104 protein-coding genes (1 of these 104 only partly in view) are annotated in these 115343 nt (G+C 72.0%); 52 read left to right on the top strand and 52 right to left on the bottom strand.

What is annotated here, in order from left to right; all coding sequences use genetic code 11:
• The first annotated feature begins 64 nt into the window (after positions 1–64).
• From LX83_RS21225 to LX83_RS21210, 4 genes are read left to right on the top strand one after another with little or no spacing between them, the layout of a single operon-like run.
• Positions 65–1375, top strand: a complete 1311-nt coding sequence (locus tag LX83_RS21225; protein WP_253774075.1) for an ABC transporter substrate-binding protein — start codon at positions 65–67, stop codon at positions 1373–1375.
• 6 nt (positions 1376–1381) lie between these two features.
• A complete protein-coding gene (locus LX83_RS21220; RefSeq protein ID WP_253774073.1) occupies positions 1382–2305 on the top strand; it encodes a carbohydrate ABC transporter permease in 924 nt (307 codons plus the stop codon).
• Between the two features lie 13 nt (positions 2306–2318).
• Entirely contained in the window at positions 2319–3125 is an 807-nt protein-coding gene (locus LX83_RS21215; RefSeq protein ID WP_253774071.1) for a carbohydrate ABC transporter permease, read from the top strand.
• Between the two features lie 14 nt (positions 3126–3139).
• A complete protein-coding gene (locus LX83_RS21210) occupies positions 3140–5044 on the top strand; it encodes a glycoside hydrolase family 127 protein (RefSeq protein WP_253774069.1) in 1905 nt (634 codons plus the stop codon).
• 509 nt (positions 5045–5553) lie between these two features.
• On the opposite strand, the gene LX83_RS21200 is transcribed toward LX83_RS21210, so the two are convergent.
• Positions 5554–6381, bottom strand: a complete 828-nt coding sequence (locus LX83_RS21200; RefSeq protein WP_308204019.1) for an NAD(P)H-binding protein — start codon at positions 6379–6381, stop codon at positions 5554–5556.
• A gap of 89 nt (positions 6382–6470) precedes the next feature.
• On the opposite strand from LX83_RS21200, the gene LX83_RS21195 reads away from it, so the two are divergent.
• From LX83_RS21195 to mca, 4 genes are all read left to right on the top strand, one after another.
• A complete protein-coding gene (locus tag LX83_RS21195) occupies positions 6471–6938 on the top strand; it encodes a winged helix-turn-helix transcriptional regulator (protein WP_253774066.1) in 468 nt (155 codons plus the stop codon).
• 22 nt (positions 6939–6960) lie between these two features.
• Positions 6961–7353: a hypothetical protein gene (locus LX83_RS21190; RefSeq protein ID WP_253774065.1), complete on the top strand. Its 393-nt coding sequence runs from the start codon at positions 6961–6963 to the stop codon at positions 7351–7353.
• A 108-nt stretch (positions 7354–7461) separates the two neighbouring features.
• Positions 7462–9540: a cellulose binding domain-containing protein gene (locus LX83_RS21185; RefSeq protein ID WP_253774064.1), complete on the top strand. Its 2079-nt coding sequence runs from the start codon at positions 7462–7464 to the stop codon at positions 9538–9540.
• A gap of 139 nt (positions 9541–9679) precedes the next feature.
• Complete coding sequence (mca, locus tag LX83_RS21180) at positions 9680–10561, top strand: mycothiol conjugate amidase Mca (RefSeq protein WP_253774063.1); 882 nt, start codon at positions 9680–9682, stop codon at positions 10559–10561.
• Here the strand turns inward: mca and LX83_RS21175 are convergent.
• Entirely contained in the window at positions 10536–11054 is a 519-nt protein-coding gene (locus LX83_RS21175) for a carboxymuconolactone decarboxylase family protein (protein WP_253774062.1), read from the bottom strand. The two genes, mca and LX83_RS21175, sit on opposite strands and share 26 nt — an antisense overlap.
• 28 nt (positions 11055–11082) lie before the next feature.
• Positions 11083–12519, bottom strand: a complete 1437-nt coding sequence (locus LX83_RS21170) for an MFS transporter (RefSeq protein ID WP_253774061.1) — start codon at positions 12517–12519, stop codon at positions 11083–11085.
• Between the two features lie 190 nt (positions 12520–12709).
• Between LX83_RS21170 and LX83_RS21165 the strand changes: the two genes are divergently transcribed.
• The 3 genes from LX83_RS21165 (at position 12710) to LX83_RS21155 (ending at position 13476) form a co-directional block, all read left to right on the top strand.
• Entirely contained in the window at positions 12710–12907 is a 198-nt protein-coding gene (locus LX83_RS21165; protein ID WP_253774060.1) for a hypothetical protein, read from the top strand.
• A 135-nt stretch (positions 12908–13042) separates the two neighbouring features.
• Positions 13043–13366 (top strand): glycoside hydrolase family 3 C-terminal domain-containing protein, encoded by a 324-nt coding sequence (locus LX83_RS21160; protein WP_253774058.1) that lies wholly within the window; start codon positions 13043–13045, stop codon positions 13364–13366.
• Positions 13288–13476 carry a fibronectin type III-like domain-contianing protein gene (locus LX83_RS21155; protein ID WP_301328598.1) on the top strand — a complete coding sequence of 63 codons (189 nt, stop codon included), beginning with the start codon at positions 13288–13290 and terminating at the stop codon, positions 13474–13476. Before LX83_RS21160 ends, LX83_RS21155 begins: the two co-directional genes overlap by 79 nt.
• A gap of 31 nt (positions 13477–13507) precedes the next feature.
• Here the strand turns inward: LX83_RS21155 and LX83_RS21150 are convergent, their stop codons facing one another.
• The 10 genes from LX83_RS21150 to LX83_RS21105 all read right to left on the bottom strand — a co-directional run bounded on the left by LX83_RS21150 (position 13508) and on the right by LX83_RS21105 (position 18539).
• Complete coding sequence (locus tag LX83_RS21150; protein ID WP_253774054.1) at positions 13508–13942, bottom strand: VOC family protein; 435 nt, start codon at positions 13940–13942, stop codon at positions 13508–13510.
• A 190-nt stretch (positions 13943–14132) separates the two neighbouring features.
• Complete coding sequence (locus tag LX83_RS21145; RefSeq protein WP_253774051.1) at positions 14133–15266, bottom strand: methyltransferase domain-containing protein; 1134 nt, start codon at positions 15264–15266, stop codon at positions 14133–14135.
• Entirely contained in the window at positions 15263–16216 is a 954-nt protein-coding gene (gene tgmB / locus LX83_RS21140; protein WP_253774049.1) for an ATP-grasp ribosomal peptide maturase, read from the bottom strand. Before tgmB ends, LX83_RS21145 begins: the two co-directional genes overlap by 4 nt.
• A 1-nt stretch (position 16217) precedes the next feature.
• Positions 16218–16520 carry a putative ATP-grasp-modified RiPP gene (tgmA, locus tag LX83_RS21135; RefSeq protein ID WP_253774047.1) on the bottom strand — a complete coding sequence of 101 codons (303 nt, stop codon included), beginning with the start codon at positions 16518–16520 and terminating at the stop codon, positions 16218–16220.
• Between the two features lie 470 nt (positions 16521–16990).
• Positions 16991–17161: a hypothetical protein gene (locus LX83_RS21130; RefSeq protein ID WP_253774045.1), complete on the bottom strand. Its 171-nt coding sequence runs from the start codon at positions 17159–17161 to the stop codon at positions 16991–16993.
• On the bottom strand, positions 17155–17385 hold the full coding sequence (locus LX83_RS21125) for a hypothetical protein (RefSeq protein ID WP_253774043.1): 231 nt from the start codon (positions 17383–17385) through the stop codon (positions 17155–17157). The genes LX83_RS21130 and LX83_RS21125 overlap by 7 nt, the downstream gene beginning before the upstream one ends.
• Positions 17382–17666 carry a zinc finger protein gene (locus tag LX83_RS21120; RefSeq protein ID WP_253774041.1) on the bottom strand — a complete coding sequence of 95 codons (285 nt, stop codon included), beginning with the start codon at positions 17664–17666 and terminating at the stop codon, positions 17382–17384. The genes LX83_RS21125 and LX83_RS21120 overlap by 4 nt, the downstream gene beginning before the upstream one ends.
• Entirely contained in the window at positions 17663–18073 is a 411-nt protein-coding gene (locus LX83_RS21115) for a hypothetical protein (protein ID WP_253774039.1), read from the bottom strand. Before LX83_RS21115 ends, LX83_RS21120 begins: the two co-directional genes overlap by 4 nt.
• Entirely contained in the window at positions 18070–18276 is a 207-nt protein-coding gene (locus LX83_RS21110) for a hypothetical protein (protein WP_253774037.1), read from the bottom strand. The genes LX83_RS21115 and LX83_RS21110 overlap by 4 nt, the downstream gene beginning before the upstream one ends.
• Positions 18273–18539: a hypothetical protein gene (locus LX83_RS21105; protein ID WP_253774035.1), complete on the bottom strand. Its 267-nt coding sequence runs from the start codon at positions 18537–18539 to the stop codon at positions 18273–18275. Before LX83_RS21105 ends, LX83_RS21110 begins: the two co-directional genes overlap by 4 nt.
• Positions 18540–18776: 237 nt before the next feature.
• On the opposite strand from LX83_RS21105, the gene LX83_RS21100 reads away from it, so the two are divergent.
• Entirely contained in the window at positions 18777–19607 is an 831-nt protein-coding gene (locus tag LX83_RS21100) for a helix-turn-helix domain-containing protein (protein ID WP_253774033.1), read from the top strand.
• 10 nt (positions 19608–19617) lie between these two features.
• Positions 19618–19818, top strand: coding sequence for a DUF397 domain-containing protein (locus tag LX83_RS21095; protein WP_253774032.1), 201 nt, complete (start codon positions 19618–19620; stop codon positions 19816–19818).
• 89 nt (positions 19819–19907) lie between these two features.
• Here LX83_RS21095 and LX83_RS21090 read toward each other — a convergent pair whose 3' ends face one another.
• Both LX83_RS21090 and LX83_RS21085 read right to left on the bottom strand, forming a co-directional pair.
• On the bottom strand, positions 19908–20258 hold the full coding sequence (locus tag LX83_RS21090; protein WP_253774030.1) for a hypothetical protein: 351 nt from the start codon (positions 20256–20258) through the stop codon (positions 19908–19910).
• A 210-nt stretch (positions 20259–20468) separates the two neighbouring features.
• Complete coding sequence (locus LX83_RS21085; RefSeq protein WP_253774028.1) at positions 20469–21482, bottom strand: hypothetical protein; 1014 nt, start codon at positions 21480–21482, stop codon at positions 20469–20471.
• A gap of 127 nt (positions 21483–21609) precedes the next feature.
• On the opposite strand from LX83_RS21085, the gene LX83_RS21080 reads away from it, so the two are divergent.
• The 5 genes from LX83_RS21080 to LX83_RS21060 all read left to right on the top strand — a co-directional run bounded on the left by LX83_RS21080 (position 21610) and on the right by LX83_RS21060 (position 27522).
• Positions 21610–22818: an FAD-dependent monooxygenase gene (locus LX83_RS21080; protein ID WP_253774026.1), complete on the top strand. Its 1209-nt coding sequence runs from the start codon at positions 21610–21612 to the stop codon at positions 22816–22818.
• 177 nt (positions 22819–22995) lie between these two features.
• A complete protein-coding gene (locus LX83_RS21075; protein WP_253774024.1) occupies positions 22996–24651 on the top strand; it encodes a glucuronyl esterase domain-containing protein in 1656 nt (551 codons plus the stop codon).
• Positions 24652–24880: 229 nt separating this feature from the next.
• Positions 24881–25510, top strand: coding sequence for an RNA polymerase sigma factor (locus tag LX83_RS21070; RefSeq protein WP_253774022.1), 630 nt, complete (start codon positions 24881–24883; stop codon positions 25508–25510).
• Entirely contained in the window at positions 25503–26762 is a 1260-nt protein-coding gene (locus tag LX83_RS21065; RefSeq protein WP_253774020.1) for a hypothetical protein, read from the top strand. Before LX83_RS21070 ends, LX83_RS21065 begins: the two co-directional genes overlap by 8 nt.
• 100 nt (positions 26763–26862) lie before the next feature.
• Positions 26863–27522: a 4Fe-4S single cluster domain-containing protein gene (locus LX83_RS21060; RefSeq protein WP_253774018.1), complete on the top strand. Its 660-nt coding sequence runs from the start codon at positions 26863–26865 to the stop codon at positions 27520–27522.
• Here the strand turns inward: LX83_RS21060 and LX83_RS21055 are convergent.
• Entirely contained in the window at positions 27443–28156 is a 714-nt protein-coding gene (locus LX83_RS21055; RefSeq protein WP_253774016.1) for a DUF6338 family protein, read from the bottom strand. The two genes, LX83_RS21060 and LX83_RS21055, sit on opposite strands and share 80 nt — an antisense overlap.
• A gap of 228 nt (positions 28157–28384) precedes the next feature.
• On the opposite strand from LX83_RS21055, the gene LX83_RS21050 reads away from it, so the two are divergent.
• The 8 genes from LX83_RS21050 to LX83_RS21015 all read left to right on the top strand — a co-directional run bounded on the left by LX83_RS21050 (position 28385) and on the right by LX83_RS21015 (position 40963).
• The gene (locus LX83_RS21050; RefSeq protein ID WP_253774014.1) at positions 28385–29152 is read left to right on the top strand and encodes a CHAT domain-containing protein; all 768 of its coding nucleotides are present in this window, start codon (positions 28385–28387) and stop codon (positions 29150–29152) included.
• Between the two features lie 108 nt (positions 29153–29260).
• Positions 29261–30658, top strand: a complete 1398-nt coding sequence (locus tag LX83_RS21045) for a coiled-coil domain-containing protein (RefSeq protein WP_253774012.1) — start codon at positions 29261–29263, stop codon at positions 30656–30658.
• Between the two features lie 12 nt (positions 30659–30670).
• Positions 30671–33241 carry an AAA family ATPase gene (locus LX83_RS38460; protein ID WP_253774010.1) on the top strand — a complete coding sequence of 857 codons (2571 nt, stop codon included), beginning with the start codon at positions 30671–30673 and terminating at the stop codon, positions 33239–33241.
• On the top strand, positions 33241–35085 hold the full coding sequence (locus LX83_RS21035) for a hypothetical protein (protein WP_253774008.1): 1845 nt from the start codon (positions 33241–33243) through the stop codon (positions 35083–35085). Before LX83_RS38460 ends, LX83_RS21035 begins: the two co-directional genes overlap by 1 nt.
• On the top strand, positions 35082–36146 hold the full coding sequence (locus LX83_RS21030) for a DEAD/DEAH box helicase family protein (protein ID WP_253774006.1): 1065 nt from the start codon (positions 35082–35084) through the stop codon (positions 36144–36146). Before LX83_RS21035 ends, LX83_RS21030 begins: the two co-directional genes overlap by 4 nt.
• Positions 36110–38665, top strand: a complete 2556-nt coding sequence (locus LX83_RS21025; protein ID WP_253774227.1) for a hypothetical protein — start codon at positions 36110–36112, stop codon at positions 38663–38665. The genes LX83_RS21030 and LX83_RS21025 overlap by 37 nt, the downstream gene beginning before the upstream one ends.
• Complete coding sequence (locus tag LX83_RS21020) at positions 38652–40013, top strand: hypothetical protein (protein WP_253774004.1); 1362 nt, start codon at positions 38652–38654, stop codon at positions 40011–40013. Before LX83_RS21025 ends, LX83_RS21020 begins: the two co-directional genes overlap by 14 nt.
• A complete protein-coding gene (locus tag LX83_RS21015; RefSeq protein ID WP_253774002.1) occupies positions 40010–40963 on the top strand; it encodes a coiled-coil domain-containing protein in 954 nt (317 codons plus the stop codon). The genes LX83_RS21020 and LX83_RS21015 overlap by 4 nt, the downstream gene beginning before the upstream one ends.
• Here the strand turns inward: LX83_RS21015 and LX83_RS21010 are convergent.
• Positions 40950–45437 (bottom strand): tetratricopeptide repeat protein, encoded by a 4488-nt coding sequence (locus LX83_RS21010; protein WP_253773999.1) that lies wholly within the window; start codon positions 45435–45437, stop codon positions 40950–40952. The two genes, LX83_RS21015 and LX83_RS21010, sit on opposite strands and share 14 nt — an antisense overlap.
• A 157-nt stretch (positions 45438–45594) precedes the next feature.
• Here LX83_RS21010 and LX83_RS21005 point away from each other — a divergent pair, with 157 nt between their 5' ends.
• The 3 genes from LX83_RS21005 to LX83_RS20995 are packed head-to-tail and all read left to right on the top strand — an operon-like array spanning position 45595 to position 47946.
• Positions 45595–46239: a hypothetical protein gene (locus LX83_RS21005; protein ID WP_253773997.1), complete on the top strand. Its 645-nt coding sequence runs from the start codon at positions 45595–45597 to the stop codon at positions 46237–46239.
• Complete coding sequence (locus tag LX83_RS21000) at positions 46236–47618, top strand: DUF4407 domain-containing protein (protein ID WP_253773995.1); 1383 nt, start codon at positions 46236–46238, stop codon at positions 47616–47618. The genes LX83_RS21005 and LX83_RS21000 overlap by 4 nt, the downstream gene beginning before the upstream one ends.
• A 34-nt stretch (positions 47619–47652) precedes the next feature.
• Positions 47653–47946 carry a UTRA domain-containing protein gene (locus LX83_RS20995; protein ID WP_308204014.1) on the top strand — a complete coding sequence of 98 codons (294 nt, stop codon included), beginning with the start codon at positions 47653–47655 and terminating at the stop codon, positions 47944–47946.
• Between the two features lie 51 nt (positions 47947–47997).
• Here LX83_RS20995 and LX83_RS20990 read toward each other — a convergent pair whose 3' ends face one another.
• The 3 genes from LX83_RS20990 to LX83_RS20980 form a co-directional block, all read right to left on the bottom strand.
• Positions 47998–53451, bottom strand: coding sequence for an ATP-binding protein (locus LX83_RS20990; RefSeq protein ID WP_253773991.1), 5454 nt, complete (start codon positions 53449–53451; stop codon positions 47998–48000).
• Positions 53452–53630: 179 nt separating this feature from the next.
• Positions 53631–54482, bottom strand: a complete 852-nt coding sequence (locus LX83_RS20985) for an NAD(P)H-binding protein (protein WP_253773989.1) — start codon at positions 54480–54482, stop codon at positions 53631–53633.
• The gene (locus LX83_RS20980) at positions 54479–54934 is read right to left on the bottom strand and encodes a nuclear transport factor 2 family protein (protein WP_253773987.1); all 456 of its coding nucleotides are present in this window, start codon (positions 54932–54934) and stop codon (positions 54479–54481) included. Before LX83_RS20980 ends, LX83_RS20985 begins: the two co-directional genes overlap by 4 nt.
• 96 nt (positions 54935–55030) lie before the next feature.
• On the opposite strand from LX83_RS20980, the gene LX83_RS20975 reads away from it, so the two are divergent.
• Positions 55031–55651 carry a TetR/AcrR family transcriptional regulator gene (locus LX83_RS20975; protein WP_253773985.1) on the top strand — a complete coding sequence of 207 codons (621 nt, stop codon included), beginning with the start codon at positions 55031–55033 and terminating at the stop codon, positions 55649–55651.
• Between the two features lie 50 nt (positions 55652–55701).
• Here LX83_RS20975 and aztD read toward each other — a convergent pair whose 3' ends face one another.
• The 4 genes from aztD to aztB are packed head-to-tail and all read right to left on the bottom strand — an operon-like array spanning position 55702 to position 60017.
• Positions 55702–56907, bottom strand: a complete 1206-nt coding sequence (gene aztD / locus LX83_RS20970; protein WP_253773983.1) for a zinc metallochaperone AztD — start codon at positions 56905–56907, stop codon at positions 55702–55704.
• Positions 56908–56941: 34 nt separating this feature from the next.
• Positions 56942–57880 carry a zinc ABC transporter substrate-binding protein AztC gene (gene aztC / locus LX83_RS20965; protein WP_407649631.1) on the bottom strand — a complete coding sequence of 313 codons (939 nt, stop codon included), beginning with the start codon at positions 57878–57880 and terminating at the stop codon, positions 56942–56944.
• The gene (locus LX83_RS20960) at positions 57877–59142 is read right to left on the bottom strand and encodes a hypothetical protein (RefSeq protein WP_253773981.1); all 1266 of its coding nucleotides are present in this window, start codon (positions 59140–59142) and stop codon (positions 57877–57879) included. Before LX83_RS20960 ends, aztC begins: the two co-directional genes overlap by 4 nt.
• Positions 59142–60017, bottom strand: a complete 876-nt coding sequence (aztB, locus tag LX83_RS20955) for a zinc ABC transporter permease AztB (protein ID WP_253773979.1) — start codon at positions 60015–60017, stop codon at positions 59142–59144. Before aztB ends, LX83_RS20960 begins: the two co-directional genes overlap by 1 nt.
• Positions 60018–60106: 89 nt before the next feature.
• Here aztB and aztA point away from each other — a divergent pair, with 89 nt between their 5' ends.
• On the top strand, positions 60107–60781 hold the full coding sequence (aztA, locus tag LX83_RS20950; RefSeq protein ID WP_253773977.1) for a zinc ABC transporter ATP-binding protein AztA: 675 nt from the start codon (positions 60107–60109) through the stop codon (positions 60779–60781).
• Between the two features lie 223 nt (positions 60782–61004).
• A complete protein-coding gene (locus tag LX83_RS20945; RefSeq protein WP_253773975.1) occupies positions 61005–61910 on the top strand; it encodes an FG-GAP repeat domain-containing protein in 906 nt (301 codons plus the stop codon).
• 103 nt (positions 61911–62013) lie between these two features.
• On the opposite strand, the gene LX83_RS20940 is transcribed toward LX83_RS20945, so the two are convergent.
• Together LX83_RS20940 and LX83_RS38455 are read right to left on the bottom strand one after the other, a co-directional pair.
• A complete protein-coding gene (locus LX83_RS20940; RefSeq protein WP_253773973.1) occupies positions 62014–62673 on the bottom strand; it encodes a response regulator in 660 nt (219 codons plus the stop codon).
• Positions 62670–63881: a sensor histidine kinase gene (locus LX83_RS38455; RefSeq protein WP_253773971.1), complete on the bottom strand. Its 1212-nt coding sequence runs from the start codon at positions 63879–63881 to the stop codon at positions 62670–62672. Before LX83_RS38455 ends, LX83_RS20940 begins: the two co-directional genes overlap by 4 nt.
• Positions 63882–64014: 133 nt before the next feature.
• Between LX83_RS38455 and LX83_RS20930 the strand changes: the two genes are divergently transcribed.
• The 3 genes from LX83_RS20930 to LX83_RS20920 are packed head-to-tail and all read left to right on the top strand — an operon-like array spanning position 64015 to position 66973.
• Positions 64015–64926: an ABC transporter ATP-binding protein gene (locus tag LX83_RS20930; protein WP_253773969.1), complete on the top strand. Its 912-nt coding sequence runs from the start codon at positions 64015–64017 to the stop codon at positions 64924–64926.
• A complete protein-coding gene (locus LX83_RS20925) occupies positions 64923–65753 on the top strand; it encodes an ABC transporter permease subunit (RefSeq protein ID WP_253773967.1) in 831 nt (276 codons plus the stop codon). The genes LX83_RS20930 and LX83_RS20925 overlap by 4 nt, the downstream gene beginning before the upstream one ends.
• A 47-nt stretch (positions 65754–65800) precedes the next feature.
• A complete protein-coding gene (locus tag LX83_RS20920) occupies positions 65801–66973 on the top strand; it encodes an alpha/beta hydrolase family protein (RefSeq protein WP_253773965.1) in 1173 nt (390 codons plus the stop codon).
• 20 nt (positions 66974–66993) lie between these two features.
• On the opposite strand, the gene LX83_RS20915 is transcribed toward LX83_RS20920, so the two are convergent.
• Entirely contained in the window at positions 66994–67998 is a 1005-nt protein-coding gene (locus LX83_RS20915) for a helix-turn-helix transcriptional regulator (RefSeq protein ID WP_253773963.1), read from the bottom strand.
• Positions 67999–68126: 128 nt separating this feature from the next.
• Here LX83_RS20915 and LX83_RS20910 point away from each other — a divergent pair, with 128 nt between their 5' ends.
• The 3 genes from LX83_RS20910 (at position 68127) to LX83_RS20900 (ending at position 70776) form a co-directional block, all read left to right on the top strand.
• On the top strand, positions 68127–68549 hold the full coding sequence (locus LX83_RS20910; RefSeq protein ID WP_253773961.1) for a VOC family protein: 423 nt from the start codon (positions 68127–68129) through the stop codon (positions 68547–68549).
• A gap of 93 nt (positions 68550–68642) precedes the next feature.
• Positions 68643–69671, top strand: coding sequence for an aldo/keto reductase (locus LX83_RS20905; RefSeq protein ID WP_253773959.1), 1029 nt, complete (start codon positions 68643–68645; stop codon positions 69669–69671).
• 4 nt (positions 69672–69675) lie between these two features.
• On the top strand, positions 69676–70776 hold the full coding sequence (locus LX83_RS20900) for a winged helix DNA-binding domain-containing protein (RefSeq protein WP_253773957.1): 1101 nt from the start codon (positions 69676–69678) through the stop codon (positions 70774–70776).
• Between the two features lie 52 nt (positions 70777–70828).
• Here the strand turns inward: LX83_RS20900 and LX83_RS20895 are convergent, their stop codons facing one another.
• Positions 70829–71401, bottom strand: coding sequence for a TetR/AcrR family transcriptional regulator (locus LX83_RS20895; protein WP_253773955.1), 573 nt, complete (start codon positions 71399–71401; stop codon positions 70829–70831).
• Between the two features lie 346 nt (positions 71402–71747).
• Here LX83_RS20895 and LX83_RS20890 point away from each other — a divergent pair, with 346 nt between their 5' ends.
• The gene (locus LX83_RS20890) at positions 71748–72785 is read left to right on the top strand and encodes a medium chain dehydrogenase/reductase family protein (RefSeq protein ID WP_253773953.1); all 1038 of its coding nucleotides are present in this window, start codon (positions 71748–71750) and stop codon (positions 72783–72785) included.
• A 75-nt stretch (positions 72786–72860) separates the two neighbouring features.
• Here the strand turns inward: LX83_RS20890 and LX83_RS20885 are convergent, their stop codons facing one another.
• The 7 genes from LX83_RS20885 to LX83_RS20855 form a co-directional block, all read right to left on the bottom strand.
• Complete coding sequence (locus tag LX83_RS20885) at positions 72861–74714, bottom strand: IucA/IucC family protein (protein WP_253773951.1); 1854 nt, start codon at positions 74712–74714, stop codon at positions 72861–72863.
• A gap of 437 nt (positions 74715–75151) precedes the next feature.
• On the bottom strand, positions 75152–76189 hold the full coding sequence (locus LX83_RS20880) for a family 2 encapsulin nanocompartment cargo protein polyprenyl transferase (protein ID WP_253773949.1): 1038 nt from the start codon (positions 76187–76189) through the stop codon (positions 75152–75154).
• 13 nt (positions 76190–76202) lie between these two features.
• Positions 76203–77606: a family 2B encapsulin nanocompartment shell protein gene (locus LX83_RS20875; protein ID WP_253773947.1), complete on the bottom strand. Its 1404-nt coding sequence runs from the start codon at positions 77604–77606 to the stop codon at positions 76203–76205.
• A gap of 41 nt (positions 77607–77647) precedes the next feature.
• Positions 77648–79945 (bottom strand): family 2 encapsulin nanocompartment cargo protein terpene cyclase, encoded by a 2298-nt coding sequence (locus tag LX83_RS20870; protein ID WP_253773945.1) that lies wholly within the window; start codon positions 79943–79945, stop codon positions 77648–77650.
• Positions 79946–79955: 10 nt separating this feature from the next.
• Positions 79956–81374, bottom strand: a complete 1419-nt coding sequence (locus LX83_RS20865) for a family 2B encapsulin nanocompartment shell protein (RefSeq protein WP_253773943.1) — start codon at positions 81372–81374, stop codon at positions 79956–79958.
• A 308-nt stretch (positions 81375–81682) separates the two neighbouring features.
• Complete coding sequence (locus tag LX83_RS20860) at positions 81683–82978, bottom strand: DUF6923 family protein (protein ID WP_253773941.1); 1296 nt, start codon at positions 82976–82978, stop codon at positions 81683–81685.
• Positions 82979–82989: 11 nt separating this feature from the next.
• Entirely contained in the window at positions 82990–83751 is a 762-nt protein-coding gene (locus tag LX83_RS20855) for a bestrophin-like domain (protein WP_253773939.1), read from the bottom strand.
• Positions 83752–84180: 429 nt separating this feature from the next.
• Here LX83_RS20855 and LX83_RS20850 point away from each other — a divergent pair, with 429 nt between their 5' ends.
• The 3 genes from LX83_RS20850 to LX83_RS20840 all read left to right on the top strand — a co-directional run bounded on the left by LX83_RS20850 (position 84181) and on the right by LX83_RS20840 (position 86655).
• Positions 84181–84450: a DUF2277 domain-containing protein gene (locus LX83_RS20850; protein ID WP_253773937.1), complete on the top strand. Its 270-nt coding sequence runs from the start codon at positions 84181–84183 to the stop codon at positions 84448–84450.
• Positions 84451–84633: 183 nt separating this feature from the next.
• Positions 84634–86037 carry a DUF4041 domain-containing protein gene (locus LX83_RS20845; RefSeq protein ID WP_253773936.1) on the top strand — a complete coding sequence of 468 codons (1404 nt, stop codon included), beginning with the start codon at positions 84634–84636 and terminating at the stop codon, positions 86035–86037.
• Between the two features lie 3 nt (positions 86038–86040).
• Complete coding sequence (locus LX83_RS20840) at positions 86041–86655, top strand: DUF2510 domain-containing protein (protein WP_253773935.1); 615 nt, start codon at positions 86041–86043, stop codon at positions 86653–86655.
• A 95-nt stretch (positions 86656–86750) separates the two neighbouring features.
• On the opposite strand, the gene LX83_RS20835 is transcribed toward LX83_RS20840, so the two are convergent.
• Together LX83_RS20835 and LX83_RS20830 are read right to left on the bottom strand one after the other, a co-directional pair.
• Positions 86751–87686, bottom strand: a complete 936-nt coding sequence (locus tag LX83_RS20835; protein ID WP_253773934.1) for a hypothetical protein — start codon at positions 87684–87686, stop codon at positions 86751–86753.
• A 94-nt stretch (positions 87687–87780) separates the two neighbouring features.
• The gene (locus LX83_RS20830) at positions 87781–88362 is read right to left on the bottom strand and encodes a vWA domain-containing protein (RefSeq protein ID WP_253773933.1); all 582 of its coding nucleotides are present in this window, start codon (positions 88360–88362) and stop codon (positions 87781–87783) included.
• 163 nt (positions 88363–88525) lie between these two features.
• On the opposite strand from LX83_RS20830, the gene LX83_RS20825 reads away from it, so the two are divergent.
• A complete protein-coding gene (locus tag LX83_RS20825; RefSeq protein WP_253773932.1) occupies positions 88526–91498 on the top strand; it encodes an AfsR/SARP family transcriptional regulator in 2973 nt (990 codons plus the stop codon).
• Between the two features lie 22 nt (positions 91499–91520).
• Here the strand turns inward: LX83_RS20825 and LX83_RS20820 are convergent, their stop codons facing one another.
• Together LX83_RS20820 and LX83_RS20815 are read right to left on the bottom strand one after the other, a co-directional pair.
• Positions 91521–92729: a helix-turn-helix domain-containing protein gene (locus tag LX83_RS20820; protein WP_253773931.1), complete on the bottom strand. Its 1209-nt coding sequence runs from the start codon at positions 92727–92729 to the stop codon at positions 91521–91523.
• Positions 92730–92839: 110 nt separating this feature from the next.
• The gene (locus LX83_RS20815; protein WP_253773930.1) at positions 92840–93007 is read right to left on the bottom strand and encodes a hypothetical protein; all 168 of its coding nucleotides are present in this window, start codon (positions 93005–93007) and stop codon (positions 92840–92842) included.
• Positions 93008–93250: 243 nt separating this feature from the next.
• Between LX83_RS20815 and LX83_RS20810 the strand changes: the two genes are divergently transcribed.
• Entirely contained in the window at positions 93251–94150 is a 900-nt protein-coding gene (locus LX83_RS20810; protein ID WP_253773928.1) for a hypothetical protein, read from the top strand.
• 59 nt (positions 94151–94209) lie between these two features.
• Here LX83_RS20810 and LX83_RS20805 read toward each other — a convergent pair whose 3' ends face one another.
• The 9 genes from LX83_RS20805 to LX83_RS20765 form a co-directional block, all read right to left on the bottom strand.
• A complete protein-coding gene (locus LX83_RS20805) occupies positions 94210–97296 on the bottom strand; it encodes a helicase HerA domain-containing protein (protein WP_253773927.1) in 3087 nt (1028 codons plus the stop codon).
• On the bottom strand, positions 97293–97904 hold the full coding sequence (locus tag LX83_RS20800; RefSeq protein WP_253773925.1) for a hypothetical protein: 612 nt from the start codon (positions 97902–97904) through the stop codon (positions 97293–97295). Before LX83_RS20800 ends, LX83_RS20805 begins: the two co-directional genes overlap by 4 nt.
• Before the next feature lie 11 nt (positions 97905–97915).
• Positions 97916–99544 (bottom strand): KGGVGR-motif variant AAA ATPase, encoded by a 1629-nt coding sequence (locus tag LX83_RS20795; protein WP_253773923.1) that lies wholly within the window; start codon positions 99542–99544, stop codon positions 97916–97918.
• Entirely contained in the window at positions 99541–100137 is a 597-nt protein-coding gene (locus LX83_RS20790; protein ID WP_253773921.1) for a TIR domain-containing protein, read from the bottom strand. The genes LX83_RS20795 and LX83_RS20790 overlap by 4 nt, the downstream gene beginning before the upstream one ends.
• Before the next feature lie 186 nt (positions 100138–100323).
• Positions 100324–100806: a hypothetical protein gene (locus LX83_RS20785; RefSeq protein ID WP_253773919.1), complete on the bottom strand. Its 483-nt coding sequence runs from the start codon at positions 100804–100806 to the stop codon at positions 100324–100326.
• A 346-nt stretch (positions 100807–101152) separates the two neighbouring features.
• Complete coding sequence (locus LX83_RS20780; protein ID WP_253773917.1) at positions 101153–102097, bottom strand: SPFH domain-containing protein; 945 nt, start codon at positions 102095–102097, stop codon at positions 101153–101155.
• Positions 102094–104205 (bottom strand): phosphatidylinositol-specific phospholipase C1-like protein, encoded by a 2112-nt coding sequence (locus LX83_RS20775; RefSeq protein WP_253773915.1) that lies wholly within the window; start codon positions 104203–104205, stop codon positions 102094–102096. Before LX83_RS20775 ends, LX83_RS20780 begins: the two co-directional genes overlap by 4 nt.
• On the bottom strand, positions 104205–104810 hold the full coding sequence (locus LX83_RS20770; RefSeq protein ID WP_253773913.1) for a toll/interleukin-1 receptor domain-containing protein: 606 nt from the start codon (positions 104808–104810) through the stop codon (positions 104205–104207). The genes LX83_RS20775 and LX83_RS20770 overlap by 1 nt, the downstream gene beginning before the upstream one ends.
• 86 nt (positions 104811–104896) lie before the next feature.
• A complete protein-coding gene (locus LX83_RS20765) occupies positions 104897–105265 on the bottom strand; it encodes a hypothetical protein (protein ID WP_253773911.1) in 369 nt (122 codons plus the stop codon).
• Here LX83_RS20765 and LX83_RS38750 point away from each other — a divergent pair.
• Entirely contained in the window at positions 105159–105563 is a 405-nt protein-coding gene (locus LX83_RS38750; RefSeq protein ID WP_407649638.1) for a helix-turn-helix domain-containing protein, read from the top strand. The genes LX83_RS20765 and LX83_RS38750 overlap by 107 nt on opposite strands.
• 174 nt (positions 105564–105737) lie before the next feature.
• Positions 105738–106766 carry an ADP-ribosylglycohydrolase family protein gene (locus tag LX83_RS20760; protein ID WP_253773909.1) on the top strand — a complete coding sequence of 343 codons (1029 nt, stop codon included), beginning with the start codon at positions 105738–105740 and terminating at the stop codon, positions 106764–106766.
• A gap of 97 nt (positions 106767–106863) precedes the next feature.
• Here LX83_RS20760 and LX83_RS20755 read toward each other — a convergent pair whose 3' ends face one another.
• Positions 106864–107961 carry a Gfo/Idh/MocA family protein gene (locus LX83_RS20755; protein WP_253773907.1) on the bottom strand — a complete coding sequence of 366 codons (1098 nt, stop codon included), beginning with the start codon at positions 107959–107961 and terminating at the stop codon, positions 106864–106866.
• Positions 107962–108431: 470 nt separating this feature from the next.
• The gene (locus LX83_RS20750; RefSeq protein WP_253773905.1) at positions 108432–108854 is read right to left on the bottom strand and encodes a winged helix-turn-helix transcriptional regulator; all 423 of its coding nucleotides are present in this window, start codon (positions 108852–108854) and stop codon (positions 108432–108434) included.
• A gap of 172 nt (positions 108855–109026) precedes the next feature.
• On the opposite strand from LX83_RS20750, the gene LX83_RS20745 reads away from it, so the two are divergent.
• From LX83_RS20745 to LX83_RS20720, 6 genes are all read left to right on the top strand, one after another.
• The gene (locus LX83_RS20745) at positions 109027–110424 is read left to right on the top strand and encodes an FAD-dependent monooxygenase (protein ID WP_253773902.1); all 1398 of its coding nucleotides are present in this window, start codon (positions 109027–109029) and stop codon (positions 110422–110424) included.
• A gap of 363 nt (positions 110425–110787) precedes the next feature.
• On the top strand, positions 110788–111516 hold the full coding sequence (locus tag LX83_RS20740; protein WP_253773900.1) for a polysaccharide deacetylase family protein: 729 nt from the start codon (positions 110788–110790) through the stop codon (positions 111514–111516).
• Positions 111517–111583: 67 nt separating this feature from the next.
• A complete protein-coding gene (locus LX83_RS20735) occupies positions 111584–112516 on the top strand; it encodes an extracellular catalytic domain type 1 short-chain-length polyhydroxyalkanoate depolymerase (RefSeq protein WP_253773898.1) in 933 nt (310 codons plus the stop codon).
• A 137-nt stretch (positions 112517–112653) separates the two neighbouring features.
• Entirely contained in the window at positions 112654–113601 is a 948-nt protein-coding gene (locus LX83_RS20730) for a ketopantoate reductase family protein (RefSeq protein ID WP_253773896.1), read from the top strand.
• Between the two features lie 3 nt (positions 113602–113604).
• On the top strand, positions 113605–113964 hold the full coding sequence (locus tag LX83_RS20725; RefSeq protein ID WP_253773894.1) for an ArsR/SmtB family transcription factor: 360 nt from the start codon (positions 113605–113607) through the stop codon (positions 113962–113964).
• A gap of 59 nt (positions 113965–114023) precedes the next feature.
• Entirely contained in the window at positions 114024–114623 is a 600-nt protein-coding gene (locus LX83_RS20720) for a DNA polymerase ligase N-terminal domain-containing protein (RefSeq protein ID WP_253773892.1), read from the top strand.
• On the opposite strand, the gene LX83_RS20715 is transcribed toward LX83_RS20720, so the two are convergent.
• A complete protein-coding gene (locus LX83_RS20715; RefSeq protein ID WP_253773890.1) occupies positions 114601–115053 on the bottom strand; it encodes a hypothetical protein in 453 nt (150 codons plus the stop codon). The two genes, LX83_RS20720 and LX83_RS20715, sit on opposite strands and share 23 nt — an antisense overlap.
• On the bottom strand, positions 115050–115343 hold the final stretch of the coding sequence (locus LX83_RS20710; protein ID WP_253773888.1) for a molybdopterin-dependent oxidoreductase. It continues 825 nt past the right edge of the window; the window shows 294 of its 1119 coding nt (coding positions 826–1119); its start codon lies beyond the right edge, outside the window — the gene reads right to left on this strand; it ends in the stop codon at positions 115050–115052. The genes LX83_RS20715 and LX83_RS20710 overlap by 4 nt, the downstream gene beginning before the upstream one ends.

Genomic DNA, 115343 nt, shown 5'->3' with positions numbered 1-115343 from the left:
GATCGCCCCCGACATCGCCTCCGCGCAGCCCGCAGCCACCAGCGGCTTTCCGTTAGGAGACACGATGAGTTCGCACACCCGACCCGGCGCCCGGCGGGGGCTCGCCGCACTCGTCGGCGTGGTCAGCGCGCTGGCCCTCGTCGCCTGCCAGCGCGGCCCGGCGACGTCCTCGGCCGACGACACCGGGGCGGTGGACGACGCAACCACGATCACCATGTGGACCAGATCACCGACGGCCACGTTCAGCCAGACGCTGGTGGACGCCTACAACGCCAGCCACCGCAACAAGGTGGAGCTGACCGTGTTCCCGGCCGACTCCTACCAGCAGAAGGTCGGCACGGCCGCGGGCGCCCGCCAGCTGCCGGACGTGCTCGCCGCCGACGTGGTGTACGCGCCCAACTACGCGGCCAAGGGCGTGTACCTGGACATCACCGCGCGGGTGAACCAGCTGCCGTTCCGGCAGTCCCTGGCGCCCGCGCACATGAAGGCGGCCACCCACGACGGCAAGAACTACGCGGTCCCGCACGACATCGACCTGTCCGCGGTCTTCTACAACAAGGTGCTGTTCGCCCGCGCCGGACTCGACCCGGACAAGCCACCGTCCACTCTGGACGAACTGGTCGCCGACGCCAGGCGGGTGCAGGCACTGGGCGGGGGCGTCAGCGGCTACTTCTTCGGTGGCGCCTGCCCCGGCTGCCAGCTGTTCACCACCTGGCCGATGATCTGGGCCTCCGGCGGCACCGTGCTCAACGAGCAGGGCACCGCGGCCACGATGGACAACCCGGCCGCGGCCAGGGTGTACGCGATGCAGCGCCAGCTCTACGCCGAGGGCGTGGTGCCCGCGTCCGCCAAGAACGAGTCCGGTCCCACGTGGACACAGCTGTTCAGCGAGGGCAAGGTCGGCATCCAGCCGATGGGGGCCACCGCGCTGCAGGGCATGCGGGAGGGACCGGACCTGCGGATCGGGGTGGCACCGATCCCCGGGCTGACCGGCGGCGGCTCCTCGTTCGTCGGTGGTGACGTGCTCGGCATCAGCGCCAACAGCCAGCACGCGGCCGCGGCGTGGGACTTCATCTCCTGGACGCTGTCCGACCAGGCACAGGTGGACGTGGTGGCGCGGAGCAAGAACATCACGGTCCGCTCCGATTTGGCCGACAACCCGCACGCCACACAGGACCCCCGGCTGGGCGTGTTCAACCGGCTGGTCGGCCAGGGACAGACGCCCATCTCGGTCAACTTCGGCAGAACGTTCAACGACACCAACGGTCCGTGGACCGCGGCCGTGATCGACGCGGTGTTCGGCACCGGCGAGGTGTCCTCGGTGCTGCACCAGCACAACCCGGCCATCACCGAGTCGCTGGCCAGTGGAGGCTGAGGCGTGGTGTCCCCGTCGCCCCCCGCGCTGTCGCCGCCGACCACGCCGGCGCCGGCCCCGCGCCGCCGCCACTCGCTGCGCCGGCAGCGGCGCCGACTGGGGCTGCTGTACGCGGCCCCGATGGCGGTGCTGGTGGCCGTGCTGTTCGTCATCCCGCTCGGGCTGATGGTGTGGATGTCGGTCAACCACTGGCCGCTGCTGGGCGCGTCCGCGCCCAACGGGGTGGCCAACTACCAGGCCCTGCGCGATCCGCTGTTCCTGCGGGCTGTCTGGTTCACCCTGCGCTACACCGCGGTCACCACCGTCGTGCTCGGCCTGGTCGCCTTCGGCCTGGCCCTGCTCGTGCAGCGGAACCGGCCCGGGGTGGGGATCTTCCGCACGATCTTCTTCCTGCCCAGCGCGGTCGGGCTGGCCGCAACCAGTCTGCTGTTCTACGGGTTGTTCAACACCGAGGACTCCCCGCTCAACCAGGTCGTGCGGGCGTTCGGCCTCGGCCAGGTGGACTGGCTCGGCTCCACCGACAGCGCGCTCGGCTCGACCACGGGCATGATCACCTGGCGGTTCGCCGGGTTCTACATGCTCATCCTGATGACCGGGCTGCACTCGATCGACCCGGTGCTGCACGAGGCCGCGCGGGTGGACGGCGCCAGCAGGTGGCAGATCCTGTGGCGGGTCACGCTGCCGCTGCTGCGGCCGACGCTCGCGCTGGCCGCGGTGCTGTCGCTGACCGGCTCGCTGCTGGCGTTCGACCAGTTCTTCATCCTCACCGGCGGCCGGCACGACACGGCCACCGTGGTCATCGACATCTACCGCGAGGCGTTCCTGTCGCAGGACCTGGGCCGGGCCGCCGCGGTCTCGGTGGCCACGCTCGCCGTGCTGATCGTGCTCAACGTCGCGCAACTGCGGCTGCTGCGCCGCGAAGGGCGGTGACGCCGTGTCCCGGGTGCGCACCACCGGTTTGCACGTCACCAGTGCGGCGCTGGCCGTGCTGTTCCTGCTGCCGCTGCTGTGGACGCTCTACTCGTCGCTGACCGGCCGCCAGGCCGCGGCGGACGGCCGGGGCTGGGGTGTGGCCAACTACCAGCGGCTGGCCGAGTACGGCAGCGGGCTGGGCAGCTACCTGGTCAACACCGCCGTGGTCGCCCTCGTCGCGGTCACCGTCACCGTGGTGACGACCACGCTCGGCGGGTATGCCGTGGCCCGGCTCCCCTTTCCCGGGCGCAACCTGCTGTTCCTGGTCACCCTGGCCATCCTGATGGTCCCGTACACCACGATCCTGGTGCCGCTGTACATCCTGCTGGGCTGGCTCGGCCTGCAGAACTCGCTGGTCGGCCTCGGGCTGGTGCTCGCCGTGCTGCAACTGCCGTTCGGGCTGTTCATGATGCGCAACTCCTTTGCCGCGCTGCCGGTGGAACTGGAGGAGGCGGCGCTCGTCGACGGCTGCACGGTCGGCGGCGCGCTGCGCCGGGTGCTGCTGCGCGGCGTGCTGCCCGGGATCGTCACCGTGGCGCTGTTCTCGTTCCTGGCGGCCTGGAACGAGTTCGTGGCTCCCCTGATCTTCCTCACCGACGGCGCGAAGTTCACCCTGCCCCTCGCGCTGTTCAACCTCCAGTCCGGCAGCCTCGGCTCGGTCGACTTCGGCGCGCTGCAGGCGGGTGTGGTCGCCTCGGCGCTGCCGTGCGTGGCGGTGTTCCTCGTGTTGCAGCGGTACTACGTGCGCGGCTTCTCCTCGGGCGCCCTCAAGGGCTGAAAGGGAGCACCTCGATGACCGATTCCGTCCCGGGTCCCGTCCACCCCATGCCCACCGCGATCGCCGCGCTGCGGCCGCTGGCCCTCACCGACGTCACCTTCGCGCCCGCCAGCCTGCTGGGCGAGTGGCAGCGGCGCAACGCCACCCGCACGCTGCCGCACTGCGTCGACCAGCTCGACGCCTCGGGTGCCCTGGACAACCTGCGGCGCGTCACCGGGGAGGTCGGCGGTGCGCACCAGAACATGTGGTTCGCCGACTCCGACGTCTACAAGACCCTGGAGGCGGCGGCCTGGCAGCTGGGCCGGACCCCGGACGACGCCGCGCTGCGCTCCTTCGTGGACTCCACGGCCGCGTTGCTGGCCGGGGCGATCGACGCGGACGGCTACCTGAACTCCCACATCACCCTGGTCAAGCCGGAACAGCGGTGGCAGGAGCTGCACTGGAGTCACGAGCTGTACTGCGCCGGCCACCTCATCCAGGCGGCCGTGGCCGCGGCACGGGCCGGGGTGGGCGCGGAGCTGCTGCCGACCGCCCGGCGGTTCGCGGACCTGATCGTCGCGCGGTTCAGCGCGGTCGACGACGTCGACGGGCACCCGGAGATCGAGACCGCGCTGGTGGAGCTGTACCGGGTGACCGGGCACCGGCCCTACCTCGACCTGGCCCGGCGCTTCCTCGACCTGCGCGGGCACGGGCTGCTCAACGGCGAGCGGTTCGGCTCGGCGTACCTGCAGGACCACGTGCCGGTCCGGCGCGCCCAGGCGGTCGCCGGCCACGTCGTGCGCCAGCTGTACCTGCTGGCGGGTGTGGTGGACGTGGCCGTGGAGACGCACGACGACGAACTGCTCGACGCCGCGCACCGGCTGTGGGACGACGCGTTCGGCGCCAAGACCTACCTCACCGGCGCGCAGGGCTCGCGCCACCGCGACGAGGCGTTCGGCGACCCCTACGAGCTGCCGCCGGACCGGGCCTACGGCGAGACCTGTGCCGGGATCGCGAGCTTCCAGTGGAACTGGCGCATGCTGCTGGCCACCGGTGACGCCCGGTACGCCGACGAGATGGAACGGGCGCTGCACAACGTGATCGCCGGATCCACGGCACTGGACGGGACGCACTTCTTCTACTCCAATCCCCTGCACCTGCGCACCGGCCACGACGGCTCGCACGAGGACGCGCCGTCCCAGCGCCTGCCGTGGTACTCGTGCGCGTGCTGCCCGCCCAACCTGGCCCGGCTGGTGGCGTCCCTGTCCGGCTACGCGGTCACCACCGACCACAGTGGACTCCAGGTTCACCTGTACGCGGCCGGCACGGTCGAGACCACTGTGGACGGATCAGCGGTGCGGGTCAGCACGCGCACCGACTACCCGTGGGACGGGCGGGTCGAGCTGACCGTGGCGACCGAGGCGCCGCTGGTGCTGGCACTGCGGATGCCCGGCTGGTGTCCGGTGGCCGACGTCCGCGTGGACGGCGCCCCGGTGCAGGCCGGGGCGGTCCGCGACGGCTACCTCCGGCTGCGCCGCGACTGGTCCGGCGGGGCCACCGTCACCCTCGATTTGCCCATGCCCGCCCGCGTTGTCCGGCCGCACCCGCGCATCGACGCCGTGCGCGGCTGCGTCGCGCTGACCCGCGGCCCGCTGGTGTACTGCCTGGAACAGGCCGACCTGCCGGCCGGGGTCACGCTGGAGGACGTGCGCGTCGACCCGGCCGCGCCGATCGCGGTCGACCGGCTGGCGGACATCCCGGTGGTGCTCAGGGCGCGCGGCGCGATCGAGCAGCCCGGGTCGGCGGCGCTGTACACGGCGTCCGCCCCCACCGCGCCCCGGACCGAACCACTCGCGCTCACCGCCGTTCCGTACTTCCTGTGGGGCAACCGGGTTCCCGGCCCGATGCGGGTCTGGCTCCCGGTCACCACCACGGGATGAGGTAACACTCCCGGGCTGGGACCCGTGCGGTGCGACCACCAGCGGTCGCGCCGCGATCGACCACGACGTGATCCGCCCGCCCGCGTACCCGGCCCGAGGTGGTCCGGGCCGACCAGGCGTTCTCCTCCCACGCGATCCGGCAGCACCTGCGCTCCCGCACGATCCGGTGCACCATTCCCGAGCCGGCCGACCGCATCGCCGCCCGGCAGCGGCGTGGCAGCCGTGGTGGTCGTCCGCGGCCTGGAGCGCGTCGAGCTGGCTGTCCAAGGATTGGTGGACGGTGGAGGCGCGGACGTAGCCGACGCATACGTGCCCAGCCGGCCCGATGCCGGTCGCGGCCTGGCGGGGCGTCCGGATCCAGAGCGTGCCCGGCTTGCGGACGATCGAGTCATGCAGCGGTAAGGGCGGGAGGGCGAACTTGAGCCAATTTGGGGTCATCGTTCACGCCCCGACGCGAAGCGGCGGATGAGACGGCGTCAAGAATCGCGTGGGGGCGGGAACGAGAACGCCTATGCCACGGCGGTGGCGATCACGTCCAGCGCGGACCGCGGGGCCCGGCCAAGCAGATCGGCCAGGTCGCCGGCGGTTTCGGCCATGAAACCGGCCGCGATGACGGAGTAGGTGGAGACCACGATCGGGATCTGCCAGCCCGGAACACCGGCGGTGGTGAGTGCCTCGCGGAGCTGGGCTAGTGTGCCGGGCTCGTAGACGACGTCCTTTCCGGTCGCCTCGGCCACCGCGCGGGCGATGTCGGCGCCGCCGACGGCGTGCTCGCCGACCAGTTCGTAGATCTTGCCACCGTGGCTGGCGGGCTTGGCCACGATCTTGGCGGTGACGTCCGCGAGGTCCTCCCGGGCCACCGCGGCCAGCCGTCCCTCCCCCAGCGGGCCGGTGAACCTGCCGGTGGCCGCCGCCTCGGCCGCACCCGGGATGCTCATCTCGGCGTAGATGCCGTTGCGCAGGATCGTCCAGTCCGTACGGCCGGCCATCAACCGGCGCTCCGTCCAGCGATGCGCAAGCGCGAACGCGAGGTGGTCCCCGGCCGCCGACAGACTCGTGTAGACGATGTGGCCGACCCCGGCCTGCTCCGCGGCGTCGATGGCGGCCCCATGACGGGCGATGACCACGTCGTCCTCCGCATATCCCGCCGAGATGAGCAACACCACTTCCGCGCCCTCGAACCCCTTCGTCAGACTCGCCGGGTCGTCGAAGTCGACAAGGCGTGTCGGCACGTTCACCGACAGTTGATCCGGAGTCCTGCTTCCCGCCCACACGCCCTGGTGCTCGGCCAGGCGCTCCAGCACCAGGCTTCCCAGCCCACCCGACGCACCGGTCACAAGGATCAACACTGCCCCCTCGATATGGTTCTCTTCGGTAACCGCACCATTGTCGGCCGCTGCCGGGCGGAGCGTAAGGAGGCACGTTGATGTCGGTGAGGCACACCGGGGTAACCACCGATCCCGCCATCCTCCGTGACGACGAACAGATGGCCTGCGATGTCCGGGAGGTCCTGGACCGCATCGGCGACAAATGGACGGTGCTGGTGATCAACGAGCTGGCGCACGGCGTACGCCGCTTCCGGCAACTCCAGCGGTGCGTCCAGGGCATCTCCCAGCGCATGCTGACCCTGACCCTCCGCCGCCTGGAACGCGATGGCCTGGTCGTACGCACCGTCTACCCGACCGTTCCGGCCCGCGTCGAGTACGCGCTGACTCCCACCGGCCACAGCCTCACATTCGTGCTGAAAGCCGTCGCCGACTGGGCGGCGGAGCACCGCCACACCGTGATCGAGTCCCGCGCCCACTGGGACAGCGGGACAGGAGAACCTGGTCCCGGTCTGGAGAGGCCAAGGCGCACGGGACAACCCGGACGCGCAGCCAGCGCAGTGGACTGAGGACAACGGCTACCAGCCGGCCATGAAGACCACCCGCACGCCGGGCACGGTCGGCATCAGCATCCAGAACTCCGCCAACCGGGTCACCAGCAACGGCAACGCGTTCCTGCCCGTCCACACCCGGGTCGCGGTCACCGACAACGGCTCGTCCTCGGCGACGGTCCCGCCTGGCGGCGCCGGCCCGAACCTGGTCCGGCTGACGGGTCCACTCTGGACAGTGTCGCACCGGGCCAGGCCAGCAACCACGACCTGTGGTGGCCGTGGACAACTTCGGCAGCGGCGCCGCCCTGCCGACCGGATCGACGCTGTCGTCGAACGCGCCGAACACGACACGGCCCACAACCAGATGGCGGCGCACTGGAACGCGCGCCTGGCCGAGACGAACACGTTCAGCCTGCCCAACACCACCTGTTGACTTGCACGTCGGGCGGTGCTTAGCTCGGTAATCTGGGAGCGCTCCCATATTCGGCTCCCGCAACCGGCAGCTGACCGCTCGTTCCGGGCGGACGAGGAGGCGATCTCCGTGCCAGCACACCGTTTCCGCCGGATCACCCGCGCGACCGCGGCCGTGCTCGTGGCCGCGGCGCTGCCGGCAGCCACGAACGCGGTCACCAACGCCGCCAGCGCGGCACCGGACTCCCCCGACGTCACCGTCACGGTCAACGCCAGGGCCGGGCTGGCCACGGTGCCGGAGACCGCGCTGGGCGTGAACCACGCCGTGTGGGACAGCGAACTGGGCACCAACACCGTGGCCGACCTGCTCGGCCGCGCCGGCGTGCGGATGATGCGCTACCCCGGTGGCTCCTACGGCGACATCTACCACTGGAAGACCCACACGGCACCGGGCGGGTACGTCGCACCGAACACGGACTTCGACACGTTCATGGGCGGGGTGCGGCGCGCCGGGGCGCAGCCGATCATCATCGCCAACTACGGCACCGGCACCGCGCAGGAGGCCGCCGACTGGGTGCGCTACGCCAACATCACCAAGGGCTACGGCGCCAGGTACTGGGAGATCGGCAACGAGCTGTACGGCAACGGCCACTACGGCAACGGCTGGGAAGCCGACGACCACCCGGACAAGAGCCCGACCACGTACGCCACCGAGGTCGTCGCCTACGCCGAGGCGATGAAGGCCGTCGATCCGACGATCAAGGTCGGCGCCGTGCTCACCACCCCGGCGAACTGGCCGGACGCGGTCGTGGCCGAGGGCGACCCGGCGAGCTGGAACCAGACGGTGCTGTCGATCGCCGGCCCGCACATCGACTTCGTCATCGTGCACTGGTACCCGGGCGGGGCCACGGCGGCCGAGACGTTCGCCAAGCCGGACCAGGTCGGCGACATGATCTACCTGGTGCGCCAGCAGATCAGCCGCTACGCCGGGGCCAACCCGGAGCGGATCGGCATCGCCATGACCGAGCTGAACACCTCGGTCGGCCGCAACACCCAGCCGGGTGCGCTGTTCGCGGCCGAGGCCTACACCGCGCTGCTGGAGAACGGCGTGTTCACCGTGGACTGGTGGAACGTCCACAACGGACCGGGCAAGGCGTCCACAGTGGCCGGTTACCCCGACTACGACGACTTCGGCCTGCTGTCCAGCGCCGGCTGCCTGCCGGACGGCACCTGCGAACCGCCGCTGAACACACCGTTCGCGCCCTACCACGCCCTGCGGATGCTGAGCCTGTTCGCCCGGCCCGGCGACCAGCTGGTCCGGGCCGGCACGGACGAGTCCCTGGTCGGGGCGCACGCCGTGCGCCGGCCCAACGGTGACCTCGCCGTGCTGCTGACCAACAAGGACCCGGACAACGCCCGCACGGTCAGCATCGACTACGCCGGCTACACCCCTGCCGCGACCACCCCGCAGGTGCACACCTTCACCAACGGGGCGACCGGCATCACCAGCGGGACCGGTGGCACCGCGACCACGCAGACGCTGCCGCCGTACTCGCTGACCACGATCGTGCTGCACCCGGCGTCCCCGGCCGCCGGCCTGCCCGGCGCTCCGGGCCAGCCCACGGCGAGCGCGGTCACCGACCGGTCCGCGACCATCACCTGGCCGGCCGCCGCGCCTGGCCGGCACCCCATCGCCAAGTACGAGGTCCACCGCCAGGTCGGCGCGATCAGCGAGCAGTGGACGGAGACCACGGGCACCTCGGTGACCGTGCACAACCTCGCCCCGGGCACCCGCTACACCGTCAACGTCGTGGCCAGGGACACCGCGGGCGGGGTCTCCTGGTCCTCCCCGCCGCTGACCCTCACCACCGGCAGTCCCGCCGACAGCACCTGCGCCGTGCGTCTGTCCACTGTGAACGACTGGAGCAGCGGGTTCGTCGGCGGGGTCGACATCACCAACACCGGCACCGAACCGGTCACCGGCTGGACGCTCACCTTCTCCTGGCCCACCGGCTGGCAGAAGCTGACCAGCGGCTGGAGCGGCACCTGGGCCCAGGAGGGCACCACGGTCACGGTCACCAACTCCGACGGCAACCGCACCATCGAGCCGAACGCGACGGTCAACGCCGGGTTCGTCGCCGACTACACCGGTCCCAACGTGCTGCCCACGGCGTTCACCCTGAACGGGGTCGGCTGCCGGACGGCCTGACCGCGAGCAGGGACGCGGGTCCCAGCACGACTCTAGGTCGGACCTAAGATTATTCTTGACACAGTTTTAGGTCCGACCTACCGTTGTCGCCACGACCACGTTCCCCGCCGCCCGGCGGACGGACCCGCGAAAGGCAGACATGAACCCGCACCCCACCCCCGGCGAGCCACTGCGCCTGATGAGCGTGCACGCGCACCCCGACGACGAGTCGAGCAAGGGCGCGGCCACCCTCGCCAAGTACGCCGCCGAGGGCGTGGACGTCCTGGTGGTCACCTGCACCGGCGGGGAGCGCGGCGACGTGCTCAACCCGGCCATGGACCGGCCGGACGTCCGGGCGAACCTGGCCGAGATCCGGCGCGCGGAAATGGCCGCGGCCAGGCAGATCCTGGGGGTGCGCCAGCAGTTCCTCGGCTTTGTCGACTCGGGGCTGCCCGCTGCCGGCGAGGCGCTGCCGGCGGACTGCTTCGCCGTCCAGCCACTGGCCGAGGCGACCGAGCGCCTGGTGGGGTTGATCCGCGAGTTCCGCCCGCACGTGGTGATCACCTACGACCCGACCGGCGGCTACCCCCACCCCGACCACGTCAGGACCCACCAGGTCACCGCGGCGGCCTTCGCCTCGGCCGGGGACGGCACCCACTACCCCGCCGCGGGCGAGCCCTGGCAGCCGCTCAAGCTCTACTACCACGGCGCGCTGTCGCGGGCGTGGTTCCAGACCATGCACGACGCGCTGACGGCCCGCGGCCTCGACTCCGGGATGCGGGAGGTCCTGGCCGAGTTCCCGGAGGACGCGCCCGCCCTGGAGATCACCACCCGCGTGCCGTGCGCGGAGCACTTCGCCACCAGGGACCGGGCGCTGCTCGCCCACGCCACGCAGATCGACCCCGACGCCGGGTTCATGCGCCACGACCGCGACGTGGAACGGCAGGTGTGGCCCACCGAGGACTACCACCTGGCCCGGTCCCACGTCGAGGTCACCCTGCCCGAGGACGACCTGTTCACCGGTGTGCGTCCGGGCCGCTGATCCCGGCGACGAGGTTGAACGACCCGGTCAGCTGGTTGAGCACGACCAGTCCGACAACGTCGGCGACCGCCCGGTCATCCCACCCGTGCGCGCGCAGGTCGGCCACGTCCTCCTGGCTGATCGAGGCCGGCTCGGCCAGCACGCGCACCGCGAACCCGATGAGGGCCGCCTCCCGGGCGTCGGTGGCGGTTCCCTGGCGCGCCAGGGCGATGTCGGTGTCGCTCAGCCCGGCGGCGCGACCCGCCTCGGTGTGTGCCGCCAGGCAGGCGGCACAGCCGATCCACTCCTGCACGGCCAGGGAGATCCGCTCGGTCAGCGCGCGCGGGAGCTTGACCCGCTTCATCGCGCGGGACAGGTCGAGGTAGCCCTGGAGCAGGGCCGGCGAGTGGGCCATGGTGCGGACCATGTCGCCGGCCGAACCGTGCCGCCCGATGATCTCCGTCAGCAGCTCACCGGATCGCGCCGGGGCGTCGGCTGGGTCGAGGGGTTTCACCGCGTCCTCCCGTGGTGGGTGTGGGTTCTCACGCGTGCGTGCTGGCCGCGTTCGTCGTGTCCGCGCCCTGGGCGCGCCGGCCGCGCAGGGTCACGCCGGCGACCAGGGCCCCGACCGCGGCGATCCCCGCCGCGCCGAGGAAGGCCGCGGACTGACCGGTGGTGAGGGCCGCGGCGTCGCCGAGTTCGTTGGCGCCCAACGAGGTGGCGAGCGCGGTCATCGCGGCCAGCCCCAGGGCCGACCCGACCTGGTAACTGGTGTTGACGATGCCCGAGGCGAGGCCACCCTCCTCGGGGCGGGCACTGGACATGGCCGTGCCCAGTGACGGCACGAAGGCCAGCGCCATGCCGGTCGCCGCGACCAGCGAAGCCGGGAGCACATCCACCCAGTACGTGCCCGTCGGGCGCACCAGGGACAGCCACACCAGACCGAGCGCGAGCACCGCCAGCCCGCTCACGATCATCGCCTTCGCGCCCCACCGGGCGGCGAGCCGAGGCGCGATCGCGACCATGATCAGCATGATGACCGTGGTCATCGGCACCAGCGCCGAGCCGCTGGCGAAGGCGCCGAGCCCGAGCACCTGTTGCAGGTAGAGGTTGAGGAAGTACCACATCGGGATCCACGCGCCGCCCAGCAGCAGCTGCGCGAGGTTGGCCGCGCCCAGGTTCGGGGTGCGGAAGATGCCCAGCCGCACCAGGGAGTGACGCCGGCGGGCCTGGATGGCCAGGAACGCCCCGAGCAGGACGACCGCGATCGCGAGCCCGCCGGCCGTCTGCACCGAGCCCCAGCCGGCTTCTGGCGCGCGGACGACCGCGAACACGGCCACCGCGAGGCCGGCGGTCACGGTCACCGCGCCGAGCAGATCGGTGGCACCGCGCCGGGCCGTTCCCTTCGGCATCAGTGCCGGGCTGGCCACCAGGGCGACGAGCGCGAAGGGGATGTTGATGTAGAACACCCAGGGCCAGCTGATGTACTCGCTGATGACGCCACCGAGGAACACGCCGGCGGTGCCGCCGGCCGGTGCCGCGGCCCCGTACAGGGACAGCGCCTTGCCCAACTCGCCGGGCCGGCCGCCGAACAGCATCATCAGCAGGGTCAGTGCCGAGGGCGCGACGAGTGCGGCGCCCGCGCCCTGGAGCGCGCGACCGGTGAGTTCCAGCCAGATCTCGCCCGCCGCCCCGGCCACGACCGAGCCCGCGAGCAGGACGATCCACCCGGCCGCGAAGATCCGGCGGGCACCGAGCAGGTCGGAGAGCCGGCCGCCGAGCAGCAGCAGACCGCCGAACGCGATCACGTAGGCGTTGAACACCCAGGACAGGTTCTCCTGGGAAAAGCCCAGGTCAGCTCGGATCTTCGGGAGCGCCACCCCGATGATCGAGGTGTCCATGATCACCATGAACTGGGCGATGGCGATGAGCGCCAACGCCCACCACCGCCTGCTGGCCGGGCTCGTTTCCGTCAACATGGCGACTACTCCATACCGGTAGGGGGTATCAATCGGGCGAGGACGTTAACACCTGCTCGGCGAATACACCAGGGGGGTATCCGTAGCGATACCCTGAGGGGGTACCAGCCAGGTCGGTGGGCCGCTTCCGGCGCCCCACCCGTCCACCCCTTCTCGTCCACCCCTTCTCGTCCACTCTGGAGTGTCACTCATGAGGGAACTCGGCGGGATTCGCCACCGCACCGAGCGCAACGGCTGGCAGGTCGCTGTCGACCTGCTCGTCCGGCTGTGCTGCCACCGGCTGCTGCCGTCCGCGAGTGTGCGCGTTGACCGGTCCACCCGGAGCGCCGAGGCGAGCATCGCGTTCAGCGCGCGTGCCCTGGCGCGGTGCCAGCGCCGCAACAGCTGACCCGGTCGGCGACAGGGGCGGCGGCAGGCCGTGCCGCCGTCGCCGGCCCCGGCCCCGGCCCCGGCCCCGGCCCCGAAGACGCTCTTTGTGGAACGGGCTGGTCCCCAAGCTAAAGCGCACTAGTTCGGCTGGGTGGTGGCCGTTGTCGTGCGGGGCCGGCCGCACGTGCTCGGCGAGGTGCTGGCCACCGCGGACGCGTGCCTGGCCGTCTTCTACCCGGGGCCCGCGCTCGGCACGGCAGTGGCCGACGTGCTGCTCGGCCGGCGGGAACCGAGGGGACGGCTGCCGGTGTCGCTGCCGCGTGCCGCGGCGAGCCTGCCGGTGCACTACAACCACCGCGACCACGACTGGGCCGGTGATGTGGACGCGCCACCCGGCAGTTGCGGGGTTTCCAGCGCGTCGAGGTCGCCGCGCACGGCAGCGCCGTGGTGGAACTGCCGGTCGGTGCCGAACAACTGAGCACAGTGGACGGTGCTGGTCGTCCCCGGTTGGCCGCCGGCATCGTCGAGTTGCAGACCGGCACGTCAGCCGCGGACCTGGCCGGGGTGCGGCTGACCCTCACCGGGTAGGGCGTGTCCGCCCGGTGTGCGGTGCGGCTGCTCAGTCGAGGCAGAACTCGTTGCCCTCAACGTCCTGCATCACGATGCACGACTCGTTGAAGCCGTCGGCGCGCAGCAGCCGCACCCGCACCGCACCGAGCGCGACCAGCCGTGCGCACTCGGCTTCGAGTGCGGCCAGGCGCTCCTCACCCACGAGCCCGGTGCCGACCCGCACGTCGAGGTGCACCCGGTTCTTGACCACCTTGCCCTCGGGAACGCGCTGGAAGAACAGCCGCGGCCCCACCCCGGAGGGGTCAACGCAGGCGAACGCCGAACCCTGGCGCTCAGCGGGCAACGCGCGGTCGAACTCGTCCCAGGTGGCGAACCCCTTCGGCGGCGGCGGTACGACGTAACCCAACACCTCGCACCAGAACCGAGCGACACGCTCGGGTTCCGCGCAGTCGAACGTCACTTGGAACTGCTTGACCGATGCCATGCGGCCACCATAGATGGCGCTGCTGGTCACCGACACCACAGAGTCCGCTCCGCGGGCCGAGGCCTCCGCCTGGCACAAGTCGGTGAGACGCGGCCGGCGACGTCGTGCTGGTGCCGCTCGTCCTCACCTATCCGCACAGGACGAGGCCCCCACGCCACCAGGACGGTGAACGTGGAGGCCGTCGTGTTTCTCAGTCGCCGAGCCGCCAGACGTGCGGCCCATCCGGGTCGTCCAGCCACAGGCGGTGCTCGCCGGACGCGGTGACGGTCAGGCCGTACCGCTCCGCCTCCGGACGACCGGCCTGCTCCCACGTCTCCAGGATCGGCGCCAACTCCGACCACAGCGACCGCGGCCCGGACTCGCCGACCTCGATCCGGCCGTCGTCGAGCAGGTCGGCGCGCGCCCACGAGCCGGTGACACTGTCGACCCACCGGAAGGAAGTGGTGGCGCCGCCGTCAGCGCTCATGCCGATCAAGTTGCCGGCTGGCGTCACAAACCGCTCGAAGAACGAGAGCTGCGCGAACGTCGGCCACGTGCCAGCTGAGCTGTACCGCTCGGGTTCGCCCGAGGTCGCCTGGATCAGCGTCGTCGGGGGCGGTCCGGCGACAGCGGATCCTGACCGCAGAGGCATGAACCCCGCCTTCATCACGATCGGTCCGGACACCATGTCGCCGATACGCCTCAGCATGGCCAACCCGAGCCCGACATCAACGAGGATGGCGCCGTCGGGCGTGAGCTGTTCGATCCAGGCGGCTGGAAGTCGGCCGACCCCGCAGGTGGCGATGATCCGGTCGTAGGGCGCGTTGGGTGAGTACCCGTGGGCTCCATCGCCACAGACAACGGTCGGGCAGTAGCCAGCTCGGGCGAGCGCATCGCGTGCCGCACCAGCGGCGCCGAGGTCAACTTCGACGCTGGTCACCCGATCGCTGCCGAGCCGGTCGCACAGCAGTGCCGCGTTGTACCCAGTTCCCGTACCGATCTCCAGCACCCGGTGCCCGTCGTGTACGTCGAGGGCTTCCAACATGCTGGCCATCAAGCTCGGCTCGGTGGACGAACTGGACGGCGTCCCGTCCTCGCTGAGCCGGGTGATGAGGAGTTCGTTGCGATACACCCTCTCCAGCCATTCCGGGTGGCTGCTGTCGTAGCGCACCGTCAGGTCCGGGGCTGGACTCCGGCGGGGCAGGATGTAGAACTCGGGCGTGAACGCCTCGCGCGGCACGGACTGCCACGCCGCCAGCCACTGCGGGCTGCGGATGGCACCGAGGGCGCAGAGGTGCCGGACAAGGTTCTGCCTGTGGTCGGCAGACTCAGCGGTCAACGTCACGTTGCTCCTCCCAGGAGGGAGGCCAGTGCGGCGGCGATCGGCAGTCCCGTGTGGACTTCGATCCATCCCCACTGGCCGTTCGGGTTCGTCTCCAGGTACACCCACTGGCCGTCCTCGGTGACGAGGAAGTCGTGGGCGGCGTACAACAGGCCGAAGCGGTGCATCAGCAGTCGGATGCCCTCAGCCACGTGCTCGGGCAGCTCGATGGGCTGATAGGTGAGGTTGTCGTAGTCGGCGCGGAAGTCCGCCTTCGCCGCGTTGGAGTGCGCGTCGATGCGGGCGGCGAACATTTGCCGACCAACCACGGTTAACCGAACCTCGAACTGCTTGGGAATGAACTCTTGGAACAGGTGTGCGGTATGACGCACCGAGTCCCCAATCGCAGTGGGAGAACGAATGATGGTGGTGTAGAGCGATTTCCCTCCCACCAACGGCGATCCCTGAAGCGCTTTGTAAGCCACCGTCCCCACAGCCTGCGCGAAGTGCCTCGCATGCTGTGGGTCATTCATGATCAGGGTGCGGGGAATCCGCAGGCCGGCTTCGGCTGCCGCACCGAGCTGCACGGGTTTGAGAGAGACCGCGGCGTTGCGGTGCGGATGGTTGACCCACCTGCACCGCAACGCCGCCAGCACTCCGCCGAACCCTGCCCGTGCTTCCGCCGTTGCCCACTGGCGTTCGACGTCCGACATGTGCTCGAACTCGAAGTGGGTGGGGCGCCGGTAGTAGACCGCGCCGATCTCCGACAACGGAAGTTCCCGGTGTTCGGTGCGCAGTCTCCCCTCCCAGACACCCCCGGTCGGCGACATGGTCGCGCTCAGGGAGAGCCTGGTGGGGAACTCGGCGAGATCGCACCTCACGAGGGGGATCTCCCGGTCGTTGAGTTCACGTACGACCAGGTCAGCGGTGTGATCGGGTTGCCTGGTCAGCACGAGCACGGTTCGGCCGGTCATGTCAGTCGGCGTCCGACTCGGTGTCGGTCCAGTGCTGCATGTCGCTCTTGGTGTCCAGGGTGGTCACCAGGGTGGTGCCGGCCATGTCGCGGGCGACGTAGGGCTGCCCGTCGGTGCCGACCGTCAGCTGCTGCTGCGGGTCGTAGTGGGTGTCGGCCGTGGCGACCTGCTGGATCGTGGTGGGCACGAGGTTGGTGAGCCCGAACGGCCGGTTGGCGGTGGCCTCGTCGGCGATCGACGTGAAGTGCGCGGGCGCCGACGGGAGCAGGCGAGGGGCCAGGGGCTCCGGTTCAACAATTGACACTGCAATTTCTCCTTGTTCTTCAGTTTTTTCCGGTTGCCCCGACGCTGCCTGCGGAATCGTCGCGGGACCAGCGTGGGGAGTCAATTCGTTGGCGGCCGAATCGGGCCGTTTCGCCGCCACCATTCGGAACGTTTCGGGCGGACCCAGCCGTCTACCGAGGCGTAGGCGTCAGCGAGGTCAGCCCATCCCTGCCGGTGAACCGGGTATCGGTCGAACAGATCGCCGGAACGAGACGTCCAGTCCCGGCACCTAGGCGCGGAAGACCGCTCCCACGGAACTCCAGTCGTCTCGGCAGGAGGCGCAGTGTTCCCACGCCCACCAGCGATACGGACAGTCTTCGGGCCAGATAGCCGTTGTGCCGCAACGAGTTCTGGCGTAGCGGTCGCCGTCTCGGGACCGGCTCCAGTCGACGGATCTGGGCACCAGGTGCTGGTGTTCGTCAAAGGCGCCGGGCGCGCGCCGCACCCCGTTCAGTGGCTCGGCAGCCATCCGGTTAACGGCGCCAGGCTCGGCGTTGGGGTCGTTGGGATGGCTGGAACGGCGGCTTTTCCCGCGCTACCCGAGGCGAACACCACGCCGGCGACGAACGCGATGCCAGCGAGAACAAGAGCAGCTCGGACGGTGACCTTCTTGTTCAGCACCGCCACTGGTTGTCACCCATACCCTGCCCCATTGCGGTGACGCACGAGAGGCACACCATTCCCGTGGGCTTGTCGATCCGGGTCGAGTTGGCCGCGGTGAGCACCTTTCCGCAGGCCGCGTCGATCAGGCCCTCGGTGTCTCCGTCGATCTCGCTCGTGAGCACAGCGTGGGGCCGCTGGTCCTCGTCCCACACGCGCCATCCGTAGGCCGCCGCCGTGGTCATCGGGTCACCTGCGGTTGCTGCTCGGTCCGGCGCTGCGCGGGCAGCACCGACTCGTAGTGGTGTCCGGCGAGGGCGATGTGGGTGTAATCGCGCGCCCGCTCGTAGCAGACCTGGCAGGTCGGGTACAGCCACTCCCGTTTGGACGGTTCGATGCCGAGATAGGTGACCGGGTGCCGGCAGAGGGTTTCTCCGGTGTCGCCGGGCTGGAGTTCGCCGGGGATGGCGTGTCGGCCGTGGTCCACGGGCCACCAGCGGAACGTCTTCCGGGCTGAGGTGGTCACGTCGGGCTCGCCTCCTGCCGGGTCAGCTCGTCGGCGGTGATCAGGCAGGCGTCGCAGGCGTAGGCCGGCACCGGCTTGGCCACGTCGTCGGACAGGCCGTGGCCGCACACCGCCCGGTACGAGCGGCCCTGGTTGACCTCACCGGCGGCGATGATGTGGGCGGCACCGTCCAGCGCGGACCGGCGCATCACGTACAGCGGTGTACCGCCCGGCGTGTGCTGGGTGACCAGGTAGCAGGCCGCACACCAGGTGGCGTTGTCGCGGGTGGGGCGCGGGTAGGTGGTGATGAGCGTGTCGGCGAGCTGGATTCCGCAGAGGGCGCGGTGGAACCCGGGCTTGTCGGGCAGCCAGCCGTGCACCCGTGGGGTGGCGAACGTGCTGTGCCCGTAGATCAGCGTGGTGGTCATCGTGGCCTCCAGAGCAGTGATTCCGGACGCCGCTTGGCGATCTGGTAGCGGGGGCAGTCGCAGTCGCTCTGGGCGGTGACGACGGTCAGGGCCCAGCCCCACCGGGCCAGCCACCGCCGGTGCAGGCGTCCGCGCCATGTCGCCAGGTACTCGCCCAAGGCCACCTTCGCGTGGTCGTAGTCGGTGTAGGTGCGCCGTTTCATGCTGCCTCCTGTCCGATGTGGACTGGTGTGGTGCCGGCGTGCCCTGAGGGAAGTCCGGGCCACGCCGCCATCCAGTGGTAGTCCGGGGCGGGGTCGGCTGAGGTGTTGGACCGCTCCTGGTGGGCCGGGGAGATGTCCACTTGGCGCGGTTGGTCAGCGAGGTGGTCGTCCAGCGGGAATGCCGTGATCAGATAGCGCCAGAGACCGCCGATCGCCGTCGTAGCCACGAGGCCGAGAACGGACCAGACGAGTAGTGCTGTCACGATCACCACCACCTTTGTGGGGTGGAGCAGCGAGGGAGAGCCGACAGGTGGCTCAGCTGTCTCGCTGCTCCGGCTTGGGTGTAGCGGCGGGGAAGGGGTGACTTCGGCCTGCTGAACAGGCAGTGAACTCGGTGAGTCGCACGTTACAACCTGAAGTGTGCGAGTTAGGAGGTCTCGCGTGTAGCCAGATCGAGTGAATTACCCGCACGATGCGAATATGCAGGGAAGGATGGCGCCATGCCGAACCCCGTCGTCAGCAAGATCCAGCTGGGCTTGGAGATCCGGAAACTCAGGAAGGCCGCCGGCGCTACACGCGAAGAGGTCGCCAAGGCTCTCGACTGTGACGTCTCCAAGATCTCTCGCTTGGAGAGCGGCAAGGCATCGTTGCGGACACCAGAAGTTGACTCCCTGGCGCGGCACTTCGGCATGCCAGACGAGAAGGTTGAACCTCTTCGCAGGCTGGCTGCCGCCGCTCGAAGCCGCTCAACCTACCGGGTGCCCGACTGGGCTCAGCGGTACGCCGGTCTCGAACAAGAGTCGACCGAGATCAGGGTGTACGAAACCGAGCTGATCCCTGGCTTGTTGCAGACCGAGGACTACGTCAGGGCAATCATGCACGCAGCTATGCCCTGCAAGTCGAACGACGAGATTGACCGCCTGGTCGCCGGCAGAATGAGCCGGCAGAGCAAATTGTTTGGCGACAACGTGCCTCATCTGGTGGCGATCATCAACGAGGGTGCGATTCGCAGAATCGTCGGCGGCAGGGCAGCGATGAAAGCGCAGCTGAACCAGTTGCTGGACTTCGGTCAGCTTCATCACGTTGACCTGCACGTGCTGTCGTTCGAGGCGGGTGCTCACTGCTCGATGGGAACCTCGTTCACGCTCCTGTATCTGCCGGACCCGATAGATGTCCGAATCGCGTACTTGGAAGACGTGTTGGGCGCTGACTACCTTGAGGAACCCGAGGAGATCAGGACATATAGCCTGAACTTTGAACGACTCCTCGGGGCCGCCTTGACTCCGGTGAAGTCGCTCCAAGTGATCGACCAGATACAGCACGATCTATAGGAGGGGCCGCGTGACCCCAGACTCCTTCAGCCGTTGGCGCAAGTCGAGCCACAGCAATGGATACGGAGGTGCTTGCGTCGAACTGGCGCATGCCACCGGTGTGATCGGTGTCCGTGACTCGAAGAACCCTGCCGGCCCGGTATTGACCTTCGGTCAGGCCGAGCTGTCAAGGTTCCTCGGCGCGGTGAAGTTGGGTCGCTTCGCCGGCTGACCTACGGCAAACAGCAGCCCCGCTCACGGGACCTGAGCGGGGCTGCTCTGTGTCTGGAGCCTACTCAGCCCGTCGGCAGGCTGCTGGCTTCATGGTCCCTTGTGGGCCGATGAGGTGTTGGCCGCGCATACCACGAAGATTTTCGTCTGATGGTCGACCTGGAGTTGCGATCCCTTGTGGGCCGATGAGGTGTTGGCCGCACCAGCCAGGCAGCCAGGGACGAGCGCGACGCGCGGTTGCGATCCCTTGCGGGCCAATGAGGTGCTGGCCGCCGGCCAGGACGGGGTGTCGTTCGACGTGATCAACCAGTTGCGATCCCTTGCGGGCCGATGAGGTGTTGGCCGCCGTGATGGACCGAATCCACTCACCCGGCGGGGTAATGTTGCGATCCCTTGCGGGCCGATGAGGTGCTGGCCGCCCTGGAAGACCAGCATCAACACGCTGATCACCCCGGGCACCGAGCAGCATGCTCCCAGAATCCGGGACGGCACGCCACATCCCGGTTCGGAACCTCCCGGCGTGTCGTCCGACGCTTGGGGTTCCGAAGCTCGGGGCTCGGCCTGCGTGCCGTCCTACGTGGCGAGCAACCGGAGAGTTGCTGTTCCTCGGCGCTCCCGGGGGCTCCCTCGTTGGGACTTCCTCGGCACGGCTCAGCTGCGGCCACTGCCGAACAAACCGCGCAACTGGCCCCGGAACCGGCGGCCCGCCAACCGCACCGGGGCGATCACCGAGGTTCGCACCCAGCGGGCCGGCGCCACCACCACGGCCCGCCACACCCACCGGATCGCCCGGCCCAGCGGCACGAGCAGCACGCGGTGGACGAGCTTGGCCGGGTTGACGACCAGCACGCGGACCGTCCACTTCAGAAACCGCCACAGCGGCAGCGCCACCCGGCGGCCGGCCCAGCGGATCGCGTCCAGCAGCAGCCGGCCCACCACCGCGAACGCCCTAGCAATCCCGCCGAGCACCCAGCCCAGGGCGGCACCGAACAGCCGCAGCACCGTCCACACCGCCACACCGACCCAGCGCGCCACCCGCACCACCACGGTGCGCCACAGCCACCGCAGCGGAACCACCACCAGCACCCGCCAGCACCAGGCCAGCGGAACGAGCAGCCCGACGCGCAGCACCCGGCCGACCACCGCCAGCACCCGATCGACGATCTTGCCGGCGGGGATGGCGGCCAGCAGGCGCACCAGCATCCCGATCGGGGCCAGCAGCCAGCCCAGAACCACCCCGATCGCCCCGAGCGTCCAGCGCAGGGCCCGCCCGATCGGCGCGAACACCGCGCGCAGGCCCCGCCCGATGACACCGAACAGCCAGCGCAGCGCCCGCCCGACGGGTCGCAGCACGAACCGGAACAGCGCGCCGAACACCGCGCGCAGCACACCGGCCACCGCGGCCAGCACGTGCCGCAGGCCCCGGCCCACCGGTGCGATCAGCCGCAGCCACAGGAACCGGGCCACCGCTGCCCCGGCGGTGCCGATCCAGGTCAGCACGGCCAGCAGCGGACGCAGCACGAACCGGTGCACGGCCCGCCCGACGGCCCGCAGCGCCGCCCAGACCAGCTTGGCCGGAACCACGATCACCACGGCGATGGCGCGTGCGAGCCAGACCGCCCAACCCGGCGGCCGTGGCTCCTGCTCGATGCTTCCCCCATCCATGACCGCTACAACGTAACGCGGCCACACGGGGTGCCGGAGGGTCGGGGCCGCACCTCCAGGCCGCCGGAAAGCTGGGCGGTGAGCGTTTGGTGAGCGCTTGGTCAGCAGGCCGGTCGACGCTGCCCGCATGACACAGCACCCGCGGAACAGGACAGTGCTCATCGCCGGCGCGAGCGTGGCCGGCCCGGCCCTGGCGTACTGGCTGCACCGGCACGGCTTCACCCCGACCGTCGTGGAGCAGGCGCCCGCGTTGCGGGACGGTGGCTACAAGGTCGACCTGCGGGGCGTGGCGATGCAGGTCGTCGACCGGATGGGGCTCACCTCGGCGATCACCCGGCACAGCACCCGGATGCGTGGCGGCGCCTGGGTGGACGCGTCCGGCAAGCCGCTGGCGACCCTCGGCCCCGACCTCATCGGCATGCGCGCGCCCGGCGACGACGAGGTGTTGCGCGGCGATCTGGCCCGCGTTCTGCACGAGGCGACCAGGCACCAGGTGGAGTACGTGTTCGGCGACTCGATCACCGGCATCAACCAGGGCCACGACGGCGTCGAGGTCACCTTCGCCCGGTCGGCGCCCCGGGTGTTCGACCTGGTCGTCGGCGCGGACGGGCTGCACTCCGGGCTGCGCGCCCAGGTCTTCGGCGCGGAGGCGGAGTTCGTGCGGCCGCTGGGCATGCACGCGTGCGTGTTCACCGTGCCCAATCACCTGGGTCTGGACCACTGGGAACTGCTGTACCCCATCCCGGGCAGGGTCGTGAACCTCTACAGCACCCGGCGGGCCGCGGCCAAGGCCCAGTTCATCTTCCCCACCCCCGCCGTGGTGCCCGACCGCCACGACATCGCCGGACAGCAGCGCCTGGTCGCCGAAATTTTCGAAGGCGCGGGCTGGGAAACCGACACCCTGTTGGCGGCCATGCCGCACTCCCCCGACTTCTACTTCGACGCCGCCAGTCAGGTCCGCCTGGACCGCTGGTCGGCCGGTCGGGTCGCGCTGGTGGGCGACGCCGCGCACAGCCCGTCGCCGCTGTCCGGGCAGGGCACCAGCCTCGCCCTGGTGGGCGCGTACGTGCTGGCCGGCGAACTGAAGGCGGCCGGAGGTGACCACCGGGTGGCGTTCGCCCGCTACCAGGAGGAGATGCGGGAGTACGTCCGGGTGAACCTGACGCTGGGCGAGCGCAACGCCAAGCAGATGGTGGCCGGCAGCAGGCGGCAGATCCGGCTGCAGACCACGATGATGCGGCTGGTCGACCGCCTGCCGTGGAAGGGCATGGCCCTGCGCTCGATCATGAAGCCGCTCACCCGGGCCGCCAACGCGCTCACCCTCAGGGACTACTGAGCCGGGCGAGCGGGTCGCCGGGTCCGGCGATCAGTCGAGGCGATGGCCGGGGAGAAGGACGAACAACACTCCATCGCGTTGACATGTTTCGCTAACCTTCTCGAAACTTTAGGTCAGCACACCCGTAGTGATCGATCGCTGCGTTGCCTCCACCACCCCCGAGGAAGGAGAGCCCTGGTGATCATCAACTCGGACCGCTCCACGATCCGCTCGACGGTCGTCATGCTGGCGGCAGCGGCGCTCGTGGTCGCCGGAGCGGTCACGGCAGGAGCGCGAACGCCCACCGCCGAGGCCGCCGCCAACACCGTCGCGGCCGCGCCCGTCGAGGACGACGGCACGGACTGCCCGGTGTCCCTGCCCGGCTCCCTGCCCGCCAACGCCAAACTGCCCGATCCCTTCACCAAGCTGAACGGCTCGCGCGTCTCCAGCAGGTCCGACTGGCGCTGCCGCCGCGCGGAGATCAAGAAACTGGCGGAGCGGTACGTCTACGGCGAGAAACCGGCGAAGCCCGCGAGCGTCACGGGAACCGTGTCGAGCACCAGCATCACGGTGAACGTGACGCACAACGGCCGGAGCGCCAGTTTCTCCGCCGGTGTCCAACTGCCGAGCGGGTCCGGCCCCTTCCCCGCCGTGGTCGTGGTGGGTGGGTTCGGCGCGGACACCGCCACCATCCGGGCCGCCGGCGCCGCCGTCATCAGCTACGACCCCCTCGCGGTCGGCAAGGAGGGCACCCCGAGGAACAACAAGCAGGGCGCGTTCTACAGCCTCTACGGCGCCACCAGCAGCACCGGGCTGCTGGCCGCGTGGGCCTGGGGCGTGAGCCGGATCATCGACGTCGTCGAGCAGTCGGGCGGCAGCGTCCTCAAGGCGGACGCGCTGGGCGTCACCGGCTGCTCCCGCTACGGCAAGAGCGCGTTCGCCGTCGGCGCGTTCGACCAGCGCGTCGCCCTGACCATGCCCATCGAGTCGGGCAGCGCGGGTGCGCCCATCCTGCGCGGGATTCCCGGCGAGTCCGGCGCGCAGCCGCTGAGCAGCGCCTACAGCGAACAACCGTGGCTGGGTGACGCGTTCAGCTCGTTCACCGGCAATCCGAACGCCCTGCCGGTGGACACGCACGAGACCGTGGCGATGATCGCGCCGCGCGGGTTGTTCATCATGGAGAACCCGCACATCGACTGGCTGGCCGCCCGGTCGGGCAGCGTGGCGGCGCTGGCCGGGGCCGAGGTCTACAAGGCACTCGGCGCGGGCGAGAACATCACCTACTGGTCGGACATCCAGGACGGCAACCACTGCGCGGTCCGGTCGGAGTGGCGGACCCCGTTGCAGCAGAACATCCAGAAGTTCCTGCTGAAGACGGGCAACGCCGCCGGCACCTTCCGGATCTCCAGCAAGAAGGCCGGCAACCTGGCGCAGTGGCGGGACTGGACGACGCCGACCCTCACCGCCAGCCCGAGCGACCCGCCCACCACCACTCCGCCCACCACCACTCCGCCCACCACCACTCCGCCCACCACCACCCCGCCGACCACTCCGCCGGCGGAGAGCGGCTGCTCGGCGTCGGTGTCGGTCAACCAGTGGCCGGGCGGGTTCGACGCCAGCGTGCGGGTCACCGCCGGCGCCGCGCCGGTCACCGGCTGGACGGTCGCCGTGGCCCTGCCGTCCGGCGCCAGCGTCACCAACGCGTGGAACGCCACCCGCAGCGGGAACACCGGCACGGTCCAGTTCACCAACGTCAGCTACAACGGCGCGCTGGCGCCCGGCCAGTCGGTCGAGTTCGGCTACCAGGGCAGCGGTACGGGCGCGGGGATGACGCCCACCTGCACGGCGAGGTAGTGCCACGGGGTCCGGTGTGGCGTGCGCCCGCGCACCGGGCCCCGTTCCCCAACTGTCCTCTTCGGATAGTGGCCCACTGTCCGCTTCGGACTCCGCCGGTGGCCGGTTCGAGTGCTCAGCGGCGGACTGGGCAGGGGGCCGCTGCGCGCGGCCAGCACGGCGGCGCCGGCAGTGACCCAGATCACCGCGTTGGGCTGCCACGGTGGCGGCGGAGCGGCCCCATAGGGTCATGACCACCAGGATGACCGGCACCGCGGAGGCGAGGGCGCTGACCGACGCCCACCGGGCACCGCCACCGGCAGACGATCGGGAGTTGTGGCAGCGCGTCACCTCCGGCGGCCCGGACGCGGATGCCGCGTTCACCGAACTGTTCGAGCGGCACGCCGAGGCGGTGTGGAACTACGCGTACCGGTTGACCGCCTCCTGGTCCAGTGCCGACGACCTGTTGTCCACGACGTTCCTCACCGTGTGGCGGCTGCGGACGCGGGTCGTGCTCACGCGCGACTCGGCCCGGCCCTGGCTGTTCACGGTGACCGCCAACCTGGCCCGCGACGAGCGGCGCGCCAGGGCGCGGCTGTGGCGCCTGGTCCGGCGGTTGGGCACGCGTGAGCCGCAGGCCGACCACGCCGAGGGCGTCGTCGACTCCGACGCCGCCGAACACCGGCTGCGGCGGGTGCTCGCGGCCGTGCGGCGCCTGCCCCGCGCCGAACAGGAGATCACCCGCCTGTGCCTGCTGGGCGGGATGTCCACAGAGGACGCAGCCCAGCTGCTCGGCATCACCGAGGCGAGCGTGCGGTCCCGCGTGTCCCGCGCGCGTGCCCGGCTGCGCCAGATCACCGAGGAGGACGACCATGAGTGAGTTCGACCTGCCCGCCGAGCGGCGGCTGCCCGACGCCGTGCGCGAGTCGGCCCGGCTGCGGATCCAGCAGCGGTTGCACCAGCCACCGCGATCGCGCCGGACACCGGTGCTCGTGGCCGTGGCGACCGCGCTGGGGATCGGCGCGGCGGCCCTGGCGGTGGTCCCCGGACAGCCGGCCGTCGCCCCGGCCACCCGACCGCCGGTGAATCCCGAACTCCCCCTGCCCGACCAGGACCGCGTCTACCGGATCACCGAGGGCACCGCGCCCGCCGACGCGGCGCGGCGCTGCGCGGGCGAGCGCGACCAGGGCGCGGGGCAGTGGACGCCGATCGCCACGGTGTCCCGCAACCGCGTGGACCTGGTCGCCTTCACCACCGCGGCCGGTGTGGTGTTCTGCGAGCTGACGCCCCGCGCGGTGACCGTGTCCGCGCCGGTCGCCGACCCGGGCGCGCTCGCCGTGTCGTTCAGCACCGCCACCGGGTCGCTGGCCGGGTTCACCGGACCCGACGCGCGGCGCTTCGCCCTGCACGCCACCGACGACTCGCTGCCGAGCGTGACCGTCGCCCGCGTCGGCACGATCTGGTTGGCACCCAACGGGATCGTGGCCGACCGGCTGACCGCGCGGCGCGAGGTGCGCGACTCGTCGGAACTGGTGGTGCGGGCCGAGGTGAGCGTGCCGGCCCCGTCCCCGACCCGCGTCGACCAGGACGGCCCGGCCGGGGACCGCACCAGCCCGGAGGGACGCCGCCTGGGGCAGTGCCTGGCCGGGACGCGCCAGCCGGTGCCCGACCCGGCGGCGTGGCAGCCGGGGCAGGACACGGCCGCTGTCCTCGGCGAGTCCATCCAGTTGGGCCGCTACCGCGGGCTGCTCGCGCTGTGCCGCCCCGACGGCACGGTGAACGTGGTCGACCTGACCGACCTGGCCCGCACCCGACCGGCCAACGGAGTCGTCGTCGGGGACACCGTGCGCGGCGTGGGCGTCTACTACGGCTTCACCCCGGAAATCGATCCCGACAGCGGCCTGGAGTACTCGTCGAGCACGACGCGCGCCCTGGTCGGGGAGGTGCTGGACGAGCGGGTGGCCACCGTGGTGCTGTCCGTGCCCGGGCACGCCGACGTGACCGCCGAGCCGGTCGCCGGCACCGTCGCGCTCGCCATTCCGAACACCGCCGGTGCGGACACCGCTGGTGGGGGCAGCGTGACCACCCGGGACGCCACCGGCGCGGTGCTGGAGAGCGTCCCGCTCGGGTGAGCCGCGCTGGTGTGCCGGCCCGTCCCGGGGTGCGCGGAACGGGCCACAGCGCGGCCCGGCACGTGGCATCGTGGCGGGTGGTGCGGCCGGGGAGGTGGGTGTGCGGGACGACCGGACGGAGCGGGTGGTCGAGCCGGACGCGGGCGCGGTGCTCAACGTGGCCGCCACCTGTGTGGGGACCCGGGCGCTGGGGCCGGGACTGCGTTCGGTGGTGTGGGTGCAGGGGTGTCCGTTCCGGTGCCGGGGGTGTGTGGCGCCGGAGTGGATTCCGGACCGGCCGGCGCGGCTGGTGGGGGTCGCCGAGCTGGCGGCCGAGCTGTTGGCCGCGCCCGACGTCGACGGGGTGACCTTCAGCGGTGGGGAGCCGATGGCGCAGGCCGCCGGGTTGGCCGCGCTGGCCCGGGAACTCCGGGCCCGCCGGGACGTGTCCGTGGTGTGCTTCACCGGGTTCACCCTGGCGCGGCTGCGGAACCGGCCGCCCGCGCCCGGGGTGGCGGAGCTGCTGGACCAGGTCGACGTGCTGATCGACGGCCAGTACGTGGCCGCGCTGGACAACGGCAGGGGGCTGCGCGGCAGTGCCAACCAGGTCGTGCACCACCTGACGGACCGGCTCGCCGGCACCGGCTACGACTTCGAGCAGCGGGCCCGCTCGGTGGAGATCCGGGTCGGCGACCGGGACGTCACGCTGGTGGGGGTGCCGACGGCGGCGCTGCTGGCGCGGCTCGATCAGGTGCTCGACCGGCGGTCGACTGGTAGCTGACGAACAGCAGCGCCACCTGGCGCGCGCTGACCACCACCGCGCTGGTGTCGGCCAGTTCCGTCGCCTCGCGGGCGTCCTTGGCCCGGTAGCGGATCGGCGCGGCCAGCGTCAGGTCGCGGTCGCCGGTCTCGTTGATCGACGTGTTGTACGAGGCCAGCCACCCGGACACGTAGCTGCCGTCCTCCAGCACGCACCCGAGGTGCACGCGCCGGCCCGGCCGGTCCTGGAACAGCAGCCACCACGCGGACGACGCCGACTCGTGCGGCGCGACCGGGGGCAGCCGCACCAGCCGCCGCAGCCGACCGGAACCGGCCAGCCAGGTCAGCAGGGTGGCCAGGACCAGCAGCCCGACCGTCCACCACGCCACCGACAGGTAGGACTCGCGCAGGTACTCGCCGGGCTGGCGGACCAGCCGGCCCACGTCGGGCGTGTGCTCGGGCCACACCGACCGCAGCACCCCGAACAGCGCGAGCACCGCCACGTCGGCGACCAGGCTCACGCACACCAGTTGCGCCGTCTCGCGCAACGCCGACACCGTCTGCTGCGGCGCGATCCGCTGCCGGGCCACGATGAACGCCAGTCCGGGAGCCAGACAAATCACGAAAATCGCGAGTCCGAGCAGCGTCGACGGCATCGCACCACCATGCCATACTGAGCCTCCGCCGATTGTGGGGGGCGACGAAATGGAACAGGCGAAACCGAGCATTCCGAAATCCGCACCACCGGTCCGCCCGCGTCGGGTCCGCGGGCAGAAAATCACGGCCAACGGCCTCGATCTGCCGGTGTTCGACACACTTCCCGAACCACCGCAACCGCCGGGCGCGGACAGCGACGCGAGCAGTGACGCGGACCCGGAATAGCCGTGGCCAGCCAGCTCAGCGCGCACCGCGGCGGCCAGGACGATCCGGGGTCCGCCGTGGGAGTGCCCGCCGCGACCCCCGTCCACCACTCGACCGTCTACCACTCGGCCGGCGGCCCCCAGGTGGTGATCAACAACCCCAGCGGCTCGGTCACGGTGCCGTTGGGGGCCGCGTCGGCGGCGGCGCAGCCGGCCCACGAGCCGATCCGGGTGTTCTTCGCCGGGGCCAGCCCGTTCGACATCGCCCTGGACCGGTTGCGCGCCGACCGCGAGTTCCGCGCGATCCAGCGGCACGAGCGGCCGGACGCGCTGGTGCTGTCCAGCAGGCACGCGGCCGGCGTCGACGACCTGAACGCCGCGCTGCGGGAACGCCCGGACGTGCTGCACCTGGCCTGCCACTTCGCCGAGGGCACGCTGCGCTTCGAGGACCCGGTCGGCGATCCGCACCCGGTGCCGGTGGCGGCGCTGCGGCAGCGGTTCGACGCCTACCACCGGCACGCCGGCTTCACGCTGTCCGGCCTGGTGTTCTCGGTGTGCGAGAGCGCGGACTTCGCCGAGGGCTTCGTGGGCGTGGCCGACACGGTCATCGCCTGGCGGGGTCTGCTGGACGACGACTGCGCGATCGCGTTCGCCGACCGGATGTACCGGGAACTGAGTCGCGATCCCGGGCAGCGTCTGGGGAACGCGGCGCGCCTCGCCGCCGTCGAAGTGGCGACATCGGAGAACGGTTGCGACAACCTGGGTGACCGGCTGGTGGTCCTGTCACGGTAACGCCGGCCCGCCGAGTGCGGGCCGGTGATATGGCAGCGGCGCGGCGCCCGCGACATTCGTTGTGCGGTCGAAACGGAATCCGCAAATTCGCGCGGACAGGGGTGGATTGTGAGCGGCCGAAAGCGCATTTATGTGGACGAGGGTGAATGGAACCGGCTGCGCCAGCAGGCGCGCCGCCTCGCCGAGTTGAATCGTGACCTGCCCCGGCTCGTCGAGCAGGTGCGGGACCAGACGCAGCGCGACATCGAGACGTCCCTGGGCGAGGTGGCGGCCAGGCACGCCCGGTTCGAGGAGGCCGTTGGCCGGCTCAGCGACCGCACCCGCGAGGTCGAGCAGCAGACCGCGCGCCGCCTGCGGGCCACCACGCGCCGGCTGCGCGAGGAGATCACCGCCGAGGCGGAGCGGCAGCGGGCCGACACGGCCAGGGCGTTGCGGGCCCAGCAGGAGACCCTGACCAGCGCGCTGGCCGAGGAGCGCGCCGCGCGCGAGCGCCAGTTCGCCGAGGTGGGCCGCGGCCTCGACGCGCTGCGCGCCGACCAGGACCGCGCCGCGCGGGCGGTGCGCGACTACCTCGCCGACGCCGAGGTGCTGCGCGAGCAGGTGCTCCAGTTCCCCCACGAGCGCTACCTGCCTGGCCGCCTCGCCCCGCTCGACGCCCGGCTGGCGACCGTGCGGCACAACGTCGCGCAGGGCCTGGCCGCGCACAGCCTCACCGGCGCCCAGGAGGTGTGCCAGTCGTTCAGCGAGCTGCGCCTGGAGCTGGAGCGGCTGGACCAGGAGTGGCGCGCCTGCCGCATCGCGGCCGAACGCGAACTGGTCGCGCTGCAGGGACTGGTGGAGCAGAACCGCACCCTGGACCCTCGGGCGCGCTTCGAGGCGGACACCGCGGACGAGGCGCCCGGGGTGGACCACTGGTCGCGCGGTGCGCTGTCGCGGCTGAGCGCCGAGATCGACGCCCAGCTCGCGCGGGTCCGCGACGACGCCGAGCCGCTGCCCACCGAGGCGCTGCTGCGGGTCGTCCGCGACCTCGCGCCCGAGTTCGAGCAGCGGCTGGAGGCGGTGGTGGCGCAGGCCGTCACCGCGGTGCAGGCCTCGCAGCTGCGCACGAACCTGGCCGAGCTGATCGCCGACGCGCTGGACGAGCACCACCAGTACGAGGTGTCCGACGCCGGCTACCAGGGCGCCGACCAGCGGGCGGCGTTCCTGGCCAAGACCGTGCACCACGCCAGCGGCAGCGAGATCGTGATCGAGGTGGAGCCGGGGCCGGACGACCAGCCGCCCACCGTGCGGCTGCACAACTTCGACACCGACGCCTCCGAGGACGAACGCGCCGCGCGCACCCGGTCGATCCGCGCGACCGTGTTCGAGCACAGCGGGCTGAGCATCACCGCCGAGGAGGAGGCCGAGCAGGCGGACGCCGCGATGCGGGACATCACCCCGATCATCGAACCCCGCGCGCCGCAGGTTCCGACGCGGCAGCCGACCCGCGCCACGCGCTCGTCCTGACGGGGGATCCCGGTGACCGCGCACCCGGCCGAGCCGCGCTTCCCGTCGCCCATGGCCGTTCCGCACCGGCTGACCGGCGCGCGCCGGCCGCGCCCCGGCGAGCCGCTGTGGATCGTGCACGGCCCCGGGGTGGACGACGAGGTGGTGGGCGAGGACCTGCGCGTGCGCGACGTGGAGGAGCTGCTGTGGGAGGTGCTGCACGCGGCCGGCTACCAGCGGATCGTGTTCAGCGCCTACCGGCAGCCGGTGTACTTCCGCGACGCGCGCTCCCGCGAGCTGACCCGGTCCGGCGGTCGGGCCGCCGCGCCGCGCCGGCCGCGCGCGATGCGCCGGTTCGCCGGCCCGTTGGGCGACCGGATGCTGGTGTCGGCGCCGGCCCGGCCGGCGGAGCGGCCCGCCGCCACCGCCTCGGACCCGTCGCGGCTGCAGATGCTGGACGCGCTGATGGCGCAGCACGACGTGCCGACCGCGGTGGTGGTGCCCAACGCGGAGACGCTGGTGCACAACATCCAGCCGGACATGCGCCGCCCGTTCGCGGAGATGGTCGGGCGGTGGACCGCGGGCCGGTCGGGCGCGGGCAACGTGTGCGTGCTGCTGTTCAGCCAGCCCGAGTTCGCCGACGTCGTGCAGTTCGTGCGGGACCAGCGCTACCTGCCTCGGTTCGCGGACCGGCTGGCCGCGCTGGGCGCGCAGCGCGGCGGTCCCGCCGTGGGCCGGCTCGGGCTGCCCGACGAGGACGAGCTGTCCCGGCTGGTGCACGCGGTGCGGCTGCGGCACCGGCTGCGGATCGCCGACTGGACGGCGCTGGACCACCTCACGCGGGTGATGGCGGCCCAGGAGTTCGGGGTCCGGACGTGGCGCGCTGCGCTGCGCCGCATGGCCGAACCGCTGTCCGTGGCCGCGCTGCGCCGCATGGAACTGGTCCAGGTGGACGTGCCCGACACCAGCGACCTGTGGCGGCGGCTGGACGCGATGGTGGGCATGGGCGCGGTGAAGGACTTCCTCGCGGTGCACCGGCACGTGCTGCGGGCCGGTGCGGCACTGCGCGAGCGCGGCCTCGGCGCCGCGGCCGAACCGACCGCGCTGCACCTGGTGTTCACCGGCAACCCCGGCACCGGCAAGACCGTGGTGGCGCGCATGGTCGCCGAGTTCTACCGGGACCTGGGTCTGCTGCGGCGGGCCAACGTCGTGGAAGCCGGGGTCGAGGACCTGGTGTCGCCCTACCCCGGGGAGACGGCGCGGCTGACCACGGCGGCGGTGCGGCGGGCACTGGACGGCGTGCTGTTCATCGACGAGGCGTACCGGCTCACCGAGGACCCGTCCGGGCAGGGCCAGCAGGCCGTGGACGTGCTGCTGACCGAGATGGAGAACCACCGCGACCGCCTGGCCGTGATCATCGCCGGCTACCCGGACCGGATCGCCGACTTCCTCGCCGCCAACCCGGGGCTGGCCAGCCGGTTCCCGCAGGGCAACCGGTTGGTGTTCGCGGACTTCACGCCCGAGGAGCTGCACGAGATCCTGCTGCGCCAGCTGGACGGGCTCGGCCTGGCCCGCACCCCCGAACTGGTCGCGGCGCTGCGCACCATCACGGCGGCCCTGCACCGCACCCGGTCGGCGGACTTCGGCAACGCCCGCACCATGCGGGAGCTGGCCGCCGAGATCATGCGCGAGTGGGCGCGCCGCACCCGGCCCGCACCCGGGGGCGAGCTGGCCCCGGCGACCCCGGAGGACATCCCCGAGCAGTACCGGCCGCTGCTGGCCGAGGCCAGGCCGCTGGAGGTCGTGCTGTCCGAACTGGACGAACTGGTGGGCCTGGACCAGGTCAAGAACACGCTGCGGGAGATCGCCGCCGTGCTGGAGCTGCGCAAGCTGCAGGGCGGCGGTGCGGTCGTCGCCCCGCACATGCTGTTCCTCGGCTCGCCGGGCACCGGCAAGACCACGGTGGCGCGGCTGATGGGCCGGGCGTTCGCCTCGCTGGGCCTGCTCTACAAGGGACACGTGGTGGTGGCCACGCGCGCCGACCTGGTGGGCCGCTACGTCGGTGAGACCGCGCCGAAGACCCGCGCGAAGGTGCTGGAGGCGCTGGACGGGGTGCTGTTCATCGACGAGGCCTACGAACTGGCCGGCCGAGGGCACAACGACTTCGGCCCGGAGGCGGTCAGCGAGTTGATGACGCTGATGGAGACCCACCGCGGCCGGCTGGTGGTGGTGGCCGCCGGCTACCCCGAGGCGATGGACCGGTTCCTGCGCGACAACGACGGGCTGCACTCCCGGTTCACCGAACAGCTGCACTTCACCGACTACACCGTGGGCGAGCTGCGGTCGATCTTCCTGTCCATGATGGCGGCCAGGGGCTACGAGGTGGAGCCGACTGTGCCGGCGCGGGCGGTGCGGTGGCTGGAGGCCGACCGCGACCGGATGGCCAGGGAGCGGCGCGCGTTCGGCAACGCCCGCACCGTGCGCAACCTGGTGGACGGTGTGGAGCGCCGGCTGGCCACCCGGCTGCTGCGGCTGCCCGAGGAGCAGCGCCTGACGGGCAGCCGGCTGATCCGCGCCCAGGACGTGCCGGACCCGGTGACGTGATGGGCCCCGCACCGACCCGGCCGACCTGCCCGGTCTGCCGGCACAACGCGACGGACGCGCGGGTGTGCGCCCGGTGCGGCTGGACGCTGGCCACCCCGCCGTGGCTGGACCTCGACGCCGAGGCGGACGTGACCGCGTTCGCGGCGGAGCTGGCCGCCCGGCGGCGCGCGTTCGACCTGGCCGCCGCCGCGCTGGCCGCGGGCTTCCCGGTCGGCGGGGACACCGCGCTGTTCACCCGCCTGGCCGGCCGGGTGCGCGGTGGCCGGCCGGACAGCGCGGAACTGGCCTCGGCCACGCGGGACGCGCCGGCCCCGCCCGAGGGTCAGCCGGTGGCCGCACTGGTCGCGCCCGCCGTGGCCCGGCTGGTGGGTGCGGCGGACCGGGCGCGGACGCTGGCGGTGCTGGACGTGCACGCCGAGGGCGTGACCGTGGCGCGGCTGGGGGTGGACGCGGCGGGCGTGCCCTCGGTGGTCGAGCCGGTGCGGCTGGTCGGCTGGCGCGAGGTGCTGCCCGGGCTGCCCCCAACCGCCGACGACCTGCTGCTCGCCCTCGCCGGCGGCGTCGGTGCCAGCGAGGACGTGCCCGACCCGGACCGGGCGCGGCCGCCGGCGGTCAGCGCCGACGAGGTGCTGGTGCTGCACCGGCTCGCCGGCTGGCCGGTGCCCGACGCGGTGGCGGCCCGGCTGGGCACGCCGCACCCGGTGCGCCGCGGCCAGCCCCCGCTGGACGAGGACGCCGCGGCGGCCTGGGCCGCGCTCGCGCCACTGCGCCACGACTACCGCCTGGTGCTGGTCGCGGTGGACGGCCGGGGTGCCACCCGCCCGGTGTCGCGGCGGCTGTTCGCCTCGGGCACGTCCGCGGCGGGCCGGCCGGTGGCCTCGGTCGCGGTGACCGGGCCGGTGCGGCCGGCCGCCCTGCACCCGGTGCTGGCCGTGGTCACCGGCCCACCGGGCACGCCGCCCCGGCAGTGCGCGCCGGTCGCCGTGTTCCACGCCCGGCTGCGCCCGAACACCCGGGACACCCTGGAGTTCCGGCTCGACGGCCCGGGCCGGGTCGCGCTGCTGCGCCCGGACGGCGAGCCCGCGCCCGAGGCGCTGGCGACCTGGCCGGACGTGCTGGACGACGTGCCCGCGGTGTACCGACCGGACGCGCACGCCGCGGACGTGGTGTTCGCGGTGGAGCTGTGCGGCCGGCCGCTGGCCGCCGCGCAACGCCGCCGCGACCTGGTCGCCGAGGCGATCGACCACCTCGGGCGGGTGCACCCCGCCCCGGACTCGGTGCGCGTCGCCGTCCTCGGCTACCGCGACCACGTCGCCCAGGGGCCCAGGGCGCTCGCGGGCTCGCGGCGGTTCGGCACGGTGGCCGAGGCCGCGGCCGTGGTCGCCGGCCTGGCGGCGGGCCCGCTCACCGAGCCGTGGGCCGCGCCCGTGGAGGACGCGCTGGCCCGCGCCCGACGGCTGGACTGGCGGCCGGCACCGGTGGCGCGGCGGCTGGTGATCGTCGGCTCGCGCCCGCCGCACCTCGACTACGACGCCAGCGCGCCCAGGTGCCCGCACGGCTGCGACTGGCGGCGCGACCTGGCGCTGCTGGACAACCTGGCCGTGCACCACGTCGCCGTGTGGGACCGGCCGGCGTGGTCCGAGCGCGACATCCCCGAGGCACGTCAGGCGATCGAGGCGTGGCGCGCCTTCGGCCTGCCCAGGCTGCCCCTGTTGCTCGACCGGGTCGACGCCGCCCGCGTGGTGCGGGAGGCCAGGGTCGTCCCGAAGGCCGCGCCCACCGCGCCGTTGCTGTTCCCCCTACCCGTCCCGACCGACACCAGCGACCCCGAGGACCGCCGATGAGCACACCGCAGCGCACCCGCCCCGCACCCCCGACCCAGCTGCGGATCGGCCTGTGGGGCCCGCCCGGCAGCGGCAAGACCACGTTCCTGGCCGCGCTCCAGATCGCCACCATGCGCCGGACGTCCGAGGACTCCGGCAACTGGATCATGACCGGCTCGGACGAGGCGTCGTCGATGTTCCTGCAGGAGTCGCTGCACCAGCTCACCTCCACCCGGGAGTTCCCCCGGTCCACCACCAACGACCGCAACCTGGTGTTCCGGTTCACCGGCAGGCAGGAGGTGCCGCGCCCGCGCGGGCTGTTGAAGAAGAAGGTCACCGAGATCGAGCGGGTGGCGTTCGAACTGGACGTGCTGGACGTGCCCGGGGTGAAGTACGACAGCGACTTCTCCAGGCCGGACACGCGGCCGCCGCTCGACGAGGACGACGACTTCGACGCCGGCGGCGCCACTGTGGACAGTGTGTACGCCTCGCCGGACGCGCTGGCCGAGCGCGAGGAACGGCTGCTGGACCACCTGCAGATGTGCGACGGGATCGTGTACCTGTTCGACCCCGAGCGGGACGCGCGCGAGCAGGACGCCTTCCGCTACTTCCACCCCGTGCTGGGCAAGCTCGCCAGCCGCGTGCTCGAACAGGACCGGCACAACAACGCCCAACTGCCGCACCACGTGGCCGTGTGCGTGACCAAGTTCGACCAGCCCAACATCTACCGGCTGGCCCGGGTGCGCGGCTTCACCGTGCAGGGCGCGGAGCCGCCCTACCTCCCCCGGATCCCCGACGAGGCCGCGGCGGACTTCTTCAAGATGCTGTGCGCCACGCCCGGCAGCAACACCGACCTGGTGGAACGGGGACTGCGCCAGTACTTCGCGACGCTCAACTACTTCGTCACCTCCTCCATCGGCTTCTACGTGGCGGACAACAGGTTCCGGCCGCACGACTTCCTCAACGTGGAGCGCGTCGGCCCCGGCCCGAGCGACTTCAAGATCAAGGGCCGGGCGTACCCGATCAACGTGCTGGAGCCGCTGCTGTGGCTGCACCAGAGCATCAGCGCGGCCCGGTCGTGACCGCCGTCCCGGCCGGGTGGGCGCTGATCAGCAAGCGACCCGACACCTACGACGACTACGCCGTGCTGGCCGCCAGCCGCGCGCCGTTCACCGCGCGGCAGTTCAACCAGATCGTGGTGCGCAACAGCCCGGGTGACCCGCCCGCCTCGCACGAGACGGGCGCGGCGGCACTGCCGTGGGTGTGGTTCACCCGGTCCAAGCGCGGCGACACCACCTACGTCGGGGTCGCGATCCGGGACTGGACGGCCGACTTCGACGCGACCAACCGGCCGATCGCCGAGACCCGGTACTTCTGCGTGGCGCTGGACGACTTCCTGTCCGCTGGTTTCACCTACTCCGGGCTGTACGAGGCGGTACGCGGGATCGGCCTGGCTGACCGGGACACCGACGACCCGGTGGAGCTGACCGCCCCGGCCGCGCCACCGCCCGTGGAGACGGTGGACTTCGACGTGGCGGCCACGGCCGCGGCCGGCCTGCTGACCGGGTCGGTGGCGCTGCTGGGCGGCGGCGCCGAACTGGCCGAGCGCCTGGCGGTGCTGGACGCGGTGGCCGCGCTGCTGCCCTCGGGCGCGAAGGCGTGGCTGACCGCGGCGGGCTGGGCGGACTTCGGCGTGAACCACCCGCTGCGGCTGGCGTTCACCGCCCGCGCCCGCACCGGCGACCTCGCGGTGGACCTGCGCGGAACCGATCGGCCCGGCGGCGGTGAGTCCGCCTACCGGGAGCGCCTGCTGGAGCTGGCCCGCGGCCGGGGCGCGGACGCGGTCCGCCGGCACCTGGCCGGGCTGGGGCACCTGCGGGCGTGCGACCCGGTGGCGGCGGTGGTCGGGCTGGAGGAACTGGACCGGCCGCGGATCTGCGTGAGCGCGGCGCGCTCCGGCCGGCTCACGCCGGAGCTGGTGCGCCAACTGGACGAGGCGGGCCGGTTCGGCGATCTCACCCCGGACGAGCACGAGCTGGTGGTGCGGGCCTACTTCGAGGTGGCCCAGCCGCGGGACATGTGGGCCGACCGCGCCCTGCTGGCCGGGCACCGGCTATCCACAATGGACGAACTGGTCGAGGAGGTGGTGCGGACGCGGGCACCCCGCTCGTTCTGGACCGCCGACGACCTGCTGCACGTGGCCGGGATGGCCGATGCCGCTGGCGCCCACGCCGGGTACGTGCGGGCGCTGCGGGCGCTCGGCGACGCCCCGCTGGTGGCGACGCGCATCGCCCCGGTCGTGGGCCGGCTGGTCGAGCATCCACAGTGGAGCGCGGCACTGGCGCCCCTGGTCGCGTCGTCGGACGCGCTGTCCGTGGCCGTGCTGCGCCGGGTGCACGGCAGCGAGGGCGCGGTCGCCCCGGACCTGCTCGACCTGCTCGACCGCGAGCACGGTGACCGCACGTGGGGCCGGTACCGGCGGCTGTTCGCGGCCGGCGGCCAGGTGGACCCCGGTGACCTGGCCGAGTTGAACCAGGTGGACGGCGATGCCGTGCCACTGGTGTTGCGGGTGGCCCAGCACACCGGCGACACCGCGCGACTGGGCCGGTTGTTCGAGGCGTTCCTGGGGCTGGCGCGGGCGGTCGGCCACGCGCTGCGGCCGTCGTGGCTGTCGCTGCTGCGGGACTGGCCGGACCCGGACCCGGCGGTGCGGGCGGCGCTCGACGTCGCCCTGTGCCGCGCCGGTGAACCACCCCGCCAGGACCTGGTGGTGGCGGACGAGCGGTACTGGAACGCCCTGGTCGCCGAGGTCGACACCACCCCGCTCACCCTGCCGCAGCAGCAGGCGTTCGGCGACGCGCTCGCCGCGGGCCTGCACCGCGGCTGGGGTGGTGACCTCGCGGCGTTCCGCCGCACCCTGGGGGTGCTGTCCAGGCTGGCCGACCCGCACACCCGGCCCCACCTGAGCACGCCTCGGCTGGTGGCCAGGATCGCCGACGAGGTCGCGGCCAACCCGGCCGTGCTCGGCCAGCCGTGGCTGCAACCGTGGCTGCCGCAGCTGGAGCTGGACCCCCGGCTGCGCGCCGGGGTGCTGCGGACCCGGCTGTACTGGATCGAGGCGGACGCCACCCCGCACGAGGTGGCCGCGCTGGTGGCCCGCGTCCACGCGAGCGGGGTGCTCGGCACCGACGAGATCGCCCCGATCGTCCTGCAGCGCTGGCGCCCCGCGCCGTCCGGCTGGATGGACTTCCTGCTGGCGCTCAACACCCACCTGCTCGACGGCGGTGACCGCAACGCGCTGGGCCGCTGCGTGCGGTGGGCGGAGTTCCTGATGGCCGACGGCACCGGGAGCCTGCTCCAGCCGGCGGCGCTGCACACGGCGCAGTGGCGGCTGCTGCCCCAGTTGCAGCTGCTGACCCACCTGATGCGGATGGCCGTGAAGGCGGGCTGGCCCGAGGTCCGCTCCGAGGCGGCGGTCACCCTGTTGCGCCGGCTGCACCGGCAGGTGGGCGACCTGCTCCGCGGCGTGGGTGCTGGCGAGCGGGGCGCGCCACGCATCCGGCTGCCCTGGGCGAGGCCGGGTGAGCATGAGTCCGAGTGATCTCGCGCTGGGGCTGGACGTCGGCGCCGTGCGCACCAAGGCGGCGACGGCGACGGCGAGCTGGCACGGCCCGTCGGTGTTCGCGGACACGCCAGCCGGACGGCGGCACGGCGCGGCGGCGCTGCTGGACACCGCACCCGGAACCGCGGCGGAAACCGTGCTGCGGCACGGGTTCGCGGACGCGGGCGCCGCCGACGGGCTCGGCGAGTTCCTCGGCGGGGTCATCCGGCCCGGCGGCCCGGTGGACCTGGACCCGCGGCGCACGGCGGTGGTGCTGGCCGCACCGGACGCCTGGACCCGCGGCACGGGTGACACCTGGACGGCGGCGGTGGAGGCGCTGCCCACGGGTGTCGCGGTGCGGCGGGTGCTGACCGAGTCGGTGGGCTTCGCGTCGGCGCGGCTCGTCCCGGGCGCGCAGTGCGTGGCCGCCGCACACTTGGCCGAGCACCCGGACACCGACGGCTGCCTGCTCGTGTGCGACGTGGGCGCGAGCACCGTGACCGCGGCGGTGCTCGCCTGCCGCGCCGGCACCACCCGGCTGCTGGACGCCGAGCACGGCGACGTGACCGGCACCGGGCTGGCGCGGCGGCTGCTGCGCGCCGCCGGGCCGGACGCGGCCGGCGACCCGGAGTGGCGGCTGCTGGCGCTGGAGCACGCCCGCTGCCTCGGCGCGCGGCGGGCCCGGATCGTGCTCGACCGCGCCGCCACCCACGAGCGCTACCTGGACACCCCCGCCTACCTCGCCGGCGGGCACGGTGCCGCGCTCACCGCGCGCGCCGTCGTGGCCGCGCTGCGCCCGCTCGCCGACCTGGTCACCCGGGTGGTGGCGACCCTGCTGGACCGGGTCGCCGAGCCGCTGCTGCCGGACCTGGTGGCCACCGGCGGCAACGTCCTCGGCCCGGTGGCCGCGGCACTGGCCGAGCTGGGCGACCGCGTCCACCGGCTCGATCCCGGCGCCGCCGCGCGCGGCGCGTGGCGCATCGCGACCGGCCGGGCCACCGCACTGGACGGCTACCCGCACGAGCTGGGGGTGGCCGTGCGCCGGGTGGAGCACGGTCTGCTGCGCGCCGAGACACTGCCGATCACCGCCACCGCGCCGGTCACCCTGGACGTGCGGCGCGACCACCACGGGCCGCTGCCGGTGCGGGTGCGGCTCAACCGGGCGGGGCCGTGGCGGGAGACCAGCTCGGCCGCGCGGCTGCGCGCCGGCACGTACCAGGTGACCGCGTTGGGCAACCGCGCCGGGCTGGGCGCGGTGCTGCTGCGCCCGGTGGCGGGCGGCCCGGACGTCGTGTGCCCGCTCGGCCCCGAGCCCGGGCCGGTGGTGACGGAAAGGGGGGCCAGGTGACCGACGACGACCCGAGGGCCGCGCTGCGCGCCGCCGCGGCCGGGCCGGACGATGCCGCGACCGCGCTGCTCGCCCTGCGCCACGCCCTGGCCTGGGCCGCTCGCGCCCTGGCCACCGACCGCCCGCACGCGGCGACCGACCCCGCCGCCGTGGAGCTGGTGATCGCCGTGGACGACGCGCTCACCGAGGTGGACGAGCTGGTCCGCCAGGTGCCCGACGTCGCCGAGGCGGGCGTGGCCGGCACACCGGTCACCGAGTACCTGAACCAGCAGGCCGAGGCGCTCGCCGAGCTGGCCGACCGGGTCGCGGTGACCCGCCGCGAGCACGAGGCGCTGTTCGCGGTCGAGGCCGAGCTGCGGGCGTGCGGCGCCGAGCACGACGAGATCCAGCGCCACGTCGCCGAACTGCACCGGCTTGAGCGGCTGGCACGGGACCTGCCGGCCATCCGCGACCAGCGCGACAGCCTGGCGCGCCGCCTGGCGACCATGCGCAGCCCGGTCGCCGAGGCGGAGGACGCCCTGGCCGCCACCGCGCACGAGGTGCTGGTGCTGCGCGAGGAACTGCTGGCGAACCTGGACACGCGCACCCAGGAGCTGCTGCGGCAGGTGCGCGACGTGGAGGCGCGCTGGGCCGACCAGCGGCGGCGGCTCGCCGAGGACGAGTCCCGGCTGCGCGACAAGGTGGCCGAGTACGAGAAGCTGCGCACCGAACGCGACGGACTGCTGCGCGCGGCCGCCGCGCACGCCGAGATCGACCGCGACCTGGTGGACCGGTTGGCCGCGGTGCGCGAGGGCGGTCCACTCGACAAGGTCCGCGCCATGCTGTCCGACGTGCGCACCACACTGGACACAGTGGACAGTGCGCTCGCCGACGCGCTGGCGCGCCACGACCGGTTCGCCGAGGAGCACCGGCGGGTGCTGCCCTGGCGCGATGAGTCTACTGTGGACTGACTGGCGCCCGTGGACCGACCGGCTCCGCCGCCAGCCGCCGGACCCGGGCCAGTTCCGCGCCGCTCGCCAGGGTGCTCGGGTGCCGAGCGCCGAGCCGCCGGGTGAACAGCCGGACCGCTCCGGCCAGCTGCGCGATCGCGTCGGCCGGTGCGCCCGCAGCCGCCAGGGCCACCCCCAGGTGGTGCCGGCTCGCCGCCACGTCCGGGTGCGCCGCGCCGCGCAGGCGCACCTGCTCGGTGATGATGTCGCGCAGCACCGGAACCGCCTCGGCCGGGCGCTCACCGCACGCGGCCAGATCCGCCCGCGCCCGCAGCAGGTGCGGGCGGTGCTCGCCGGGCAGCCGCGCGTACGCCGCGACCGCGTCCCGGTGCAGCCCCCGGGCCCGCTCGTGGTCGCCCGCCCGCCACACCGCCACCGCCAGCGCCCGGCGCAGCGCGGCCCGCTCGGCGTCCGGGCGGGTGGTGCGCGCGAGCACGTCGGTCAGCTCCGCGACCGCGCGCGGGGCGGCGCCGGTCAGCGTCCACAGCTCGGCCCGCCCGCGCCGCAGCCGCAGCACCACCGGGTGGTCCGGCCCCAACTCGGCGGTGACGCGCTGCTCCGCGCGGTCGATGCGGGCGATGGCGCCGTCGTCCACCGGACCGGCCAGCGCCAGGTCGGCCAGGCACGCCAGCCGGGCCTCGGGCGCGGCGTCCAGCCGCTGGTGGGCGGCGGAGGCGGCGCACAGCTGGGCGTGCGCGGCCACCGGGAAACCCAGGTCGACCAGCAGCAGCCCGTAGCGGTGGCCGAGGTGCGCGCGCTCCAGGTCGGCGAGCCCCCGCTCGCGCAGGCGGGCGGCGATCTCCGCGCACCGGCGCAGATCCTCCCGGTACCCCGATCCCGCCACCCCAGCCGAGGGAGCGGGCTGCCTCGGTGGGACGTCGGGCGCGCGGGTCGCGGGTGAGCTGGGCCCGGGTGTGCTGGGCTCGGGTTCGTCGCGAGTCGCGGGTGGCGCGGTGACGTCGGGGGCCGCCGGCCGCGGCACGGGATCGCGCGGCACCGGGCCAGTCGGCACCGGATCGCGCGGCACGGCAGTCGCCTCGACGTGGTCGTCCGCCGGTCCCGCGCCGTCCGGGCGTGGGCCGGTGCCCGCCAGGAAGTCCAGCCACAGCGGGGACGCCTCGGCCGGTTGTCCGGGTGCTGGCGGCGCGGGGTGTGCGCTGACGGGCTCGGTTTCGGGCTCGGGCTCGGCCGGTTCGGGCTCGGCCGGCTCGCGCTCAACCGGCTCGGCCTCCGCTGGTTCGGCCTCGGGCGGTTCGGGCTCGGGCGGTTCGGCCAGCTGTGCGCTCACGGCCTGGAGCAGCACCCGCGCTGGCTCTGCCCGCTCGTCGTCCGCGGCCACGTTCGCGAGCACCAGCTGCAACTGGCGTTCCGCCTCGGCCAGCCGGCCGGTGTCGTGCAGGAGTTCGGCGTAGGACAACCGCACGCTCGCCACGTCGTCGTCGGGGTCACCCAGCTCGACCAGGCCGGCGACCGAGTCGGTCAGCAGCGCCTCCGCCTCCTCGTCGGCGCTGCGCACGCGCAGCACCTCGGCCAGGAACCACTGCACCATCAGCCGGTCGTACCGGTGGTCGGTCGCCAGCCCCGCCACGGTCGCGAGCACCTGCCGCAGCTCCCGCTCCGCCTCGTCGGCGCGGTGGTCGCCCATCCGCACCAGCGCCAGCATCACCTGCGCGGCCAACTGCTGGTCGGAGTCGGGCTCGGTGCGGCGCAGCGACGCGATCAGCGTCAGCAGCTGCTGCTCCGCCTCGGTGACGTTCTCGCCGAGGCACAGCACCTGCACGAGCGCGAGCCGGAGTTCCCGCGCGTCGGTGTGGTCGGGGCCGTGCAGGCGTTCCCACGACCCCAGCGCCTCGCGCAGCAGCGCCTCGGCCCCGTCGCGGTCGCCGTTGCTCAGCGCGATGTTCGCCAGCGTCGTCCGCGCCATCACGGTCTGCGGGTTGTCCGCGCCGATCGACCCCAACTGCGTGTCGAGCAGGTCGCGCAGCTCCTCCTCGGCAGCCGCGTTGTCCTCCCCGGCCCGGACGAGCAGCTGCGCGTACAGCAGCCGGGTGTTCAGCGTCGCGATGTGCACCGGTCCCAGCACGTCCGCCTGCCGTGCCAGCACGGCGCGCACCGCCGCGATGCCGGCCGGCTGGTCGTACTCGCAGCGCCGCAGCGCCGCGCCCAGCCGGGTGGACAGCACGAACGGGTGGTCCTCCCCCATCTGCCTGGCCATGGCCGCCGCGACCTCGGTGAGCCGCTGCTCGTCGGTGCGCGGGTCGGCCGCCACGGCCGGGTCGTGGGCCCGCGTGTTGATCAGCGCGGCGAGCCCGAGCAGCGACAGCGGGTGCTCGGGGTTGAGCGCGTCGCGCTGGATCCGCAGCAGCTGGCTGAGCTGGATCTCGGCACCGCCCCGGTCGCGCAGCTGCGAGTGCACGGCCATGAGCGTGACGCGCGCGGACAGCGTCAGCGGGCTGTCCGGACCGTGCACGCGTTCCTGGGCGCGCAGCACGTCCTGCAGCTCGTCGCGGGCCTTGACCAGCTCACCCCGGCCCAGCCAGATGTCCGCCAGCAGCGCCCTGGTGAGCAGCAGCTCCGGGTGGTCGGGGTCGTCGAACAGCTCCCGCTCGGCCGCCAGCACCGCGCTGATCTCGCGCTCGGCGACGTCGAAGTGGCCGCGCAGGCACATCATCCGGCCGTAGCCGAACCTGGTGGCCAGGGCCTGCTCGGCGGCGATGCCTCGGTCGTGGTCGGCCAGCAGGTCCCGGTAGACCTCCTCGGCGGCCTCGAACTCGCCGGCCGTGCACAGCGCCTCGGCCAACTGCTGGCGCACCGCGACCAGGAACGGGTGGTCCTCAGCCAGCTCGGCGCGCGCGTCGTCCCACAGCGCGGCCAGTTCGCCCCGCGTGGTCGGGCTGCCCTCGGCGTTGCCCACCACGGCCGCGGCGAGCCGCGCCTGCAGCCGCGCCGGGTGGCGGGCGGGCAGGACGGTGGCGCGGCGCAGCGCGAGCGCGCTCATGTCGTGCGACGCCTGGAACGCCCCGGTGCGCAGCAGGTAGGCCGCGCACAGGTTGCCGCCCTGCACCATCACGGCCATCGCGTCCAGCCGCGCGGGAACGCGGGCGAGCACGGCGGCGATCACGGCGGGCAGCGCCTGCCACGCGGTCCACTGGCTCGGGTCGCTGTCCCCGGGCGCGGTCTCGGCCAGCAGCGCGACCGCCGCCGTCCAGGTGTCGTCGGCGTGCGGCGACTCGTCCCGCGCCGCGGCGACCACCTCCGCGAGCAGCGGGTGCAGCGCGAGGTGCGGGGTGCTGCCGACGTCGGTCTGATCGGCCAGCGCCGAGGACACCAGGCCGCGGACCAGCTGGGCGAGCCGGCCGTCGGTGAGCGTGCCGTCCGGGTCCACCGGTGTGCCGTGCAGGTGCGTGGCGACCAGCAGGTCCAGCGGGATCGGGTGCGGCGCGCCGTAGCAGGCGAGCAGGTGCAGCAGCGGACGCGCCTGGCCGAGCCGCCGTTCCTCCAGCAGGGCCAGGCTCAGCTCCCAGGTCAGCCGGATCGACCGCCGCGCGGCGTCGTCGTCCAGCAGGGTCGCCGGGGTGGGCTCGCCCGCGTCGAGCAGGTCCAGATCGCCCCGCACCGCGCGGCGGTAGTCGCCGAACGTGCGGTGCCTGGGCGGGTCGTTGGCCAGGTAGTGGCCGGCCAGGCGCAGCGCCAGCGGCAGGCCGCCGAGCTGGTCGGCCAGCAGTCGCGCGTCCTCCGCCGGGCCGGCGTCCGGGGCGAGGTCGAGCAGCACCCGCGCGCCGTCCACCCCCGCCAGGCAGGTGACCCGGGTCAGCTCGGCGTGCTCGCCCCAGGTCGACCGGTCGCCGCGCCGCGTGGTGACCAGCACCAGCCCCACCGCGCTGGGCCGGATCCAGCCGGTGCCGTCCAGGTGCGCGCCGGACGCGCCGAGCAGCCCGCGCCGCTCGACGTCGTCAATGTTGTCGAACACCAGCAGCCAGGGCTGGCTGGCGTTCTCCAGCGCCCGCCACACCACGTCCTGCGCGTCGGCGCGGCCCACCTGTCCGACGTCCACCCCGCACCGCACGGCAACGGCGTGCATGGACTGCTCGACATCACCGTTGCCGACCCAGTACACCGGGCGCCCCTGGTCGCGCGCCTGCCTGGCCAGCCACAGCGCCAGGGAACTCTTGCCGCCGCCGGCGATGCCGTGCAGCACGCGGATGCCGCGTCGGCGCGGGGTGAGCGCCGCGACGAGTTCGGGTTTCAGCGCGTCGCGGCCCTGGATGTCGCGCGGCAGCAGGTCCAGCGGCGGCTCGATGGTGCGCGAGCCGCGCGCCGCCGACTGGCCGCCCTTCTGCGGCAGACCCGTGCCACCGACCGCGCTGTAGGCCTCGTGGAACCCGGATCGGGCGGACGGGGTCGGCCCCACGGGCGGGTGCGCGCCAGTACCCATCGCGGGTCTCCTCTGTCCAGCTCGGCTGGCAACGATTGAATCGCATTGACCACGCGCCCGGGGCAACCACGAAACCATGACCGGACACTGGCCGTCTGATCCGGTGCGAGGACACGGACCGCCCGTGTCTCGTCGGAATCCCGCCTTCGGAGTCGCGATGTCCGTTTCCTGGCACAGCCCGTCCACTCCGGCCGTCATCACCCTGTTCGAACTCGATCGGGCCGCCGTGCTCGCCGGTGAGCCGGTGTGGCTGCACTGGCGCACCGAGAACGCGGGCACGCTCGTGGTCACGACACCGGACGGGATGACCGCCGAACTCGACGCGCGCGCCGGGCACGGCACGTTCCGGGTCACCGTCACCGGGACCGGGGCCATCACCGGAACGGCCCATGGCCCGCGCGGGGCCACCCCCACGGTCACCCGACCGGTCGCGGTGTTCCGGCCGGCGGAGGCCACCGCCGTGCCGATCCCCGACCTCTCCCGGGTCGGTCTGCGGATGGCCCCGCGCACCCCCGTGCCGGCCGTGGACCGCTCCGGGATCGTGGCGGCGCTGCTCGCCCGAGGGCCGGGTGCGCGGTCCATCGCGGTGCGCCCGGTCGAGCACTTGGTCGAGCGCTCGGTCGAGCGACCGCACCGCCGCGCCTGGCTCGCACCGCCCGCCGGACTCGGGGTGATCACCCCGGCCCGGCCCGTCCCGACCACCCGCCCGCCCCGGCACCTCGCCCCGTTCGGGGCCGGACCGGCCGGCCGCGGCCTGCTGCGCCGCCTGGGCACCCTGATCCGCAGGAGGAGCACCCGGTGATCGTGCGACGCTGGCTCGCGGCCCTCGCCGGCGCCCGGCACGACGTGCTGGAGCAGACCCCGGTCGACCGGTTCCGCTACGTCGCCGCCGGTGGCGTGCTGCTGACCACCTCGGCGGTGGCGGCCGTGTCAGCGGCGTTCGCGCTGCGCATGGCGGTGCGGGTGGCCTGGCCCCTGGCGATCGCCGGCGGCCTCGCCTGGGGCGTGGTGATCCTCAACCTGGACCGGCTGCTGGTGATCGGCATGACCAGGCGCACCGGCTGGTGGCGCAACATCCTCGGCGCGCTGCCCAGGGTCGCGCTGGCGCTGCTGCTGGGCACGGTCATCGCCACCCCGCTGGTGCTGCGGATCTTCCAGCCCGAGATCGATGCCGAACTGGAGGTGATGCGCAACGACCGCGCCGCCCGGTTCGAGGAGGAGCTGTCCCGCAACCCGCGCTACGCCGCCATCCCCGACCTGGAGCGCAAGCTCAACGAGTTGCAGGCGCTCGCCGACCGCAACCCGGACACCGCGGCCGCCGCCGACCCCGCCGTGGTGGCCGCGCAGCAGGAGGTGGACCGCGCCCGCGGCGTGTACGACGAGGCGCAGCGGGCGGCCGTGTGCGAGATCGACGGCACCTGCGGCACCCGGCAGCCGGGCGTTGCCGAGGCGGCGCGGGAACGGCAGCAGGCCCGCGACGTCGCCCTGGCCGACCTGCGCCAGGCCGAGGCGGACCTGGCCACCGCCAAGGACAAGGCCCGCGACGCCGCGGCGTCCGCGTCCACCTCGGCCGGGCAGGACGCCGACCGGGTGCGCGACGACCTGGCGAAGATCCGCCAGGACCGCGAGAACGACCAGCGCGAGTTCGCCGCGGCGAGCCGCCAGGACGGCGGCCTGCTGGCCCGGATCGAGGCGCTGGCGTCGCTGGGCGACAAGCGCCCCGACCTGTGGTTCGCGCAGTTCGTGCTGTCCCTGCTGTTCATGTCGCTGGAACTGCTCCCGGTGCTCACCAAGCTGATCCAGCTCAGCGGCCCGCCCACGGTCTACGACCAGATCATCGAGCGCATGGACGACGAGGCCACACGCGCCTCGGCCAGGGCCGCCGCGCGCGAGCAGCAGATCGTCGACAGCTACGCCGAGTACCAGGCCGCCCTCGAACACGACCAGGCGGAACGCCAGTTCGACGCCGGCCGCCGCGCCAACCAGCTGCTGGTCGCCGAGCAGGAGGCCATCGCCGAGCGCGCCATCCGCCGCTGGGCGCAGGAAGCCCACCGGCGCAGCGACCGCGAACTCGACGAGTGGTTCCACCGCAACGGCGACGCCAGGCACAACCCGGCCCCCGGCCCCCGCCCCTGGACCCCCGACGACACCATCCCGTTCCACCGCCCCCGCCCGGACTGACCGCGGTGCTCAGCCGTCGCGTCCACCCGGCCGGGTGAACTCATGGCCAGGCACGGAGTCGCGCGGCAGACTGTGCGGAACGCGATCGACCAGCTCACGAGCGAGGGCCTGGTCGTCTCCGTTGGGCTGGCCGTTGACGCACTTCGAGGAGAGCGTGTCCGCCCGCCTCGCCCGGCCGGACGAGGCCGATCTGCTCGGCCTCGCCTACGGCCTGCCGGTGCTGCGCGTCACCAGGCTCGCCCTGGCCGAGGACACGCCCGTCGAGGTCAACGACATGGTGTTGGCCGCCGACCGGTACGAGCTGCTGTACCGGTGGGCGGCGGACTGACCTGGCCCCGGGCTGCCCGGACGGTGGTGTCCGGGCAGCCCGCCGGCTGGCTCAGGCCCTGTTGATGGCCTCGATGATCTTCGGCCGCAGTTCGGCGGCGCGGATCACGGCGTCCACCGAGCCGACCTCGACGGCGCGGTGCACGCTGTGCACCCGGTCGAACTCGGCGGCCACGTCGGCCAGCTTCTCCGCGCGCACCGCGGCCCGCACCTCGGCCAGCTTGGCGCTCAGCTCGGCGCGTTCCGCACCGGCGGTCTCGGCCAGGCGCGCCTCCAGCTCGGCGACCCGGCTGTCGGTCGAGGTGCGCCGGTTCACCTCGTTGGTGAACACCACGGCCGCGGCGGGCGCGCCACCGATCACCGAGGCGAACGAGCCCTCGACGGCGAGCACCGTCATGTTCGGGTTGAGCGCCTTGGAGAACACCACGAACGCGCCGCCGTGGTACCGGGAGATCACGCAGAACACGATCGGGCCGTCGAAGTTCACGATGGCCCGGCCGATCTCGGCGCCGTACTCCAGCTGCAGCTTGCGCATGGACTCCGGCGAGCCGTCGAAGCCGGACAGGTTGGCCAGCACCACCAGCGGCCGGTTGCCGCTGGCCGCGTTGATCGCGCGGGCCGCCTTTTTCGACGACTGCGGGAACAGGGTGCCCGCGGTGTAGGTGTCCGGCCCGTCGGTGGGCGGGAAGCCGCGGCGCGGCACCGACCGGGACTCGATGCCCAGCAGGCACACCGGCCGGCCACCCAGGTGCGCGTCCTGCACCACGGCGGTGTCCGCGTCGGCCATGCCCGCCCACCGCTCCAGCACGGGGTGGTCCTGGTCGGCCACGGCACGCATCACCGTGCGGATGTCGAACGCCTTCTTGCGGTCCGGGTTGGCGGTCGCCGAGAAGATCTCGCCGACGGTGCTGAAGTCGCTGCCGGCCAGCGAGTGCGGGTAGTCGGAGATGTCCCGGTCGTGCGGGTCGGTGGTGCCCGCCGCACGCGGCCCCGACTCACCCGGCGCCACGTAGGTGTGCTCGTAGTGGGCCATCAGCACGTCCCGCGCGGCGGCCAGGTTCGGCGCCCAGTACTGCGCCTGCCCGTTCGGGCCCATCACCCGGTCGTAGCCGCCGATGCCGAAGTTGTCCTCGGCGGACACGCCACCGGAGAAGTCGAGCGACTGCTTGCCGGTGAGCACCATGGCCGAGTCCGGGGTCATCACCAGGATGCCCCTGGTGTGCATGAGCATCGTCGCCTCGGCGTTCCAGTACGGCTGCGCGCCGACGTTGATGCCCGCGACCACGATGTTGATCTCGCCGCCGGCCTGGGTGAACTCGACGATCCGCTTGAGCGCCGCGGCCACCCAGTCCATGTTCTCCGTGCCCGACTCCATGGAGATCCGGGCACCGGCGGACAGCGCGTACCACTCCACCGGCACCCGCATCCGCTCGGCCAGGTCCAGCGCGGCGATCACCCGGCGGCACTCCGGCTCGGACAGCGCGCCGAGCGACTTGGTCGGGTCACCCAGCAGCACCACCCGGGTGATGCCCTGCGGGTGCAGCGCGGTCGGCGTGCTGACCACGCCCGCGACGATCGCCGCGGTGTTGCGCCCCTTGGGCCGGTCCACCGGCACCAGCGCGTGGTCGGCGTCGAGGTCGTGCTCGACGAACTCGCCGAGCAGGCCGGTCAGCTCGTAGGGGTAGACCGTGTTGCGGCTGCTCGCGCTCAGCACCTTCTGCCGGTAGCCGTCCAGCGGCTCGACCGGCTCGGTGGACGGCTCGCCCACGGTCAGCTCGGTGCCGCCGGTGGCGTCGAAGGAGATGCGCACCGCGACCTTGTTCAGCTCGCCGGTGCTCCGGTCCCGCTGCCGCGCGATGAGCAGGATCTCCTCCAGCCCGGCGCCCGCGGTCGTGGGCAGCACGCGGCCGGCGAGCATCTCCAGCTCGGCGCGGGTCAGCTCGCTGGGCGGCCAGACGTAGATCACGATCCGGTTGGTGTTGAACCGCTTCTTCGACGGCCGGCGGGACTGCGCGCGCCGGATCGAGTCGAGGCAGGTGGCGATGGTGTCCTCGGCGGTGGGCAGGGCGGCCAGCCGGCCGTCCTGGTCGCGCAGCTCGGTCAGGTCACGCACCTGGGCGAACGCCACCAGGCGCTCGTCCGACGGGTTCTCCCGCGCCACGCACTGGAAGAGGTAGACCTCCTCGTCCGAGGACGGCAGCCGGGTGAGGTCGAACTTGCTCAGCCGCTCCAGCTGCATCCGCTGCGCGATGTACGGGTGCAGGCCGCGGATCAGCCGCTCCTCGGCCATGCCCGTGCTCGACGGGCGGAACGTGAAGTGGTGGTGCATGACCGCGCCGCTGCGGCCGGCGACCGTGGCGGTGAGCCGGCGGACCTGGGCTGGCAGCGGGTGCAGGCTGATGACCTCGTGCAGCGCCGCGGCCATCCCGTCCCAGTCCTCCGGCTGCTTCTCCCAGGCGAGGTAGATGTCGGCGTCGAGGTCGTGCTCGCCGGCGGCCAGCTCCGCCAGCCCGGCCAGCGCGCCGCCCAGTGCCTCGAACCGCACCGCGGCGGAGACCAGGAGCGAGCCCGCGCGCTCGGCGACCACGAACGTGCAGCCGCCGACCTGGCTGGTGCGCACGCCGGTGAGGCCCTTGTTGCCGTAGTAGCGCCGGGTCAGCACCTCCAGCATGACCGTGTTGTCCAGGTCGTCGCGCACCAGCCGCTGGCCGAGCAACCGCACCAGCGGCTCGGTGCTGCGCACCATCTCGGCGATCCGCTCGGCGCGGTCCGGCGCGTCCGGGTGCGCGTCCAGGTGGCGCAGGTGCCGGCGCACGCCGGCGTAGACGCGGGCGCGGTTGCGGCGCAGCAGCGGCTGGCCGAACCAGGCGAACACCACACCGCGGGCGAGGTCGGCGACCACCGGGAAGCGGACCTGCGTGGCGGCCACCAGCCGCTCCAGCGCCAGCCCGGCGCGCTCGCGCAGCGCCTGGTCCGGCACTGGCTCGCGCAGCCACGCGCGCAGCAGCGTGGTGACGATGGCGGCGTCGGCGGACGCGCGCTGCTGGGCCAGGAAGATCCGGAACACCGCGGCTTCGAGTTCGGGGGAACGGTCCAGCTCGGTGACGCCGTAGTGGGCCAGCGCCGTGGCGAGCTTGGCCTGGAACGGCTCGGGCAGCCCGGCCCGCTCCACGTCGAGGCTCTGCAGGTAGGTGTGGAAGTGCTCGCGCGCGCTGTGCACGTGGCCGGCGTCAGCGCCGTCCTCGCCGGACGGCCGGTTGCGGCTCAGCTCGGCGAGGTCGGCGAACACGGTGACCAGGTCGAGTTCCTCGGCCAGCGGCCGGTGGCCGTCCTCGGTGGCCGCCTTGCGCGCCACCAGGTACTCGTCGAGCACCCGGCGCTCGTCGTGCGGGTCGACGTCGAAGCCGAGCAGCAGGCTGCGCAGGTCCTCCTGGCCGCGCGCGGCGCGGTCCCGCGCCGGCACCGCCTCGGGTGCCGCCGGCAGGTCCAGTTCGACGGCCTCGGTGGCCGCGGTGTCCTCGGCCGTGGCGTCGGCCAGCGGTTCCAGCCGCAGCAGCGGAGCGCCGGTCTCCACCTGGCTGCCCACGGACACGACGCATTCCTTCAGCCGCGCCCGGACCGGTGCCCGCAGCACCGTCTCCATCTTCATGCTCTCCAGCACCAGCACCGGCGCGCCCGCCTCGACCTCGGCGCCGACCTCCAGCGGCGTGGCCACGACCAGCGCGGGCATGGGCGAGCGGATCACACCGCCCTCGTCGCGGCTGACCCGGTGGGTCACCCCGTCCACCTCGACCAGGTGGACCGGCCCGTGCGTGCCGGTGAGCAGGCGGTACCGGGCGCCGTTGACCGCGACCTGCCCGGTGTGCCGGTCGAAGCGGTCGAGTTCGACGTCGGCGGTGCGCACCTCGCCGCCCGCTTCGACGCCGACCCGGAACCGCTGCGCGCCGACCCGGGCGACCCGCACCCGGTAGCTGACGCCACGCAGCTTGAAGTCCAGTGGCCGGCCGCTCTCGTGCCGCACCTGCGGGCGTCCGCCGAACGCCGTGGTCAGCAGCTGCTGCTGGGCCAGGCGCTCCTCCTCCTCGTAGGCCTCGATGGCGGCGACCGCCAGCGCGACCGCGGAGTGCCGGTGCGAGACGAGCCTGCCCTCACCGCGAACGCGGTCGATCCAGCCGGTGTCCGCGCTGGCGTCGATCACCTCGGGCTGGTTGAGCAGGTCGAGCACGAAGCTCTTGTTGGTCGCGCCGCCCTCGATGATCACCCTGGTCTGGGCCACCGCCCGGCGCAGCCGGCCGAGCGCCTCGTCGCGGTCGCGGCCGAACGCGATGATCTTGGCGATCATCGAGTCGAAGTCGGCGGGGATGGTGTCGCCCTCGCTGACGCCGGTGTCCACCCGGATGCCCGGGCCGGCGGGCAGGTCCAGCCGCGCGATGCGGCCCGGGGAGGGCACGAAGTCGCGGTCGGGGTCCTCGGCGTTCAGCCGCGCCTCGATGGCGTGCCCGATCTCGGCTGGCGGCCGGCCCTCCAGCTTGCCGCCGGCCGCGACGTGCAGCTGCGCCTTGACCAGGTCCATGCCCGTGGTCAGCTCGGTGATGGGGTGCTCCACCTGCAGCCGGGTGTTCACCTCCAGGAAGGCGAACCGCTGCTCACCGGGGTGGTACAGGAACTCGACGGTGCCCGCGCCCCGGTAGCCGACGGCCAGCGCCAGCCGCTCGGCCGCCGCCTTGAGGTCGCCGGCCTGGTCCGCGGTCAGCACCGGCGACGCGGACTCCTCGATCACCTTCTGGTTGCGCCGCTGCACCGAGCAGTCGCGCACCCCCAGCGCCCACGCCGTGCCCTGGCCGTCCGCGATCACCTGCACCTCGACGTGCCGGGCACCGGTGACCAGGCGCTCCAGGAACACCACACCGCTGCCGAACGCCCGCGCGGCCTCCTGGCTGGTGCGCTCGTAGGCGTCGACGAGTTCGGCCTCGCTGGTGATCACGCGGATGCCGCGGCCACCACCGCCCGCGGTCGCCTTGAGCATCAGCGGGTAGCCGATCTCCGCCGCCGCGGCCACGGCCGCGTCCAGGGTCTCGACCGCGCCCCGGCTCCACGGCGCGACCGGCACGCCGACCTCCTCGGCGATCAGCTTCGCGCCGATCTTGTCGCCGAGCTTGCGCATGGCCTCCGCGCTCGGTCCGACAAAGGTGACGCCGACCCGCTCGCACAGCTCCGCGAACGCCGGGTCCTCCGCCACGAAGCCCCAGCCGACCCACGCGGCATCCGCGCCGCTCTCGCGCAGCGCCCGCTCCAGCACTGCCAGGTCCAGGTAGGGCCGGGCGGACGCCGGACCGAGGTCGTAGCTCAGGTCCGCTTCCCGGACGAAGGTGGCCGTGCGGTCGGCATCGGTGTAGAACGCGACGGTCTCGATCCGCGTCCCGGTCTCCGCGGAGAGTTCCCGGACTGCGTGGATCAACCGCATCGCGGCCTCTCCGCGGTTGACGATGGCGACACGTTTGAACACCGACCGAGCCTCCTGTTGTAGACACCTGTGGGCTGGCCGCCCACTCCCACGCTGAACATTCTCGTGTATTGGCTGGTGGCGAAATGCCGGAACCAACCGTCCCGAGCGTCAGAACTTGTGGAGACCACACAAAAGATGATCCCGGTCACACGGGAGTGGGGCGTTCCGGGCCGAATCGGTCAGGCGGTGAAGGCGTCCCGGTGGGCCGCGACGAACTCGGGGAACGACCGGGCGGGCCGGCCGGTGACGTCCAGCACGGTGGTGGTGACGCGGTCCTCCGCGCCGTGCCGGATGTCCTCGTCGAGGCCGGCCAGCACGGCGGCGTACGCCGGTGACAGACCGGTGGCGACGAACCGGTCGGCCATCTCGGCGGTGCTCACCGCACGGTGCCGCACGGTCCGACCGGTGATGTCGGTGATCACGGCGGCGGCGTCGGCGTAGCTGAGGGCGGCGGGCCCGGTGATCAGGTGGTCGGTGTTGTGGGGTTCGGCGTCCAGCAGGGCCCGCACGGCCACCGCGGCGATGTCGGCGGCGTCGACGAACCCGACCCGGCCGGACCCGGTCGCGGTGATGATCTCCCCGCGCTGCCGGATGCTGTCGGCCACGGTGTGCTCGGCCACGAAGTTCTGCATGAACCAGGACGGCCGCAGCACGGCCCACTCCGGCAGGACCGCCCGGACCAGTGGGGGCAGCGCGCCCAGCCCGGACGGGCCGTCGGCCACGGCCGAGGAGCTGAGCAGCACCGCGCGGCGCACCCCGGCCCGCAGCGCCTCGGCCAGGAACTCCTCGACCACCGGCGCGGGCTCGACCGCGCCGACCGGGGCGAGCAGGTAGACGCGGTCGGCACCGGCCAGCGCCGGGCCGTGGGTGTCCGGGTCGTCCCAGTCGAACCGGACGTGGTCCGGGTTGTCGCCGGCCGGCTTCCTGGTGCCGATCCGCACCGCGGCCCCCTGCTCGCGGAGCCCGGCCGCGACCCGGCTGCCGGTGGTGCCCGTCCCGCCGAGCACCAGCACGGTGGGCTGCCCGCTCATGCCTGCGCCCCCGTTGTGGCGAAGGCGGAGGTGAGTTCGTCCAGGCCGCCCATCAGTTCGGCGCCCGCCAGCGGGCTCCAGTAGTCGCGGTAGCGGGTGATCTCACCGTCGCGCGCGGTGACCACCGCGACGTAGCGCATCCGGTACGGCCGGCCGGTGGCCACCACCCGGCCCGCCGCCTCGAACTCGGCGACGACCACGTCGGGGTCGGCGGTCTCGTGGACGGTGCACTCGGTGATCTCGCGCACGTCCAGCAGGTCGGGGTAGCCGCGCAGGTAGTCCTCGACGGCCGACCGGCCGACCAGTCGGGTGGGGTAGTTCGCCGGGGCGAACGGGAACTCGAAGACCCCGTCGGCGGCCCACAGCGCGGCGTAGCCGGTCATGTCCTTGGCCAGCAGCCGCCGCAGCGACTCCTCGAACAGGTCGCGAGCGGTGCGCGGTGATGCGCTCATCGGTGTTTCCTCTCCACACAAGTGGACGGTACGGTCCCGTCCCGTCGACACCATAGACAGGACGGGACCGTATCGTCCACACGTATACTCGGAGATATGACCAAGCCCACCCGCCGCACCCCGACCGGCGCCGCCGTCCTGCAACCCCAGATCACCTCGGCGATCACCGAGGCCGTGCTGGACGAACTGGCCGCGCAGGGCTACGGCCGGCTGTCCATGGAGGCGGTGGCCAAACGCGCGGGTGTCGGCAAGAGCGCGCTGTACCGCCGCTGGCCGTCCAAACAGGACATGGTGATCGCGGTGTTCTCGGAGTTCAGCGTGCCCCTGGCCGAGATCCCCGACACCGGATCACTGCGCGGGGACCTGGTGGCGCTGCTGCGCGCGGTGCACGACTGGCTGACCCACCCCCGCCTCGGCACGATCGTGCCCGACCTGACCGCCGAGGCCGCCCGCAACCCGGCGCTGGCCGCCGCGATGCGGACCACCGTCGGCGAACCCCGCCGGGCGCTTGGCGCGATCGCCTTCCGCCGCGCGGTCGACCGCGGCGAACTGCCCGCCGACCTCGACCTCGAACTCGCCCTCGACCTGGTCGCCGCCCCCCTCTACTGGCGGCTGACGGTGCGCCGGGCCCCGGTCGAGCCCAACTACCTCGACCAGCTCGTCGACCCCATCCTGCGCGCGCTCAACGCCCGACCAGCGCACCGCGCCGACCACTGACCCGCACCGGCCGGGCCGACGACGGGCCGCCCCGGAACGGCGGTCAGCGGTCAGGCGGGGACGCCGGTCAGCTCGTTGGGCGCCTTGGGCAGGGTCACCGTGGCTGTTCGGGTGCCGGTGGCCAGGTCGACCGCGTGGAGTTCCCGCTTGCCCGGGTCGCTGACGTAGGCGGTCCCGCCGCGCACGAACAGCGTCGGGCGGGGCTGCTGCCACTCCAGCGGTTCCTGCCAGGCGTCGATGACCGGGATGGTGTTGGTGACGCGCGCGGCCACCGGGTCGATGACGTGGAGCTGACCGTCGGTGCCGAGCACCACCCCCTCACCCCGAGGGCCGCGGCCCAGGGAGCGGAAGCTGTAGCTGGTGCCCAGGTCCACCAGGGTGAGCGCGTGGCTGGTGGTGTTGATCAGCGACACCTGGTGCGGCCGCTCCAGCTCGGCGTCCTTGTCCTGCTTGTAGTCGCCCAGGGTGACCGGCGAGACGTCGGAGCCCGCCTGGTTGCCGATCCGCCCGTACGCGGTGGGACTGTCCACTTTGGTGATGGTGCCGTTCTGGTAGATCAGCGCGCCGGTCTCGCACCCGATGACCACCGCCCCGCCCTGGGCGGTGGCCTCGCCGTGCACGCCGGGGCAGTTCTCGTTGCGGGCGATCTCCCTGCGCTCCTTGTCCAGCACCAGGATGCCGGGCCGGGAGTCCTCGTTGCCCAGGGTCACCACGAGTTCGCCGGTGGCCAGTTCGACGGCGACGCCGTGGTGTGCTTCGGCGGTCCGGTAGACCTCGGTCCGGGGCAGCCCGTTGCCCAGCGCCTTGGGGTCGAAGCTGGTCACCTCGCCGCTGCCGTCGGCGAAGAGCACCGTCCTGCCGTCGTGCCGCACCACGTGGCCGGGTTTGGCCGCGGTGAACTCCGTGTCGGTCAGCGCGGGGGTGGTCGCGTCGAGCACCCGGAACCCGGTCGAGGTCGACACCAGCACGTGCCGGTCGTCGCCGGCCGCGTTGAGCCGGTTGAACCCGGCGAGCGGGATGTCCTCGGCCAGTCGCAGGGTGGGGCCGTCCAGCACGTAGATGCCGCCGTCGTAGGTCGCGACAACGGGTTGCGCGACGCCCGGCCGCGCCGATCCCGACGCCGTGCCGCCTGGCGCGGCCCGGTCGGCGCCGCCTTCGGCCGAACCGCACGCGCCGAGCAGGAGCGCGGCCGCGACCGCCGTGGACAGGGCGGCGCTGCGCCTCGCCCGCGCCGCGGCCTGCGAGGTGGTTGCCATGGTGTGTTCACCTTTCCTTGTTGGACGGGAGTTCTCAGCTGCCGAGCCCGCTGGTGATCGCGACCGTGTTGGCGCGCATCATGTCCAGGTAGGTGCCGGCGCCCTGGTCGGGCTGGCTCAACGACTCGGAGAACAGCGCGACGACGCGCACGCTCAGTCCGGCCTGCTCGGCCAGGACCCGCGCCAGCCGGTCGGGTTGGGAGGAGTCGGCGAAGATCACCGGCACCCCTGCCGCGCGCACGGTGCCCGCGAGCTGTTCGAGATCGGACGCGCTGGGCGAGGCCAGCGTCGTGCCACTGGGCAGCACCGCGCCGATGACCTCGAAGCCGTAGCGCCGCGCCAGGTAGCCGAACACGTGGTGGTTGGTCACCAGCTTGCGCCGGTCCTGGGGAATCCTGCCGAACTGGTCGGTCATGAACGCGTGGAGCTGGTCGACCTCGGCGCGGTAGCGCTCGGCGTTCCGCCTGATCACCTCTTCGTCCACACCGGACACCCGGGCGGTGATCTCGTTGGCGATCACGTCGACCGCCGTGCGCACCCGCACCGGGTCGGTCCAGAAGTGCGGGTCCGGCTGGCCCTCGGAGGCGTCGCCGGTGTGCCGGATCGGGTCGACGCGCTCGGCCACGGCGAGGGTGGGCACGTGCGCAGCCTCGGCCGCCTCGACGTTGCGCAGCACCCCCTCCTCCAGGCCGAGTCCGTTGTAGACGACCAGGCCGGCCTGCTCGACCAGGGCCGCTTCCCGCGCGGAGACGCCGAACGAGTGCGGGTCGGCGTTCGGTTTCATCAGCACCGTCACCTCGGCCTGGTCGCCGACGATGGCGCGGGTGATGTCGCCGAGGATGTTCGTGGTCACGACGACGCTGGCCCTGCCGCGCCCCAGGCCCGAGCACCCGCCGAGGCCGAGGACCAGGACCGCGGCCGCGGCGAGCAGTGCGGCGGCCCACCGCGTGCCGCGCGGTGTTCGCCGGCTCACCGCCCGGTCTCCACCAGGTAGCTGGCCTTGCCGCCGACCTGGAACACGCGTGCCTGGCGCAGGTTGTCGGTGTAGTCGATCTCGTGGACGGTGCCGGTGGCGACGTCGTTGACGTAGGCACGGGCGCTGTCGACCTGGATCACCGGCAGCACCGGCGCGGACTCGGCCACCGGGGCGGCCAACAGCGGGGTCCGCGCGGTGCGCGTTCCGGTGGCGGTGTCGTAGGCGTGCAGCGCGCCGTCGGCGGTGAGGGCGAGCAGCGGGGCACCCGCACCCACCGCGGTGACCGCGACGACCGGGCCGGTCTCCAGGTGGGTCCAGCTCCTGCTGGTGACGTCGAGCGACCACACGCCGCGGTCGCCCGCCCTGGCGGCGAGCGTCGTGCTGCCCGGGCGGTGGGCGAACGCGACGGCGCGTTCGGACTCGGGCACCGGCCGCGGGTAGGGAATCTTCTCCGCGTGGAACCCACCGTCCTGTTCGGTCACCAACAGCGCGCCGTCGGCGCAGCCGAAGACCACACCGCGCCTGGTGACCGCGGACCCGCGTGACCGGGGGCAGGACGGGTCCAGTGTGGACAGCAACTGGCCCTGGCGGTCGCGCACCTCGACCGCGTCAGCGGACCGGTCCGCCCGCGCGGCCGGCACCAGCAGGTGTTCCCGCCACGGCACCGCGCTGCCCTCCGGTGCTGCCCCGGAGACCGTTCCGGTCCGCACCACGGTTCCCGCGTCGAGTTGGGCGCGGTCGAGCAGGTGCACGGTGCCGTCGTCGAAGGAGATCGCGGTCAGCGCCGGATCGCTGTGCACACCGGTGGGACGGCCGCCGGTCACCGAGCCGACCTCGCGGATCGCCGCCCGGTAGTAGTGCACGTGATCGGTGTGGTCGACCATCCAGGCGCCGCTGTCCACCACCCGGACCGCACCCGCTTCCCCGGCACCGGTTTCCTCGGCACCGGTTTCCTCGGTGCCGGTCTCCTCGGCTAAGTACGCGAACCGGCCGTCACCGAGCACGCCCCGCACGCCGTTCGCCCTGCCGACCTCGGTCACCTGCCCGGTGATCAGGTCCAGCACCCGGATCGCGCCGGTCTCCCGGTCCGCCACCACCAGCCGGGACTGCGCCTCCGCGGTCTCCTCGGCTCCCTCGACGTACCCGTGTGGCGTGTCCGCCCGCGTGGGCGGCGCCGGTTCGGCCACTCCGCACCCGGCTGCCGACACGGCCACCACACCGGCCGCGCCCACCGCCGCCACCGCTCTTGTCAGGGACATCACTGCGCTCGCTCGACCTCTCGCTCGACATCGGGGACAGCCGGACGCGGCCTCGCGCGCACCCGGCGGTGGAGGTGCGCGGCCAGCACCGAGCCGAAGAACAGGGCGACCGAGGTCGCGGCGATCGTCGCCCCGGCCGCGGTGCCCCAGTGCCAGGACACCAGCAGACCGACGGTGGTCGCGAGGCTGCCGAGCACCGCCGCCCCGGCCATGACCGACGGGATTCGCCGGGCCCACAGCACCGCGGCGGCGGGCGGCGCGATCAGCAGCCCGAACACCAACAGGGTGCCGACGACGTGGAACGAGACCACGATCGCCAGGGTGAGCAGCCCGAGCAGCAGCGCGTTGGCCAGCCGGGGGCGCAGGCCCAGGGTGTGCGCCTTGCGCTCGTCGAAGACCAGCGCCACAAAGGACCGGTGGCCCAGCACCGACACCAGTCCGGCCACCGCGAGCGCGACCGCCAGCAGCACGAGGTCGGTCACGCGCACCGCGAGGACGTCACCGAAGAGGAAACCGGTGAGGTCGACGGCGAAGGACCGCGAGTGCGACACGATGATCACGCCGGTCGACAGCATGCCGACGAACAGCAGTCCGATCGTGGTGTCGCGCGAGATCCCCCGCACCCGCCCCAGCGCGGACACACCCGCGGCCATCAGGCCGGCGCTCGCCGCGGCGCCGAGCAGCGGGTTTCCGCCGAGCAGCGAGGCCAGCGCCACCCCCGGCAGCATGCCGTGCGACATGGCGTCACCGAGGAAGGCCATGCCCCGCAACACGACCCAGGTCCCGGCCAGGGCGCAGACCAACGACACCAGAACCCCGGCCCACAGGGCCCGCTGCACGAACGACACCTCGAACGGGGCGACCATCCACTCCACGAGCGCACCCTACAATGAAAATCATTGTCGTCAACAGCGGGAGTTTGGTCACAGTGGACGGTGTGCGGCCAGCGGTTGTCCTTCACGAGGTGTCCGCGGGGTATGCCCGCGAGCTGGTCCTCCAGCGCGTCACCGCGTGCGTACCCAGCGCGAGGGCGACCGTCGTGCTCGGGCCGAACGGCTCCGGCAAGACCACGCTGCTCAACGTCATCGCGGGCGTGCTGGCGCCGGTCTCCGGCGCGGTCGACCGCGCGAGCACGCCGGCCCCGGCCTACGTCCCGCAGCACAGCGCCGTTTCGGACACGCTGCCGATGACCGTGCGCGACGCGGTCGCCATGGGCCGCTGGGCCCGGCTCGGCCCGTGGCGCCGACTGTCCACACAGGACAAGGAAATCGTGGACGAGTGCCTGGCGCGCCTGGACATCGACGGCCTCGCCACCCGGAAGCTCGGCGCGCTGTCCGGCGGCCAGCGGCAGCGCGCCCTGGTGGCGCAGGGACTTGCCCAGCGGTCCGGACTGCTGCTGCTCGACGAGCCATCGACCGGGCTGGACCTGGAAGCCCAACGCCGCATCGCCGAGGTGCTCCGCCAGGAGTGCGCGGCCGGCCGCACCGTGGTGCACACCACCCACGACCTGGACGAGGCCCTGCGCGCCGACCACTGCCTGCTGCTCAACGCGGGGCGGCTGGTCGCCCAGGGCGCGCCCGCCGACGTGCTCACCGAGGACACCGTGCGCGCCGTCTGGCACACCAGCCGGCCGCGCTGACCAACCGGTGCCGGCCCGTCGCGGTGCTCCGCCACCCACCGGGTCCTCGCGACGCGGGCGCACGCACGCCTACCAGAACAATTCCATGAAACGGCGAGAATTCCGCGCCCTGCAACAACTCTCCGGGCCAGGACAATGGCAGAGCGCGGCACAGCAAGAAATTCCACCCGACGCCGCGCAAATTGTCGAAGGGAGACAACCAATGCGTGTCGGACGAAGATCCATGGCGCTGATCGGTGCACTCGCTCTTGGGTTGATCAGCGCAGCGACAACGCAGGCGACCGCGAACGCGGAAACCGCTTCCTCACCCACCACGGCCGGCGCCGCCACGAACAACCTCGTGGTCTGGCGCCCGTCCAACGGCGTCTGGTACACGCTCGACCAGTCCACCGGCGCGATCGCGAACTGGCAGTGGGGCACCAGCGGTGACAAGCCGGTGAGCGGCGACTACACCGGCGACGGCGTGCAGGACCTCGCCGTGTGGCGACCCTCCAACGGCGTCTGGTACACCCTCAACCGGAGCAACGGCGCCATCGCCAACTGGCAGTGGGGTACCGCGGGGGACGTGCCGCTGAGCGGGGACTACACCGGTGACGGCATCGCCGACCTCGCGGTGTGGCGCCCGTCCGACGGCGTCTGGTACGTGAAGAACCCGGTGACCGGTGAGATCACGAACCGGCAGTGGGGCACCAACGGCGACATCCCGGTGAGCGGCGACTACACCGGCGACGGCATCGCCGACCTGGTGGTGTTCCGGCCCAGCAACGGCGTCTGGTACACAAAGGACGGTGTCACCGGCGCCATCGCGAACTGGCAGTGGGGCACGGCTGGGGACGTGCCCGTCTACGGTGACTTCACCGAGGACGGCATCGCCGACCTCGCGGTGTGGCGGCCCTCCAACGGTGTCTGGTACACCCTCAACCGGAGCAACGGCGCCATCGCCAACTGGCAGTGGGGCACCAGCGGCGACGTCCCGGTGAGCGGCGACTACAACGGCGACGGCGTGCAGGACCTCGCCGTGTGGCGGCCCTCCAACGGCGTCTGGTACACCCTCAACCGGAGCAACGGCGCCATCGCCAACTGGCAGTGGGGCACCAACGGCGACGTCCCGGTGTCGTTCCGCCGGTAGCCGCGCCCAACCCGCTGACTGATGTGGTCGCCGGTACTGGGGAACCGGCGACCACACCTGGCCAGCCACCACACCTGGTCATCCGCCGGTCATCCACCGGGGGTCAGCCCGGGGGCCAAGCCATCAGGCCCGCCTGGTGGGCGGTGATGACCAGGTGGACCCGGTCCCGGACACCGAGTTTGCTGAGCAGGCTGGCCACGTGGGCCTTGGCCGTGCCGTGGCTGATGTGCAGGTGTGCCGCGATCTCGCTGTTGGACATGCCCCGCGCCACGAGGATCAGCACCTCGTGCTCCCGCTCGGTGATCCCGTCGAGCTTGCGCGGGCGGGGCGTGGGTTCGGGCCGCCGGGCGAACTGCTCGATGAGGCGGCGGGTGACGCTCGGCGCGATGAGCGCGTCCCCGGCGGCGACCACGCGGACGGCGGTGAGGATGTCGTCCAAGGCCATGTCCTTGACGAGAAACCCGGCGGCACCGGCGCGCAGCGCCGCGTACACGTTGTCGTCGTCGTCGAACGTGGTGAGGATGAGGATGCGGGCCTCCGGCGACTCGGCCGTGATCATGCGGGTGGCTTCGATGCCGTCCATGCCGGGCATGCGGATGTCCATCACCACCACGTCCGGGCGCAGGTCCCGCACCAGCTGGACCGCCTGGGCACCGGTCCCGGCCTCTCCGACCACGTCGATGTCCGGGGTGTCGGTGATGACCACGCGCAGCCCGGCGCGCACCAGTGGCTGGTCGTCGGCGAGCACCACGCGGACCGTCATCGCGCCGCCTCCAGCAGCGGCAGCCGGGCGGTGACCCGGAAGCCGCCCTCGGGCCGAGGACCAGCGCTGAACTGACCGCCCAGCAGGGCGACCCGCTCCCGCATGCCGGCGATGCCGTACCCGCTCTCCCCCGCTCCGGCCGCCCGACCACCGCCGCTGTCGAGCACCTCGACGCACAGCTCCTCGCCGCGGTGGTCGATCAGGACCCGGCAGTGGTCGGTACCCGCGTGGCGCACCACGTTGGTCACCGCCTCCTGGATGATCCGGAACGCGGAATGGTCCACCGTGGAGGGAAGTGGGCGGTTCCGGCCGCGCCAGCGCACCTCGACGCGGACGCCGGCGGCCGTTGTCGTCTCGGCCAGCCGGTCAACCCCGGCCAGCCCGGTCAGGCCCGCTGGTTCGGCCACCTCGGTCGCGCGGAGCCCGCCGAGCAGCTGCCGCAGCCCCTTCAGGGTGTCCCGGCTGGTCGTCTCGATGGCGGCCAGCGCGTCCCGCGCCGCGTCCGGGCGGGAGCCGATCACCCGGCCGGCGGCACCGGCCTGGATGGCGATGACGCCGATGCCGTGGGCGACCACGTCGTGGAGTTCACGGGCGATGCGCAGCCGCTCGGCCGCCGCCGCCTGGGTGGCGGCGTGCTCGCGCAGCACGGCCGCGTGGTCGCGCCGCTGCCGGACCATCGTCCCTGCGACCCAGGCGAGCAGCACCAGCAGCGCGATCAGCGCGGTCAGGGCCAGCATGCCCACGGCCAGCAGGCGGGGCGCACCGCCGCTGGCCCACAGTTCGCGCTGCCAGACCGCCTCCTGCCCGACCAGGGTGGCGGTCGCGGCCACGGCGGCGACGTGGCGGGGTCGCGTCGCCGCGACCAGGGCCACCAGGGCGTCCGCGGCGAGCACGAGCGGCCAGGCCTGTTCGATTCGCGCGTGTGACGTGGTGACCGCCAGGAAGCCGAGCACCACGGCCGCCAGCACCGGCAGCGGCCGGCTCCGGGCCCAGCGCAACGGCAGTGCGAGCAGCGCCGCCACCACCAGCCGCGGCCAGCCGGCCAGTCGCAGGCTGCCCGGTGGCTGCCCGTGCGCCGGCTCCGGGCCCGCTCCCAGCGCGGCCCAGAGCACCAGGGTGAGACCGGCGACCGCGCACCAGGTGAGTGCGGTCCGCGCACTCGGCGGCAGGCGGTGCGCCGGAACGGGCCGGCGCGGGTTGTCAGGCACGCGCTGATCGTGCCACCCGGACTCCACATCGGACATCAGCCTGCGGGCCTATACCTGGCGGCCACCCTCCCGCCGGCGAATGTGGTCCTCGGCCAGATGCCCGAGCCGGGTGGTGTGCGCCAGCGTGGTTGGCGTGATCAGAGTCAGCGGACTGTCCAAACGCTACGGCGACGTGCTCGCCGTGCACGACCTGACGTTCACGGTGCCGCCGGGACGTGTCACCGGGTTCCTCGGCCCCAACGGCGCGGGCAAGAGCACCACGCTGCGCATGATCCTCGGCCTGAACCGGCCCAGCAGCGGGACCGCCACGATCAACGGCCGCCCGTTCGCCCACCTGCGGGCCGGGCTGCGGCACGTCGGCGCGCTCCTCGACGCCAACGACGTGCACGGTGGCCGCAGCGCCGCCGCGCACCTGTCGGCGCTGGCGCGCGGCAACGGACTGCCCCGCCGCCGGGTGCACGAGGTGCTGGCGGAGGTGCGGCTGGCCGGGGTGGCGGGCCGGCGGCTGGGCGGTTTCTCCCTGGGCATGCGGCAGCGGCTCGGCATCGCCACCGCCCTGCTCGGCGACCCGCCCGTGCTGCTGTTCGACGAACCGGTCAACGGCCTGGACCCGGAGGGCGTGCGGTGGGTGCGCGACCTGTTCCGCCGCCTGGCCGCCGAGGGACGGGCGGTCCTGGTCTCCAGCCACCTGATGAGCGAGGTGGAGCACACCGCCGACCGCCTGGTGGTCATCGGCAGGGGCGAGTTGATCGCCGAGGAGAGCGTGGCCGAGTTCGCCGCCCGCGGCAGCCGGGCAGGCGTCTCGGTGCGCACCCCCGCCGCGGCCGAACTGGCCGCGCTGCTCACCCGGGCGGGTGCCGCCGTCACGGCCGAGGGCGTCGACGCGCTCACCGTGACCGGCCTGAGCGCACCCCGCGTCGGCGAACTCGCCCACACCCACGGCATCGTGCTGCACGGGCTCGCCACGCGTACCGCGTCACTGGAGCAGGCGTTCATGGAACTCACCGCCGACCGGGCCGACCACCGGGCGGGTGAGCGCCGGTGAGCACCGCCACCCCGATCGCCCGGCCGACCACTCCACCGGCCCGCTTCCGCGACCTCCTCGCCGCCGAGTGGATCAAACTGTGGTCGCTGCGCTCGACCCGCTGGCTGCTCGGCGTGGGCGCGCTCGCGCTGATCGGGTTCGCCGCGTACAGCAGCGTCAACACCTACCTCGACTGGCCGACCTACACCCCCAGGGAGCAGGCCGCGTACCACCCGGTGTCGGAGGTTCTCACCGGGGCCACCGCCGCCCTGCTGGTGATCGGCGCGGGCAGTGTGGGCGCCCTGACCGTCGTCGGCGAGTACGCCACCGGCCTGATCCGCACCACCCTCACCGCCGTCCCGGCCCGGCACCGCGTGGTGGCCGCGAAGGTGGCTGTCGTGGCCGCGGTCATGCTCACCCTGGGCGCGGTCGTCACCGCGGCGTCCTTCGGCGCGAGCCAGGCGATCCTGTCCGGGCGCCAGATCGGGGTCTCGCTCACCGACCCCGGCGTGCTGCGCGTCCTGGCCGCGGACGCCCTGCTCGCTCCGGTGGCGGCGCTGGTCGGCATGGGGCTCGGCGCGCTGCTGCGGCACACCGCCGCGGCCGTCGTCGCGGTCTGCGGTGTGCTGGTCGTGGTTCCGTCGTTCCTCAAACCGACCGTCCACCAGTGGGCCAACGACCTGTACGCCACGCTCCCCCTGTACGTGTGGCGCAACTGCCTGTCCCAGACGCACCCACGGGACAGTCCGGCCCTGCCGACGGTCACCGGCTCCTGGGTCGTGTTCGCGCTCTGGCCGCTGGTCGCGGCCCTGCTCACGCTGATCGTCGTCACTCGCCGCGACGTGTGACCGGATCGCGTCCACCCACCACCGATGTGAATCCCGAAAGGACAGTGATGAGGACAGTGCTGAAGCCGGCGATCGCCGTCGCCGTGGTCTGCTCCCTCGCCGTGGTGGCCTCCCCGACCACCGCCGCGGCCGAACCGGCACCGCGTTCCGCCACCGCCACCTCCCGGCAGGCGGATGTCCACTCAGGACTGCCGAGGCCGACCGGTGCGCACGCGGTCGGACGCGACGTGCTCCACCTGGTCGACGAGCACCGCACCGATCCCTGGGTGCCCGAAGCGGGCGCGCGGCAGCTGATGCTGTCCGTCCACTACCCCGCCTGGCCCGGGACCGGCCAGCCCGCGTCCTACTCGACCACCGAGGAGGCCCGGCTGCTGCTCCAGCGCAAGGCCCCGGGCGCCACCGTGCCGGCCGAGGTCATCAGCGGCCTGCACACCCATTCCCGCACCGACGCCCGGCCCCTGCCCGGCCGCTTTCCCCTGGTCGTGCTCTCCCCCGGCCTCACGCTGCCCAGGGCCACCCTCAGCAGCCTCGCCGAGGACCTGGCCAGCCACGGCTACGTGGTCGCACTGGTCGACCACACCTACGAGTCCAGCGGCACCACCTTCCCCGACGGGCGCACCCTGACCTGCGTGATCTGCGACCAACCTCCCGCCGGCGGCCCGGCGGCCATCACCAGGAGCCGGGCGGCGGACGTCTCGTTCGTGCTCGACCAGCTCACCGGACAGCACGCGGCCTGGCGGTACGCCTGGCTGATCGACCCGGAGCGGATCGGCATGGCCGGGCACTCCATCGGTGGTGCCTCCGCCGCCACGGCGATGGCCTCGGACACCCGAATCCGGGCGGGGGTGAACCTGGACGGCACCTTCCGCGAACCGGTCCCCAGCACCGGCCTCGGCGGTCGTCCCTTCCTGCTGCTGGGTTCCCAGGCCGACCACACGCCCGGCCGCGACCACACGTGGGACCGCGACTGGCCCAGCCTGGACGGCTGGAAGCGTTGGCTGACCGTCGCCGGCGCGGACCACGGCAGCTTCACCGACGGCCCGGTCCTGGAATCCCTGCTCGGCCAGCCCGCCACCACCGAACTGCCCGCGCAGCGCGCCGTGCGGATCACCCGCGGCTATGTCGGCGCCTTCTTCGACCTGCATCTCAAGGGCACCCGGCAGCCCCTGCTGGACGGCCCCACCCCGGCCAACCCCGAGGTCACGTTCGAACAGCCCTGATCCGGCGCACGGACCGCTGCTCAGCCCGGTGGCGCGGTGGGGCCGTCGGCCGCCGCGGCGGCGTAGCGCCGGGCCAGGCGGGCGAACGCGGCCCTGAGTTCGGCCGGCCCGACGACCTCGATATCGGCGTCGAACCTGCCGATGGTGGCGGCCAGGCCGGGCCACGACCACGCGCCCAGCACCAGCCGGCAGCGGTCCGGGCCGAGTTCCTCGACGACCCCGTCACGCGTGTAGGCGGACACGGTGGCGGCCGGCAGGTCGAGGATCACCTCCCCCCGGCAGGGCCAGCCGCCCGAGCCGTCGACGCCCTGGAACCGGGCGGCCACGAAGGCGGCGACATCCCCGCCGGGCAGTTCGCGCGGGGTGAAGCGGGGCCCGGTGGGGGTGCGCGGGGTGATCCGGTCGGCGCGGAAGGTGCGCCAGTCCTCGCGGTCGAGGTCCCAGGCGACCAGGTACCAGCGCCCGCCCCAGGTGACCAGGTGGTGCGGCTGCACCCGACGCGGCGGGCCCTCGGCCGTGCCGGCCGCCGGCGCGACCGCGGGCACGTAGTCGAAGCGCAGCACCTCGCGGGCGTGCACGGCGGCGCTCAGCGCCAGGAGCACACCGCTGTCCACCTGCCGGCTCGGCCCGATCGCCGGCCGCTGCACCGCGGTGATCCGCAGGGTGTCGATCCGGTGGCGCAGTCGGGCCGGCATGACCTGCCGGACGGTGTGCAACGCGCGCGCCGCGGCCTCCTCGATGCCGGCACCGCTGGTGGTGGCGATCTGGAGGGCGACGGCGAGGGCCACGGCCTGCTCGTCGTCGAACAGCAGCGGGGGCAGCTGCGTGCCCGCCTCCAGCCGGTACCCCCCGTCGGGGCCCTTGGTGGCCACGATGGGATAGCCGAGTTCGCGCAGCCGGTCGACGTCGCGGCGCACCGTGCGCGGGCTGATGTCCAGCCGCTCGGCCAGCAGCGCCCCCGGCCAGTCCCGCTGCACCTGCAGCAGGGAGAGCAGTGACAGCAGTCGCGCTGAAGTCTTCGGCACGAGTTCCATCGTGCCGGACAGAAGAGGACACACCCTGACCGCTACCCGTGCGACTGTTCCGCCGTGCCCGGTGACCGGGACCGACCCGGAGGGCACGCGGCACACAGGGTGAAAGGTGAAGCGCCAACATGTCCGTCAAGACCACGACCCACCTGAACTTCCGCGGCCAGGCTCGCGCGGCGCTGGAGTTCTACCAGTCCGTGTTCGGTGGTGACCTCTCCGTCGTCACCTACCGGGACAGCGGGAACGTCCAGGAGCCGGCCGAGGCCGACCAGGTGATGTGGGGCCAGGTGGCCGCCGACAACGGCTTCCACGTCATGGCCTACGACGTTCCCTCCCGACTGGCCTACGACCAGGGCGAGAACGCCGTGTTCGTCTCGGTGCGCGGCGAGACCGTCGAGGAGGTCGCCGGCTACTGGGAGGGGCTCACCGCCGGGGCGACCATCGTGCAGCCCTTCGGCCCGGCCGGCTGGTCGCCCGCCTACGGCATGCTCAAGGACCGCTTCGGCGTGGTCTGGGTCGTGGACGTCGTCAGCCAGTACAACGGGTGAGCCCGTCCGGAGGGCGGGTGCCGCGCGGCGCCCGCCCTCCGGCACCCGGTGACCACCGCCAGCTCCGGCCAGTTCTCGAAGGAAACCACCACCATGAAGACGCGCCCCCTGGGCCGCACCGGAATCCGGGTCAGCCCCTACTGCCTCGGCACGATGTTGTTCGGCAGGGCCGGCAACACCGACCAGGACGACTGCGTCCGGATCATCCACCGGGCGCTGGACGCCGGGATCAACTTCATCGACACCGCCGACGTGTACTCGCACAGCGAGTCCGAGGAGATCGTCGGCAAGGCCCTGCGGGGGCGCCGCGACAACGTCGTGCTCGCCACCAAGGTCAACGGCGCGATGGGCGACGATCCCAACCGCCGAGGCAGTTCCCGGCGCTGGATCACCGCCGAGGTCGAGAACTCGCTGCGCCGGCTGCGGACCGACCACATCGACCTCTACCAGGTCCACCACCCCGACCCGGAGACCGACATCGAGGAAACCCTCGCCGCGCTCACCGACCTGCTGCGCAGTGGGAAGGTGCGGGCCATCGGCTCGTCGAACTTCCCGGCCACCGAGATCGTCGAGGCCCAGTGGGTGGCCCAGCGGCGGGGACTGGCGCGGTTGCGCACCGAGCAGCCCCCGTACTCCATCCTCAACCGCGGTGTCGAGCGCGAGGTGCTGCCCACCTGCCAGCGCTACGGCATGGGCGTCCTGGTGTGGGGTCCGCTGTCGATGGGCCTGCTCAGCGGCCGCTACCGCAAGGGCCACACCGTGGCCACCCCGAGGATGCGGTGGGTGCCCAGGCACCTGACCGACGAGCGCACCCTCGACGTGGTCGAGCAGCTCGTCGCGCTGGCCGGGGAGACCGGGATGTCCCTGCCCCACCTGGCCACGGCCTTCACCGTCGCGCACCCCGCGGTCACCTCGGCCATCATCGGGCCGCGCACCCTGGCCCAGCTCGACAACCTGCTGGCCGGCGCGGGCACCGTGCTCGACGACGACGTGCTCGACCGGATCGACCAGATCGCGCCGCCCGGGTCCGACATCGGCCCGCTGGACGTGTCCTACGACCCGCCGGCCATCACCGATCCCGGCCAGCGCCGGCGGCCGGCCGACGAGCGCGCGGCGGCGTGAGGCGATGACCGTGCTGACCACCCGGGCGCTCAACCGCGCGACGCTCGCCCGGCAGTTGCTGCTCGAACGCGCCGACCTGCCCGTGCTCGACGCCATCGCCCACCTGTGCGGCCTGCAGGCGCAGGAACCGCAGGAACCGTTCGTCGGGCTCTGGTCGCGGCTGCGCGCGTTCGACCCCGCGGTGCTCTCGGACCTGCTGACCGACCGGAGCGCGGTGCGGACCCACCTGATGCGCCGCACCGTGCACCTGGTCACCGCCGAGGACGCCCTGGCCTGGCGGGCCCGCCACGACGGCATGCTGCGCCAGCGGGCGGTCGGGGCCTACCGCCGCGAACTGGCCGGGGTGGACCTGGACGAACTCGCCGCGGCGGGCCGGGCCGTGATGGCCGACGGCCAACCCCGCTCCATGACCGAACTCGCGCGGGCGGTGGCCGACCGCTGGCCGACGCCCAGCCTGCGGGCACTGGGTGAGGTGCTGGTCGCCGCCCTGATCCCGATGGTGCAGCTGCCGCCGCGCGGGCTGTGGCGCGTCCGGGCGGGCGTGCGCAACCTGCCGCTCGCCGTGTGGCTGGGCCGCGAGATCGACCCGCCCGCCCCAGATGCCACCGACCCGGTCGGCCAGGCCCTGGTGCGCCGCTACCTGGCCGCGTTCGGCCCGGCCGCCTCCGCCGACGTGCGCGCCTGGTGCGGCCTGACCGGGCTGCCGGCCGCGCTCGCCGGCATGCGCGACGAGCTGGTCACCTTCCGCGACGAGCACGGCCGCGAGCTGATCGACCTGCCCGACGCGCCGCGCCCCGACCCCGACACCCCCGCCCCGGTGCGGTTCCTGCCGGCGTTCGACAACGCGATCCTCGGCTACCACGACCGGCGCCGGATCATCGACGACGCCCACCGCGGCCTGTCGGTCGCTGGCGCGCGCGTGGTGCTTGTCGACGGCCGGGTCGCCGCGACCTGGACCGTCGAGGCGGACACCGTGGTCGTGACGCCGCTGCACCGCCTCGCCCCGGCCGACCGCACCGCAGTGGCCGAGCAGGGGCGGGAGCTGGCGGCGTTCCTGTCCGACAACGAGAGCGACCGCGTGCGGGTTGCCGCGTCCGCCGGGTGAGCGGACGTCCCCGGTCCGGCCGGCGGGGTGGGCAGCGGCCCGCCCCGCCGCCTCAGTAGTGGCGGATGCCCGCCGACAGGGTCCGCGCCCACGGCGCGTCGATGTCGTCGGCGTCCACCGCGACCACCAGGTGGCAGAGCATCCCCTTGGCGAAGAAGGCCTGCACCTGCGCGGGAGTGCCGCCGGACACGCCGCGCACGTACTCGACGGTGCGGGCATAGCCGCGCTGCACGACCTCGCGCACCGCCGGTTCGGACAGTGCCGCGCACTGGGCGTGCATCTGGACCAGCAGGAGCGTCCGCTCCTCGGCGATCAGCCGCGCGTAGGCCTCACCCATGGCGTCCAGCACGGCCTCGGGTGAGCTGCCCCTGGCCCCGGCGACGCCGTCGGCCAGGCTCTCCCGGATGCGGGCGAAGCAGTGCTCGACCACGGCGACGAACAGCGACTGCTTGTCCGGGAAGAGCCGGTAGACGTAGGCCTGGGAGATATTCGCCGACTTGGCCACCTCACTGGTCGTGGTGCCCCAGTAACCCCGCGCGCCGAACGCGCCCAACGCCGTGCGCAGCACGGTGTCGCGCCGTTCCTCCGCGGTGGAGAGCCGTCGTTCACTTCCAACTCCAGGCATGGGTGTAATCAACCAACCACACCTCCGCCTGTCAAATCGAGCACCCGACCGGCAACCACCACCGCACCCCGAGCCAAGGGTTGTTCCTGGCCGAACCGGCTAATTCCGGCCACAGTCCCCAGCTCCACCGACCGGGCGGTCGCACGGCGGCCCCGGCCGATCGGGCGGACGACCCGAGGTTGACAGCCACAAGTGTGAGTGGTTTATTACTCTCATCGTCGGCGAGCAGCACCGCGCACTCGGCCGAACACCACCACAGCTCTCCTGCTAGCCCGGCCAATCCCTGGGGCTCAGCAGAATGATTGACCAACCACTCACACTCACCTCCGCCCGAAGGAGCCCCACCATGTCCAACACGACCAGTGACCTGCTGACCGAGATCGTGCTGCCGGGCAAGGTCGCACCGGACGGGTTCCTGACCCGGCGCCGCCCGGTGCCCACCCCCGGGCGGGGACAGGTGCTGGTGCGCATGGAGGCCACCGGGGTCTCCTTCGCCGAACAGCAGATGCGCCGAGGCAAGTACTACGACCAGCCACCGTTCCCGTTCGTCCCCGGCTACGACGTGGTCGGCGTGGTCGAGGCCGTGGGCCAGGACGTCGACCCGGCGGTGCGGGGCACCCGGGTGGCCGCGCTGACGAAGATCGGCGGGTGGGCCACCCACCTGATCCTCGACGCGGACGACGTGGTTCCGGTGCCCGCCGGCGTGGCCGCGGCCGACGCGGAAACCGTGGTGGTCAACGGGATCACCGCGTGGCGGATGCTGCACCGGACCGCCAAGGTCCGCAGTGGACAGACGATCCTCGTCCTCGGCGCGAACGGCGGGGTCGGCTCCGTCCTGGTGCAGCTCGCCCGCGCGGCGGGGGTCCGCGTGATCGGCACGGCCGCACCGCGCCACCACGACGCCGTGCGCGAACTCGGCGCGACTCCCCTCGACTACCGCGCCCCGGGACTGCCCGATCGCGTCCGCGAGCTGGCACCGTCCGGAGTGGACGCCGTCTTCGACCACGTCGGCGGGCCCGGCATCGTCGACTCCTACCGCCTGCTGGCGCCCGGCGGCACGCTGGTCTCCTACGGCACCGCGGCCACCCGCGACCACGAGGGTTCCTCGCGCCTGCCGGTGCTCAAGCTGATCCTGCGGCTGCTGTGGTGGAACGCGCTGCCCAACGGCCACCGCGCCAGCTTCTTCAACATCTGGGCCGGCCAGCGCGACAAGGCCCGGTTCCGCGCGGAGCTGCGCCACGACCTGGGTCAGGTGTTCGCCCTGCTGGCCAACGGCACGCTGCGCGCCCAGGTCGCCGCCCGCGTCCCGCTGACCGACGTCGCGACCGCGGTGCGGCTGGCCGAGTCCGGCACCGTCACCGGCAAGGTCGTGCTGACCCCCTGACCCCCTGACCCCCTGACCCGCCCGGAGAGCACCGCACGACCACCGCCAGCGGCGTCACGCCGGTGAACGCGCGGTTCAGCCGGACCCGTCGTCCTCCCGGTGCGAGCGGACCAGCGGCACGGCGGCCCGCTCGGAGCGGGTGGCCGCGCGGAGGGGGTTGGGGGTGTTGAGGTAGACCGACTGGGCGTCCAGGGGCGCGCGGAGTTCGTCGATGCCGTGCAGCCGGGTGAGCAGGTTCCCCTTGCACGGCAAGGTGTCCGCCGTCAGCCAGCGGCGGACCAGGCGATCGCCGTCCGACCCGGCCTCGGCCAGGCCGGGCAGGGCGGCGCGCAGCCGGTCGGCCAGGACGGCGAGCAGGTCCGGCTCGCGGGCCAGCCCGTCCACGGCCAGGCAGCCGACCACCGCGAGCACCTGGTTGCGCAGCAGGTAGTACGACAGCCGATCGTCCACAACGGAGTCGTCGGCCACGGCGAGCGTGGTGCAGTCCTCGCCGAACCGCCGCAGCAGCGCCGGCAGCCAGGAGGCGGCCAGGTAGTAGCCCTGGTTGTCGCGGAAGGCACCGCCGGCCACCCAGCCCCGCGCGTCGAGCCGGACCAGGGTGTTCTGCTGGTGGGCCTCCAGCCCGATGCCGGTGGCCGCGTACAGGTGCAGCACGGGCACCAGCACGCGGTCGGTGTAGTCGGCCAGCCACTGCTCGGCCGCACCGGCGCCGAGTCCGGCGACCAGCTCACCGAGCAGGCTGCGGCCGAGACCGGGCCGAGGTGCCACCAGGCCGGCCAGGCAGCGCAGGTCGGCGACGTGCCGAGGCACCTCGCGCACGGCGACGTCGAGGCCGGTCAGGGCCGGCCCCTCCGGGCGCCCCGGCTCGTCCACGGCCAGCCAGGCCGGGTCGCGGGTGATGGTGAAGCCGGGATGGGCCCGCCAGGTGCGCTCCGCGTACCCGGCGTCGAGCAGCCGGTGCACCGTCACACCGCGGCGCAGTTCGGCCCGGGTGGACTCGCGGCGGGAGTTGGTCACCCGCAGCCCGAGGGAGAGCTTCAGCATCACCTCGGCGTCGGGCCGGTACACCGTGCGCAGGCTGGAGGTCGGCCACCACTCCGGGCCCAGCTCACCCAGCGGCTCCAGGGCGCCCGAGGCGACCAGGGCCCTGATCCGGGGGCGGTGCACCAGATCGCGGGCCTGCCAGGGGTGCGCGGGCACCAACACCCGGCCGTCGTCGAGGCGGTGCTCGGCCAGGTCGGCGAGCAGCGCCACCGCGTCCCGGCCGGCCAGCGCGGGCGAGCCGGTCACCGCGTCGTGCGAGACCACCGACTCGGCCGCCGCGAACCAGTGCAGTCGGAACGCCCCGCGCAGTTCCGGCGAGAACGCGGCGCAGTCGCGGTCGGAGATGCCGTCCCGGCTCTTGGGCGCCGGGTGGTTCAGGTGGCCGAGCAGCAGGGCCTGCTCGGCGTCGAGGAAGCCGTCCACGGCCGCCGGCGGCTCGGGATCGCTCCGGCGGTCGGCGATGAACCAGGCGACCCGGCGCACGGACTCGGCGGTGCGCTCCACCAGGTCGGCGACCCCACTCGCGGGGACGCCACCCGCGGGGATGCCACCGGGGCGGCCGCCACCCCGCACCGCCGCCTCGGTGGCCAGCAGGGCGGCAGCCGTCACCGGGTCGGCGGTCGCACCGAGCCGGCCGCCCGGCCCGGCCAGCCAGACCGGCGCGAACCGGTGCCAGCCGGTGGCTGAGCAGTGGGTCACCTCGGTGACCAGCGCCAGTCCGGTGGCCGGCAGCTCGACCCGGAGCGGGCCGGGGGCGACCGCCGTGCCGGTCTCGCGCAGCCAGCAGCGCAGCAGGGCCTCAAGGTGGGCGTGTTCGGCGGCGGCACGGGGGTCGCCGGCGTGCAGCGGGTCGACCGGGGTCGCGGCCGAGGCGGTGGTGCTCATGCGGCGCCCTCCTCGATGAGTGGTGCGCGGGTGTGGCCGGCGTCGCGAGCGGTGTCCGCGAGAGCGTTGTTGTCGTTGGTTCGTCGCGGTGGGGTGGCCTGGGAGAGGCATCAGGCGGCTCCGATGTCCAATCCGGGGTGAGACCACTGGATCGCCTCGGCTCAGGCTGACTCAGCTCAGCTTAGGCGGAAAACCACGCCCGTGGTGCTGGAACCCGGCCACCCCCGGGGCCGAGCCGCCATCCCAGCGCGCGCTGGTGCGGGCACGCCGACCGCGCGTGCTGGTGCCCACGCCCACCGCCAGCGACCGGTCCACAGAGGACTGGACCGGACACCCGTCGGCCACACGGCGGGTGTCCTCGGCAACCGGGTACCGGAGGGAACGCGGCCGGGCCGGGATCGTGGCCGCGGGCGCGGGCGGTGCGGCCGGCGCGCGGGCTACTGGTCGCGGCGGGTGACGAGCCGGGCCAGCGCTTCGAGTTCCGCCGCCCGTGCGACCGGATTGGCGAGGTGCAGGTCCCGCAGGGACTGGGCCAGCAGGTCCTCGGCCTCGGCCTGGCTCCAGGCCCGTCCGCCCGCGGCGGCGACGAGTTCGGCGGCGCGTCGGGCGTCGCCCTCGGAGAGGGGCTCGTCCTGGCGGTAGAGCACGGCCAGGCCCTCCCCGGCCCGGGTGCCGGAGTTCAGGGCCGCCACGACCGGCAGCGTCTTCTTGCGCGCGTACAGGTCGGAGTGAACCGGCTTACCGGTCCGGTCCGGGTCGCCCCAGATGCCCAGCAGGTCGTCGACGTGCTGGAAGGCCAGGCCGAGCGCTTCCCCGAAGGCCCGCAGGTGCCCGACCTGCTCCCGGCTGCCCCCGCCGAAGGCCGCGCCGAGCGCGCAGGCAGCACCGAGCAGCGCGGCCGTCTTGTCCTCGGCCATCCGCCGGCATTCCGGCAGGTCGACATCACGCCGCTGTTGCAGGCCCAGATCCGCGCACTGGCCCGCCACGAGCCGGCTCACCGCGGCGGTGAGCAGCCGCAGCCCGTCCTCGGCCGCGGGGTGGCCGCTCGTGGCGAGCACCTCGTGGGCGAGGTTGAGCAGGGCGTCCCCGGCCAGGATGGCGTTGCCGACGCCGAACACCGTCCACGCGGTGGGGCGGTGGCGCCGGGTGCGGTCGCCGTCCATGACGTCGTCGTGCAGCAGCGAGAAGTTGTGCACCAGCTCCACCGCGACCGCGGCCGGCACGGCGTCCGGTGCTGTGCCGCCCACGGCCTCGGCGGCGAGCAGGGCCAGTGCCGGCCGGATCGCCTTGCCACCGCCACCCGTGGTGGGGCGGGCGTCCTCGTCCCACCACCCGACGTGGTATCCGACGATGTGGCGCAGGTGGTCGGGCAGCGTGTCAACGACAGCGCGCAGTGCCGGGTCGACGTGCTGCCTGCTCCACCGCAGCACGTCGGGTGCGGACAGCCCGCCTGGGGTCACCCGGGTGATCGTCATGGCCGTTTCCTCCCTAGCGTCCGACCTCGACGTGCTCCAGTACACCGAGCGCGTCGGGAGTGAGCACCGCAACCGAGTAGTACGTGCTGACCAGGTAGGACGTGATCGCCTTGGGGCTGATGCCCATGAACCGCACGTTCAGGCCGGGTTCGTACTCGTCGGGGATCCCGGTCTGGTGCAGGCCCACCACGCCCTGGTCGTCCTCGCCGGTGCGCAGCACCAGGATCGAACTCGTGCCCCGTTCGCTGATCGGGATCTTGTCGCAGGGCAGCAGCGGCACTCCCCGCCACGCGGTAACCCGGGTGCCGTGGACGTCCGCGACTTCCGGTGCGACGCCCAGCCGGGAGCACTCGCGGCCGAACGCGGCGATGGTGCGCGGGTGCGCCAGGAAGAACCGCGACTTCCGGCGGCGCGCCAGCAACTCGTCGAGATCGCCAGGGGTGGGCGGACCGCCCCGGGTCTGGATGCGCTGGCGCAGGTCCGCGTTGTGCAGCAGGCCGAAGTCGCGGTTGTTGACCATCTCGTGTTCCTGCTCTTCACGCAGTTCCTCGATGACCAGCCGCAGTTGCTGTTCGAGTTGGTCCATGGGGTGGCTGTAGAGGTCGGTCACCCGGGTGTGCACGCGCAGGATGGTCTGGGCGACGCTGAGTTCGTACTCCCTCGGCGTGAGTTCGTAGTCGACGAAGGTGCCCGGCAGGTCGACTTCGCCGGCGTGCCCGGCGGCGATCTCCACCGCGGCCTCCCCGTACTTGTTCCGCGCGGGCCGGGGCCGGTCGCGCAGGCGGTCCAGGTGGGCGCGCAGCGCCTCGGACTGATCGCTCAGCTCCGCGAACGCCTGCCGGGACAGGGCCAGCACGATGCAGGGGGTCACCGCCCGCACGGTGATGTCCCAGGTGTCCGCCGCGCCCACCAGTGCCCGCTCCCCCACGTACCGGCCGTCGGCCAGCACGTCGAGCACGACCTCGTCGCCGTACTCGCCGGTGCCCAGCGTGTTCACCTTGCCGTGCGCGATGAGCAGCAGTTCCTCGGCCGGCTGGCCGGCCGAGGCGAGCACGTCGCCCGGCTCGTGGTCGCGCCGGACGAACCGGTCGGCCAGCGCGCTGAGCACCGTCTCGTCGTCGAAGTCGCGCAGCAGCGCCAACTCCCGCAGTTCGGCCGGGACAACGCGGACGATGTCCCCGGTGTTGGCGCACGTCACCAACCCGTCGCCGAGCGCGTAGGTGAGCCTGCGGTTCACCCGGTAGGTGCCGGCGGAGGTCTGCACCCACGGCAGCATGCGCAGCAGCCACCTCGGGCTGATCCGCTGCATCTGCGGTGGCGTCTTGGTCGTGGTCGCCAGGTTTCGCGCGGCCCTCGTGTCCAGGCTCAGCCGCCCGGAGGTGGCCCGGTCAGCCTGGTGCCGCTGTGGTTCGGTCATGAGGACTCACCAATCTCGGTCGAGCGGGGGCAACGTCGAAGTCAGCGGTTGCCTCGGGACGCGGAGCCGCCGGGCGGCAACACCAACCGGATGGCGCTGGTGCCCACCCCGGTCGGGCTGGACAGGCGCATCCGCACGGGCAGGTGGCCGCCGGCACCGCTGCCGGGACCCGCGCCGCCCGCCGCGGTCCGCCGCAGTTCCGCCTCGCGGTACCGGGCGCACCGGCGGTGCCATTCGAGGATCCCCGCCATCCAGTCCTTGAGTTCGTCGCAGTGGCGCGTCAGCGCCCGGCGCGCCGGTTCGGTCAACTCGAACTCGTCGACCAACGTCGGCAGCTCCTCGGCGAGGATGCGCTCGAACTGCCGCATCCTGGCCGTCATCAGGTCGGCGACGATGTCACGCGCCCGCAAGCGGTCCACGCCGAGGAAGTTCTCCACGACCAGGACGATGTTGTGGAACTCGCCCTCGAACTCGATCTCCTTCTGGTACGAGAACAGGTCGTTGGTGAAGCAGGCGTAGTCCTGCGCGGCGCTGTCCAGCTCCCGCATGACCGTGCTGCGGTAGACCTCCTCGGGAACCGCGTCGAGCTGGGACAGCCGGGACAGGCTCATCGTCATGTCCGACCCGAACGTGCGGCGCCGCATCTCGATGTAGTCGACCGGGTCGGGAACGCGGTTCTGGGCCTGGTTGGCCAACTCCCACAACCAGCTCGCGGTCATGTCCCGCACCGCCGTGCGGAACTGCCGGCGAGCGGGCACCGCCATCGATCCCGTGCTGCGCCGCCACAGGTCGGCCAGGCCCCGTTCGAGCGGGTTGGCCGGCTCGGGCACCGGCCCCCCGTCAACGGGCATGAACGCGGACAGCCGCTCGGTGCACAGCTTCGCCGCGGCGAGGTTGCGGGTCGCCCCGAACACCAGCGGGTAGTAGTCGTCACCGTAGGTTCCCCAGGCCAGCCAGTCCGAGGACAGGTCCAGCTGCTCGGCGCTCGCGTCCGCGTGGATCATGGCCGCGCAGTGGGGGAAGTCGAAGCCGAGGAAGCGCCGCTCGTCCCAGACCCCCCGACCGCCCGGACCGGGCGCGGCGTCGAGCATGCCCATCTCCCGCGCCCAGGCCACGGCGTGCCGCCGGGCCCTGTCCAGGTGGGGGCTGGTCCGGACCGGGTAGGGCATGTGCAACTCCGGCAACGGCAGGTGCCCGACCGGGGTGAACAGCACCTGCGACTGCTGCCGGGACCTGCGCCGCAGGCCGGGGCGGATGCGGGAGAGCAGCAACCGGGCGGTCTCGGTGCCCAGGCCGCTCGGTCCCGGGAGCGCCCAGCCCCTGCTGGTGACGGCACCCTCGTTCATGTACCGGCTGGACCGCAGGTGCCACTCGTGGCCGCCGGACTGCCAGTCCTGCAGGCCCTTGGCGTAGGCGAGCACGCTGGCCCGCTGCGCCGCGTCCAGTCCGTGTTCGTCGCACAGCGGCGGCACCTCGGTGAGCGCGGTGTTCTCGAACTGCTCCAGCCGCGAGGTCAGCAGGTCGTTCGTGGTGTCGGCGGCCTGCTGCGGCCCGCAGCCGAGGAAGCGCTCGATGACGAGCACGCCGTTGTTGAGTTCGCCCTCCTCCTGGGTTTCCCGCTGGTAGGAGAAGATGTCGTTGCGCAGGTGCACGGCGTCGGCGAAGGTGTCCTTGAGCACCCGCATCGGCCGGGTCTCGGCGATCACGGCCGGGATCTCGACGCCGGCGGCGACCTCGACGAGATCGGCTGACCACGGGGCACCACCGACCCGGCGCCGCATCTCCACGTACTCGACCGGGTTGGGCACCCGGTCCTCGGTGATGTTGGTCAGCTCCCACACGCAGTCCTCAAGCAGGTTGCGCGTGCTGCGCGAGAAGCGGCCCAGCCAGTCCGCGGACATGACCGGGCTGGTGCGGTCCCACAGGTCGGCCAGTCCCCACTCCACCGGGTTCTCCGCGACGGGCCGCTCCCCGGTGGGGTGGACCGGCATGAAGCCCGCGAGACCGGTGAGGTACTTCCGCGCGCCGGCCAGATCGCGGGTGCGCTTGTAGCGCTCCAGGAAGTGGTCGTCGAAGTAGAAGACCCAGACGTACCAGTCGGTCACCAGGTGCAGGATCTGTTCCGGCGCTTCGGGATGGGTGTAGGCGCACAGCAGCGCGTAGTCGTGCGCGTCGAAGGTGGGCTCGTCCCAGACCGCCTGGTCGTCCCCGATGGGGCCACCCGGCAGCATTCCCATCTCCCGCGCCCACGCCTTGCTGTGCTCCCGCGCGGACTCCAGGTGCGGATTCAGCCGCGCGGGCCACGGCACGTAGAAATCGGGCAGTTCAAAGGGTTTCATGGCGCGCGCTTCAGCCTTCGCGCCCGATCTCGACGTTCTCCAGCACACCCAGCGCGTCCGGCACGAGCACCGCCGTGGAGAAGTAGGTGCTGACCAGGTAGGAGATGATGGCCTTCTCGCTGATTCCCATGAACCGCACGGAAAGCCCCGGCTGGTACTCGTCGGGCAGCCCGGTCTGGTGCAGGCCCACCACGCCCTGGTTCTGCTCGCCGGTGCGCATCAGCAGGATCGAGGTGGTGCGCGTCGGGCTCACCGGCAGCTTGTTGCAGGGGAAGATGGGCACTCCCCGCCAGGCCGGGACGTGGTGCCCGCCCACGTCGACGCTCTGCGGGTAGAGGCCCCGCCGGCTGCACTCCCGCCCGAACGCCGCGATGGCGCGGGGGTGGGCGAGGAAGAAACTCGGGTCCTTCCACACGGTGGCGAGCAGTTCGTCCATGTCGTCGGGCGTGGGCGCGCCGCCTCGGGTGGGGATGCGCTGGCGCAGGTCGGCGTTGTGCAGCAGGCCGAAGTCCCGGTTGTTGACCAGCTCGTGCTCCTGCCGTTCGCGCAGTTCCTCGATGGTCAGCCGGAGCTGCTGCTCGACCTGGTCCATGGGCTCGTTGTAGAGGTCGGCCACCCGGGTGTGCACCCGCAGCACCGTCTGCGCCACGCTCAACTCGTACTCGCGCGGTTCGAGTTCGTAGTCGACGTAGGTGCCCGGCAGGTCGGGCTCGCCCACGTGGCCGGACGCGACCTCGACCAGGGCTTCACCGTGCGAGTTCCTCGGTGGCTCCGGCTGGTTGCGCACCTGCTCCAGGTGGGCCCGCAACAGCGCGGAGCGGTCGGCGACCTCCTGGAACGCCTGCCTCGGCAGCGTCAGCACCGTGCACGCGGTCACCGCCCTGGCGCTGAACTCCCACACCACGTCGGCCTCGGTCAGCGCCCGCTCACCGAAGAAGTCCCCGTCGGCCAGCACACCCAGCACGGTCTGGCCGCCGTACTCGCCGGCGCCGAGCTTGTCCACCTTGCCGTGCGCGATGAGCACGAGCTGGTCGGCCGGTTGACCGGACTCGACGATCAGCTCGCCCGGCGCGTACTCGCGCTGCGCGAACCGGTCCGCCACCTGCCCGAGGGCCTCGGCGTCCTGGAAGCCGCGCAGCAGCGGCAACTCGCCCAGCTCCCCCGGCACCACCCGCACCTGCGCCCCGGTGTTGGTGCAGGTGATCCGCCCGTCCCCGAGGGAGTAGGTCAACCGCCGGTTCACCCGGTACGCGCCACCCGACACCTGCACCCACGGCAGCAGCCGCAGCAACCACCGCGAGGTGATGCCCTGCATCTGCGGCGGGGTCTTCGTCGTCGTCGCCAGCTTGCGGGCCGCGCCGGTGCCCAGGCTCAGCCTGGTCTGCTCAGCGCGGTCGTCCTGGACGTTCACCGGCTCGGTACCAGTCACACGACACCACCAATCAGGTCACACGTCAGTCGTTTTTGACAGTTGACCCGACCGGCCGCAGCAGTTCGCCGAGTCGGGTGATCTTCCCAACCGCCAAAAGCGATACTGGCGACTCATCCGAATGGTGTCGATCGACCGAAAGCATGATCGGTCCGTAGCCAATAAAATACTTTGCGTAGCATTACCGGGGCGCGGCTCACCAACATCCGACCCGGTTCCCGTGTTCGTCCGGGCATGGGAAATCAACCGGGAAACGCCTGGTCTTCGTGGTCGTCCCGGAAAACGGGCACCAGGAGTGCGCTTCGCGGTCAGCGACCGCGCCGCAACCGACCCGCGGCGGCCCCGGCTCCCAACAGGACCACCAGCAGCGCGAGGGCCCACCGCCGTTTCACCTCCGTGCGGTTCTCACCGGCGGCCACCTCGACGATCTCCTCCGATTCCGGCCGGGACAGGGTCCGCGCGGCTGGCGGCGACGACGTGGTCGGCACCGGGGACGAGCTGGTGGGCACCGGCGAGGACGGGACGGGTCCCGGCGACGACGGTGGCGGCACCGGCACCGGTGGCGGCGTCACCGGGGTGGTTCCGACCGGTGGCGCCCCATCCGGTGGAGCAGTCGACGGTGGGCCACTCGGCGGTGGAGCACTGGGCGGCGGGCTGGCCGGCGGTGGCGGTGACGGCGGGACCGACGTGGGCGGCTCGGGCTCCGGGGGCGCCGCGGGAGTGGTGAGACACCCCGCCGCGTCCGAACTCACCAGTGCCGGCCCCGAGGAAATCCTGGTCACCGAGCCGGCACCGCCGCGCTCGACCCGGTACAGCCGGCTGTGCCCGCCCGTGAGGTTGGCGGTGACGTACAGTGCCCGGTCCGGCCCGACCACCACCGCGCCGAACGTGCTGCTCGGCGGCAGTCTGGTCCCCGGCACGACCCGCACGGCACCGGTACCCGGGTCGATGCTGACGACCTCGCCGGAACCGTCGTGGGCGTTGGTCACCCCGTAGAGCAACCCGTCCGCCGGGTCGACGTCGACGTCACCCACCAGCCCGGCCAGCGAGGCCGGACGCAACCGGGTTACCCGTGCAACCCCCAGGTAGGCAGGGCTGTGCGGATCCACGTCCACCGTGTACAGCTCGACGCCCTTGCGCACGTACCACTGGTTGCCGACGATCGTGCCCGCCACCGCGGTCGGCAGCGCGTGCGGGGGTGGGTGCGCGCCGGTGTGCCGGAGCGGACCGAGATCGGCCATCCGACCGTCGCGATCAATGGTCACCACGTGCGCGCCGCCCCAGAAGGGCCGCCCTCGGTAGTGGTCCGCCATCCCGTAAACCAGGTCCTGCCCGCTGGCGTAGCCGATCGCGTTCAGGTGGTACCCGCGCTCACCCAGCGGGGTCGTCCGGCCGCCGGGAAGCTCGACGCGCACCACCGTCGACGTCTTGACCGGCGCCTTGTTCTGGACCTGCACGATCACACAACCCGCGTCGGCCTGGACGGCCGCCGGCGCCGACGACGCGGTCAACGCCGGCCCGAGGACGATCGTCGCGAGGGCGGCGCCGACCCCCAGCAGGGCACCCGAGCGCCTGGTCACCGTGGACACCGCCCCCCTGCTCACCGTCGACACCGTCAGCGCAGCCTGTCCACGGCCCACTGGAACGCGTCCGGCCCGATCTGCGCGCCGCCGCCGAACGGGTTCTGCAGTTGGTAGATGGCGAAGAGCAGCAGGGCGATGACCGCGGACAGCGTGGTCACGATGAGGATGTGGGTCGTCCGCCTGGTGCCGCCGAAGAGGTTGGACAGCAGGACGGTGAGGACGCTTCCGACGACCAGCACCAACCACAGGACGGCACCGACCTCACCCCCACCGGCCGCGGTCAGCCGGGCCTCGCGCGCCTGGGAAACCCGGGCGAGCTGGTCAGCGGCCTCGGTCTTGCGGTCGATCTGCCACTCGTCGTTGGCGGCCGCGTCGGCGACCACCACCCGGAGTTCGTTCAACCGCTCCCAGCCCAGCGTCGACACCTCATCACCGGCGCCCATCGCCGGCCACTCCTGCCGCGCGACGATCTCCGCGTAGGACCTGCTGAGTTCACGCGCCCGCGTGCTGGCCGGTTCCGGCAGCGACTCCGCCGCCCAGGAGGCCGCCACCAGGCTGTTGGCCTCCTGGTACGAGCCGTCGTCCGCCGCACCGACCGCGTCGAACAGCGAGATCAGCACGAAGGACACCAACACCGCGTGCAGGCCGGCGATGATGGTGAACACGTGACCGGCGGCCTCGTTGTTGTTCACCCGCCCCTCGGCCATGCCGATCCGCCGGACGAAGTACGCGATCAACGCCCCGCCCGCGGCAGCGCAGACGACCCAGAGAATGCCGCCCAGGTAAATGTCCACGAAAACCTTTCCCCCTGGAATCGCCGCCACGGGACACGAATTCAGCGCGTGCCGGTCACGCATCCATTCCTGGCATGGTCGACGCGAATTGACCGAACTGCTTCCGGCCAGCAGGAGGCTAGCACCGCAGTTGCGCCTGACCTAGTCACTCGAAAGAGGGAGGCGCACCGACGGCGATCAACAAATGTGTCCAGGAAATCGCGTGATCAACAATGCGGACCGTAGGCACAGCACACTCAACCGCGCCATTTCCACCCAGAGGCACCAGTAACCCCACGGGCCTTCAGCCACTGGGAGCAACACTCCCCCACCCTCACCCCCACCACACTGCTCCGAACGCGCGATGTCAGCTTCGGTCACACTGAGTGACAAACATCGGCCGCGTCACCACCGGCGGCGACGGCGGCTGGCGGAATCTAGTGTGGCGGCATGTGCCGAAACATCCGGGTGCTCCACAACTTCGAACCCCCCGCCACCGACGCGGAGGTCCACGCGGCCGCACTCCAGTACGTGCGCAAGGTCAGCGGGTCCACCAAACCGTCAGCCGCCAACGCCGCGGCCTTCGACACCGCGGTCAGTGAGATCGCCGCGGCGACCCAGCGCCTGCTCGACGCCCTGGTGACCGCCGCCCCACCCAAGGACCGCGAGGTCGAGGCGGCCAAGGCCAGGGCACGCGCCGCCCAGCGCTACGGCACCTGACCAGACCCCGGCCCACCCCACGGCCTCGGCCGGACCGGTAGCGCTAGGCCATTCTGGTGAACAACAACCTTCTGCCGTATTCCCGTGTAACAGGAATGCCTGTCGGCGAGATCAGGTCATAGCGCGGGAGCGCGACGGCGCTCATCGGGTTGTCACGGCGCGACAGGGGAAGAAGGACCAGGGGTGGCACTGTTCGGCAGCAAGGACAACGCGGAGATCACCGCACTGCAGCAACAACTGGCCGCTGCGCACGGCACCATCGCCGAACTGCGGGGCTGGGTCAGCCAACTCCGCGGCACCGAGACCGCGGTGCTTGAGGCCGAACTGCGTCAGCTGCGGTCCACAGTGGAGCAGGCGAAGCACGAGCACGCCGCGCTCACCTCGTCACAGCAACAGGTGCGGGCCGAACTCGACGCCTGGCGCGCGCAACTGGTCGAGACGCGCGAACTCGCCCTGCTCCAGGAAGTCGGCATCTACGAGTACGCCCATCCCCTGGACGACGCGCTCGCCTACAAGGACGCGCTGACCGCGCTGAAGCAGGAGATCAAGGCAGCGGCCAAGGACGACGCGGTGACCTGCCAGGTCGACTGGGCGGTCAACGGGTCGGTGAAGGAAGGCCAGAAGCTCGGCCGGGACATGGCCAAGCTGATGCTGCGCGCCTACAACGCCGAGGCCGACAACGCCGTGCGCGTGGTCAAGCCGCACACCCGCGAGGCGGTCAAGAAGCGGCTGACCACGACGCGGGACACCATCAGCAAGCTCGGTGTCCTGATGCGCATCGCGGTGTCGGCGGAGTACCACCGGCTGCGGCTCAAGGAGATCGACCTGACCGCCGACTACCTGATGAAGGTCGAGGTCGAGCGGGAACAGGCGCGCGCCGAGCGCGACCGGCTCCGCGAGGAAGCCAAGGTGATGAAGGAGATCGAGCGGGAGCGGGCCCGCCTGGCCAAGGAGCGCGCGCACTACGCAGCCGTCGTCGGCAAACTCCAGGCCAACGGGGACACCGACGCGTTGGCGCGGGCGCAGGAACAACTCGCGTCGATCGACAACGCGATCGATGGCGTGGAACAGCGCGCCGCCAACGTGCGGGCCGGCTACGTCTACGTGATCTCCAACATCGGCGCGTTCGGGCCCGACGTGGTCAAGATCGGCATGACCCGCCGGCTCGACCCGATGGACCGCGTGCGGGAACTCGGGGACGCGTCCGTGCCGTTCCGGTTCGACACCCACGCCCTGTTCTTCTCCGACGACGCGGTGGCGCTGGAAACCGCCCTGCACCAGCGGTTGGCGCACCGCCGGGTCAACCTGGTCAACCCCCGCCGCGAGTTCTTCTACGCGACCCCGGCCGAGGTGAAGGAACTCCTGGTCAGCCTGGGCAACGACCACATCCTGGAGTACAACGACACCGCGGACGCCGTCGAGTGGCGGGCCTCCAGCCCCGGCCGGCGCAGCACTGCCACACCAGGCGACGCTGCCACACCGGGCGACGCGGTCCCACCAGCGCACCGGGAAGCCGCGCTGGCATCCGCCCGCGCGAACACGGACGCGGGCGGCGACGGCGACCTCTCCGACGACGGCGGTGAGTGAGCGATGACCTACCCACCCGCCCCGTCCCTGCCCACCACTCCACCGGCGCGACCGGCCGACTGGTTGCCCGACCCGCTCGACGACACCCTGCTGCGGTACTGGGACGGCCACCGCTGGACCTTCCACACCGCCGTGCGCCCCAGCCCAGCCCCGGCCGAGCCGACCCCACCCGGCCAGTCCGCCCAGGCCGCAGAGCCCGAGGCGGCCACCACCGGCCTGCGCCCGGACATCGCCTCGGCACTGCAGCGGGTGCGGGGCACGCTCATCGGGTCGATGAAGGAAGTCAACCTCCTGGCCGACTACCTCGAACCCGAGGAACACGTGCTGGCGCTGGCCGGCGCGCAGGGCGACGGCCACGGCGTGCTCGCCTGCACCAACCAGCGCCTGCTCTTCCTCTTCGTCGGACTGATCAGGCGGCAGTTCCTCCAGGTCAACTGGAACCAGGCCAAGGCAGTGCGCTACGACCGGTCAACCGCGACCTTCGCGGTCTACACCACCAAGCCCACCAAGCGCGCGGTCCCCGCCATGGCCGTGCGGGTCCCCCGCCTGGCGGACGCGAACGCCGTCGCCGAAGCCGCCCAAGCCGCATCCGCCGCACCCCGACTCGACATCGTCTGAGCACTGGCGAGTGTCCTGATCAGACTCCGAACTCAGCCGGTGAACCGGGTAGCTGCCCACTCGTGTCGAGCAGTGGCGTGTCAGCCGCAGCTCTGTTAGCCAGTGCCGCGCACCTGTTCCCAGCGCACGCCGTAGACCAGACCCGGGGTCAGTCGAGTGAACCGCAGGTGCACCTCACCGGCTCGGTCAACCAGGTACTGCTGGCAGTGGCAGAGTGGGTCGGACACATCGCGCTGCTGCACGTTGTCCAGTCGCCACACACCCAGCGGCCGCTGCTCGCCCCCGAACCGCACGCGCAGCTCGAACAGCTCACATGGCCCGGTCGGGATAAAAACCAGGTATGGCGGCATCGCGTGCGCGGTCGCCAGCCGGAACCGCACCGCGAAGTCGTGCGACTCGCCTCTGCCCACCGGTTCCGGCAGAGCGAGCGCGAAGCCGAGTCGGTCGCCGCGGTCGATCAGTGTGCCGCCGTAGAGCGCGCGGACGTCCACGTCACGTCGTGCCGCCGGAACCGAAGCCGTGAGTTCCAACTCGTGCAGGCCGTTGCGACCGGCGATGATCCGGTGCTGCTCCAGCACGTCGGGTTGCTCCTGGTCCAGCACCGCTGCCACGCGCAGCTCGGTGGTGTACCAATCGCCCGACCGCTCGGCTGTCCGACCAGTCAGCGGATCGGTCATCAGCTCGGCGAGGTAGCGGATTGCTTCGTCCACCCGGCGCCGCACCGTTCGCTCGTCGCGATCTGTTTCGACCGCCGCCCACAACACGCGATCCTGGTAGCGCGGTCGCCGTGCCTCGGGCTCGATGGCGAACGCCACCAGCGCTGCCCTGCCGAGGCCATCCGGCAGTTGCTCGGCGAGTTCGGTCAGTCGGGTGATCAGTGTGCGGCGGACGGCTGACGGCTCATCACCGTCGGAGATCCCGCACGCCGCGCGCAGCGTCGGGCCGACCCGCTCCTCGATCCCGCTGGCGAGCACGCCGCGGCCCTTGCGAAGCGACTTCAACTCGCGGACCAACTCCGCATGCCCGTACATCGGCTCGCCTCCCTGGTGGATAACTGTGTCGTCCTCGGTGGTCCGAGAGGTTGCGGGAGGCCCGTGGATCAGAAGTGGACACATTGTGGATGGCCTAGACGTGGTCGGGCCGCAGCGCTGTCCACGCCACCGACGCGGTCAGCGCGGTACCTATCCGGACACCGTCCCGCCAAGAGAACACGCGGAACCTGCCGATCCGGTTGAGCGTGTGCTGGTCGACAGCTCCGAGGCCGTAGGCGACCACGTTCGGGCGGGCCGCCCAGGCCGGGTCCACGAGCGCGTCGAACGCGGCCGGCCAGGTCGCCGGATCGGTTGGTCTGCCGTCGGAGGCGAAGAACACGACCGGCCGGTGCACCCGCAACCGGTGTGCCTTCAGCCCGCACACGTCGCGGTCGATGATCTCGCGGAGAAAGGTGAACGCGCGCCCGAAGTCGGTGCCCGCGCAGGACATCGGTGCGAACAGCTCGGGCAGTTCGTCCGCAGGGCACAGCGCGCGCAGTTCCCGGGCGCTCTCCGCGAACCCGACCAGACAGACCCCGATCCGCGCGGCGACCGACGGATCGGCGTGAACCGCGCCGCGGAACTCCCGCAGCCCGGCATTCAGCTCGTCGAGGTGGTCGGACATCGAAAACGACAGATCGTAGGCCACATAGCAGGGCATCACGTCGAACTCCATCTGTTTCCTCCTCCGCACACGCCTTTGCTGACCGCCGGATCGTGTTTGGCTCAGGTGGACCAGATGTGGACGGAACGCTGATTCGGCAACACCCGGACGGCCGCTTGTGCGAGGTGCGCCGCGATATCAAGCTCGCTCCAGGGGAGGCGAAGTGGAATTTCGGATGTTGGGTCCGTTGGAAGCCTGGCATGAAGGCGCCAAGGTGGACCTGGGTGATCAACAACAGCGGTTCGTTCTCGTCGTACTCCTGTTGCACGCGAACAAGCCGGTGTCCACCGAGCGGCTGACTGAGATCATCTGGGGCGGCAACCCCGAGCGTCGCACGCTCGTGCGCGGCTACATCAGCAAGTTGCGCGCGGCGTTTCGCCAAGCCGATGACGTGTCGATCGACAAGGAGCCGACCGGCTACCTGTTGCGGGTCGGTGCGGACCAGCTCGACACCGTTCGATTCGAGCGGCTGCGTGCGGAGGCGGCACACGCGGATGACCGGGGCCGGAAGATCGAGCTGCTGCGTGCCGCGGTCGCGCTGTGGCGGGGGCGGTTCCTGGAGGACATCGACAACGACCGGGTGGGCGGCCCCGAGGTGATCTCGCCCGACGAGAGCTACTTCGACGCGGTCGGCGACCTGGCCGAGCTGGAACTGGCCGCTCGCGACCACCGGTCCGCACGAGATCGGCTCCGTCCCGTGGTGCGGATGGATCCGGCCCGGCAGCGGCACGCCGAACTGCTCATGCGCGCGTTGATCGCGGGTGGTGACCGGGTGGGGGCGGTCCGGGTCTTCCAGGACGTCAGGGACGCCACCCGTGCCGAGTACGGCATGGACCCCGATCCAGCCCTGCGCAATCTCGCCGCTCGGGCCGAACACGGCGAGCCGCCCAGTGCGCTGCCGACCCCGGTGCGGTGGTTCACCGGCCGCGCCGCGGAACTCGACGTGATCGAGGCGGCGGCCGCGGCGGAACGCCGTGCGGTGTGGGTGAGCGGCGCTCCAGGCGTTGGCAAGAGCGGGCTGGCCCTGGAGGCGGCACACCGATTGCGCCACCGGTTCCCGGACGGCCAACTGCTGGTGCGGCTCAACGGGTTCACCCCGAACATGCCGCCGATGCCCGTTGAGGACGCGCTCACCCAACTGCTGGGCGAGTTGGGCGTACCCCCGGAGCAGATCCCGAGCACGAAGGGCCGCAAGTTCGCGCTGTACCAGGCGAAGCTGCACGGCAGCAGAACACTCGTGGTGCTGGACAACGCGGTCGCACCGGACCAGGTCCAGCTGCTGCTGCCCGAGGCGACGGGCTGCTTCGCCATCGTGACCAGCCGGCGCATGGGTGAGCCGGACACCGGTGAGCACGTCCGGCTCTCCCCGCTGCCGTCGGACGACGCCATCGCGCTGTTCCTCGCCCTGGCCGACCCGCGCCGCGTGGGCGGCAAGACCGCCGAGGTGGCCGCGGTGGTGAAGCGGTGTGGGTACCTGCCGATGCCGATCAGGGTGGCCGCCGCGTTGTTCCGCAGGCACGACCAGTGGCCGCTGGAACACCTGCTCCGCCTGATCGAGGAGAGCGGGCCGTGGCGCACGGACACCGATGACGGAGCGGGCGCCGCCGCGGTTCGGGTGTCCTACCAACTGCTCGACAGCCCGCAGCGGACGATGTTCCGGCTGCTCGGCCACCTGCCCGGACCGGACATCGACGTGGCCGCCGCAGCGGCGTTGGTGGGCAGCGACCGCACCGAGGCTCGCCTGGTGCTCGACGACCTGCACGAGGTGTGCCTGCTGGAGGAGATCGCGCCGGAGCGGTACCAGATGCTGGACCCGCTCAAGGAGTTCGCTGTGGCCGAGCCGTCACCGACCACCCCGAGCGAGTCCACGGACGCGCTGCTCCGGCTGCTCGACTTCTACCTCATCACGCTGGCGAACGCGGTGGACACCGCATACCCGTTCGATCGCGCGCTGCAGCCCGCCACGGGCCGCTCCTGCCCGGTGGCTCTGGCCTTCACGGACACAGACGCCGCGGTGTCGTGGATCGCCACCGAGCGGGACAACCTGGTGGCCGCCATCCGCCACGCCGCCACGCACGACCTGCCTGAGCACGCCTGGCGGCTGGCCGTGCTGTTCTGGCGCTACTTCAACACCACGAGCCAGCTCGAGGACTGGATCGAGACCCTGGAACTCGCCAGGTGGATCGTGTCGGCGGACCCGGACAACGACTACGGCCAAGCCCACGTGCTGCTCCGGCTGGCCACCGCGCACAACCGGCTCGGCCGGCTCGCCGACGCGCAGGAGCTGGCCGTGCAGACGCTGCCCAGGTGGACCCGGCTGGGGGACGTGCGCGGCGAGGCGGCCACGCTGTGCGCGATCGCCATTCCCACCATGGAACTCGGTGGGCACACCCAGGCCATGGCGTACTTCGCGACCGCGCTGAAAAAGTACGAGCAGTGCGGAGACCTGCGTGGCCAGGCCCACGCCCTGAGCATGCTCGGCTACCTCAACGACCTGCACGGCGACCTGGATCTCGCGCTGCGGCAACACCAGGCATCCGTGCGGATGCTGCGCGAGATCGACCACGTGCAGGGGTTGGCGCACGCGCTGAACAACCTCGGCTCGGTGCAGCAGCGCCTCGGGTTCCCAGCGGAAGCGCTGGCCAGTCACCGGAAGGCGCACGAGTTGGCAGTCGAGGTCGATGACAACTGCACGATGGCCTCTGCGCTGAACTGCATCGGCAACGTGCACCGATCGCAGGGCCTGCTCACCGAGGCGGTGCGCTACCAGGAGCAGGCCAGGAGGGTGGCGGCGAACGTGTCCGACGCCGATCTGCGCACCCGGCTCTACCGGGACAGCGGTGCGACCGCTCAGGCCGGCGGCGACCAGGAGAAGGCCCTGCACGCGTATCAGGCGGCGCTGGACCTGGCGATCGGCACGGGGAACCGCACCTACCAGGCCCACGCCAACCGGGGCGTCGCGCAGGCACTGCACGCCCTGGGCAGGCACGTCGACGCCGTGCCCCACTGGCGCGCGGCCGAGGAGCAGTTCAGCGCGCTCGGCCAGCCGGAAGCCGCCGAGGTCCGCGCCGAATACGCGGACCTCACCTGCGCATGCGGTCAGAACGTGTCCGACGACCAGGGTGGGCTCGATCAGCGCGCAACGTGATCACGTCGGCACGCCTCGACGGTCAGTACCGGTGCAGCACGCGGCACAGCTCGGGGTAGATCTCCCGAACGGTGCGGTGGCTGCGCCACCGGCTGAGGCTTCGGGCCAGTTCCCGCAGATCCATCCGGATCGTCGCGGAGTCGACGTGCCACGCGTCGTCCAGCGTCTCGGCCAGCGTCACACAGCTCTGGTCGATCTCGCCCGACAGGGCGTAGGCCAGCGACCGGCGGGCGCCGAACCGGGCCCTGGTGCGCCGCGAGGTGGCGGGCACCCGGGCCAGTTCTCGGTCCAGGATGGCCGCTGCTGCCTCGACTCGCCCCAGATCGCACCAGGCCCAGCCCCTGGCCAGTTCTACCGGCCCTGGCGCGGTCGAGCCGAGTACGGGGTACGCCCGGGTGTCCGGAGTGGCCGACTCCAGGAGTTCGGCGGCGCGGTCCAGCGCGCGCTCGCACGAATCCCGGTCGCCGGCCAGCGCATGCCCCTGCGCCTCACGGCGAATGGCCAGGCCGAGCGTGCGCGGGCTGGGTTTGCCGATCCGCTGGGCCCGCTGGGCCAGCTCGATGGTGCTGATCGGGTCCTGTCGGTACAGCGCCAGTCCGGCCTCGCGGACGAACGCGTAGTTCGCGATCTCCCGATCACCGCCCGCCCGCGCCAGTTCCGAGGCGTGCCGGGTCCACCGCAGGGCGGCCGGGTCGTCGCCTGCCTCCTGGCTCATCCACCCCGTGTACTCGGCGATCCGCGCGGCAAGCAGCAGCAGCCGTGACCTGACCGGCTCGGGGTTCTCCCGAGCCAGCCCGTGCACCGTGTTCACCTGGGCGATCAGTGAGTCGAGGATCATCGCCGGGCTGGTCTGCATCCCGAGGCCGCGCAGGTGTTCGAAGGAAGTCCGCAACCCGGCGATCACGCGCTCGTCCGGTACTGGTCGTGGCCCACCCACCAGGGCGATGCCGAGTGCGGTGCCCGCCGCCAACGCCTGCCTGCGGTCCAGCTTGACCACGTCGAGCACGGCATCGGCGCGCTCCCGTGCGGCGCGGGCTGCCTCGATGAGCCGTCCGTCCGCGCTCAGCGTCGCGTCGCAGAGCCGGGCCAGGGTCTCGTTCGGCGGCTTGACGCCGTTCTCGATCTTGCTGAGGTAGCTCTTGCTGTAGTTGACCCGCCTGGCCAGTTCACCCATGGAGATGCCGGCCGCAATGCGGGAATCGCGCAGCAGCGCGGCAAAAGATTCGGCCACCCCCGCCTCCTTTTCTACTGACATCGAGTACATCACCGCCTTCGGCGGAACGCAATTTCCTGGTCGCCCGTGAAAGATTCACGGGCGACCAGGAACGCGTGGTCGAACGGTCAGCCGTGCCAGGGGTTACCGTTGGTGGTGGGCGACGGCGGCGGGGTGGCGCCCTCGCCGGACTGGGCGGGCGCGCCAGTCGCCGGCTCGACCGTGGCGACGCACAACGCGACCACCGCCGAGTCGGCCTTGGCGAAGAAAAAGGAAATCGACCTGGTCTTGGACATGGCAAAACCCTCCGGCGGAATGATTCACTGATTTGGGATTCTCAGGAATTCCAGCTCCCACCAATGAGGATTCATTAGCGCCACGCCACCAACAAGGAGTTGACCGTTGCCCAGCAGGACGGTCAACGGGACACGGCGGGCATCCACTTCTCATCCACTTCTGGTCAACACGCGGTCGGGATGCTGTGCCGGTACCGAGAACAGCCGGCCGGTACGCCGGCACGAACACAGGAGGTTTTGGTTTTGACCGAGGTCGCGACATACGACATCGCCGTGTCGTTCGCCGAGGAGCAGCTCGCCCTGGTCGGTGACGTGGTCGAGGCGTGCCGGCAGCGCGGGCTGACCGTGCTGCACCGGCCCGACCAGACCCACGAGTGGTGGGCTCACAAGGAGGGTGGCGACCTGCCGGACGCGCGGGTGCGGTTCTTCCTGCCCTTCGTGTCCACCGTGGACGAGTTCGCCGAGGCCATGCTGCGCGCGGTGAAGGCCGGCAACGAGCACGTGCTGCCGGTGCTGGTGGACGACGTGGTTGTGCCCGCGGAGCTGATCCACCCGCACGTGCACTACCTGCGCGCTGTCGAGCACCGGCCGGACCAGCTCACCGACCAGTTGGTCAGCCGGATCGAGGCGGCCGAGGCCGCTGGCTGGGACGTCGCGCCAGTCGCCGAGGTGGTGAGCCGGGCCGTGGCGCTCACTCCGGCGACGGCCGTCCCGGTCACCTTCAGCCGCTACGCCGAGCAGGACTCGGTCCTGCGCTACCTGGGTGACCAGTTCGTCGCGGCCATGCCCAGGCTGGACCGGCGCAGGTTCACCGGCACGGTGCACCGCGGCGACGCCCGGATCGCGGTTCGGGTCGAACGCGCGGGCGACACCGTGTACGCGTTGGACATCCAGCGCGGCGGCATCGGCGGGGACGAGACGGTCAACTTCGTGGTTGGCAGGCACGCGCCGGGCAGCGCGTGCAGCAACGGTTGGGCCCGCCCGGTGTACGACCCGGACAGCGGGACCGCGCTGCTCGAACTGCACGATCTGTCGGTGCTCAGCAGCAGCGGTACCGCTGACACGCGCACCTACCGCAGGGAAGAGCTGTTCGCCGCGCTCTGGCACCGGATCAACACGGTGCTCGCGTCAACGGTCAGCTGAGCGCACACGAGGACGCGCTCCTCACCCCTTGGGCGAGGAGCGCGTCTCCCTGTTCACGGTCAGTCCGGGCGACCGTCGCGTGCCCGGTCGAGCACCTCCTCCAGCCGCAGTGGGCTGGGCGGGTGATGGCTCAGGCACAGCGGCGCCCGCATCAGGCGGAACCCGAAGTTCTCCCCGGTGACGTAGAACTGCCCGCGTTCCAGCTTGGAGATGTCCTCGACGGAACTGCCCTTGGCCCTGGCCAGCTCCATCGCCGCGGCGATCTGCGCGGGGTTGTTCAGCCTGCCGAAGAACTGCGTTGTGGCGTTGCCGGTGACCTGGTTGTGCACGCCTCTCGGCGCCTGGGTGGCGAGCAGCAGCCCCAGCCCGTACTTGCGCGCCTGTGAGGCGAGCAGGATCACACTCTGCGTGCTGGCCGTCCAGGCACCCGACGGCGCGATCGTCTGCGCTTCGTCCATCACCACCAGCCCACCCAGTGGCCGGTCCACCGCCGGGTTGCGCTTGATCCAGGCGAACACCTCCAGCAGGAGTTGGCTGACGAACCCCTGCCGCTGTTCGTCGGACGGCAACCCGACAAAGCTGATCACCGAGATCCGCGCCCGCTTGCCCGGTGCCGGGGTGAGCAGCACGGCCGGGTCGGTCGGTTCTCCGGGACCGCCGAGCAGCGGATCGTTGACCATCGCGGCCCGCAGGGTCTCGGCCAGGTCGGGGGCCATTGTGGACGCTGTGCTGAGCTTGCTCACCCCGTCCGGGAGTTCGGCGAGCACGTCGACGAATCCGGACAGGTCACGTTCTCCCGCGCGGGCGTAGTGCGTCATGGCCTCGCGCAGCACCGCCTGACCCCTGGCGGCGGCCTTGGTGGTGCCGGAAACCTTGGCATGCGGCACCAGCCGGGCCACGGCCGCCTCGACCGCCGCGGCGAACTCGTCGGCGTCCTCGCGCACTCCGGCGAAGTCCGGCAGCGGGTGGAAGCTGAGCGGTCGCCCGCCCGCGCGGCCAGGGGTCCACACCACCACCTCGGTGTTGGCGAGGTAATCCGCGGCACTGCTCTCGTCGCCTGGCCGCCATCCCTCCGGCGGTTGCGGCCACGCCTCACCAAGCCGCGCCAGGTCGTTGTTCGGGTCCAGCACGATCGCGGAGACTCCCCGTAGCGCGCACTCCTCCACGATCCGCCGCAGCAGCACCGTTTTCCCGCTCCCGGAACCCGCGAAGACCATGACGTGCTTGCGCAGCGATTCCAGCGCGATGCGGATCTCGCCGCCCATTCCGAGCGTGATCTCCTCCACTGCCGGTGGCGGCCGCGTCTCCTGATGGCCTGACCGTGCCTGGCCCGGGTCGGGCAGGACTTTCCTGAGGAAAGTCGTGCTGCTGGCGGGTTTGCGCGCCACCAGCCACGCCAGCAGGTGATGGCTCTGCTCACGCAGCATCTCGTGGAGCGCGCTGAGCGTGCGGAGGTCGTCGTCGGAGACCGTGACCCGCCGGCCACCCGCGCTCTCCAACTCGGCGACCTCGAACCTCGTCCTGGTACCGGTCCAGCCCTTCTCGCCGTTGCGCAGCAGAACCAGATACCGGTCGCGCACACCATCGCGGACCCCGGCCGCCGAACGGGCGGCCCGCAGCCGCCGCAGCACGCTGTTGCCGTGATCGCTCGCGATGAGCCGGAACGCCCAGTGCTCTCGGATGTCCAGTTCCTCGTTCACGGTCCGATTCAGACGTGCGTGCAAGTCGCTGCTTCCATTGGGAAAGCGCTCGACCGTCCAGGCCATGTCGTCATTGCCGACCTCGGTGATCCAGGACTGCAACCCGGCCAGCAGCAGACCCGGCATCACGTCGTCCTCATTGCGGTGCTTGAGTTCGGCAGCTGAGATCTTCGCCGCCGTTCGCAACCTCGCGAACTGGTTGTCGAAATCACGGAAGTAATCCGGTTCCGGACCGGCCTGCACGCGGGCGGGGGCGGGAACGCCAGCAGGTTCCGACTTCTCTTCGAAGGAGGCCAGTTCACTGAGTTCGCCGAACATACAGGACTCGGCGTGCGCGTGAATGCGCTGAAGCAGTTGCCGAGGGGTGTGTGACTTCCACCCGTCGCCGAACGCACTGGGCGCCACGGGCCAGGTGGGATGAGGCGGTGTGAACCCGATGCCGTCGTAGATCGTCTTGAGCCACTTCTTCACCAACGTCTGACCAAGTTTTGGCTCGACGATGAAATCCAGGTGCGCAGGTTTCGTGAACCGATCCGCGAACGAGTCGCTCGCGACCGAGTTCAGCGCCTTCCAGGTGTTGGGCAGACACGCCACAATGGACAGTGTGCGTCTGGTTATCTCGCGCAGCTGCATCAGCCCGTCGGCGATGAGCACTAGCTCCCGCTTCAGCTCGGTGTTCGTCACCTGCTCGTCAGTGGCGTCCTGCCACTTGTTGACCAGGCTGTCCAACTGGTCGAAGGCGACAACGCACGGTCCGGCGAGGGCGAGAACACGGGAGATGTCCCGTACCACCGTCCGCGGCGGCTTCGGCGCCGAGTGAATTCCCCAGTGGCGCAGCTCGTCACCGGCGTTCCACAGCCCCTTCAAATGCGCGATGCCCAGGACGGAATGCTCGGACGCGTAGAGCACCAGTGCGCGAATCGTGTCCTCGTACTCGACCGCGATCCGATCGTCCACCTTGCGCACGAACCTGACGAAGTCGCTCAGATGGTCGGGGGTCAGCTGTGCTTCTCCCACAACTGCTCGCGCTACCGGTTCGGGCACCTCCGCTCTGGCGCACAGCTGCCGGAGGAAGAGGGTGAGCTGAAGCTGACCGTCGTCGTCGGTCCGGCGCAGTTCGCTGCGCATGGCCTCGGCGACGTCGTCCCAGAACGCCTCGCCCGTGCTGAGTTCGACCAGGAAGAAGTACCCGCCTTCGCGCTGCACGGTGCGGCGCGCGGAGCCCAGCAGGTGGGTCTTTCCAACGCCCTTCTGCCCCTGCAACACCAGGCCACGGGGACTCGGCCCGGTACTGGTTTTCGCGTCCAGCACACCGGCGTCAATCTGCCGCTGCACCGGGAGGTGCAGACCATCCACGTGGGAAGGTGAGGTGTGCCAGACATCGTCTGGCGTCGCAACGGTGTTGATGCGAAGCGCGGCCAGCGCCTCGCGTTGCTGCTCACTCATGATTCCTCGATTGCCATGAGGTGTTTGTCCTCGCCGCCGATCCGCACGGCCGCGGCGTGGTCGGCGTCGGTCAGCACCTTGCGGTTGGAGTCCGGCGCCAGGTGGGTGGTACCGGTCCTGACCATCTGCAACAGCACCTCGTCCACCTCGTCCTTGCCCACACCGTTGAGCTTGGGGCGGAGCTTGGCCAGCCGGACCCAGTCCTGCGGCTTGACCGACAGGTCCCGGTAAGCCTCGCGGATGAGCGTCTCCAGCCCGCCGGAACGGATCAGCTCGACCGGGCTGATGCCACGTCGCTGGAGATTCGGGATGAGCAGCCGCAGCAACTCGAAAACCGCTCGGGGCAAGGGACCGGAGCGCGGCGGCGCCTCCAGGCTGACCAGGTTCCGCTCGCACCACTGCCTGCCCGCGTCGGTGATCCGGTGCACGTACGGCCTACTCTCCGTGCGGGTCCGGATCAGGCCAGCGCGGTTCAGCTTGGTGCGGCCGGTCGGACGCAGTTCGATGCCGTACCTGTTTGTCAGCTCCGGGTTGGGCACGTCCCGGTTCTCCAGCGCCAGCACGATCAGCGTGGCGGTCTCGTGAGCTCCGTAATACGTCTCGGGCATTTCGCCACCTCTCACTTGGTGAAGGCGTGCATGCGGCGGTCGATCCGGGCGAGCAGGGCGTCGGTCGCGGCTCGCAGGTCGTCCGGCTCGGCGACCCGCTCGCCGTCCGAGTGGGTCTTGCTCAGCGTTTCCAGGTCCACCGACAGGTCCCGCAGCAGCGCAAGGTCACCGTCGTCCAGCGCCTTGGTCATGCCACGCACGGTCTGCTCGACAAGCGCCCACCGCTGGGCATACGGCATCTCGGTCGGCACCTCGCGCAGCGTGCTCGCCGCCTCCCGCAAGGCGTTCTGGCTGGGGTCCGCCCCGGCGGACTGCGTGGTGGTGATCAGGTCGTGCAGCTTGCGCGCCACGTGCTGGGGCGGCTTGCCCGGCTCGAACTCCAGGTGTCGCAGATTGCGCAGAAATCCTGGCAGGCGCTCGCGATCGGTGCCGTGGGTCAGCACGCAGAACAGCTGTCGCTGGTCACCGTCCGGGTCGAGCGCGTTCCGCAGGAAGCGCTCCGCCTCGGTGACCTGCCAACGACTCACCTCCTCGTCAACCACCAGGCACAGGTGCTTGGCGAGTTCACGGGTCTGGTCGAGGAATTCGGGATTTCCAGACAATGACCTGCCGACATGCAGACCGAGTTCATGCAACTCGTTGATCAACTTGGTTGTGACATCCAGTGCGGATCTGGGGCTGGACACCAGCAGATCCAGATCGAACTTCTGGCGACGCGCACGCGCTGCTGCCACGTAGGCGTCGCGGTTGTCTGCCAGCAGATCACTGCGGTCGAACTGGTGCGCGATCACCGCAGCCACCGTCTCCAGAGCGAAGGAGATCTGCTCAGGTGACGGCGTCCGTTCCTCCAGCACGGGCAACTGCTCCCCGAAGCTCCAGTAGGAGACGTAGGGCAGTGTGAGGTGCCGCAGCATCAGATCCTCTGGGACGCTCTTGGCCAGCCAGTTGCTGAACAGTGGAGAGACGACCTTGGTGCACTTGCGATACCAGGCCTCAGCCCGTTCGTACTCCACCCGGTTGTCGAGCCGTGACAAGACCGGCAGCACCAGGTGACGCGGCCGGTCGTAGGGCAGTCGGTCCCTGGCATCGTCGGCACGCCGCACGACATCCATCGCATCCACGAGGTTCTGGTCGTTGGCGGTGAACACGACGGCCAACCGGTCGGGCAGGTGCGCGGTGCAGATGCTGCCGATGTCCGAGATGCCGGTGCGGCTGTCGATCAACACGAAGTCGTAGTTCGCCGTCCACTCCTCACGACAGCGCTCCAGGAACGCGGCGAACTTCCGTTCGTACAAGTCCGCCCAGTCGATCCGCTGCACCCGACTCGGGTACGTGTCATCGCCCGGCCTTCCCGCAGCCAACAGAGCGAGGGTCTCGCCCTCGGTCGTCAACTGGACGGCGTGCTCGCGGGGCCCCTCAGCGCCAGCGAGGAAGTCGTAGGCGAGGTCGACGACACCGCCTTCGGGTGCGGTCGGCAGCACCGGCGCGAAGTAGTGGTGCAAGCCGGGAGCTTCGAGGTCCCAGTCGACAGCGAGCACCCGGTAGCCCCAGCGCGCCAGCAGCACGGCGACGTTGGCCAAGGTGAAGCTGCGCCCAACTCCGCCCTTGTAGGAGTAGAAGGTGATGACGGTCCCGGTCATTCTCCGAACCTCGGTATCGGCGGTGGCGGGATGAGCACCGGCTTGGGCTCTTCCACGATCGGCCAGTCAGGCTGCCACTCGGGCACCTGCTTCAGCAGTTGGACGAGGTCAGTGGCCAGCTTGGTAACCTCGCGGTGGAAATCAACAAACATGCCTGTGGTCTGAAACGGCGGATCCGGGTGGGCAAACTCCTTGAAGTCCACCCATGAAATCATCCGACCGTCCAGAGGAAAGTTTTCCGAGTCCGAGTAGAGTATGGGGTAAATCAGCCCCTGCGGGAGACTCAAACTGGCCAACCCCAGCATCTTCTCCCGCTCTTGCATGCTGCGCCACTCCGCCATGCACCACGGTGACTCAAAGTAATGCGGAGTGAGCAACTGAAGCATGATCTTGCTGTACCGCAGAGCGTGTTTCAGACTAGAGGACCAGTGCACGCCACGCGGCATCTCGCGGTCGACGTACACTTTCGGCGCCGGCGCGATCTGATCGGCCAGGCATTCCTTGAGTTTCCGCAAGAAGTGGTTCAGCAACCACTTCTGCACGCTGCCGTAACGGCTGTAACTGATGAATATGTCGAACTTGTAGCCGGACACGCGCCAGATAATAGGCAGTAGATATCCAGCAGTAGTAGACAAAAAAGTGGACAGCTGCCGCGTTTCTGGACACAAAGTGGACAAAGACCAGCCGCTCGACCTGTGGTGGGGGTGCTGGGCCGGGTGAACGTGCCCAGCACCCCCAACAACGGCGTCAGACCGAGAACAACATCGCTGGTGCTCGGTTCACGGTGAGATCAGCGTGGCGGCCTCGTCGACGAGCACCCGGCCCGAGTTGGTCACCACCAACCGCGAGCCCGTCATGCGGTATTCGAACGTGCCGTTCCGCGCGACGTGGCCGAAGGGGTCCTTCTGCGCCGGTAGGGCGATGTGCGTTCGGGGCGTCACCGGCAGGCCGCGCTTGCGGCCGTCGTAGTGCAGTGCCCCGCTCGCGTCCTGACAGATCGTCACGACGAAGGAGGCCGTGTGGTACGCCTCGACGAGCACGGCGTCTTCCGCGCCGGGCGCGAAGTACCGCGTCACGTCGCTCGGGCAGTCGGTCCGCTGACTCGCGGTGCTGTCGACGGGCGACCCCGAGAAGTCCCATCGCGTGATCACGAACGCACCCACGGCGGTGATCAGCAGGGCCTTCCACACCGCTGGCGGGATCTTCCACCTGCGCAACACGGCGCGAATCCACCGGCACACCTGGCGGATGACCTCGACCACCGGGCGGATCCAGGCACCCCTCGCCTTCTTCTCGGCCGCGGTGTCCGATGTCCGTCGTGACGAGTCCGCCGCTGATGGCGGACTGAGCGTGATCTTCAACGGGTCCGGCGCCTGGGGCGCCGCTCCGGGCGGTACGGCGGAATCCCCGGTCATGGCCTGCTCCCCTGGAACAGCGAGCGGTTCAGACCACCATGCCTGGTTCGCCGGAGCCTGCCTGGGACAGCCGACGCGCGCGCCGCCTCAACGGCCGGCACCGCCACGGGAACGGTCGGGCATCCCGTGAACATCGCTGTGTTGGCTCCTCTCCTGTCTTGACGGAGTGCGGTGTGCCCCGATGGCCAGTGACTCAGCCATGCGCGTCGTACGGTCGCTGACCGCCCGAGTCGTCGTCCTGTTTGGCCGGTGAGTCGGCCGCCTCGATGGCGGGAAGTCCGTTGTGGACCGAGCCGGGCAGGGTGTTCCGGATCTGGTCGCGGATCCGCCCGCTGCGCAGCGTGCGCGACGACCAAGGCATCGCCTGGTTCAGGAGCAGGCCGCTGACGTACGCGCTCTCCGCCGCGGAAAGCGTTCCGGATTCCAGCACCAGCCTGGTCGCCTCCAGCCTGGCCTTGTCCTCCTGCTCCTGCATCTCGCGCTCGAACTTCAGGAAGGCGGTCGGGTCGCCGCCATTGATGGCCATCATGTGCGCCAACATGTCCTCACGGGTGCCGGCCGCCACCGCACGGCGCGCCGCGCGGTTCATCTCTTCGATGGCCACGGCGCGTCGGGCGGCCACCAGGTCCTCGCTGTCCATGACGCTGACGCTGACGAAGAACGACGACAGCTCAAGCCCGTCAGGGGACTTGGCCCGCCGCAACAGCGCACGGATGTCGCTCTCCACCTGGGCGAGTTCGACGGCCTTGCGCGCCACGGTGACACCGCGGATCGCGTCGTTCATCCACTGGCGCACCGCGCGCGCCATGTCCCGGTATCTGACGCGGGCGATCAGCCTCGGGTCGACAACCCGGCACGTGAACCGGAGAGTCACGTTGAACGACCAGCCATCGGCGCTCGGTGCGGCCACTGCCAGTGCCAGTTCGTGGCTGGACATGTCGATCAGGTAGGACGCCCGGTAGCCACCGCGCCGGAGAGTCGCGGCGGCCGGGCGCTCGCCGGGCAGCACCACGTCGAGCGTGCCGTCACGACGTTCCAGGACCAGCGCGGTGCCCGGCTCCGGCCGGCGCGGCCCGCCGAGGTACGGCGTGACGCCTTTTCGGTACTTCAGGATTGGGTCGTAGGTCTGGGGGATCACGCGATCTGTTCCTCTGCTTCGAGCAACCGGTCGTGGAATTCGGCCGCGGCCGGGGACGGCGTGTCCGCGTCGAGCGCCCAGCCGGCCAGCAGGTGCTTGAGCCTGGTGAAGTCGTCCTCGCCGCGGTCGGCGATACCCGCGAGCAGGTCGAGCAGCAGCGGCCGAGTCCGGTGGACGCGGTCCGCCGTGCCAACCCACTCGCGCAGCGCGGTTTCCGCGAGTTCGCGAACACGCTCCCCGGAGGCCAAGGCCCTGGCCCAGAGTTCGGGCAGCAGGTCGTGGTGCTTGGCGTAGTCGCCGAGCAGGATGGGCAGTGCCTCCCCCGAGCCCTTGGCGTGGCGGACCGTGTAGGTGAACACGGTGAGCGCCTTGGCTGCGGACCGCTCGTCGGCGGCTGGACCACTCCAGTCGAGGAGTGCCCGCAGCACCGGGGTCGTCACGCCCGCTTCCACCAACGTGCACGCACCGACCGACACGGACGGAAGCGACGCCCAGTCCTGGTTGCGCACGAGGGTGTGCAGGATCTTGAGGGCGCGGGGTGGGGCGGCGACGCCGAGTCGACCGCACGCCGCCATCGCCGCTGTGTCGGCGAGGTAGCGGGACCGGGCGGTGGATTCGAGTTGGTCGGCCCACCGCTGGATGTGGTCCCAGAAGGCGTCGACACGGCCGCTCAGTCCACCCGCGACGTTGAGGCCCAGCGCCGCGCTCTGCCGCAGGGTGGCCGCCTTGTTCGCCGCCCATGGCAGGAAGAGCTGGTGCAGACCGTGGGCGAAGTCCACGGCCGCCAGCACGCCCGCCGCGTCGGCGGCTCTGGCACGGATCTCCACGTCGGGGTGTCCGGCCAGTTCACTCAACCACCGCACGATCTTGCCGCGCGCGCCGTCGAGTTGGAGCCACAGTCGGGCAAGCACTGCCTGGCGCAGGTCGTCATGCCGGAAGCTGAGGGTTTCCCGGCCGTCGGCGTGCGCCGTCCGCTCGATCCACGTTCGCTCCGCCACCAGTTGACGCGAGTACTGAAGGGTGATTTCGGGGCTTCTGCCGAGTGCGCTTCGCAGCCTGACGGCCGCGTCAACCACCTGCAGGTAGGTGGCCTGTTCGAGCACCGCGGTGGCGGCCACGATCGCGATCTCCGACGCGTCGCGGTTGGTGCTCAACCACTCCGCGACCTGTTCGTGCGGGTTGCGCAGCCGCGCCAGGTCCTGCCGCAGGTCGGACCCGGTTCGGATGGACTCCGCCACCACCCGGGCCACCTTGTTGGCAAAGCGCGGGTCGTCGCGCTCCGCCAACAGGTCGCCGAGTTGTGTCCGGGTGACCACTTCGTCGAACCGCGTGTCGGTCAGCCCGGCCACCCTGGGCAACACCCATTTCCGGACGATCTGCATCGGGTCCGGCAGTGCCAGGTCTTCCAGCACGTGTTCGAAGCGACCGGCCGCGGCACCCAGGGCATTCTGCGGCGGACCGGTCACCACGACCAGAAACCTGCTCTGTTCGCCCAGGACTTCCCTGGCGTGGTTGAGCCACGAGTCGTCGAGGTGGTGAGCGGCGTGCTCCCCGCGGACAGGCTCATCGACCACGAGTATTCCGCGCCCGCGTGCCGGCGGTCGCCACGGGCGGGCGCGCAGCGTGCTGCCGGGGAGTTCCACGATGTCAGGGGCTGTCCGGCCCAGGAGTTCGACGAGCATGGCCAGGGCCCGCGACCGTCTTCCCGTGCGCACCGGGCCGGCGAGGACCACCACGTTCAGATCCGCCAGGGCCACGACGCAGTCCTGGAAGTCATCCGGCCGCACGTAGTCGTCGATCTCGGCGAGATCACTCGAACCGATCGGTATCACGGTTGGCCGGCGGGTCCTGGTCCGCCGGACGGTACCCGCGACGAAGTCGCCGTGGACGGTGATGCCCGCCCTGAAGATGTTGGCGTTGTCAACACGGCCGCGCCCGAGCAGATCGGTGATCGCCTGTGCCTGCGCCAGGTCCCGCGCGGGCGCACCGTTCTTCAGGAACGCGAGCACCTGCTCCTCGGAGACCGGAGTGTCGTCAGGCTCGCCGCTGTCGAGCGGGAACAACTCCTCCGGCTCGTGGTCGGCCGTCTCGGTGCGGATCTCCTCCATCAGGAAGCACCCCGTGCGCCGTTGTAGCTGGGACCGGCGTGGAAGTGGCCGACGTCGAACCTCTCCGCCTGCCAGACGTTGCTCCCCGTGCCGGTGCCATTCACGGTGAACACCGACCCACGCGTCGAGGCCAGCGGCGCGGGCAGTTCGGGGATGATCGCGGACAGCCGGTTCGCCAGGTTGTCGATGTCGGGCTGGGCACTGCGGAACCGCACTTCGATGTCCTGGCACGCGGCCAGCTGGGCCAGGGCGGGCGGGAGTTCGTCGCGGGACAGCCGTGGCGTGTTGAGCCGGACGGGCACGACGACCTTGCCGAGTTCGAACGCCGTGAGGATCTCCCGGCGGACGAAGTCGTCCGGGTCGTCCAGGCGCCGCCTGCCGTGGTCGTCCACGGCGTCCAGCCACTTCTTGCCCATCACCACGAGCAGCGCGGCCGACTGCCTGATGGCGTCGAACATGCTCTTCTCCCAGTCTGCGCCGAGCCGGATCGACTTCGAGGCCAGGAACACCGCCTCGGAGCCGAAGCGCTCGGACAGGGAGCGGTCGAGCAGTGCGGCGCCGTACGGTTCGTCGGCCACGCGGTAGTTGAGAAAGACGTTCGTCACTGAGCACGCACCTCACGCTGGGAATTGAACTGAAAGAGGCGAGGCCGCCCGGATGGGCCAGCCGATTCGCGACAGGGCGCATCTTTTCAGGCCACACCGACGCGTCGACAAGACCTACCAGCCAGTAATTCGACGCTTTCCTGTTTCCTCTTCTGGCGTCCTTGACGCTGCCCTTTATCTGCCCACTGGACAAATAAAGGGCAATTGGACAGCGCGCGGGCGAGCGGATTAGCCTCATCGACCACCGGTACGGCGGGTTTCCGGCCGCTGACGCGGCGGACGGTTCCAGAAACACCTGCGCAGGCCCCGCCGAGATCAGGACCAATCGTGTCGTGTTCGACCCGACAGATGGATTGGAGCGCGACGTTGCCATCCACTTCCAACGCTTTTGGTCTTCGAATGCGCGCACTGCGCGAGGCGAAGGGGATGTCGCTGAACGCCTTCGCCGAGGCCATCCACTACAGCAAGGGGTACGTGAGCCGGGTGGAGACCGGTAGGCAGAAACCGTCGCCGGGCTTCGCGCGACAGTGCGACGCGGCACTCGACGCCGAGGGTGGATTGCTGGAACTCGTTCCGAGCGATCGCGCGCGGCGGGCGACGACGGCCCCTCCCGGGGCGACACGGACCAGGCGGCATTGTGAATGCCGGTGCCCGGACAGGGTAACGACCTCGGCTCCCCGAACGCATGCACCCGGACCGTCCACTTTGGTCAGTGGTCTCGGCGCCACGGCGTTGTCGAGGCGGCCTTGGTGAGCGGCCCGTCGACACGTGCGCGGAGTCCCCGGGGGTAGTCGCTGATCGCGGCCGGGTGTGGCGGCCCCGCCGGGTCGCGGTGGCCGCGCGCGGCTGGGCGTTCGTTGCCGTGATCACGCGGGCCGGGGTGTCGGCTCGCTACCCTGCTGTGCGAGCGAACGACAGGGAGCTGTGATGACCGGGATCGAACTCAGGCGGGCCAGCGGGTGTTTGTTCGGACTGGCCTACGGTGACGCGCTGGGCGCACCGACCGAGTTCCTCACCGTTGACCAGATCACCGAGCGGTACGGGCCGACGGGGCCGCGTGATCTGGTCGGCGACCCAGCGCTGATCACCGATGACACCCAGATGACGCTGGCGGTGGCGCGCGCGCTGCTCGCCGCGCAGCGGGCGGTGCCCGGCTCGGCGGACGCGCTGGCGCCCGCCCGGGTGGAGCCGCTGCTGCGGGAGCAGTTCGTGGTGTGGTGGTCGAGTCCGGACAACAACCGCGCACCGGGGGCGGCCTGCCTGCGGGGCTGCGAGCAACTGGCCGAGGGCAAGCCGTGGCAGGCCGCGACCAGTGTGCGGTCCAAGGGCTGCGGCGCGAACATGCGGGTGGCGCCGGTGGGCCTGCTGTCCGGTGTGGACGATGCGCACCGGGCGGGGCTGGCCCAGTTCCAGTCCGCGCTCACGCACGCCCACCCCACCGCGCTCGCCGCCAGTGACCTGACCGCGTTCGCGGTGACCTGGCTGCGCGCGGGCATGGCGCCGTTCGAGCTGCCGGCCGCGCTGCGGGCGCGGTGTGCTGAGCAGCGCCGGGTCTACCACGGCGAGTGGCTGGCGGATCTGTGGACGCGGGCCGGCGCGGCCAGCCCGGAGGACTTCATCGCCACGGGCTGGGACGAGTGCGTTGGCGTGCTGGACCGGTTGGACAAGGCCCTGGCCGCTCGCGACCGGGCCGCCGACCCCTGCCTGATCACGGGTGAGGGCTGGATCGCGGAGGAGGCGCTGGCCACCGGGCTGCTGTGCTTCCTGCTGTTCCCCTACGACCCGGTGGCGGCGCTGACCAGGGCGGCGACCAGTTCCGGCGACTCCGACTCGATCGCCTGCCTGACCGGGGCGTTCGCCGGTGCCTCACTCGGGGTCGGGGTGTGGCCGGCCGAGTGGGCACAGCGCATCGAGCACGGTGCCGAACTGGCCGCGCTCGGCCGCGCCTGGGACTGACGGCCGGGACCGGCTGGGCCGGGGCCGCTGCTCGCCGGCGCTGGTCGGCCGGTCCCAGGATGGGCGACGGCCGAGCCCGGGTCCGCGAGGACCGCCGTCAGTCGCCGGCCCAGCCGGGGGTGTCGCCGTGCAGGCGGTGGTAGAAGGGGTCGTCCGGGCCGAGTTGGTCGCGGTGGACGGGCTCGCCGGTGAACGCGGAGCGGTAGATCGCGGTCACCAGTTCCAGGGTCATCCGGGCCTGCACTCCGCTGACCGGGGGGCGCACGCCCCGCGCCATGGCGTCGAGCAGGTGCGGGAGTTGGGCGGTGTGCGAGCTGGACACGTTCGCCGCTGGTGTGCGCCACGCGGCGATCCGGTCGGTGTCGGTCACGTGGGGCGCGGGCGTGTAGCGCCACGAGTCGTTGCTGTGGCCGTACAGGTGGGTCAGTTCCACGGTGGCGTCGGTCAGGTCGAACCGCAGGTAGCTCTCCTGGCGCGGGGACAGCAGGCTGTTGACCACCGAGGCCATGGCGCCGTTGGCGAACCTGACCAGGGCCGTGGACACGTCCTCGGTGCGCACGTCCCGGTCCAGCCGGCCGGCCATGGCGCGCACCTCGGTCCACTCGCCGAGCAGCGCCAGCATCAGGTCCATCTGGTGGATGCCGTGCCCCATGGTCGGCCCGCCGCCCTCGGTCTCCCACCGGCCGCGCCACGGCACGTCGAAGTAGGCGTGGTCGCGGTACCAGGCGGTCACGCACTGCGCCACCAGTGGCCGGCCCAGCTCGCCGGCGGCCAGCAGGTCGGCGAAGTGCCGTGCGCCGGAGCCGAACCGGTGTTGGAACACCACGCTCGCGTACGGCCCGCCCGCGCGCTCGGCCGCCTGGATGCGGTCGAACTCGGCCAGGGACAGGCAGGGTGGCTTTTCCAGCAGCACCCACGCGCCGGCGGCCAGGCACGCGCTGGCCTGCTCGGCGTGCAGGGCCGGTGGTGTACAGATGTGCACCAGGTCCGGCTGTTCGCGGTCGAGCAGTGCCGACAGCGACGTGTAGCGGCCGGGGATGTCGGCGCGGTCGGCGAAGTCGGTCACCCGCTGCTGGTCCACGTCCACCGCGGCGACCACGTCGACCCGGTCGGCCTCGGCGCGCAGGGCCGGCAGGTGCCCGACCTCGGCGATGGCCCCGGTGCCCACGATCGCCGCCCGGATCTTGTTGCCCATCGGTGTCCTTCCGCTCGGTGGAGATCACTCACCTGATCAGGGGCATGGTGCGGCGGCGCGGGACGGTGTGGGGCGGATTGGCCGCTTCTGGCCGTTTTGCTGCCGTGTCTCGACAGGTGTCCGTGCGAGTGACCGTGCGCCGCAACCGCGGACATCAGGGGCTCTTGGCAGCCGAGGGTGTCGTGCCTGTCGGGCGGTGCTCACGCACTTAAAAGTGCCTTTTGTAGGCCCTCTCTCACTCACTCATGATGGTGTTACGCACTACTAGTGAGGTGTGGAAGATGGTTGAGCAGGCGACACGATCCACGGGGTCGCAGTTTGTCATCGAGGTGTGGGCTGACCTGGGCTGGCCTTGGTGCTACGGCGGAAAGCACCGGCCCGTGCCGAGTGAGCGTGTGTCATGAGCACGGACGCCGCCGCGAGGTGCCCGGCGTACCCGACGCTGCGGACCGATGAGTGCCACCGACTTCTCAGCGTGCCGACGCGCTGACCGCGGCCCTGGCTCGGCCGACTCCGGTCAGCTCGCTGGCGGCCCGGTTGCTGGCGATCTCGCTGTGGTGGGTGGCGGCCCAGTCGGCCATCGTCATCACCGCGTCGATCAGTGACCGGCCCAGGTCCGTCAGCTCGTACTCAACTCGCGGCGGGACCTCGGCGTACGCGGTCCGGGTGATCAGGCCGTCGCGCTCAAGATGCTTGAGCGTCTGGGTCAGCATCCGCTGGGAGATCCCCGGGATGCTCGCCTGCAAGTCGGAGTAGCGCAGCGAGCCCGCGCTCAGGGTGCCGATGGTCAACACCGTCCACTTGTCGCCGATGCGGCCGAGCACCTCGCGGATGAAGGCGTTGTCCTCCGGCCATGCCCCGCACGGACCACTGACCTGTCGCGCTGACGCCATCTCGATTACCTCTCACCGGGGTGCAACCGCACCACCAGTATGTGACGCCCTCGGGGCGACCACACACCGATCCACGACTCCGGCCCGCTCTCGGTTCACCGGAGCGCGCTCGCAAACCACGCGGCCGGCATCACCGCACGCGTCGCACCTCAAGCAATGGAGAGTGATCACCTTGAACGCACACGACACCATCGTGGTCGGCGCGGGCCCGGTCGGGCTGTGGACGGCGGCGGAGCTGGCCCTGGGCGGCGGGCGACCACTGGTCCTGGAACGGGCCGAGCAGCGCAGCCCGCACTCGAAGGCGCTGGCCATCCACGCGCGCACGATCGAGGTACTGGCGATGCGCGGGCAGGAACAGGCCTTCCTCGACGGCGGGCTGCCCATGCCGGACGGGCACTTCGGCATGCTGCCCACCCGCCTGGACTTCCGAGGGCTGGCCACGCCGTTCCCGTTCGTGCTCGCGCACCCGCAGCTGCGCACCGAGGAACTGCTCGAACAGCGCGCCCTGGCCCTCGGGGTGGTGATCCGGCGCGGGCACCAGGTGTCCGGGCTGAGCCAGGACGAACAGGGCGTGACGCTGCGGGTCAGCGGGCCGGACGGCGAGTACGAGACCACCGCGGACCACGTGGTCGGGGCGGACGGCGCGGGCAGCACCGTGCGGCAGGCGGCGGGCATCGACTTCCTCGGCACCGACTCGACCGTCTTCGGCTTCCTCGGTGACGTCGAGCTGGCCGACCCGCCGGAGCGGCCGGGCTCCTGGCACAACGAACACGGCGCGCTGATCGTGGCCCCGATCCCCGGCGGGCGCTACCGCGTCACCGGGTACGCCCCGTCAGCTCCCACCCCAACCCTGGAGTCCCTGCGGGAGACCACGAAACGGATCGCGGGCACGGACTTCGGCCTGCACTCCCCGGTGTGGCTGTCCCGCTTCGGCAACGCCACCCGGCTCGCGGCGGAGTACCGGAAGGGCCGGGTGTTTCTGGCGGGCGACGCCGCGCACATGCACTTCCCGGCGGGCGGCGTCGGGCTGAACGTGGGCCTGCAGGACGCGATGAACCTGGGCTGGAAGCTGGCCGCGGTCCAGCGGGGCTGGGCGGACGCGGCCCTGCTGGACACCTACCACCTGGAACGCCACCCCGTCGGCGTGGCCCTCGGCGAACACACCAAGGCCCAGACCGCCCTGATCACCGCCACCACCGAGGAGGGCCAGTCCCTGCGTCGGTTCATGGCGGACCTGCTGCGCGCCCATCCCGACGTGGCGACCGCGCTGGCCAACACGCTGACCGCGCTGGACGTGCGGTATCCGGGCACCCATCCCCTGGCGGGCCAGCGCCTTCCGGCCACCCGCGAGCAGCTGCACCTGTTGCGCGAGGGCCGCCCGGTGCTGCTGGCCCGGGAGGCCAGCCCGGCGATGCGGGACCTGGCCACGAGCGCGAACCTCCGGCTGCACGAGACCGAGTTGCCCTGGCCCACGGCCGCCGTGCTGCTGCGCCCGGACGGGCACGTGTGGGCCGCCGGGGACACTGCCGGGCAGTTGGCGAACGCCCTGGCGGAACTGCCCCTGGCCTGACGCGAAGCGGCGGCCCCGGGAAACGCCCTCCCGGGGCCGCGGCACCGTCATCGGCGCGACCGGCGGCTCGCCACCGACCCTGCGACCATCGAAAGTTTCGATCGGGACGGCCCGGCCAGCCGGGATTCCAGGACTGCTGCGGCGTCAAGGCTCCAGCCCGGCGACGGGATCGGGTACGAAAAGCCCAGCGGCAGGCCCGAAGTAGGCGGTCGAGTCAGGAGCGGACATCGTCGGAAGTTTCGATAGTTGGACCGAAAGGTATTGCCCCGGGTCGCTCGGTGGTCGCATAGTGATAACGCTTTCACCCGGTGTGTCCGCCGCACCGGGTCACCACGTGTCCCCGGCATCCTTCAAGGAGGAAGGATGATCAAGAGGCTGTGGAGCGCGCCCAAGCCCGCGCTCCTGCTGTCCCGGATCAGCGCGTTCGTCGTGGCCGCGCTCGCCATGACCGTCAATGCCGTACCGTCGCACGCCGTGACCCCCACCGCCGGGCCGGCGCCCGCCGCCTGCACCGGCTACGTGGGGCTGACCTACGACGACGGCCCCAACCCCAGCTCCACCCGGCAGCTGCTCGCCGCCCTGCAGGCGGCCGGCGCGAAGGCCACCTTCTTCATGATGGGCTCGCACGAGCAGCAGTACCCCGACCTGGTGCGGGCCGTGCAGGCGGCCGGCATGCCGATCGGCAACCACACCTGGTCCCACCCGCACCTCACCCAGCTCCCCCAGTCCACTGTGTACCAGGAGATCTCCCAGACCCAGCAGGTCACCCAGCAGCTGACCGGCAGCAGGCCCACGCTGTTCCGGCCGCCCTACGGCGAGACCAACGCCACGGTGGCCTCGACCGCGTCCGGGCTCGGGTTGGCGCAGGTGCTGTGGTCGGTGGACTCCCAGGACTGGAACGGCGCCAGCACCGCGCAGATCGTGCAGGCCGCCAGCAGGTTGCAGGCGGGCGGGATCATCCTGATGCACGACGGCGGCTACCAGTCCACGGTGAACGCGGTGCCGCAGATCGTCAGCGCGCTGGCCAGCCGGGGCCTGTGCCCGGGCCGGATCGTGTCCAGCAACGGGCAGCCCGTGGTCGTGGCGCCCTGAGCGGGTTCTCCCCGATCGCCGGCGGCCCTGCCGGCGCCCTCTCCATCCACCTGCACAAGGACACACCATGCCGATGAGAAGAGTGTTCACCGCGTCGTGGAGATTCGTCTCGGTGCTCGCCACGGCCGTGCTGACGGTGGTGGCGTTCCTGGCGCCCCCGTCCGCCTCGGCGGCGACGCTGACCGAGGTGACCAACTTCGGCAACAACCCCAGCGGCCTGCGCATGCACCTCTACGTGCCGAACACGGTCGCGGCCAGGCCGGCCGTGGTCGTGGCCGTGCACTACTGCACCGGTTCCGGCCCGGCGTTCTACTCGGGCACCGAGTTCGCCCGGCTCGCCGACCAGTACGGGTTCATCGTGATCTACCCGTCGGCCACCCGCAGTGGCAGCTGCTTCGACGTGTCCTCGGCCCAGGCCCTGCGGCACAACGGCGGCAGCGACCCGGTCGGCATCGTCTCGATGGTCAACCACGTGCTGCAGCGCAACAACGCCGACCCCAACCGGGTCTACGTCACGGGCGCCTCCTCCGGCGCGATGATGACCAACGTGCTGTTGGGCGCCTACCCCGACGTGTTCAAGGCGGGCGCGGCGTTCTCGGGCGTCCCGTTCGGCTGCTTCGCCACCACGGACGGGTCGAGCTGGAACAGCACCTGCGCCAACGGCCAGCTGATCAGGACCCCGCAGCAGTGGGGCGACCTGGTTCGGGCGGCCTACCCGGGCTACTCCGGCGCCCGGCCCCGGATGCAGCTCTGGCACGGCACCGCGGACAACACCCTGCGGTACCCGAACTTCCAGGAGGAGATCAAGCAGTGGACGAACGTGTTCGGGCTGAGCCAGACGCCGTCGTCCACCGACTACCCGCAGTCCGGCTGGACGCGGACCCGTTACGGCAGTGGCGGGACCGTGGCCGTTGAGGCGATCAGCCTGCAGAACGTCGGCCACAACCTGCCGATGAGCGGCATGGCACTGCGGGCCATCCAGTTCTTCGGCCTGGCCTGACCGCCGAAGCGAGCACCCGAGGGCCGGTCCGACCGCCGTTGGGCCGGCCCGCCGCGCCGCCCGCCCCCGGGTGGCTCGATCGCGCCGACGTGTGCTTCCATTCATCCAAATACTTAAATGAATGGATGGTGGTGTCCGTGCGAGTCCTCGTCGTGGGTGGCGGCGCGCTGGGCCAGGTCTTCGGACTGCGGCTCGCCCAGGCCGGCGGCCAGGTCAGCTACCTGGTCAAACCAGGCCAGTCCGGGTGGCAGCGGGAAGGTCGGGTGGTGTACCGGCTGCGCCGGACCGGCCCGCCGGTGGCGCGGCGGCTGGTCCCCGAGCGGGTGTTCACCAGTCCCGCCGAGACCGCCGGCCAGGACTGGGACGCGGTCTGGCTCTGCGTGCCCTCCACCGTCCTGACCGGACCGTGGGTGGACGAGCTGCGCGACCACGTCGGCGCGGCCACCGTGGTGCTGATCGGCCAGGACTCCCAGGACCTGCCCACCCTGCGCCGGGTCTGGCCGGTCGAGCAGATCGTGCAGGCGGTGCCCACCCTGCTGGCCTACGCCGCGCCGCTGGCCGACGAACCGCTGCCCGAGCCGGGCATCGCCCACTGGGTTCCGCCCGGCGCGGCCGTGGCGGTCAGCGGCGCGCGCGAGCGGGTCGACCCGGTGGTGCGGGCGCTGCGCCGGGGTGGCCTGCGCGCCAGGAACGCCGGCCCGGTCGGCACCGGTGACGCGTTGGCCGCCCTGATGGTGCCGCACCTGGCCGCGCTGGAGATCGCCGACTGGTCGGTGCCGGCCCTGCTCGCCAACCCCCGGCCGGGCGCGGCCGCCGCGCGCGAGGCGACCGCGGTGGTGGCCGCGCTGCACGGCCGCCGACCGCCCGCCGCCGTGGTCACCGCACCCTGGCTGGCCAGCCTGGCGTTCCGGCTGCTGCCCGTGCTCGCCCCCTTCGACGTGCCCCGCTACCTGCGGGCGCACTTCACCAAGGTGGCCGCGCAGAACCGGCTGATGCTGGACGGGTGGATCGCCGCGGGCCGCGCACGCGGTCTGCCCGTGGACCAGCTGCGGCGGCTGCGGCAGGCCCTGCCGGCGGTGGGGTAGGCCGTGGCCGAGACCGCTGTCAGCGACGTGCTCGCGCTGTTCGCCCGATCCCAGCCGCTGCTGGTCGCCCTCGGTGACGAGCGGCGCCAGGAGATCATCGTCCGGTTGCTCACCGCCGGGACCGCGTTGAGCGTGGCCGACCTCACCGGGCTGCTGGGCCTGTCCCAGCCCGCGGTCTCCCACCACCTCAGGATCCTGCGCGACGCCCGGCTGCTCACCGTGCGGCGCCAGGGCACCCAGCGCCTGTACTCGCTCAACGCCGACCACTACCCCGAGGTCCTCGGCCCGCTGCGCGACCTCGTGGACACCATCGCCGCGTGCACCCACCCCGCGCCCGACCAGACCGGGTGCGGGGACCGGTGACCGGGCAGCCCCGCGCCGGGGTCGGTTTGCCGGTCGTGGCGGCCGGGTAGCCGGGCGGTGTGCCGAGCAGCAGCGAGCGGGAGCGGCTGGCGACCTACCACGCCAAGCGGGATCTGCGCGCCTCGGGCGAGCCGGGCGGGTCGGCCGGCCGGGGCGCGGCGGACGAGCCGCGGTTCGTGATCCAGCGGCACGAGGCGCGCCGGCTGCACTACGACTTCCGGCTGGAGATCGACGGGGTGCTGGTGTCCTGGGCGGTGCCCAGGGGGCCGTCCACCGATCCCAGCGAGAAGCGGTTCGCCACCCGGACCGAGGACCACCCGCTGGACTACCTCGACTTCGAGGGGCGGATCCCGCGCGGCAACTACGGCGCGGGCACGGTGGTGGTGTGGGACATCGGCACCTACCGCAACCTCACCGAGCGGCGGGGGCGGCCGGTGTCCGCGGCCGACGCGCTGGCCAACGGGCACCTCAAGGTGTGGCTGTCCGGCCACAAGCTCACCGGCGCCTACGCGCTGACCAGGGCCAGGTTCCGCGACGACGAGGACAGCTGGCTGCTGGTCAAGGTGGCCGACGAGGCCGCGGACCGGCGGCGTGACCCGGTGCGCACCCAGCCCGAGTCGGTGTTGACCGGCAAGGTCAACAAGGACTTCGAGGACTGAGCCCACCCGGCCGGTGGCGCCGCCGGTGCCGCGCGGTCCGCACCAGGCCGGCGAGCAGCACCAGCAGCCACACCACGGCCAGGGCGAGCGCCACGCCGAGCGGGTGGTCCCGGTCGTGCAGGCCGGGGTTGACCGGTCCACTGTGGAGACGCCAGAGCAGGGGCACCGCGAGCAGGACGAGCACCCCGGTCGCGGTCGCGCCGGCGCGCACCGGGGTGGCCCAGACCGGGCCGAGCCGGTGGGCCAGCAGCCAGCCGAGTCCGCCGGCCACCGGTGCCAGCACCACGTCGTGCAGCACCGGGCCGCCGACCAGCCACGCCACCAGTTCGACCACTGTGGACACCGATCCGCCGGCCAGTTCCAACACGCACCACGCGCCCCAGGCCAGCGCGGCCAGGCCGAGCACGGCGAGCAGCACCCGGGCGATCACCGCACCTCCAGTCGGGCCACCCACTTGGTCTGCGTCACGCCCGGCTGGCTCGGCGCGATGATCCGGCACGGGAAGCCGTGGTCCAGATCCAGCGGCTGGCCGTTGAGCCCCAACGCGAGCAGGGTCAGCGGGTCGGCGGTGTGCGTGCCGGGCAGCAGGCTCGCCCGGTACGCCCCGCCGCGCTCCAACGACTCCACCCACACCGGGCGGCCGGGTTCGGCGCCCACCGCCCGCAGCAGGTCGGCGATCCGCACCCCGGTCCAGCGCGCCGACGCGCTCCACCCCTCCAC

The sequence above is a fragment of the Goodfellowiella coeruleoviolacea genome, assembly GCF_024171785.1.
Taxonomy (GTDB): domain Bacteria; phylum Actinomycetota; class Actinomycetes; order Mycobacteriales; family Pseudonocardiaceae; genus Goodfellowiella; species Goodfellowiella coeruleoviolacea.
The sequence above is the reverse complement of the archived record's forward strand: the minus strand, read 5'-3'. Positions and strand labels throughout refer to the sequence as shown.

What these genes read in the sequence shown, in the direction of transcription:
- LX83_RS20735 (WP_253773898.1), top strand. Translation starts at nt 111,584, where the DNA reads ATGCCGATGAGAAGAGTGTTCACCGCGTCGTGGAGATTCGTCTCGGTG.
- LX83_RS21035 (WP_253774008.1), top strand. Translation starts at nt 33,241, where the DNA reads ATGGGCCCCGCACCGACCCGGCCGACCTGCCCGGTCTGCCGGCACAAC.
- LX83_RS20980 (WP_253773987.1), bottom strand. Translation starts at nt 54,934, where the DNA reads ATGAGCGCATCACCGCGCACCGCTCGCGACCTGTTCGAGGAGTCGCTG.
- LX83_RS21150 (WP_253774054.1), bottom strand. Translation starts at nt 13,942, where the DNA reads ATGGCATCGGTCAAGCAGTTCCAAGTGACGTTCGACTGCGCGGAACCC.
- LX83_RS20765 (WP_253773911.1), bottom strand. Translation starts at nt 105,265, where the DNA reads ATGGCCTCGGCGAAGGCGTTCAGCGACATCCCCTTCGCCTCGCGCAGT.
- LX83_RS21110 (WP_253774037.1), bottom strand. Translation starts at nt 18,276, where the DNA reads ATGAAACGGCGCACCTACACCGACTACGACCACGCGAAGGTGGCCTTG.
- LX83_RS21080 (WP_253774026.1), top strand. Translation starts at nt 21,610, where the DNA reads ATGACACAGCACCCGCGGAACAGGACAGTGCTCATCGCCGGCGCGAGC.
- LX83_RS21210 (WP_253774069.1), top strand. Translation starts at nt 3,140, where the DNA reads ATGACCGATTCCGTCCCGGGTCCCGTCCACCCCATGCCCACCGCGATC.
- LX83_RS20885 (WP_253773951.1), bottom strand. Translation starts at nt 74,714, where the DNA reads ATGAGCACCACCGCCTCGGCCGCGACCCCGGTCGACCCGCTGCACGCC.
- LX83_RS38750 (WP_407649638.1), top strand. Translation starts at nt 105,159, where the DNA reads ATGGATTGGAGCGCGACGTTGCCATCCACTTCCAACGCTTTTGGTCTT.
- LX83_RS20890 (WP_253773953.1), top strand. Translation starts at nt 71,748, where the DNA reads ATGTCCAACACGACCAGTGACCTGCTGACCGAGATCGTGCTGCCGGGC.
- LX83_RS20880 (WP_253773949.1), bottom strand. Translation starts at nt 76,189, where the DNA reads ATGACGATCACCCGGGTGACCCCAGGCGGGCTGTCCGCACCCGACGTG.
- LX83_RS20830 (WP_253773933.1), bottom strand. Translation starts at nt 88,362, where the DNA reads ATGGAGTTCGACGTGATGCCCTGCTATGTGGCCTACGATCTGTCGTTT.
- LX83_RS20740 (WP_253773900.1), top strand. Translation starts at nt 110,788, where the DNA reads ATGATCAAGAGGCTGTGGAGCGCGCCCAAGCCCGCGCTCCTGCTGTCC.
- LX83_RS20750 (WP_253773905.1), bottom strand. Translation starts at nt 108,854, where the DNA reads ATGGCGTCAGCGCGACAGGTCAGTGGTCCGTGCGGGGCATGGCCGGAG.
- LX83_RS21165 (WP_253774060.1), top strand. Translation starts at nt 12,710, where the DNA reads ATGAGGGAACTCGGCGGGATTCGCCACCGCACCGAGCGCAACGGCTGG.
- LX83_RS20960 (WP_253773981.1), bottom strand. Translation starts at nt 59,142, where the DNA reads ATGTCCCTGACAAGAGCGGTGGCGGCGGTGGGCGCGGCCGGTGTGGTG.
- LX83_RS20835 (WP_253773934.1), bottom strand. Translation starts at nt 87,686, where the DNA reads ATGTACGGGCATGCGGAGTTGGTCCGCGAGTTGAAGTCGCTTCGCAAG.
- LX83_RS20920 (WP_253773965.1), top strand. Translation starts at nt 65,801, where the DNA reads ATGAGGACAGTGCTGAAGCCGGCGATCGCCGTCGCCGTGGTCTGCTCC.
- LX83_RS21190 (WP_253774065.1), top strand. Translation starts at nt 6,961, where the DNA reads ATGAAGACCACCCGCACGCCGGGCACGGTCGGCATCAGCATCCAGAAC.
- LX83_RS21010 (WP_253773999.1), bottom strand. Translation starts at nt 45,437, where the DNA reads ATGGGTACTGGCGCGCACCCGCCCGTGGGGCCGACCCCGTCCGCCCGA.
- LX83_RS20800 (WP_253773925.1), bottom strand. Translation starts at nt 97,904, where the DNA reads ATGCCCGAGACGTATTACGGAGCTCACGAGACCGCCACGCTGATCGTG.
- LX83_RS20775 (WP_253773915.1), bottom strand. Translation starts at nt 104,205, where the DNA reads ATGGAGGAGATCCGCACCGAGACGGCCGACCACGAGCCGGAGGAGTTG.
- tgmB (WP_253774049.1), bottom strand. Translation starts at nt 16,216, where the DNA reads ATGACCGGCCGAACCGTGCTCGTGCTGACCAGGCAACCCGATCACACC.
- LX83_RS21065 (WP_253774020.1), top strand. Translation starts at nt 25,503, where the DNA reads ATGAGTGAGTTCGACCTGCCCGCCGAGCGGCGGCTGCCCGACGCCGTG.
- LX83_RS20870 (WP_253773945.1), bottom strand. Translation starts at nt 79,945, where the DNA reads ATGAAACCCTTTGAACTGCCCGATTTCTACGTGCCGTGGCCCGCGCGG.
- LX83_RS21170 (WP_253774061.1), bottom strand. Translation starts at nt 12,519, where the DNA reads ATGTTGACGGAAACGAGCCCGGCCAGCAGGCGGTGGTGGGCGTTGGCG.
- LX83_RS20905 (WP_253773959.1), top strand. Translation starts at nt 68,643, where the DNA reads ATGAAGACGCGCCCCCTGGGCCGCACCGGAATCCGGGTCAGCCCCTAC.
- LX83_RS20945 (WP_253773975.1), top strand. Translation starts at nt 61,005, where the DNA reads ATGGCGCTGATCGGTGCACTCGCTCTTGGGTTGATCAGCGCAGCGACA.
- LX83_RS20795 (WP_253773923.1), bottom strand. Translation starts at nt 99,544, where the DNA reads ATGACCGGGACCGTCATCACCTTCTACTCCTACAAGGGCGGAGTTGGG.
- LX83_RS20975 (WP_253773985.1), top strand. Translation starts at nt 55,031, where the DNA reads ATGACCAAGCCCACCCGCCGCACCCCGACCGGCGCCGCCGTCCTGCAA.
- LX83_RS21020 (WP_253774004.1), top strand. Translation starts at nt 38,652, where the DNA reads ATGAGTCCGAGTGATCTCGCGCTGGGGCTGGACGTCGGCGCCGTGCGC.
- aztD (WP_253773983.1), bottom strand. Translation starts at nt 56,907, where the DNA reads ATGGCAACCACCTCGCAGGCCGCGGCGCGGGCGAGGCGCAGCGCCGCC.
- LX83_RS20815 (WP_253773930.1), bottom strand. Translation starts at nt 93,007, where the DNA reads ATGTCCAAGACCAGGTCGATTTCCTTTTTCTTCGCCAAGGCCGACTCG.
- LX83_RS20755 (WP_253773907.1), bottom strand. Translation starts at nt 107,961, where the DNA reads ATGGGCAACAAGATCCGGGCGGCGATCGTGGGCACCGGGGCCATCGCC.
- LX83_RS20900 (WP_253773957.1), top strand. Translation starts at nt 69,676, where the DNA reads ATGACCGTGCTGACCACCCGGGCGCTCAACCGCGCGACGCTCGCCCGG.
- LX83_RS20895 (WP_253773955.1), bottom strand. Translation starts at nt 71,401, where the DNA reads ATGCCTGGAGTTGGAAGTGAACGACGGCTCTCCACCGCGGAGGAACGG.
- LX83_RS21070 (WP_253774022.1), top strand. Translation starts at nt 24,881, where the DNA reads ATGACCACCAGGATGACCGGCACCGCGGAGGCGAGGGCGCTGACCGAC.
- LX83_RS20875 (WP_253773947.1), bottom strand. Translation starts at nt 77,606, where the DNA reads ATGACCGAACCACAGCGGCACCAGGCTGACCGGGCCACCTCCGGGCGG.
- LX83_RS20910 (WP_253773961.1), top strand. Translation starts at nt 68,127, where the DNA reads ATGTCCGTCAAGACCACGACCCACCTGAACTTCCGCGGCCAGGCTCGC.
- mca (WP_253774063.1), top strand. Translation starts at nt 9,680, where the DNA reads ATGAACCCGCACCCCACCCCCGGCGAGCCACTGCGCCTGATGAGCGTG.
- LX83_RS20940 (WP_253773973.1), bottom strand. Translation starts at nt 62,673, where the DNA reads ATGACGGTCCGCGTGGTGCTCGCCGACGACCAGCCACTGGTGCGCGCC.
- LX83_RS20760 (WP_253773909.1), top strand. Translation starts at nt 105,738, where the DNA reads ATGACCGGGATCGAACTCAGGCGGGCCAGCGGGTGTTTGTTCGGACTG.
- LX83_RS20985 (WP_253773989.1), bottom strand. Translation starts at nt 54,482, where the DNA reads ATGAGCGGGCAGCCCACCGTGCTGGTGCTCGGCGGGACGGGCACCACC.
- LX83_RS21100 (WP_253774033.1), top strand. Translation starts at nt 18,777, where the DNA reads ATGCCGAACCCCGTCGTCAGCAAGATCCAGCTGGGCTTGGAGATCCGG.
- LX83_RS21225 (WP_253774075.1), top strand. Translation starts at nt 65, where the DNA reads ATGAGTTCGCACACCCGACCCGGCGCCCGGCGGGGGCTCGCCGCACTC.
- LX83_RS21085 (WP_253774028.1), bottom strand. Translation starts at nt 21,482, where the DNA reads ATGGATGGGGGAAGCATCGAGCAGGAGCCACGGCCGCCGGGTTGGGCG.
- LX83_RS20840 (WP_253773935.1), top strand. Translation starts at nt 86,041, where the DNA reads ATGACCTACCCACCCGCCCCGTCCCTGCCCACCACTCCACCGGCGCGA.
- LX83_RS21115 (WP_253774039.1), bottom strand. Translation starts at nt 18,073, where the DNA reads ATGACCACCACGCTGATCTACGGGCACAGCACGTTCGCCACCCCACGG.
- LX83_RS21195 (WP_253774066.1), top strand. Translation starts at nt 6,471, where the DNA reads ATGTCGGTGAGGCACACCGGGGTAACCACCGATCCCGCCATCCTCCGT.
- LX83_RS21005 (WP_253773997.1), top strand. Translation starts at nt 45,595, where the DNA reads ATGTCCGTTTCCTGGCACAGCCCGTCCACTCCGGCCGTCATCACCCTG.
- LX83_RS21055 (WP_253774016.1), bottom strand. Translation starts at nt 28,156, where the DNA reads ATGCCGTCGACGCTGCTCGGACTCGCGATTTTCGTGATTTGTCTGGCT.
- LX83_RS21030 (WP_253774006.1), top strand. Translation starts at nt 35,082, where the DNA reads ATGAGCACACCGCAGCGCACCCGCCCCGCACCCCCGACCCAGCTGCGG.
- LX83_RS20825 (WP_253773932.1), top strand. Translation starts at nt 88,526, where the DNA reads ATGTTGGGTCCGTTGGAAGCCTGGCATGAAGGCGCCAAGGTGGACCTG.
- LX83_RS20805 (WP_253773927.1), bottom strand. Translation starts at nt 97,296, where the DNA reads ATGAGTGAGCAGCAACGCGAGGCGCTGGCCGCGCTTCGCATCAACACC.
- LX83_RS20850 (WP_253773937.1), top strand. Translation starts at nt 84,181, where the DNA reads ATGTGCCGAAACATCCGGGTGCTCCACAACTTCGAACCCCCCGCCACC.
- LX83_RS21125 (WP_253774043.1), bottom strand. Translation starts at nt 17,385, where the DNA reads ATGACCACGGCGGCGGCCTACGGATGGCGCGTGTGGGACGAGGACCAG.